The 115,343-nt window shown below is 70.5% G+C and carries 85 protein-coding genes and 4 tRNA genes (2 of these 89 running past the window's edge); 69 read left to right on the top strand and 20 right to left on the bottom strand.

Annotation, left to right across the window (positions count from 1 at the left end; translation table 11 throughout):
* From QRN56_RS02385 to QRN56_RS02535, 31 genes are all read left to right on the top strand, one after another.
* On the top strand, positions 1 to 901 hold the end of the coding sequence (locus QRN56_RS02385) for an NADH-quinone oxidoreductase subunit G (protein WP_285100868.1). Its footprint begins 1,736 nt before the window's first position; only the last 901 of its 2,637 coding nucleotides appear in the window; the start codon falls outside the window, past its left edge; its stop codon occupies positions 899 to 901.
* Positions 898 to 2,193, top strand: coding sequence for an NADH-quinone oxidoreductase subunit NuoH (gene nuoH, locus QRN56_RS02390; RefSeq protein ID WP_285100869.1), 1,296 nt, complete (start codon positions 898 to 900; stop codon positions 2,191 to 2,193). The genes QRN56_RS02385 and nuoH overlap by 4 nt, the downstream gene beginning before the upstream one ends.
* Positions 2,186 to 3,025, top strand: coding sequence for an NADH-quinone oxidoreductase subunit NuoI (gene nuoI, locus QRN56_RS02395; protein ID WP_285100870.1), 840 nt, complete (start codon positions 2,186 to 2,188; stop codon positions 3,023 to 3,025). Before nuoH ends, nuoI begins: the two co-directional genes overlap by 8 nt.
* Positions 3,022 to 3,846, top strand: coding sequence for an NADH-quinone oxidoreductase subunit J (locus QRN56_RS02400; RefSeq protein WP_285100871.1), 825 nt, complete (start codon positions 3,022 to 3,024; stop codon positions 3,844 to 3,846). Before nuoI ends, QRN56_RS02400 begins: the two co-directional genes overlap by 4 nt.
* Positions 3,846 to 4,145 carry an NADH-quinone oxidoreductase subunit NuoK gene (gene nuoK, locus QRN56_RS02405; protein WP_285100873.1) on the top strand — a complete coding sequence of 100 codons (300 nt, stop codon included), beginning with the start codon at positions 3,846 to 3,848 and terminating at the stop codon, positions 4,143 to 4,145. Before QRN56_RS02400 ends, nuoK begins: the two co-directional genes overlap by 1 nt.
* A gap of 12 nt (positions 4,146 to 4,157) precedes the next feature.
* Positions 4,158 to 6,098 carry an NADH-quinone oxidoreductase subunit L gene (gene nuoL / locus QRN56_RS02410; RefSeq protein WP_285100875.1) on the top strand — a complete coding sequence of 647 codons (1,941 nt, stop codon included), beginning with the start codon at positions 4,158 to 4,160 and terminating at the stop codon, positions 6,096 to 6,098.
* A gap of 11 nt (positions 6,099 to 6,109) precedes the next feature.
* The gene (locus tag QRN56_RS02415; RefSeq protein ID WP_285100877.1) at positions 6,110 to 7,693 is read left to right on the top strand and encodes an NADH-quinone oxidoreductase subunit M; all 1,584 of its coding nucleotides are present in this window, start codon (positions 6,110 to 6,112) and stop codon (positions 7,691 to 7,693) included.
* Entirely contained in the window at positions 7,690 to 9,459 is a 1,770-nt protein-coding gene (nuoN, locus tag QRN56_RS02420; protein WP_285100878.1) for an NADH-quinone oxidoreductase subunit NuoN, read from the top strand. The genes QRN56_RS02415 and nuoN overlap by 4 nt, the downstream gene beginning before the upstream one ends.
* Entirely contained in the window at positions 9,456 to 10,544 is a 1,089-nt protein-coding gene (locus QRN56_RS02425; RefSeq protein WP_502928738.1) for a polyprenyl synthetase family protein, read from the top strand. The genes nuoN and QRN56_RS02425 overlap by 4 nt, the downstream gene beginning before the upstream one ends.
* A 40-nt stretch (positions 10,545 to 10,584) precedes the next feature.
* Positions 10,585 to 11,985 (top strand): ATP-binding protein, encoded by a 1,401-nt coding sequence (locus QRN56_RS02430; RefSeq protein WP_285100879.1) that lies wholly within the window; start codon positions 10,585 to 10,587, stop codon positions 11,983 to 11,985.
* A gap of 112 nt (positions 11,986 to 12,097) precedes the next feature.
* Positions 12,098 to 12,430: a CU044_2847 family protein gene (locus QRN56_RS02435; protein ID WP_285100880.1), complete on the top strand. Its 333-nt coding sequence runs from the start codon at positions 12,098 to 12,100 to the stop codon at positions 12,428 to 12,430.
* Entirely contained in the window at positions 12,427 to 14,427 is a 2,001-nt protein-coding gene (locus QRN56_RS02440) for a S1 family peptidase (protein WP_285100881.1), read from the top strand. Before QRN56_RS02435 ends, QRN56_RS02440 begins: the two co-directional genes overlap by 4 nt.
* A 178-nt stretch (positions 14,428 to 14,605) precedes the next feature.
* Positions 14,606 to 20,707: an Ig-like domain-containing protein gene (locus QRN56_RS02445; protein WP_285100883.1), complete on the top strand. Its 6,102-nt coding sequence runs from the start codon at positions 14,606 to 14,608 to the stop codon at positions 20,705 to 20,707.
* A gap of 203 nt (positions 20,708 to 20,910) precedes the next feature.
* Complete coding sequence (locus tag QRN56_RS02450; RefSeq protein ID WP_285100884.1) at positions 20,911 to 26,937, top strand: Ig-like domain-containing protein; 6,027 nt, start codon at positions 20,911 to 20,913, stop codon at positions 26,935 to 26,937.
* A 104-nt stretch (positions 26,938 to 27,041) separates the two neighbouring features.
* Complete coding sequence (locus QRN56_RS02455) at positions 27,042 to 28,016, top strand: AAA family ATPase (protein ID WP_285100885.1); 975 nt, start codon at positions 27,042 to 27,044, stop codon at positions 28,014 to 28,016.
* Complete coding sequence (locus QRN56_RS02460) at positions 28,013 to 29,356, top strand: DUF58 domain-containing protein (protein WP_285100886.1); 1,344 nt, start codon at positions 28,013 to 28,015, stop codon at positions 29,354 to 29,356. The genes QRN56_RS02455 and QRN56_RS02460 overlap by 4 nt, the downstream gene beginning before the upstream one ends.
* Positions 29,353 to 31,812 carry a transglutaminase TgpA family protein gene (locus tag QRN56_RS02465; RefSeq protein ID WP_285100887.1) on the top strand — a complete coding sequence of 820 codons (2,460 nt, stop codon included), beginning with the start codon at positions 29,353 to 29,355 and terminating at the stop codon, positions 31,810 to 31,812. Before QRN56_RS02460 ends, QRN56_RS02465 begins: the two co-directional genes overlap by 4 nt.
* Complete coding sequence (locus tag QRN56_RS02470; RefSeq protein WP_285100889.1) at positions 31,812 to 33,602, top strand: RDD family protein; 1,791 nt, start codon at positions 31,812 to 31,814, stop codon at positions 33,600 to 33,602. The genes QRN56_RS02465 and QRN56_RS02470 overlap by 1 nt, the downstream gene beginning before the upstream one ends.
* Positions 33,599 to 34,438, top strand: coding sequence for a PP2C family protein-serine/threonine phosphatase (locus QRN56_RS02475; RefSeq protein WP_285100890.1), 840 nt, complete (start codon positions 33,599 to 33,601; stop codon positions 34,436 to 34,438). Before QRN56_RS02470 ends, QRN56_RS02475 begins: the two co-directional genes overlap by 4 nt.
* Before the next feature lies 1 nt (position 34,439).
* Positions 34,440 to 36,119 (top strand): FHA domain-containing protein, encoded by a 1,680-nt coding sequence (locus QRN56_RS02480; RefSeq protein WP_285100891.1) that lies wholly within the window; start codon positions 34,440 to 34,442, stop codon positions 36,117 to 36,119.
* Between the two features lie 46 nt (positions 36,120 to 36,165).
* The gene (locus QRN56_RS02485; RefSeq protein ID WP_285100892.1) at positions 36,166 to 37,794 is read left to right on the top strand and encodes a serine/threonine-protein kinase; all 1,629 of its coding nucleotides are present in this window, start codon (positions 36,166 to 36,168) and stop codon (positions 37,792 to 37,794) included.
* Between the two features lie 48 nt (positions 37,795 to 37,842).
* Positions 37,843 to 38,541, top strand: a complete 699-nt coding sequence (locus QRN56_RS02490) for a hypothetical protein (RefSeq protein WP_285100894.1) — start codon at positions 37,843 to 37,845, stop codon at positions 38,539 to 38,541.
* Position 38,542: 1 nt separating this feature from the next.
* Positions 38,543 to 43,018 carry a type VII secretion EssC family protein gene (locus QRN56_RS02495; protein ID WP_285100895.1) on the top strand — a complete coding sequence of 1,492 codons (4,476 nt, stop codon included), beginning with the start codon at positions 38,543 to 38,545 and terminating at the stop codon, positions 43,016 to 43,018.
* Between the two features lie 112 nt (positions 43,019 to 43,130).
* Complete coding sequence (locus tag QRN56_RS02500) at positions 43,131 to 43,415, top strand: WXG100 family type VII secretion target (RefSeq protein ID WP_285100896.1); 285 nt, start codon at positions 43,131 to 43,133, stop codon at positions 43,413 to 43,415.
* 164 nt (positions 43,416 to 43,579) lie between these two features.
* Entirely contained in the window at positions 43,580 to 44,635 is a 1,056-nt protein-coding gene (locus QRN56_RS02505; RefSeq protein WP_285100897.1) for a WXG100 family type VII secretion target, read from the top strand.
* Entirely contained in the window at positions 44,632 to 45,420 is a 789-nt protein-coding gene (locus QRN56_RS02510) for a hypothetical protein (RefSeq protein ID WP_285100899.1), read from the top strand. The genes QRN56_RS02505 and QRN56_RS02510 overlap by 4 nt, the downstream gene beginning before the upstream one ends.
* Positions 45,417 to 46,166 carry a hypothetical protein gene (locus tag QRN56_RS02515; protein ID WP_285100900.1) on the top strand — a complete coding sequence of 250 codons (750 nt, stop codon included), beginning with the start codon at positions 45,417 to 45,419 and terminating at the stop codon, positions 46,164 to 46,166. Before QRN56_RS02510 ends, QRN56_RS02515 begins: the two co-directional genes overlap by 4 nt.
* Positions 46,163 to 46,396, top strand: coding sequence for a hypothetical protein (locus QRN56_RS02520; protein ID WP_285100901.1), 234 nt, complete (start codon positions 46,163 to 46,165; stop codon positions 46,394 to 46,396). Before QRN56_RS02515 ends, QRN56_RS02520 begins: the two co-directional genes overlap by 4 nt.
* A 132-nt stretch (positions 46,397 to 46,528) precedes the next feature.
* Entirely contained in the window at positions 46,529 to 47,926 is a 1,398-nt protein-coding gene (locus QRN56_RS02525; protein ID WP_285100902.1) for an FAD-dependent oxidoreductase, read from the top strand.
* A 132-nt stretch (positions 47,927 to 48,058) separates the two neighbouring features.
* Positions 48,059 to 48,991: a zinc metalloprotease HtpX gene (gene htpX, locus QRN56_RS02530; protein ID WP_285100903.1), complete on the top strand. Its 933-nt coding sequence runs from the start codon at positions 48,059 to 48,061 to the stop codon at positions 48,989 to 48,991.
* A gap of 141 nt (positions 48,992 to 49,132) precedes the next feature.
* Entirely contained in the window at positions 49,133 to 49,627 is a 495-nt protein-coding gene (locus QRN56_RS02535; RefSeq protein WP_285100904.1) for a YajQ family cyclic di-GMP-binding protein, read from the top strand.
* Positions 49,628 to 49,744: 117 nt separating this feature from the next.
* Here the strand turns inward: QRN56_RS02535 and QRN56_RS02540 are convergent, their stop codons facing one another.
* Both QRN56_RS02540 and QRN56_RS02545 read right to left on the bottom strand, forming a co-directional pair.
* Positions 49,745 to 50,878, bottom strand: a complete 1,134-nt coding sequence (locus QRN56_RS02540; RefSeq protein ID WP_285100906.1) for a tyrosine-type recombinase/integrase — start codon at positions 50,876 to 50,878, stop codon at positions 49,745 to 49,747.
* Between the two features lie 31 nt (positions 50,879 to 50,909).
* Positions 50,910 to 51,515: a helix-turn-helix transcriptional regulator gene (locus tag QRN56_RS02545; protein ID WP_285100908.1), complete on the bottom strand. Its 606-nt coding sequence runs from the start codon at positions 51,513 to 51,515 to the stop codon at positions 50,910 to 50,912.
* A 93-nt stretch (positions 51,516 to 51,608) separates the two neighbouring features.
* On the opposite strand from QRN56_RS02545, the gene QRN56_RS02550 reads away from it, so the two are divergent.
* The 3 genes from QRN56_RS02550 (at position 51,609) to QRN56_RS02560 (ending at position 59,275) form a co-directional block, all read left to right on the top strand.
* Positions 51,609 to 51,812, top strand: a complete 204-nt coding sequence (locus QRN56_RS02550; protein WP_285100909.1) for a helix-turn-helix transcriptional regulator — start codon at positions 51,609 to 51,611, stop codon at positions 51,810 to 51,812.
* Between the two features lie 465 nt (positions 51,813 to 52,277).
* On the top strand, positions 52,278 to 55,937 hold the full coding sequence (mobF, locus tag QRN56_RS02555) for a MobF family relaxase (RefSeq protein ID WP_285100911.1): 3,660 nt from the start codon (positions 52,278 to 52,280) through the stop codon (positions 55,935 to 55,937).
* Between the two features lie 311 nt (positions 55,938 to 56,248).
* Positions 56,249 to 59,275, top strand: a complete 3,027-nt coding sequence (locus QRN56_RS02560; protein WP_350224551.1) for a TrlF family AAA-like ATPase — start codon at positions 56,249 to 56,251, stop codon at positions 59,273 to 59,275.
* A gap of 129 nt (positions 59,276 to 59,404) precedes the next feature.
* Here QRN56_RS02560 and QRN56_RS27615 read toward each other — a convergent pair whose 3' ends face one another.
* The 4 genes from QRN56_RS27615 to QRN56_RS02580 all read right to left on the bottom strand — a co-directional run bounded on the left by QRN56_RS27615 (position 59,405) and on the right by QRN56_RS02580 (position 62,315).
* Positions 59,405 to 60,274 carry a phosphotransferase gene (locus QRN56_RS27615; RefSeq protein WP_350224552.1) on the bottom strand — a complete coding sequence of 290 codons (870 nt, stop codon included), beginning with the start codon at positions 60,272 to 60,274 and terminating at the stop codon, positions 59,405 to 59,407.
* A 40-nt stretch (positions 60,275 to 60,314) separates the two neighbouring features.
* A complete protein-coding gene (locus QRN56_RS02570) occupies positions 60,315 to 60,773 on the bottom strand; it encodes a glycine-rich domain-containing protein (protein ID WP_285100913.1) in 459 nt (152 codons plus the stop codon).
* Between the two features lie 124 nt (positions 60,774 to 60,897).
* Positions 60,898 to 62,019: an HAD family hydrolase gene (locus tag QRN56_RS02575; protein ID WP_285100914.1), complete on the bottom strand. Its 1,122-nt coding sequence runs from the start codon at positions 62,017 to 62,019 to the stop codon at positions 60,898 to 60,900.
* Positions 62,016 to 62,315, bottom strand: a complete 300-nt coding sequence (locus QRN56_RS02580) for a hypothetical protein (protein ID WP_285100915.1) — start codon at positions 62,313 to 62,315, stop codon at positions 62,016 to 62,018. Before QRN56_RS02580 ends, QRN56_RS02575 begins: the two co-directional genes overlap by 4 nt.
* Before the next feature lie 162 nt (positions 62,316 to 62,477).
* On the opposite strand from QRN56_RS02580, the gene QRN56_RS02585 reads away from it, so the two are divergent.
* The 5 genes from QRN56_RS02585 to QRN56_RS02605 all read left to right on the top strand — a co-directional run bounded on the left by QRN56_RS02585 (position 62,478) and on the right by QRN56_RS02605 (position 67,252).
* Positions 62,478 to 62,978 (top strand): NUDIX domain-containing protein, encoded by a 501-nt coding sequence (locus QRN56_RS02585; protein ID WP_285100916.1) that lies wholly within the window; start codon positions 62,478 to 62,480, stop codon positions 62,976 to 62,978.
* Positions 62,975 to 64,186 carry a helix-turn-helix domain-containing protein gene (locus QRN56_RS02590; protein WP_285100917.1) on the top strand — a complete coding sequence of 404 codons (1,212 nt, stop codon included), beginning with the start codon at positions 62,975 to 62,977 and terminating at the stop codon, positions 64,184 to 64,186. Before QRN56_RS02585 ends, QRN56_RS02590 begins: the two co-directional genes overlap by 4 nt.
* Before the next feature lie 173 nt (positions 64,187 to 64,359).
* Positions 64,360 to 65,781 (top strand): tetratricopeptide repeat protein, encoded by a 1,422-nt coding sequence (locus QRN56_RS02595; protein WP_285100918.1) that lies wholly within the window; start codon positions 64,360 to 64,362, stop codon positions 65,779 to 65,781.
* A 47-nt stretch (positions 65,782 to 65,828) separates the two neighbouring features.
* Positions 65,829 to 66,635, top strand: a complete 807-nt coding sequence (locus QRN56_RS02600) for a hypothetical protein (RefSeq protein ID WP_285100919.1) — start codon at positions 65,829 to 65,831, stop codon at positions 66,633 to 66,635.
* Positions 66,632 to 67,252, top strand: a complete 621-nt coding sequence (locus QRN56_RS02605) for a metallophosphoesterase (protein ID WP_285100920.1) — start codon at positions 66,632 to 66,634, stop codon at positions 67,250 to 67,252. The genes QRN56_RS02600 and QRN56_RS02605 overlap by 4 nt, the downstream gene beginning before the upstream one ends.
* 93 nt (positions 67,253 to 67,345) lie before the next feature.
* Here the strand turns inward: QRN56_RS02605 and QRN56_RS02610 are convergent, their stop codons facing one another.
* Positions 67,346 to 67,906, bottom strand: coding sequence for a hypothetical protein (locus QRN56_RS02610; RefSeq protein WP_285100921.1), 561 nt, complete (start codon positions 67,904 to 67,906; stop codon positions 67,346 to 67,348).
* 145 nt (positions 67,907 to 68,051) lie between these two features.
* On the opposite strand from QRN56_RS02610, the gene QRN56_RS02615 reads away from it, so the two are divergent.
* Positions 68,052 to 68,813 (top strand): TIGR02391 family protein, encoded by a 762-nt coding sequence (locus QRN56_RS02615; protein WP_285100922.1) that lies wholly within the window; start codon positions 68,052 to 68,054, stop codon positions 68,811 to 68,813.
* 388 nt (positions 68,814 to 69,201) lie between these two features.
* Complete coding sequence (locus QRN56_RS02620; RefSeq protein WP_285100923.1) at positions 69,202 to 70,047, top strand: YwqG family protein; 846 nt, start codon at positions 69,202 to 69,204, stop codon at positions 70,045 to 70,047.
* A gap of 16 nt (positions 70,048 to 70,063) precedes the next feature.
* Here the strand turns inward: QRN56_RS02620 and QRN56_RS02625 are convergent, their stop codons facing one another.
* Positions 70,064 to 71,587, bottom strand: coding sequence for an MFS transporter (locus QRN56_RS02625; RefSeq protein ID WP_285100924.1), 1,524 nt, complete (start codon positions 71,585 to 71,587; stop codon positions 70,064 to 70,066).
* A gap of 98 nt (positions 71,588 to 71,685) precedes the next feature.
* Between QRN56_RS02625 and QRN56_RS02630 the strand changes: the two genes are divergently transcribed.
* The gene (locus QRN56_RS02630) at positions 71,686 to 72,309 is read left to right on the top strand and encodes a TetR/AcrR family transcriptional regulator (protein ID WP_285100925.1); all 624 of its coding nucleotides are present in this window, start codon (positions 71,686 to 71,688) and stop codon (positions 72,307 to 72,309) included.
* Positions 72,306 to 73,190 carry an HAD family hydrolase gene (locus QRN56_RS02635; RefSeq protein ID WP_285100926.1) on the top strand — a complete coding sequence of 295 codons (885 nt, stop codon included), beginning with the start codon at positions 72,306 to 72,308 and terminating at the stop codon, positions 73,188 to 73,190. The genes QRN56_RS02630 and QRN56_RS02635 overlap by 4 nt, the downstream gene beginning before the upstream one ends.
* Here QRN56_RS02635 and QRN56_RS02640 read toward each other — a convergent pair.
* Together QRN56_RS02640 and QRN56_RS02645 are read right to left on the bottom strand one after the other, a co-directional pair.
* Positions 73,187 to 74,056 carry a carbohydrate kinase family protein gene (locus QRN56_RS02640; protein ID WP_285100927.1) on the bottom strand — a complete coding sequence of 290 codons (870 nt, stop codon included), beginning with the start codon at positions 74,054 to 74,056 and terminating at the stop codon, positions 73,187 to 73,189. The genes QRN56_RS02635 and QRN56_RS02640 overlap by 4 nt on opposite strands.
* A gap of 115 nt (positions 74,057 to 74,171) precedes the next feature.
* Positions 74,172 to 75,125 carry a sigma-70 family RNA polymerase sigma factor gene (locus tag QRN56_RS02645; RefSeq protein WP_285100928.1) on the bottom strand — a complete coding sequence of 318 codons (954 nt, stop codon included), beginning with the start codon at positions 75,123 to 75,125 and terminating at the stop codon, positions 74,172 to 74,174.
* Positions 75,126 to 75,221: 96 nt separating this feature from the next.
* On the opposite strand from QRN56_RS02645, the gene QRN56_RS02650 reads away from it, so the two are divergent.
* Positions 75,222 to 75,752, top strand: coding sequence for a carboxymuconolactone decarboxylase family protein (locus QRN56_RS02650; protein WP_285100929.1), 531 nt, complete (start codon positions 75,222 to 75,224; stop codon positions 75,750 to 75,752).
* Between the two features lie 18 nt (positions 75,753 to 75,770).
* On the opposite strand, the gene rarD is transcribed toward QRN56_RS02650, so the two are convergent.
* Entirely contained in the window at positions 75,771 to 76,673 is a 903-nt protein-coding gene (gene rarD / locus QRN56_RS02655; RefSeq protein WP_285100930.1) for an EamA family transporter RarD, read from the bottom strand.
* Positions 76,674 to 76,797: 124 nt separating this feature from the next.
* Between rarD and QRN56_RS02660 the strand changes: the two genes are divergently transcribed.
* The 8 genes from QRN56_RS02660 to QRN56_RS02695 all read left to right on the top strand — a co-directional run bounded on the left by QRN56_RS02660 (position 76,798) and on the right by QRN56_RS02695 (position 81,825).
* Positions 76,798 to 76,879 (top strand) — tRNA-Tyr (locus tag QRN56_RS02660).
* A gap of 90 nt (positions 76,880 to 76,969) precedes the next feature.
* Positions 76,970 to 77,893, top strand: coding sequence for a hypothetical protein (locus tag QRN56_RS02665; protein WP_285100932.1), 924 nt, complete (start codon positions 76,970 to 76,972; stop codon positions 77,891 to 77,893).
* A 95-nt stretch (positions 77,894 to 77,988) separates the two neighbouring features.
* Positions 77,989 to 78,061 (top strand) — tRNA-Thr (locus QRN56_RS02670).
* Positions 78,062 to 78,146: 85 nt separating this feature from the next.
* Positions 78,147 to 78,223 (top strand) — tRNA-Met (locus QRN56_RS02675).
* Positions 78,224 to 78,307: 84 nt separating this feature from the next.
* Positions 78,308 to 78,478, top strand: coding sequence for a 50S ribosomal protein L33 (gene rpmG, locus QRN56_RS02680; protein WP_013837798.1), 171 nt, complete (start codon positions 78,308 to 78,310; stop codon positions 78,476 to 78,478).
* 24 nt (positions 78,479 to 78,502) lie between these two features.
* Positions 78,503 to 78,988 (top strand): FAS1-like dehydratase domain-containing protein, encoded by a 486-nt coding sequence (locus tag QRN56_RS02685; RefSeq protein ID WP_285100933.1) that lies wholly within the window; start codon positions 78,503 to 78,505, stop codon positions 78,986 to 78,988.
* Positions 78,985 to 79,407, top strand: coding sequence for a MaoC family dehydratase (locus QRN56_RS02690; protein ID WP_285100935.1), 423 nt, complete (start codon positions 78,985 to 78,987; stop codon positions 79,405 to 79,407). The genes QRN56_RS02685 and QRN56_RS02690 overlap by 4 nt, the downstream gene beginning before the upstream one ends.
* 153 nt (positions 79,408 to 79,560) lie before the next feature.
* Entirely contained in the window at positions 79,561 to 81,825 is a 2,265-nt protein-coding gene (locus QRN56_RS02695; protein WP_285100937.1) for an N-acetylmuramoyl-L-alanine amidase, read from the top strand.
* A gap of 74 nt (positions 81,826 to 81,899) precedes the next feature.
* On the opposite strand, the gene QRN56_RS02700 is transcribed toward QRN56_RS02695, so the two are convergent.
* Positions 81,900 to 83,240: a C39 family peptidase gene (locus QRN56_RS02700; protein ID WP_285100939.1), complete on the bottom strand. Its 1,341-nt coding sequence runs from the start codon at positions 83,238 to 83,240 to the stop codon at positions 81,900 to 81,902.
* A gap of 112 nt (positions 83,241 to 83,352) precedes the next feature.
* A complete protein-coding gene (locus QRN56_RS02705) occupies positions 83,353 to 84,477 on the bottom strand; it encodes a LacI family DNA-binding transcriptional regulator (RefSeq protein ID WP_285100941.1) in 1,125 nt (374 codons plus the stop codon).
* A 111-nt stretch (positions 84,478 to 84,588) separates the two neighbouring features.
* On the opposite strand from QRN56_RS02705, the gene QRN56_RS02710 reads away from it, so the two are divergent.
* Both QRN56_RS02710 and QRN56_RS02715 read left to right on the top strand, forming a co-directional pair.
* On the top strand, positions 84,589 to 85,827 hold the full coding sequence (locus tag QRN56_RS02710) for an MFS transporter (RefSeq protein ID WP_285100943.1): 1,239 nt from the start codon (positions 84,589 to 84,591) through the stop codon (positions 85,825 to 85,827).
* A gap of 156 nt (positions 85,828 to 85,983) precedes the next feature.
* Entirely contained in the window at positions 85,984 to 87,192 is a 1,209-nt protein-coding gene (locus QRN56_RS02715) for a UDP-N-acetylmuramate dehydrogenase (RefSeq protein ID WP_285100945.1), read from the top strand.
* Between the two features lie 65 nt (positions 87,193 to 87,257).
* On the opposite strand, the gene QRN56_RS02720 is transcribed toward QRN56_RS02715, so the two are convergent.
* The gene (locus tag QRN56_RS02720; RefSeq protein WP_285100947.1) at positions 87,258 to 88,220 is read right to left on the bottom strand and encodes a L,D-transpeptidase family protein; all 963 of its coding nucleotides are present in this window, start codon (positions 88,218 to 88,220) and stop codon (positions 87,258 to 87,260) included.
* A 192-nt stretch (positions 88,221 to 88,412) separates the two neighbouring features.
* The gene (locus QRN56_RS02725) at positions 88,413 to 89,486 is read right to left on the bottom strand and encodes an adenosine deaminase (protein WP_285100949.1); all 1,074 of its coding nucleotides are present in this window, start codon (positions 89,484 to 89,486) and stop codon (positions 88,413 to 88,415) included.
* Positions 89,487 to 89,669: 183 nt separating this feature from the next.
* Between QRN56_RS02725 and QRN56_RS02730 the strand changes: the two genes are divergently transcribed.
* The gene (locus QRN56_RS02730) at positions 89,670 to 91,628 is read left to right on the top strand and encodes a serine/threonine-protein kinase (protein ID WP_285100951.1); all 1,959 of its coding nucleotides are present in this window, start codon (positions 89,670 to 89,672) and stop codon (positions 91,626 to 91,628) included.
* Between the two features lie 124 nt (positions 91,629 to 91,752).
* Here QRN56_RS02730 and QRN56_RS02735 read toward each other — a convergent pair whose 3' ends face one another.
* The 5 genes from QRN56_RS02735 to QRN56_RS02755 all read right to left on the bottom strand — a co-directional run bounded on the left by QRN56_RS02735 (position 91,753) and on the right by QRN56_RS02755 (position 95,961).
* The gene (locus QRN56_RS02735; protein ID WP_285100953.1) at positions 91,753 to 92,049 is read right to left on the bottom strand and encodes a hypothetical protein; all 297 of its coding nucleotides are present in this window, start codon (positions 92,047 to 92,049) and stop codon (positions 91,753 to 91,755) included.
* A 43-nt stretch (positions 92,050 to 92,092) separates the two neighbouring features.
* The gene (locus tag QRN56_RS02740) at positions 92,093 to 92,704 is read right to left on the bottom strand and encodes a response regulator (protein WP_285100955.1); all 612 of its coding nucleotides are present in this window, start codon (positions 92,702 to 92,704) and stop codon (positions 92,093 to 92,095) included.
* A complete protein-coding gene (locus QRN56_RS02745; protein ID WP_285100957.1) occupies positions 92,701 to 93,972 on the bottom strand; it encodes a sensor histidine kinase in 1,272 nt (423 codons plus the stop codon). Before QRN56_RS02745 ends, QRN56_RS02740 begins: the two co-directional genes overlap by 4 nt.
* A gap of 223 nt (positions 93,973 to 94,195) precedes the next feature.
* Entirely contained in the window at positions 94,196 to 95,065 is an 870-nt protein-coding gene (locus QRN56_RS02750) for an ABC transporter permease (RefSeq protein ID WP_285100959.1), read from the bottom strand.
* Positions 95,065 to 95,961, bottom strand: coding sequence for an ABC transporter ATP-binding protein (locus QRN56_RS02755; RefSeq protein WP_285100961.1), 897 nt, complete (start codon positions 95,959 to 95,961; stop codon positions 95,065 to 95,067). Before QRN56_RS02755 ends, QRN56_RS02750 begins: the two co-directional genes overlap by 1 nt.
* 229 nt (positions 95,962 to 96,190) lie before the next feature.
* Here QRN56_RS02755 and QRN56_RS02760 point away from each other — a divergent pair.
* The 14 genes from QRN56_RS02760 to QRN56_RS02825 form a co-directional block, all read left to right on the top strand.
* A tRNA-Trp gene (locus tag QRN56_RS02760) sits at positions 96,191 to 96,266 on the top strand.
* 101 nt (positions 96,267 to 96,367) lie between these two features.
* The gene (secE, locus tag QRN56_RS02765; protein ID WP_020016096.1) at positions 96,368 to 96,613 is read left to right on the top strand and encodes a preprotein translocase subunit SecE; all 246 of its coding nucleotides are present in this window, start codon (positions 96,368 to 96,370) and stop codon (positions 96,611 to 96,613) included.
* 247 nt (positions 96,614 to 96,860) lie between these two features.
* A complete protein-coding gene (gene nusG, locus QRN56_RS02770) occupies positions 96,861 to 97,679 on the top strand; it encodes a transcription termination/antitermination protein NusG (RefSeq protein ID WP_285100963.1) in 819 nt (272 codons plus the stop codon).
* A gap of 74 nt (positions 97,680 to 97,753) precedes the next feature.
* Positions 97,754 to 98,185: a 50S ribosomal protein L11 gene (gene rplK / locus QRN56_RS02775; RefSeq protein ID WP_020016098.1), complete on the top strand. Its 432-nt coding sequence runs from the start codon at positions 97,754 to 97,756 to the stop codon at positions 98,183 to 98,185.
* A gap of 79 nt (positions 98,186 to 98,264) precedes the next feature.
* Positions 98,265 to 98,981, top strand: a complete 717-nt coding sequence (gene rplA / locus QRN56_RS02780; RefSeq protein WP_285100965.1) for a 50S ribosomal protein L1 — start codon at positions 98,265 to 98,267, stop codon at positions 98,979 to 98,981.
* Between the two features lie 276 nt (positions 98,982 to 99,257).
* Positions 99,258 to 99,890 (top strand): RNA polymerase sigma factor, encoded by a 633-nt coding sequence (locus QRN56_RS02785; RefSeq protein WP_285100967.1) that lies wholly within the window; start codon positions 99,258 to 99,260, stop codon positions 99,888 to 99,890.
* Positions 99,881 to 100,441, top strand: a complete 561-nt coding sequence (locus QRN56_RS02790; protein WP_285100969.1) for a hypothetical protein — start codon at positions 99,881 to 99,883, stop codon at positions 100,439 to 100,441. The genes QRN56_RS02785 and QRN56_RS02790 overlap by 10 nt, the downstream gene beginning before the upstream one ends.
* Positions 100,442 to 100,534: 93 nt before the next feature.
* Entirely contained in the window at positions 100,535 to 101,998 is a 1,464-nt protein-coding gene (locus tag QRN56_RS02795) for a S8 family peptidase (RefSeq protein ID WP_285100971.1), read from the top strand.
* Positions 101,999 to 102,425: 427 nt separating this feature from the next.
* A complete protein-coding gene (locus QRN56_RS02800; protein ID WP_285100972.1) occupies positions 102,426 to 104,624 on the top strand; it encodes a CHAT domain-containing protein in 2,199 nt (732 codons plus the stop codon).
* Between the two features lie 129 nt (positions 104,625 to 104,753).
* Positions 104,754 to 107,351 carry a CHAT domain-containing protein gene (locus QRN56_RS02805; RefSeq protein WP_285100973.1) on the top strand — a complete coding sequence of 866 codons (2,598 nt, stop codon included), beginning with the start codon at positions 104,754 to 104,756 and terminating at the stop codon, positions 107,349 to 107,351.
* 367 nt (positions 107,352 to 107,718) lie between these two features.
* Positions 107,719 to 108,249, top strand: coding sequence for a 50S ribosomal protein L10 (gene rplJ / locus QRN56_RS02810; RefSeq protein WP_285100975.1), 531 nt, complete (start codon positions 107,719 to 107,721; stop codon positions 108,247 to 108,249).
* An 84-nt stretch (positions 108,250 to 108,333) separates the two neighbouring features.
* Positions 108,334 to 108,717, top strand: coding sequence for a 50S ribosomal protein L7/L12 (gene rplL, locus QRN56_RS02815; RefSeq protein WP_285100977.1), 384 nt, complete (start codon positions 108,334 to 108,336; stop codon positions 108,715 to 108,717).
* 458 nt (positions 108,718 to 109,175) lie between these two features.
* The gene (rpoB, locus tag QRN56_RS02820) at positions 109,176 to 112,688 is read left to right on the top strand and encodes a DNA-directed RNA polymerase subunit beta (protein ID WP_285100979.1); all 3,513 of its coding nucleotides are present in this window, start codon (positions 109,176 to 109,178) and stop codon (positions 112,686 to 112,688) included.
* Positions 112,689 to 112,765: 77 nt separating this feature from the next.
* A protein-coding gene (locus tag QRN56_RS02825; protein ID WP_285100981.1) for a DNA-directed RNA polymerase subunit beta' crosses the window boundary here: on the top strand, positions 112,766 to 115,343 show its 5' portion. It continues 1,307 nt past the right edge of the window; 2,578 of the gene's 3,885 nt are visible here — the first part of the coding sequence; its start codon is at positions 112,766 to 112,768; its stop codon lies beyond the right edge, outside the window.

Consider the following 115,343-nt stretch of genomic DNA (forward strand, 5'->3'; position numbering starts at 1 on the left):
GGCGGACGCCTCGGCGCGCGCCGAGGTCGCCCAGGCCTGGGGCGCCGAGCTCCCGGCCACCCCCGGGCGCGACACCGCGGGCATCCTCGCGGCGCTCGCCTCGGGCGCGCTCGGCGGGGCCGTGGTCGGCGGCGTCGAGCTCGCCGACCTGCCCGACCCGGCCGCCGCCCGCGCCGCGCTCGACGCGACGCAGGCCCGCGGCGGGTTCGTCGTGAGCCTGGAGGTGCGGGCCTCGGAGGTGACCGAGCGGGCCGACGTCGTGCTCCCGGTCGCGCCGCCCGTGGAGCGCGCCGGCTCGTACTGGAACTGGGAGGGCCGTGTGCGGTCCTTCGGCGCCGCGCTCGAGTCGAGCGCGCTGCCCGACCACCGCGTGCTGCACGTGCTGGCCCAGCAGCTCGGCGTGGACCTGCAGGCGGGCTCGCCCGCCGAGGCCCACCTCGCGATCGCCCTCACCCAGGGCGCGTGGGAGGGCGAGCAAGTGACGCTGGAGAGCGATGTCCTGGCCGCCCCGCCCACCGTCGGACCGGGTCAGGCGGTGCTCGCCACCTGGCGGCTCCAGCTCGACGCGGGCAGCGGCCAGGACGGCGAGCAGTTCCTCGCCGGCACGGCCAAGCGGCCCGTCGCCCGGATGTCCGCCGTCACGGCGAGCGGCTTCGGGGTGTCGGACGGCGAGACGGTCATCGTCAGCACGCCGCGCGGCTCCGTCCGGGTGCCCGCGGCGGTGACCGACCGGATGGTCGACGGCGTGGTCTGGCTGCCGCTGGCCTCCGCCGGCTGCCGCGTGCACGAGACGCTCGGGGCTTCCGCGGGCGACCTCGTCAGCGTCAGCCCCCACGTGGCGGACGTCCGGGTCACCACGGCGGCCCGCACGTTCCACGGCTCGGAAGGAGATGCCCGATGAACCCGGTGCTGCTGGCCGAGGCCGCGCCCGGCGTCGCCGCCGACTTCTCGCAGGAGACCATCTGGGCCTCGATCGTCAAGGCCGTGCTGATCGTGGTGTTCCTGCTGACCAGCGTCCTCTTCGCGATCTGGTTCGAGCGCAAGGTCGTGGCGCGCATGCAGGTGCGCCCCGGCCCCAACTGGCACGGGCCGTTCGGTCTGCTCCAGTCGCTCGCGGACGCCATGAAGCTGCTGCTCAAGGAGGACATGACGGTCACGCGGGCCGACCGGTTCGTGTACCTCCTGGCGCCGATGATCTCGGTGTTCTGCTCGCTGCTCGTGTTCGCCGTGATCCCGTTCGGTCCGAGCCTGCCGTTCCCGTGGACCGACTGGACCACGCCGGCGCAGCTCACCGACTTCCCGGTGGCGGTGCTGTACGTGCTGGCCGCCGCGGCGCTCGGCGTCTACGGCATCGTGCTCGGCGGCTGGGCCTCCGGCTCCACCTACCCGCTGCTCGGCTCGGTCCGGTCCACGGCGCAGGTGATCAGCTACGAGCTCGCGATGGGCCTGTCGCTGGTGAGCGTGTTCATCATGGCGGGGTCGATGTCGACGTCGCAGATCGTCTCCAGCCAGACGCAGATCTGGTGGTTCATCCCGCTCGCGCCGGCCTTCGTGATCTACGTGATCTCGATGATCGGCGAGACCAACCGCCTGCCGTTCGACCTGCCCGAGGCCGAGGGCGAGCTCGTCTCCGGCTACATGACCGAGTACTCGTCGATGAAGTTCGCCTGGTTCTTCCTGGCGGAGTACATCAACATGCTCAACGTCTCCGCGGTCTGCGTCACGCTCTTCCTGGGCGGCTGGCGGGCACCGGTGCCCGACGGGTTCCTCGGCGGCGCGCTGAACGAGGGCTGGCTGCCCATCATCTGGTTCCTCGTGAAGCTCTGGGCCGTCATGTTCTTCTTCGTGTGGGTGCGCGGCACGCTGCTGCGCCTGCGCTACGACCAGTTCATGGTCTTCGGCTGGAAGGTGCTCATCCCGGTCGCGCTGACCTGGGTCGTCGTGCTCGCCGTCGTGCAGTGGCTGCAGCGCGTGCAGGGCATGTCCTTCCAGCAGTTCGTCCCCGTGATCATCGGGGCCGCCGTCGTCTTCATCGCGGTCATGTGGTTCTGGCCGGAGAAGAAGGAGGCGCCACCGGGCGGCCCGGACAAGGAGCCCGTCGACGCGTTCGCCGGCGGGTTCCCGGTGCCGCCGCTGCCCGGCGAGAAGCTGCCCCCGTCCAAGCGGTTCGGAAAGGAGGTCCACGGTGAGTAAGCGAGAGACGGGCGAGTACCAGCCCCTGCGGCCACAGCCGGGACCCATCGGGGAGCTGTTCGCTCCCGTCGCGGGCTTCGGCGTGACGCTGTCGTCGATGTTCAGGCCCACGGTCACCGAGCAGTACCCCCGCGAGAAGGTGCCGACCCAGCCCCGTTTCCACGGCCGCCACCAGCTCAACCGGTACGCGGACGGGCTGGAGAAGTGCATCGGCTGCGAGCTGTGCGCCTGGGCGTGCCCGGCGGACGCGATCTACGTGGAGGGCGCGTCCAACGCGGCCCTGCCGGAGAACGCCGGCCTCCAGGTGAACGCGGACGACTCGCAGGGCGCGCACATGAGCCCCGGTGAGCGGTACGGCGGCGTCTACCAGATCAACTACCTGCGCTGCATCTTCTGCGGGCTGTGCATCGAGGCCTGCCCCACGCGGGCGCTGACCATGACGAACGACTTCGAGCTCGCCGGCAAGACGCGTGCGGGCATGATCTACGAGAAGCAGGACCTGCTGGCCCCGCTGGCCGAGGGCATGCTCGCGGCGCCCCACCCCATGGTGGAGGGCACCACGGACACCGACTACTACAGCGGCGACGTGCTGGGCCCGACGGCGGCGCAGGTCGCCTGGGTCCGCGAGCACCGGCCGGACGACGAGACGCTGGACGCCGCGGACGCCGTGGCGTCGGGCAAGGCGCCCGCGCCCACCCAGCGGCAGCACGAGCTGCGGCCGGAGGAGGGCCCGGGCGCCGCCGAGCGGTCCGCGGGTGCGGCCGCGGTCGGCTCGGTGCGGGTCCTGGCGAGCGACGCGACCGGCGCCGGCCGTCCGGGGGTGACGGCATGACCCCCGCCGGGCTGGAGATCACGACCGGCGAGACCGTCCTGTTCTGGGTGATCGCGCCGCTCATGGTGCTCGCCGCACTGGGCCTGCTGTTCGTCAAGCGGGCCGTGCACGCCGCGATGTGCCTCGTGTTCGTCATGGTCAGCATGGCGATCCTCTACATCGCGCAGGAGGCGCCGTTCCTCGGCGTCGTGCAGGTGGTCGTGTACACGGGCGCGGTGATGATGCTGTTCCTGTTCGTGCTGATGCTCGTCGGCGTGGACGCGTCCGACTCGCTCACGGAGACCATCCGCGGGCAGCGCTGGGTGGGCCTGCTCATCGGGATCGGCCTCGCGGTGATCCTGGGCGGCGTCGTGGCCCGTGCCGCGTTCCCGCCCCCGGCCGGGCTGGCCGGGGGAGACCCGGGCGGCGTCGCCAACCCGCAGGCCCTGGCCCGCGTGCTGTTCGGCGACTACGTGCTGGCCATGGAGGCCGTGGGCGTGCTGCTGGTCACGGCGGCCGTCGGCGCGCTCGTGCTCACGCACCGCCGTCGGCTCACCCCCAAGCAGGACCAGCGGGCGGTCGCGGACGCGCGCATCAGGGCGCTGCCCGAGGGCGTCGTGCTCACGCCGCTGCCGTCGCCGGGCGTCTACGCCACCTCCAACGCCATGGACACGCCCGCGCTCGGGCCCGACGGCGAGCAGGTGCCGCAGTCGGTCTCGCGCGTGCTGCGTATCCGCGGCCAGGAGAAGGCGGCGCCGCACGCACCGGGCACCGAGCTCGTCGACGTCCGTACGCGTGACGCCGGCACGTCCGAGGCCCGCACCACCGAGGGAGAGGCCTGATGGACATCACCAACTACGTGGTCCTGGCCGCCGTGCTCTTCGCCGTGGGTGCCACGACCGTGCTGCTGCGCCGCAACGCGATTGTCGTGTTCATGGGCGTCGAGCTCATGCTCAACGCGACCAACCTCGCCTTCGTCACCTTCGCCAGGATGCACGGCGACCTGACCGGTCAGGTGCTCGCCTTCTTCGTCATGGTCGTCGCCGCCGCCGAGGTCGTCGTCGGTCTCGCCATCATCGTGACGATCTTCCGTACCCGCCGCTCGGCCTCGGTCGACGACGTCAACCTGCTCCGGGGGTAGAGAGTGAACGACGTGATCGGGCTTGCCCCCTGGCTGATCGGCTTCCCGCTGATCGGTGCGGCGATCCTGCTGCTGTGGCCCGTGGTGCTGGGCAGGAGGTCCATCGACCGCTGGGGCCACTGGCTCGGGGTCGCGGCCTCCGCAGCCTCCGGGGTCGTGGCCTTCATCCTGATGTTCCGCATGATCGGCACCCCCGCCGAGGGCCGCTCCGTGGACCACCACCTGTGGACATGGCTGTCCGCGGGCGGGCTGGACGTGGACCTCGGCCTCCGGCTGGACCCCCTCTCCCTGACCTTCGTGATGCTCGTGACCTTCGTGGGCACGCTCATCCACGTCTACTCCGTGGCCTACATGGACCACGACCCGGACCGGCGCCGGTTCTTCGCGTACCTGAACCTGTTCGTCGCGGCGATGCTCACGCTCGTCCTGGCCGACTCCTACCTCCTGCTCTTCGTGGGCTGGGAGGGTGTGGGTCTCGCGTCCTACCTGCTCATCGGGTTCTGGGACACGGGACGGCCCTCCGCACGCGAGAACGCGGTGGCGGCCAAGAAGGCGTTCGTCATGAACCGCATCGGCGACATGGGGCTCATCGCGGCGATGGCGCTGCTGTTCGCCCACGCGGGCGCCCTGGACTTCGGCACCGCCCTGTCCGACGACTCCGTCGGCTCGATGTCGCAGGCCACGGCCACCGCGGTCGGGCTCTGCCTGCTCCTGGCCGCGTGCGGCAAGTCGGCGCAGTTCCCGCTGCAGGCCTGGCTGGGTGACGCGATGGCCGGCCCGACGCCGGTCTCGGCGCTCATCCACGCGGCCACGATGGTCACCGCCGGCGTCTACCTCATGGTGCGCTCCGGCGCGATCCTGGAGGCGGCCCCGACGGCGCAGCTCGTCGTGGTGCTGGTCGGTGCCGTGACCCTGCTGTTCGGGGCGATCGTCGGCTGCGCCAAGGACGACATCAAGAAGGCCCTGGCCGCCTCCACGATGTCGCAGATCGGCTACATGATGCTCGCCGCGGGCCTCGGCCCGGCCGGGTACGCGTTCGCGATCTTCCACCTGCTCACCCACGGCTTCTTCAAGGCGGGGCTGTTCCTCGGCGCCGGCTCGGTGATGCACGCGATGGGCGACCAGACCGACATGCGGCGCTTCGGCGGGCTGTCGCGGTTCCTGCCCATCACCTGGATCACGATGGGCCTGGGCTGGCTGGCGATCCTCGGGATCCCGCCGTTCTCCGGCTTCTGGAGCAAGGACGGCATCATCGAGGCCGCCTTCATCCCGGTCGAGGGGCAGCCGTGGCGGGCCTGGGTGTTCGGCACGGTCGCGGTGCTCGGCGCCGCGATCACCGCGTTCTACATGACGCGCCTGTTCTTCATGACGTTCGGCGGACGCCGTCCGCGCTGGACCGAGGGCCAGCACCCGCACGAGGGCTCGCCGCTGATGTGGTGGCCCCTGGTGTTCCTCGGCGTCGGCTCCGCCGCGCTGGGCCTGGTGCTCGGCATCGGCGGCACGTTCACCACCTGGCTGGAGCCCGTGGTCGGGCACGCCGAGCACCACGAGCCCGTGCTGCCGGTCTGGCTGATCATCACCGCCACCCTCGTGGTCGTGGTGCTCGGGGCGCTGCTGGCGTTCCGGATGTACGCGGTCCAGCTCGTCCCCGAGGAGGCGCCGCGCGGCTCCGCGCTCACGCGGGCCGCCCGCAAGGACCTGTACCAGGACGCCGCGAACGAGACGCTCGTCGTGCGGCCCGCCTTCGGGCTGGCCCGCGTGGTCCAGGTGGGCGACCGCGACGTCGTCGACCGCGGCTGGAGCGTGCTGCCGCAGGCGGTCTCGTGGTTCGGCGGGGTGTTCCGCAAGGCGCAGACCGGGTACGTCCGCTCGTACGCGGCGGGCATGGCGGGCGGCGTCCTCGTGATCGCCGTCGTCGCCTGGCTCGTGGTGGGCCTCGGTGGTGCCCAGTGATCGGAGGAGAGATGTTTCCCTGGCTGACCGCCCTCATCGCCTGGCCGCTCGTCGGCGCGGTCGTGGTGGGGCTGGGCGCGCTCGGTCGCTCCCGCACCGGCTCCGCGAACGCGCGCACGGGCTTCGCCCGGCCGGCGGCGCTCGCGTTCTCGCTGGTGGAGGTGGCCCTGCTCGTCGGCGCGTTCCTCGCGTTCGACACGGGCGCCGCCGCCGAGCACCAGCTCGCCGAGACCCACGCGTGGATCCCGCAGATCGGCACCTCGTACGCCGTGGCCGTCGACGGCGTCGGCCTGCTGCTGGTCGCGCTGGCCGTGGTGCTGGTGCCGCTGGTGCTGCTGGCCGCCTGGAACGAGCAGGGGCGCGACCAGGTGCGACTGCGCCGGTTCGTCGGCCTCGTGCTGCTGCTCCAGGCGTTCATGGTGGCCGTGTTCTCGGCCCGCGACGTCTTCCTGTTCTACGTGCTGTTCGAGGCCATGCTGATCCCCGCGTACTTCCTCATCGGCGGGTTCGGGCAGGGCGCCGGACGGCGCCAGGCGGCCGTGAAGTTCCTGATGTTCAGCCTGGGCGGCGGGCTGATCATGCTCGCCGCGGTGATCGCCCTGTACTTCCTCGCGGTCAGCGCGGGCGTGGACCCGAGCAGGGCGTTCCTCGTGGACGAGCTCGTCGGGGTCGACCTGGGCACCACGGCCGAGCGCCTCATGTTCATCGGGTTCTTCATCGCCTTCGCGATCAAGGCCCCGATGGTCCCGGTGCACAGCTGGCTGCCCGACGTCGCGGGGAACGCGACCCCCGGCACGTCCACCCTGCTGATCTGCGTGCTGGACAAGGTCGGCACGTTCGGGATGCTGACGCTCTGCCTGCCGCTGTTCCCGGAGGCGTCCCGCTGGGCGGCGCCGTTCGTGATCGCGCTCGCCGTGATCTCGGTGCTGTACGGCGCGATCATGGCGATCATGCAGACCGACCTGCTGCGGCTGGTCGGCTGGACCTCGGTGAGCCACTTCGGCTTCATCATCCTGGGCATCTTCACCTTCACGCCGCTCGGCACCGCCGGGTCGAGCTTCATGATGCTCAACCACGGCCTCGCCACCGGAGCGCTGTTCCTCGTGGCCGGATTCCTCGTGTCCCGGCACCCGGAGCGGTCGCAGCGGATCACGGACTACCGCGGCCTGCGGTCGGTCACCCCGGTGCTCGCCGGCACGTTCCTCGTGGCGGGCCTGGCGACGCTGTCGCTGCCCGGCCTGGCCACGTTCGTCAGCGAGATCATGGTGCTGATCGGCGCGTTCTCCGGGGCCCCCGCCGGCTCGGCCGCCTGGACCGTCGCGGCGATCCCGGGCGTGGTGCTCGCCGCGGTCTACGTGCTGCTGACCTACCAGAAGATCTTCACCGGGGCGCCGGCCGAGGGTCTGGAGGCCCTGCCCGACCTCAAGGCGCGTGAGCGCATCGTCGCGGCCCCGCTGGTGGCCGGACTCCTGGTGCTCGGCCTGGTGCCGGGCCTCGCCCTGACCTACGTGGACGCGCCGGCCGAGCAGTCGGCGACGATCACGGCGGTCGACGAACCGGCGGACGCCGCCGCGCAGATGGGGAGCGACAAGTGAACGAGTTCGTGGCACCCGAGATCGACTGGCTCGCCCTCGCACCGCTGATCGTGGTGCTGGGCGCGGGCGTGGTCGGCGTGCTCCTCGAGGCGTTCGTCCCGGCCAGGGCGCGCCGCGTGACCCAGATCGTGCTCACCCTGGCCGCCCTGGCCGGCAGCGTCGCGTTCGTGGCGGTGCTGTGGCCGCAGATCGTGGCGCAGCCCGTCCAGGTGGTCGGCGGCAGCGTGACGCTGACGCCGTTCGCGCTCGGCGCGCAGGGCATCATCGCGGTGCTCGCGTTCCTGGGCGTGCTCGTGGTGGCCGACCGCACCGCCACCGGCCAGGACGCGTTCGCGCCCACGGCCGCGGCGGTGCCCGGCACCTCGTACGAGGACCTGGCCCGCCGGTCCGGCCTGGAGCAGACCGAGATCTACCCGCTGCTGCTGTTCGCGGCGGGCGGCATGATGCTCTTCGCCGCCACCGACGACCTGATCGTCATGTTCATCGCGCTCGAGGTGCTGTCGCTCCCGCTGTACGTGCTGTGCGCCACGGCGCGCCGCCGCCGGCTGCTCTCGCAGGAGGCCGCGGCCAAGTACTTCCTGCTCGGCGCGTTCGCCTCGGCGCTGTTCATCTTCGGCGTCGCGCTGATCTACGGGTTCGCCGGCACGGTGCGGCTCCTGGAGATCGCCCAGGCGGTGCAGCAGGGCGGCCTGCCCCTGGAGGGCATGACCGGGCTGCTCGTGGCCGGCGTGCTGCTGGTGACGGTCGGTCTGCTGTTCAAGGTGGGCGCCGTGCCGTTCCACGCGTGGACGCCCGACGTCTACACCGGCGCGCCCACGCCCATCACCGGGTTCATGGCCGCGTGCACCAAGGCGGCGGCCGTCGCGGCGCTGGTCGAGGTGCTGTACCGCATCTCGATCGGCGTGCAGGCCGTCAGCCCCGAGACCATGCGGCAGCTCCAGGTGGTCATCGTGGTGGTCGCGGTCCTGACCATGGCCGTCGGGACGGTGATCGGCTCGGTGCAGACCGACGTGAAGCGCCTGCTGGCGTACTCGTCGATCGCGCACGCGGGCTTCCTGCTCGTGGGCATCGCGGGCTTCAGCTCGCAGGTCCAGTCCTCCACGCTCTTCTACCTGCTGGCCTACGGCGTCGCCACGATCGGTGCGTTCGCCGTGGTCACGCTGGTCCGGGAGCGCCGGGTCACCGCCGGCGCCGGCGAGGACAACGGTCCGGTCGAGGACGACGGCGTCGTGCTCGGCGAGGCCACGGAGATCGCGCAGTGGGCCGGCCTGGGGCGCAAGGCCCCATGGCTCACCGCCGCGTTCGCCCTGTTCCTGCTGTCGATGGCGGGCATCCCGCTCACCGCCGGGTTCATCGCCAAGTTCGGCGCGTTCAGCGGGGCGACGTCGGGCGGGCTGTGGTGGCTCGCGGTGCTGGGTGTCATCGCGTCGGTGGTCGCCGTCGCGTTCTACCTGCGGCTGCTGGTGGTCATGGTGTTCCAGCCCGCCCCGATCACGCCGGGGGTCGAGCCCGCCGAGGGCGAGGTCCTGACGAGCGCGGCCGGCGAGGGCAGTGCGGGCGAGGGCGGTGAGGCCGCGGCCGGCGGTGTCGCCACCGCGACCAAGGTGCAGGCCACAGCCGCGCAGCGGGTCGTGGTGACGGTGGTGCGGTCCCGGGGTCCGGCCGCCGTGGCGATCGCCGTCTGCGCGGTCGCGACGGTGATTCTCGGCGTTTTCCCCTCCCTGGTTCTTAATCTGGCGGCAGAGGCAAGTAAGTTCGTGCCGTGACCTCCGTACCGCTGCCGCCCCAGACGACGACGGGTACGTCGGCGTCGACACCGCCGGCCGCTCCGACTGACCTGCCCGACCCGACCGCGCTCGGCCTGCCGATCACGGACCCGGAGCTGGCGTCCCGTCTCGCGGATCGGCTGACGGTGGTCGACGACGCGCTGTCGGACGCCGTCTCCAGCGCCGACAAGCTGGCGGACGGCGCCTCGCGGCACCTCGTCGACGCGGGCGGCAAGCGGTTCCGGCCGCTGCTCACCCTGCTCACGGGCGAGCTCGGCGACGGCGCGGCCCCCGGCGTCGTCGACGCCGCCGTGGTGGTCGAGCTGACGCAGGTCGCCTCGCTGTACCACGACGACGTCATGGACTCGGCGCCGATGCGCCGGGGCGCACCGGCGGCGCACATGGTGTGGGGCAACTCGGTGGCGATCCTGGTGGGCGACATGCTCTTCGCCCGGGCCTCGGCCCGGGTGGCTGAGCTGGGTCCCGAGGCCGTGATCCTGCAGTCCCGCACGTTCGAGCGGATGTGCATGGGGCAGCTGCACGAGACCATGGGCCCGGACGACGGCGAGGACGCCGTGGCCCACTACCTCCAGGTGCTGTCGGACAAGACGGCGTCGCTGCTGTCGGCGTCGGCCCGCCTGGGCGCCATGCTCTCCGGTGCGCCGAAGGAGCAGGTCGAGGCCGTGGGCGCGTTCGGCGAGAAGGTCGGCGTCGCGTTCCAGCTCGCCGACGATGTGCTCGACGTCGCGTCGTCGGGCGAGACCTCGGGCAAGACGCCGGGCACCGACCTGCGGGAGCACGTGCCGACCATGCCGGTGCTGCTGCTGCGCCAGCACGTCGCCTCGGGCTCCGCCACGGACGAGGACCGGGACCTGCTCGCGACGCTCGACGGCGACCTGTCGTCCGACGAGGTGCTGACGGCCGCCCTGCAGCGCCTGCGGGCGCACCCCGTGCTCGCCGACACCCGGGAGCTCGCGGTGCGCTGGGCGCGCGAGGCGGCCGCGGAGCTGGCGCCGCTGCCGGACGGGCCGGTCAAGGACTCCCTGGAGCAGTTCGCGCAGGCGTTGGCGGACCGGGCGGTCTGAGATCCGCTCGAATCTACTCTAACAATGTTAGAGTAAATTCATGTACGCCGCGGAGGTAGACCAGACGTTGACTCTCCCGCTGGAGGAGGCGCTCGACGGTCTTGCCCGGACGCCCGAGGGGCAGTGGTTCGAACGCAAGTCCGGCCGGGTCGATCCGAAAGACCTGGCGGTCCCGCTCGTTGCGTTGGCGAACGCCGAGGGTGGTTGCGTCGTCGTCGGATTCCACGACGGCGCGGTCGACGGTGTGCCACGGGCACGGGTCAACGCCCTTCGTCAGGCCGCCCAGGACTTCACCCGGCCCGTCGTCCGGGCACGTGTCGAGGAGATCGAGCTGGCGGGCGGCGGCTGCATCCTGATCCTGCGGGTCGATCCGGGGGAGACTGTCCACGAGACGGCCAAGGGAGACGTGTATCTGCGGGTCGGAGACGAGTCGCGGCGACTCGGCTTCGCCCAACGTCAAGAGCTTGAGTTCGACCGAGGTTCGGCACCGTTCGACGGCACGCGGGCTCGTGTCGAGATCGACGACCTCGACCCTGATCAGGTGGCGGCGTATCAGCTCGCCATCGGGTCGACGTCCCCCGAGGGGATGCTGCGTGCGCGCGGCCTGCTGGCTCGTGGCGGTCATCCGACGGTCGCTGCGTATCTCCTGTTCGGGGCGTCACCTCAGGCGCTCTATCCCAACGCGCACGTACGTGTGCTGCGATACACCGAGGTGGACCGTGGCTCGGGGGCGCGGCTCACGCTGGACGACGATGCGGACGTGCGGTGCGAAGGGTCGATCCCGCAGCAGATCGACCAGGCGGCTCGCGAGATCGAGCGGCTGCTCCCTCGCCGGAGGGCCCTCGCCGGCTCGGGCCGTTTCGAGGCGGCAGGGATCGTGCCGCGTGACGCATGGCTGGAAGGTCTCGTGAACGCGGTGCTGCACAGGTCCTACAGCATGATCGGTGACCACATCCGGGTCGAGATCTTCCCCGATCGCGTAGAGATCTCGAGCCCTGGTCGCTTTCCCGGGATCGTCGACCCGGACCGCCCGCTCGACATCAGCCGGTACGCCCGCAACCCCCGCATCGCACGGGTGTGCTCGGACCTGGGCATCGCTCAGGAGCTCGGCGAAGGAATCCGTCGGATGTTCGACGAGATGCGCGCCCGCGGCCTGACCGATCCGATGTACACGCAGACCCAGAGCGGGGTGCGATTGATCTTGTCGGCGCTCGACACGTTGCCTCAGGAGATCGCCGATCAGCTCTCCCGGGGCGCGCGGCACGTGCTGGACGTGCTCCGCGGGGCCGGGCGGCCCTTGGGGACCGGGCAGGTTGCAGAGGTGGCGGAGGTCGCCCGCCCGACCGCCATCCGGCACCTGCAGCGACTGCAGGAGCTGGGGGTCGTCGTGTGGGAGGGCCAGTCGTCGAAGGACCCCAGAGCCGTGTGGCGCGTCTCCTGACTGGCGAACGACGGTAAAGAAATATCACAAAATTGCGTGCAAAGCGCAATTTGCGCTGGTAATTTCTTGGCTGCCGTGGCGCGGTGCCCCGGTCCTGGGTGGTGGAGGCCTCGTGGTGCGCTTGGAGAAATTGGCGTTGGGCAATGGCACGGAAGTGCTGGTCGAGGTCGAGGAGCGCGCCCCAGGTCCTGGTACGCGGCCGGTGAGTCGGGGGCCGGGCCGCGGTGTCAAGGCGACGCTGGACGAGGCCCTCGACGACCTGCGCGGTGTCGTCGAGGCCGTTGACACGAAGATGCGGTCGCTGGCCGTCTCACCGGACGAGATCACGCTCGCACTCGGCGTGAGCATGACGACCGAGGCCGGCGTCGTCATCGCCAGAGCGTCGACCGAGGCCAACCTGAGCCTGACGCTTCGGTGGTCCGGCAACCGTGAGGGGCAGCGATGAGCGCGCGCCACGAAGCCCCCTGGACGGTTCGGATCAGGGACGCGTCGGGCAAGATCCATGGTGCGGGCTTCCTGGTCGAACCCGATCTCGTGTGCACCTGCGCCCACGTGGTCCAGGATGTCCTTGGGCTGGAGGAGACCGACGGCAGGGTCCCGCGGCTGCCGGTGCCCGTCGAACTCATGATCACTGGTGAGCGCCGGGTCGGCCGAGTTGTCGCCTGGGTGCCGGGCAAGGAAGCAGTCGAGCGAGTCAGCGTCGAAGAGCTTGCGCACAACGGGATCCAAGACCTGCGGGTCCCCGCGGAGATGGACGGCGACGACATCGCGGTCCTGCGCTTGGAGGAGGGCTACGAGGGCGCGGACGTCGTCCGACTCGCTTCGCCGCGGAGCGTCTACGGGCACACTTATCGGACCTTCGGCTTCCCCGAAGGGTACGACACCGGACAGTCGTCGCAGGGAGAGTTCCGGTCCGCCGACAGCCTCGGCCGCGTCCAGATGAACACCGGGGCGCAAGAGGAGCCGATCACGGGCGGGTACAGCGGTGCGGCCGTGTGGGACGCGGAGGCCGGCGCTGTGGTCGGCATGGTGGCGGAGTCGGACCAGCGGTTGATCGCCCGGATGATCCCCGCGCACCACCTCGCCGACCGCCTCCGCTGGATCCACCCCGGGTACGAGGACGCGGAGGCTCAGGTCGGTCCGCTCGTCTTCGCCGGCGAGCGGCACACCGGCAAGCGCAGCCTGGCCAACGCGATCCGCCTGAACTGGTTCGCCGCCAAGCGGCAGTTCTTCGGAACGCCGAACGTCCTGATGAGCGAGACCGAGGGGTGGCGCCTGCTGGTCGAGTGGCTCCGCCAGTACGACAAGCCGGACAGCGAGGCAGGCGAGGAAGTGCGGGAGCTCATCGATGGGCGCCTTCGCTCCGGCATCCCTGCCGATTTCATGGTGTTCTTCCTGCTGGCCTGGCTCGACCCGGACCACGACCCGGTGTGGCGCGGCCGGCGCGTGACGTATGAGTACCTCTGCGAGATGGTGTTGCCCCCACTCCCGGAAGACATCGTGAGCGTGGAGCAGTTCCTCCGCGGCGGCCTGGCCAACTTCGAGCGGCTGACGATCTGGCGCCAGCTCGACACCTCGATCTTCTGGGAGGCGCTCTCGCGCTTCAATGGGTTCGAGGGTGCGCGTCGCCACTATCAGAACTGGATGCGCGCGCGGAAGGACTGGGACCGCTGGTGGGACACCAGTGTTCCGGCCCGCGGAGTGCAGATCTTCTCGTCGTTCGGACGGCGCGCACTGGCCCACGCGGTGCTCCTGAATGCCGTTCTGCCGGCGCCGGAGGCCGCAGATGTGCGGACCCTGCGAATGACCCGGTACGCGCACCCTGGCTCCGAACCTGGTGGCGTCCCCTGGTACGACGAGTTCATGCAGGCACATCAGGAACGGTCGCCCATCTGGTGGGTGGGCGTGACGCTCCTGTCACGCTACGCCTGGGAGCATGAGCTCACCGCGCGCCCCAACGATCTCAAAGCGTTCGCTCGGGCCGGTGTCTGGACTGGCATGCATGCGGGAGTCCTTCTGCTGGGCTGCCTGGTGGGCGGGGGTTTGCTTGCCCTGGCCTCGGGTGGGGGCTCCGTGTTCGGTGCGGCGCTCTTCACGGCGTTCGCCGTCGACATCACCGCGCTGATCGTGCTGGGCCGTGCTGCCTTTGGTGCTGGAGGCAGGTACCGGCCGCCGTTCAACGACCGTGTGCGGCTGATCGCCTCGTTCCGCGACCGCCGGGGACGGACTGTCGCGAAGGTGGGAGCTGGAGCCGTGATCGTGCTGATGTTCCAGGTGCCCGTCCTGGGTGTCGCTGTCGCGGTGGGCTTGACGATCTGGCTCGCGAGGACCGCCGCCACATGGCAGCAGTACTTCGTGGAGGTGCACAAGGCCAGGCACGCCCGGTATTGCGCCGAGCTGGCGGAGCGGTTCGTCGGACGTCGGAACGTGGCGTCTGTATAGGGCACCGCTAGCTCCACCGACGGGAACCTGTTGGGCTTCGTACTGTGGATCGGCCAGCATCGCGCCGTCGTCCACCGACGATGAATTCACCCGCACGGGAGACCCTCTAACGTGCCGGTTGTCGGAGGCAACGGCTAGGCTGCCGCCACCGCCGTTGATCAAGACTTGAGGAAGACCTGTGCCCGGATTGAAGGTGTCGCCGCGCTCGGCCGTCTCCGGCGGCGTCGTCGCCGTCTTCGCCGGGGCCCTGATCCTGCTGTCGGTGCTGCAGCAGGGTGAGTCCACCGCCGAGGTCGACCTCGACGACTCCGGCGTCTGGGTCACCAAGACGTCAGCGGGGCTGCTCGGACGGTTCAACAACGAGGCACAGGCGATGGACGGCACGCTGCTGTCCGGCTCGTCGACGTTCGACGTGCAGCAGGCCGAGTACCGGGTCCTGATGACGGACGCGGGTACCGCCACGGCGAGTCCCGTCGATCCGGCGCAGCTCGTCCTGGACGGCACCATGACCGCGCCCGCCGGCGCCGTCATCGCGTCCGGCGGGCACACCACGGCGGTGCTGGACCCGGAGGACGGCCGGCTGTGGGTGCTCCCGTTCGAGGCCGCCGTCCAGTTCAGCGCGGCCGACCTGGAGCCGACGGCGCTGCTCGGGCCGGGTGCCCGGGTCGCCGTCGCGACGGACGGCACGGTCTTCGGCGCCGCCCCCGCCAAGGGCCGGATCGCCACCGTGCTGACGACCGGCTCGGGCACCGTGGACACGGTGACGGACGCGGAGCTGCCGGTCGGCAAGGACGCCGAGATCGAGGTGACCGCCGTCGGCGACCGGCCGGTGGTCCTGGACCGCAGCGCGGCCACGCTGGTGCTGCCCGGCGGTGACGTCGTGGAGCTGGCCGGCGGGGCCGAGGCCCGGCTCCAGCAGCCGTCGGCGGAGGCCGACGCCGTCGTCGTGGCGACGACCAAGGGTCTGGTCACCCAGCCGCTCGACGGCGGCAGCTCGACCACCCGGGTGGGCCAGGGCACCCCGGCGGCGCCCGTGCAGCTCGGCGGCTGCACCTTCGGTGCCTGGTCGGGCACCGGCCGGGTGGTCCGGGACTGCGAGGGCACGGACCTCGACGTGGACGAGCTGCTCGAGGGCGCGGACGGCGAGCTGGCCTACCGGGTCAACCGCCAGGTGATCGTGCTGAACGACGTCACGGCGGGCACGCTGTGGATGGCCGCGGACGACTTCGAGAAGGTCGACGACTGGGACCTGAAGCTGCCCGAGGACGCCGAGGGCGAGAAGACCGAGGCCGAGACCACCACGCCCGAGATGGTGGACCAGTTCATCGCGCAGCGGGACAAGCCCAACCGGCCGCCCGCGCCGAAGGACGACTCGATCGGGGTCCGGCCCGGTCGGACCACCGTGCTCGACGTGCTGGGCAACGACCTCGACCCCGACGGCGACGTGATGACGGCGTCGATCGCGGAGCCCGCCGGCAGGGTGGCCGGCACGGGAGCCTCGGACATCTCGGTGGACCGCGTGCTGGACGGCGCGGCGCTGCAGGCGAACGTGCCGGAGACGGCGACGGGCAGCACCACCTTCACCTACACCGTGGACGACGGTCGTGGCGGCACCGCCGACGCGAAGGTGCAGGTGCGCGTGGTGCCGCTGAGCGAGAACAAGGCGCCCGCGCCGAAGGGCGAACCGGTGCTGCGCGTCGCGCAGGGCGGGGACGCGTCGACCAAGGTGCTGCCGTTCTGGCGGGACCCCGAAGGTGACGACCTCGTCCTGTCGAGCGCGACCACCGCGGACCCGATGGACGAGGTGCGGTTCCGCCCGGACGGCACCGTCGAGTTCCGCGACGGCGGCACGACGACGGGCCGCAAGATCGTGGACCTCACGGTGTCGGACGGGCTCGACCAGGTGGGCACCGGCAGGCTGCTCGTCGACGTGATCGCCACGCAGGAGCCGCCGGTCGCCGTGGCCGACCACGTGACCGTCCTGGCCGGCGACCCGGTCACGGTCCGCCCGCTGCGCAACGACTCCGACCCGAACGGCGACCGGCTGCGCCTGGTCAGCGTCTCCGAGCAGGAGCCGGCCACCATCACGGAGAACTACGCCGCGGGGACGTTCCGGTTCGTGAGCCAGGAGCCCGCCAGCTACGACATCACCTACCAGGTCAGCGACGGGCCGAGCTCGACGATGGGCCTGGTGCGCGTCGACGTGCTCCCGCCGCCCGACGCCGCGGGCCCGCCCGTGGTCGTGGCCGACACCGTGCTGCTCCCCGCGGGCGGCTCGGCGCTCGTGGACGTCCTGGCGAACGACTCCGACCCGGGCGGCGGCGTGCTGGTGGCGTCCTTGGTGGAGGCCGAGGCGGGCGTCACGGCTGTGGTGCTGGACCACCACGTGCTGCGGGTCGCCGAGACCGAGCGCCTGGACCGGCCCGTGACCCTGCGGTACACCGCGTCCAACGGCACGGAGACCGCCGTCGGGCAGGTGCGGGTGGTGCCGATCGCCGCGCCGACCAAGCTGCGCCCGCCCGAGGCCGCGGCGGACGAGGCGACCGTCCACACGGGCGACATCGTGACCGTCCCGGTGCTCAAGAACGACTCCCACCCGGACGGGCTCGAGCTGAAGCTCACGCCCGAGCTGGTGGAGGAGCCGGACGTCGGCGAGGCCTTCGTGTCCGAGGGCACGGTGCGGTTCCGTGCCGGTTCCGAGGCCGGGACCGCGCACCTGGTCTACGAGGTGCGGGACAGCAACAACCAGAAGGACTCCGCGCAGGTCACGATCAACGTCACCGACACCCTGGAGAACGCGGCCCCGCAGCCGCCGGACACCACGGCGCGCGTGCTCGCGGGCGCGGTCACGCGGATCCCGCTGCCGCTCGACGGCAGCGACCCCGACGGTGACCACGTGACGCTCGACGGTCTCTCGGCGCCGCCGTCGCAGGGCACGGCCCGCGTCGTCGACGGGTTCCTCGAGTACGAGGCGTCCCGGGAGTCCGCGGGCGCGGACGAGTTCCGGTACGCCGTCTCCGACACGCGCGGCGCCACCGCCGAGGGCACGGTCGCGGTAGGCATCGCGCAGCCGCCGGGCGTCAACCAGCCGCCCACCGCGGGCGACGACGAGACGCTCGTCCGGCCCGGCCGCGACGTCGCGGTGGACGCGCTGGCCAACGACTCCGACCCGGACGGCGACCAGGTCGGCCTGGTGTCGAAGTCGTTCGAGGGTGCGGAGGGGTTGGACCCGGAGGTCGTCGAGGACCAGGTCGTCGTCACGACGCCACGCGAGGAGGGGACCCAGACCTTCTACTACGGCATCGAGGACACGTACGCGGCCCGCGCCACCGGCGCGATCACGGTCCAGGTCGCCAAGGACGCGCCCCTGCTGCGGCCGGTGGCCCGCGACGACGTGGTACCGCCCACCGAGGTCACCTCCGACACCGTGACCGTGGACGTGCTGGGCAACGACACCGACCCCGACGGCGTCGCGAGCGACCTGACGGTCGCCGTGCTGGACGAGGACGGCGAGCAGCCCGCCGGCGTCACGCTCGGTGAGGGTGGCGAGGTCACCGTGGCGCTCACCGAGGACCCGCAGGTGCTCACCTACACCGTCACCGACCTGGACGACCTGACGGCCAAGGCGTTCCTGCGGGTGCCGCGCGACGGCTCGCTGCCGCACCTGAGGCAGCCGGTCGAGGCGCTGCGCACCTTCGCGGGCGAGACGCTCGAGATCGACATCGCCGACCACGTCGTGGTGGCCGACGGGCACGAGCCGCGGTTCACGGTCGAGGAGAAGGTGTCCGCCGTCGAGGGCACCCGCGAGGTCACCGGTCCCACCACGCTCACGTTCACGTCGGACGAGGACTACGTGGGCCCGGCCTCCGTCACCTTCGAGGTGACCGACGGCGACGGCCCCGACGACCCCGAGGGCCGGACCGCGGTGCTCACCCTCCCGATCGACGTGCGGGCCAGCCGCAACCAGCCGCCCGAGATCAAGGGGACGGCCCTGCTCGAGGTCGCCGCGGGCGAGGAGGCGGCGCTCGACCTGTCGCGCGTCGTGGTGGACCCGGAGGGCGACCCGCTGACCGTCGAGCTCACCGGCGGGGCCGAGGGCATCACGTTCGGCACCGAGGGGTCGACCGTCCTCGCGCAGGCGCAGGCCGCGGTGCCGAAGGGCACCCGCGTCACCGTCCCGTTCACGGTGTCCGACGGCGGGCACCCGCCCGTCGCCGGGGACCTCGCCGTCACGGTCGTGGCCTCGACGCGCCCGCTGGCGCGCGCCAACCCGGACGAGGTGCGCGACGCGCACCAGGGCGAGGCCGCCACGGTGGACGTGCTCGCGAACGACGCCAACCCCTTCCCGCAGGAGCCGCTGACGGTGGTCGGCGCCGTGGTCGAGACGGGCGAGGGCTTCGCCGAGGCGACGGGCTCCACGGTGGTCGTGACGCCGTCGGACGACTTCGTGGGCGCGATGGTGGTGCGGTACCGGGTGGCCGACGCGACCGCCGACGTCAGCCGCGAGGTGGAGGGCACGGTCCGGCTGACCGTGCTGGGCCGGCCGGAGGCGCCGCGCGCCCCGCAGGTCGAGGAGGTGCGGTCCGGGACGGTCGTGCTGGCGTGGGACCCGCCGTCGGACAACGGCGCCGAGATCACCGGGTACACGGCCCGGTCCGGCAAGGGCGACGTCACCGAGTGCCGGTCGACGACGTGCACCGTCTCCGGCCTCAAGAACGACGTGGTCTACAACTTCACCGTCACGGCGACCAACGAGGTAGGGGAGTCCGACCCGTCCGGGCCGTCGGAGGACGCCCGCCCGGACGAGAAGCCGGACAAGCCGGAGCCGCCGTCGCTGACGTTCGGCGACTCGTCGCTCGCGGTCTCGTGGAAGAACCGGGCCTACACCGACCGGTCGCCGATCGAGTGCGTGAACCTGGAGATCAGCCCGGCCCCGGCCGACGGCGTGATCCAGAAGTCCTGCGTCACCGGCACCCGGATCGTGTGGGACGGCCTGGCCAACGGCACCGCCTACACGGTGACGGTGCAGGCCGTGAACGCGGCACCGGACCCCTCGGACTGGAGCGACGCCTCCGCGCCGGAGACCCCCGCCGCACCGCCCGCCCAGCCCGCGGCCCCGACCGCGCAGCGCGTGGACAACGCGCTCGGCGGGCAGATCACGGTCGCGTGGACCGAGCCGGCGAACAACGGCGACCCGGTGGAGAAGTACTACCTGGACGTCTTCGAGGACGGTGCCAAGGTCGAGACCCAGACGGTGACGGGCACCTCGCGCGTCGTCTCGGGGCTCTCCGCGGAGGCCTCCTACACGTTCGCGGTCACGGCCGAGAACAAGGCGGGGAAGTCCCCGGCCAGCGACCGGTCGGCCGCGCAGGTGCCGTACGGACAGCCGCAGGTCCCGGGCACGCCGACGGCGGCGCTCGGCTCCACCACGAGCGGCCAGGCCGACGTGAGCTGGGGCGGGATCGCGTCGGGCGACTTCCGCGGCCCGGGCCACCGGTACGAGGTGCTGGCCAACGGCGGGGGCACCCCCGCGAACGCGGGGACCGCCACCTCGTACACGTTCCAGGGTCTCGGCAACGGCACGGCGTACCGGTTCCAGGTGCGCGCCTGCAACCAGTACACGTGCTCGGCGTGGACGGCGAGCTCGAACGCCGTGACCCCGTACACGACCCCGGGCGCCCCGGGCGTGAGCTGGACGCTGCGCTCGTCCTCCGAGGGCCGGTTCACCGTGTCGCCCCCGGGCAGCAACGGCGGCCGGGCCGTGGAGTCGATGCGGTACCGCGTCAACGGCGGCGGCTGGCAGAACATGGCCGCGTCGGGCGGCACCGTCGACGTCGGGCCCGCGTACAGCACGAGCTACACGATCGATGCGCAGGCCTGCAACGCGGCCGGGTGCGGCACCACGGCGTCGGGCAGCGGACGGACCAACTCGAATCCGGCCAACCGCAGCTTCACCATCTCGAAGGGCGCCGACGGGTCGACGTCGTCCGGCTGCCAGCAGGGCGCCGCGTGCCGGTGGATCAACATGAGCATCACCGGGTGGGAGCCGAACACGGCGTTCACCATGCGGTGCCTGTCCACGGAGCACAACTCCGCGGGCCAGGTGTACTTCCCCCGGTGGGAGCAGGGGCAGTGGTGGGGGCAGGCGTGGGGTGTGCCGCTGCGGACGGACGGCAACGGCAACTGGTCGGGGCAGACCGACTGCATGCACGGCTACACGGGTGAGCACACCTGGATCGAGACCCAGCAGCTGGGGGAGTCGAACCACCTGCTCTGGTGAACGGATGAGATTGCGCCGACACGGTCGCGACACTCCGGCCGCTTACCAGACGAACTCCTACAATCTGGACGGGCGGCATGGGTAGTCCTGCCCACTGAAATTCCACGACGATTCACCCTTCCCCCCGGTAGTGTGCTCCCGTTGCGCCTGTGTGTGCCGTCCGGGCGGGCAAATTTTCGGTGGCGTGATGAAGAGGAGGACGCATGAGCTTTGTCTCACGCGTGTACGAGAACCGCAGATCGGCAGCATCGGTCGGTGTGGTAACCCTCTTCGGCGCGGGGCTCCTGGGCTTCGCGCTCCTCTACGACGGTGAGGCGACCGCCGACGTCGAGCTCAACGACTCGGGCGTCTGGGTGACCCAGACCGCCTCGGGCAAGCTCGGCCGGTTCAACTACGAGGCCAAGGCCCTCGACGGCACCCTGCTCGCCAACTCGGCGAGCTTCGACGTGGAGCAGGACGCCCAGCGCGTGCTCCTGGACAGCACGGGCGACTCGTCCGCGAGCCCCGTCGAGCCGGCGCAGCTCACGCTGCGCGGCACCATGAAGTTCCCCGCCGGCGCGCAGGTCGCCGCGGGCGGCGCCACCACCGCGGTGTACGACGACGAGTCCGGCAAGGCCTGGGTCCTGCCCTTCGACGGCGCGGTCGCGTTCGACGAGAAGAAGCTCAAGCCCACGGTCAAGGCCGGCCCGGGCGGCACGCTCGCGGTGGCCAAGGACGGCACCGTGTTCCTGGCCGTGCCGGCCGACGGCAAGCTGTACACCGTCCCCACCAGCTCGCAGGGCGTCGCCGAGGACCCGGAGGAGTCGTCGCTCGCGCTGAGCGCCGACGCCAAGATCCAGGTCACCGCGGTCGGCGACCAGCCCGTGGTGCTGAACCAGTCGACGGGCAACCTGATCCTGCCCGGGGGCGACTCGGTCGAGATCGAGGACGGCTCCCAGGGCATGCTGCAGCAGCCGTCCGTCGAGTCGGACAACGTGGTGCTGGCCACCACGAAGGGCCTGGTCTCCCAGCCGCTCGGGGGCGGCGACGCGACGACGCGCACGGCGCAGGGCGGGCCGTCGGCCCCCGTGCAGCTCAGCGGCTGCGTCTACGGCGCCTGGAACTCGGGCCAGGTCATCCGTGACTGCGAGGGCACGGACAACGACGTGGACCAGGTGCTCGAGGGCGTGAACGCCGGCATCAGCCTCGTCTACCGCGTGAACCGCAACATCATCGTCCTGAACGACGTCGCGAACGGCTCGCTGTGGATGGCCGCCGACCAGTTCGAGAAGGTCGACGACTGGGACCTCAAGATGCCCGAGGACGCCGAGGGCGAGAAGACCGAGTCCGAGCAGACCACGCCGGAGCAGGTCGACCAGTTCGTGGCCGAGCGCAACAAGGCCAACCGTCCGCCGGTCGCCAAGGACGACTCGTTCGGCGTGCGGCCGGGCCGCACCACGGTGCTCAACGTGCTCGGCAACGACGTGGACCCGGACGGCGACGTCATGGTCGTGAAGGTCACGGGAGAGGTCGACGGCGCGGTCGGCGTCGACCGGGTGCTCGACGGCGCGGCCCTGCAGGCCGACGTGCCGGCGGACGCGACCGGGACCACGAGCTTCACGTACGAGGTGAACGACGGTCGCGAGGGCGGCGCCGACGAGGCGTCCGTGGACGTCAAGGTGGTGCCGCTGGAGGAGAACAACGCGCCGATCCAGTCGGGCGAGCCCGTGCTGCGGGTGGGCCAGGACGGCATGGCGACCATCAAGGTGCTGCCGTACTTCAAGGACCCCGACGGCGACGACATGTTCCTGTCGAACGCGAGCACCGCCGACCCCCTGGACGAGGTGCGGTTCCGCCCGGACGGCACCATTGAGTTCCGGGACGGCGGCACGACCACCGGTCGCAAGATCGTGGACATCACGGTCTCCGACGCCTTCGGGCTGCCCTTCCAGGGCCGGCTGCTGGTCGACGTCATCGCCACCAACGTGCCGCCGGTCGCGGTGCAGGACCACGTGACCGTGCTGACCGGCGAGCCCGCGACGGTGCGGCCGATGGTCAACGACTTCGACCCCAACGGCGACAAGCTGCGCCTGACGGCGGTCGCCGACAAGCCCGGCCTGACGATCACGCCGAACTACGGCGCCGGCACCTTCCGGGTCGCGAGCGACTCGCCCGGCTCGTACGACGTGACCTACCAGATCACCGACGGCCCCGAGCCGACCATGGGCCTGGTGCGCGTGGACGTCGTGGACCCGCCGGACGAGGCGGGCCCGCCCGTCGCGGTCTCCGACCAGGTGCTGCTGCCCACCGGCGGCTCGGCGCTGGTGGACGTGCTCGCCAACGACACCGACCCCGCGGGCGGCGTGCTCGTGGTGCAGGGCGTCAGCGTGCCCGGCGACGCCCCGGTCAAGGTCGCGGTGCTCAACCACCAGATCCTGAAGGTCTCGGAGGTCAAGCGCCTGGACGGGCCGGTGACGGTCACGTACACCGTCGCGAACGGCTCGGGGACCACGACCGGTCAGGTGCGTGTGGTGCCGATCCCGGCGCCGGCCCAGCTGCGCCCGCCGGAGGCGGGTCCGGACGAGGCGACCGTGCACGTGGGCGACGTGGTGACGATCCCGGTGCTGAAGAACGACACGCACCCGGACGGCCTGGAGCTGACGCTGACCGACGAGCTGCAGGAGTCGCCGCCGGCCGCGGCGGGCGAGGCGTTCGTCTCGGAGGACACGGTGCGGTTCCGTGCCGGCCAGGAGGCCGGGACGTACCACGCCGTCTACGAGGTGAAGGACTCCAACGGGCAGAAGGACTCCGCCCAGGTGACCATCGTCGTCAAGGACGACCCGGAGAACGCGGCCCCGCAGCTCCCGGACATCACGGCCCGGGTGCTGAGCGAAGGCACCGCCCGGATTCCGCTGAACCTGGACGGCACGGACCCCGACGGTGACTACGTCACCCTGAGCTCGATCTCCGCGGCGCCGTCGCAGGGCACGGCCACCATCGTGGACGGGTTCATCGACTACACCGCGGCCGAGGACAGCACCGGCCTGGACACCTTCACCTACCAGGTGACGGACACCCGCGGCGCGGTGGGCGAGGGCCTGGTGCGCGTGGGCGTCACGCCGAAGCCCGCCACCAACCAGCCGCCGCAGGCCACGGACGACGAGACGACGGTGCGGCCGGGCCGCACGGTGGCCGTCCGCGCGCTGGAGAACGACACCGACCCCGACGGCGACAAGATCGGCCTCGTGGAGAGCGCGTTCGAGGGCACCGAGGACATGGAGCCCAAGGTCGTCAAGGACGACGTGGTGGTCACCGCGCCGGACGACGAGGGTTCCTACTCCTTCTACTACGGCATCCAGGACAGCTTCCGGGCCCCCGCGAGCGGCGCCGTCACGGTGAACGTGGACAAGACCGCGCCCCTGCTGCGCCCCATCGCCCACGACGACGTGGTGACGGCGGACGACGTCGAGGGCTCCTCGTCGGTGACCGTGGACGTCAAGGCCAACGACGTGGACCCGGACGGTGTGGCCGCCGACCTCGAGCTGACGGTCGACCCGGACCTGGAGGGCGTGCAGATCACCGAGGAGGGCTCGCTGGAGGTGCAGCTCACCGAGCGTGCCCAGGTGATCACCTACACCGTGACCGACATGGACGGCCTGGAGGCCAAGGCGTTCGTGCGGGTGCCGGGCGACCAGGCGCGGCCGCACGTCAAGCCGGGCCTGGAGCCGCTCAAGGCGACCAGCGGCGAGCCGCTGACGATCGACATCGCGGACTATGTGGTGGTGCGCGACGGCACCGAGCCGCGGATCACGGAGGAGAAGACGGTCAAGGCGCTGGAGGGCAAGGTCGAGGTCAAGGACGAGGACACGCTCGTCTACACCTCCGCCGCGGACTTCGCGGGCGCGGCGTCGGTCAGCTTCGAGGTGACCGACGGCGACGGGCCGGACGACCCCGAGGGCCTGACGGCGGTGCTGACGCTGCCGATCGACGTGACCCCGTCCAAGAACATGCCGCCCAAGATCACGGGCCGGCCCGTGCTGCAGGTCGCGGCCGGCGAGGAGAGCTCGGTCGACCTGTCGCGGTACGTCAAGGACCCGGACAAGGACCCGCTGACCTTCGAGGTCAAGGGTGTCGAGGGCATCTCGCCGTCGGTCTCCGGCAACGCGGTCTCGGCCCAGGTCGACCCGTCCGTGTCGAAGGGCACCGCCCAGGAGCTGGCGATGACGGTCTCCGACGGCAAGAACCCGGCGGTCGAGGCCGTGCTGACCGTCGAGGTCGTGGCCTCGACACGGCCGCTGGTCCAGACCACGCAGGACGTGGTGCTCGACGCCCACCAGGGCGAGGCGACCACGATCCCGGTGCTGGACAACGACACCAACCCGTTCCCCGAGAAGGAGCTGACGCTGTCGGGCGTGCCGACCGTCGAGACGGGCATCGGCACCACCGAGTACCGCGGCAACCAGCTCGTGGTGACGCCGGACGAGGACTTCACGGGTGTCATGACCGTGCGCTACCGCGTGCAGGACGCGACCGGCGACCCCGACCGCGAGGTGGACGGCATCGCGAAGCTGACGGTGCTGGGCCGCCCCGAGGCGCCCCGCGCGCCGCGGGTGGAGGAGGTGCGCTCCGAGACCGTGGTGCTGAGCTGGGACCAGCCCAACAACAACGGCGCGGACATCACCGGCTACACGCTGCGGACGCAGACCGGTCAGGAGCACGCCTGTGCCACGACCACCTGCACGTTCGACGGGCTCGCCAACAACGTGAAGTACACGTTCACGGTCACCGCGACCAACGACGTGGGCGAGTCCGAGCCCTCCCCGGCGTCGCGCGAGGCACGTCCGGACGAGAAGCCGGACCAGCCCGAGCCCCCGACGCTCGAGTTCGACGACCAGAGCCTGATCGTGAAGTGGCAGAACCGGTCCTACACGGACCGCTCCCCGATCGAGTGCGTCAACCTGGAGATCAGCCCGGCCCCGGCCGACGGCGTGACGCAGAAGACCTGCCAGCCCGGCACCACGACCACCTGGACCGGCCTGAACAACGGCACGGCGTACACCGTGCGGGTGCAGGCCAAGAACCAGGCGCCGGACCCGTCGGAGTGGTCCGAGCCGTCGGCCCCGGAGACCCCGGCCGCGCCCCCGGCGCAGCCGGCCGCGCCTACCGCCAGCCGCGTGGACACTGCCGTGGGCGGCCAGATCAACGTCTCGTGGACGGCCCCGGCCAACAACGGCGACGCGGTCAAGACGTACACCCTGGACGTCTACCGCGACGGCTCGAAGGTGAACACCATCACCACCTCGGGCACCTCGCAGACCGTGCAGGACCTGAGCACCAGCTCGAGCTACACGTTCACCGTCATGGCCACGAACAAGGCCGGCGACTCGCCGGTCAGCGGGCAGTCCAACGCGGTGGAGCCGTACGGCACGCCGGACACCCCGGGCCGGCCGAACGCGGCGCTCGGGTCCACCACGAGCGGCCAGGCGAACGTGAGCTGGGGCGCCATCGGCGACTTCCGCGGCACCAGCCCCCGGTACGAGGTCCAGGCCAACGGCGGTGGCGCCCGGAGCGCCGGGAACGCGACGTCGTACACGTACACGGGCCTGAACAACGGGACGTCGTACACCTTCCAGGTGCGGGCCTGCAACGGCTACACCTGCTCGGGCTGGTCCGCGGCGTCGGACGCGGTGGTGCCCTACGGCGTGCCGCCCAAGCCGACGATCAGCGCGGTCGGCGGCGACCAGAAGGTCACGTTCACGTGGAACGGTGACGCGACCAACGGCCGGAGCACGACCGTCCGGGTCACCGGCGACATCACCAGCAACGCCCGGTCGGGCAGCCAGTCGGCCTCCGCGGGGTACAGCCAGAACAGGACTGCCTGCGTCACGGTGACCGACACCGAGGGGCAGTCGCAGCAGACCTGTGCGACCGGCACCTCGGACAAGGCACCGGACCCGAAGGCCTGGGTGACCAAGGGCTCCAGCGTCAACAACGGTGACTGCACGCACTCCTCGTGCGCGTACTTCGTCGTCAACTGGCAGGACTTCCCCGGTGGCAACCACAGCGTCGAGTGCTACTCGGGCACCAACCCGGACGAGTCCGGGTGGCACAACATCCTGACGCCCGACCGCTCCTACAGCATGAGCTTCTCGGGCAACGGCAGCCGCCAGCTCAGCTGCTTCTACGGGTACCCGAACACCCAGGTGGCCGTCCGGATCGACGGCACCCTGTACGAAGCGAGGACCTGGTAGAACCGACCCTGCCCGGCCGCCGCGCACGCGGCGGCCGGGCACGCCATGATCGACACAACTTTCACCCGACGGACGAGCAGTAACGAGCAGTAGGGAAACACGAGATGACCACGATGACCCCCGAGCAGGCGGCCTGGTTCGCCCAGACCTTCGACCGGCTCGTCGGCAACGTCGGGCAGGCGGTCCTGGGCAAGGCGCCGGTCGTGCGCCTCGCGCTCACGTGCATGCTCGCCGAGGGCCACCTGTTGCTGGAGGACGCCCCGGGCACGGGCAAGACCATGCTCGCCCGCTCCATCGCGGCGTCGGTCCAGGGTTCGCACAACCGCATCCAGTTCACGCCGGACCTGCTCCCGTCCGACGTCACCGGTGTGACGATCTACGACCAGAAGTCCGGGAAGTTCGACTTCCACCCCGGTCCGATCTTCGCGTCGATCGTCCTGGCGGACGAGATCAACCGTGCCTCGCCGAAGACGCAGTCCGCGCTGCTGGAGGTCATGGAGGAGGGCCGCGTCACCGTCGACGGCGTCGCGCACACCACCGGCCGCCCGTTCATGGTGCTCGCCACCCAGAACCCGATCGAGCAGGCCGGTACCTACCGTCTGCCCGAGGCCCAGCTCGACCGCTTCCTCATGAAGACGTCGGTGGGCTACCCGGACCACGCCTCCACGGTGGAGATCCTCTCGGGCGCCGCGCTGAAGGACCGCAGCCAGGTGCTGCAGCCCATCATCACGACCAAGGCCGTCACCGAGATGGCCGACCTCGCCGCGACGGTGCACACCGACACCGCGGTGCTGGAGTACGTGTCGCGCCTCGCCGAGGAGACCCGCAACGCCCACGAGGTGCGCGTCGGCGTCTCGGTCCGTGGCGCGCTCGCCCTGGTGCGCTGCGCCAAGGTGTGGGCCGCCGCGCACGGCCGCAACTACGTGCTGCCCGACGACATCAAGGAGCTGGCGCAGCCGGTCTGGGGCCACCGCTTCGTCCTGGACCCGGAGGCCGAGTTCGCGGGCGCCCGTTCCGACGTCGTGCTGGCCCGGATCATGGCCGACGTCGCAGCGCCGCAGGAGCGGGCCTCGGCATGACGACCTCGGGCATCTCGGCGGGCAGCGCGGCCGGACCTGCCTACGGCAAGCGCCAGGACAAGCCGACGGGCCTCGCCGGCGTCGTCGCGGCCGGCCGCGCGCAGGTGCAGCGCGGCCGTCGCGGCTGGGTGACCTTCGCGGCCGCCGCCCGCACCCGGGCGGGGGCGGTCGGTCGTACGCTCGCGCCGGTCCGCCGGACGTTCAGCACGTTCGGCATCGCGGTGACCCTGGTGGCGGCCGGTGCCTGGATCGCCGGGCTGACGCTCGGCTGGCTCGAGCTGCTGGTGGCCGCGATCGTGCTCACGGTGACCCTGCTGTGCGCCATCGTGTTCGTGCTCGGGCGGTTCAAGTACGACGTCGTGCTCGACCTGGCGCAGGCTCGTGTGACCGTCGGCGACCGCGCCGTCGGGCGCCTCGACGTGCGCAACTCGTCGAGCCGCCCGCTGCTGCCGTCGGTGATGGAGCTCCCGGTCGGCAGCGGCACGGCGGCGTTCCCCGTGCCGCGGCTGAAGGGCGGCGGCACGCACGAGGAGATCTTCACGATCCCGACCCGGCGCCGCAGCGTGATCACGGTCGGTCCGGTCAAGTCCGTGCGCGCCGACCCCCTCGGCCTGCTGCGCCGCGAGATGACGTGGACCAACGAGCAGGAGGTCTTCGTGCACCCGCGCGTCAAGAACCTCACGGGCTCCTCCACTGGCTTCCTCAAGGACCTCGAGGGCCGGATCACCAACGACATCACCAACTCGGACGTGAACTTCCACGCCCTGCGCGACTACGTGCCCGGCGACGACCGCCGGCACATCCACTGGAAGTCGACGGCCCGCACCGGCCAGATCATGGTGCGGCAGTTCGAGGAGACCCGGCGCTCGCACCTCGCGGTGCTGCTGTCCACGCGTGCCGAGGACTACGCGAACGAGGAGGAGTTCGAGCTCGCCGTGAGCGTGTGCGGCTCGTTGGGCCTGCAGGCCATCAAGGAGGACCGCGGCGTGACGGTGCTCGTGAACGAGGCCACGCTGCACGGTGACCACCGCACCCGTCTGATGGACGACCTCTCCCGGATCGAGATGGAGTCCCGCAAGTCCAAGCTGGTGGACCTGGCCCGTGCCGCGAGCATGGCCGCCGCCGACTTCTCGGTGATCTCGTTCATCGTCGGCAGCATGGTCACGCCCACCGAGCTGCGTGCGGCGTCGGCCCGCGTGCCCGTGGGCGTGCAGGTCATGGCCATCCAGTGCGTACCGGGGGCCTCCCTCGGCCGGCACTCCATCGCGGAGCTGGGCGTGCTCACCCTGGGCCGCCTCGGTGACCTGCCCCTTGCGCTGAAGAAGATGAGCGACGGATGAGCGACGAGAACACCCGCGGCAACCTCCCGGCGGGCGCCCGCGCCCAGGGCAGCCAGCCGCCCTCCGGCACCGGACCCGGGTACCGGACCGGCACGGGCCGGGGCACCACCCGGCGCAAGGAGGCGGAGCAGCCGCGCGCGCTGACCAGGTTCGCCCTGGTCGACCTCGCGGCGCTGGCCGTGATGCTCGGCGCCGTCGCCGTGGGCTTCGGCCCGGTCTGGGGCTCGCTCGGCTACCTGCTGCCCACGGTCGGCGGTGCCCTCGTGGGCCTGGCCGTGGCCTGGGTGGGCGCCTGGCGGCGGTTCCCCGCCGTCGTGGTGACGGCGCTGGCGGTGCTGGCCTACGTGCTGTTCGGCGGCGCGCTGGCCCTGCCGCACACGACGATCGCCGGTGTGGTGCCGACCCTGGACACGCTGCGCGAGCTGCTGCTCGGCTCCGTGCAGGGCTGGAAGCAGTTCATCACCACGGTGCCCCCCATGCAGTCGTTCCCGGACCTCGGGGTGGTCCCGTTCCTGCTCATGATGATCGTCGCGCTCGTCGCGGGCACCATCTCGTGGCGCGCCAAGCACGCGGTCTGGGCCGTCGTGCCGGTCATCGTCGGCCTGGTCGGCGTGATCCTGCTGGGCACGCTCGACGCCGCCCTGCCGATCGTGCAGGGCCTCGTCATCGCCATCACGGCCCTGCTCTGGGGCGCGGTGCGCGTGATGGAGGCGCGGGTCGGCACGCACTCGATCACCACGGAGGCCAGCCGCGAGGCCACGCGCCGGCTGCGCTGGCACCGGGTGCGCACGGGCGCCACCATCCTGGGCGCCGCGGCGCTGGTCGCGGGCTTCACCGCGCCCATCCTCATGCCGGGCCAGCCGCGTACGGTGCTCCGCGAGACGGTGGTCCCGCCGCTGGACATCCACCAGTTCACCAGCCCGCTCGTGGCGTTCCGGCACTACGCCAAGGACGCCCGCGAGGACGAGCTGTTCACCGTCAGCGAGCTGCCCGAGGGCGGCCGCGTCCGCCTCGCGACCCTCGACCGGTACGACGGCGTGGTCTTCGACGCGTCCGGCGACGGCGGCGACGCCGGTGTCTACACGCGGGTCGGCGAGGAGATCGCGACGAGCTCCCACGACACGCCGACGCCGATCGACGTCACGGTCCTGGGGTACAGCGGCGTCTGGGTCCCCGAGATCGGCAACCTCACCGGCGTGGAGTGGCTCGGCGCGAACGCCGAGGCCCAGACGGACGGCACGTACTACAACTCGAAGACCAGCACCGCGCTCACCACCGCGGGCATCAGGTCCGGGGACACGTACCGGCTGAACATGCTGCTGCCTGCGACGCCGGACGAGAACGCCCTGAAGAAGGGCACGATCCGCGACGTGGAGCTGCCGGAGACCGAGGCGAGCGCGCTGCCCGCGGGCCTGCCCGGCAAGACGGCGCAGTTCACGGGCGACAAGACCGACCCGGTGGAGAAGCTCTTCCTGCTCCGCGACGCGCTCCAGAGCTCCGGCTTCCTGTCCAGCGGGCTCGACGGACAGCCGCCGTCGCGTCCGGGTCACTCCGCCGACCGCGTCGACACGCTGATCGAGCAGGAGGAGATGGTGGGTGACGACGAGCAGTTCGCCGTCGCGCTCGCCCTCATGGCGCGCCAGGCGGGCATCCCGGCCCGTGTGGTCATGGGCTTCTACCCCGACAAGGACAGCGACTTCGAGGAGGGCAAGCCCTGGACCGTGGTCGGCAGCGACGTCCACGCCTGGGTCGAGGTGCCCTTCAAGGAGTACGGCTGGGTGCCGATCGACACGGTCCCGGACGAGAACCCGCAGATCCAGCCCGAGCCCAAGAGCGAGCAGGTGCCGAAGCCCCCGGTGCTGCAGGACCCGGAGCCGCCGGACGAGCCGGACAAGGCGAAGGCCGGCAGCGTCGAGGACGACGAGAAGGACGACACCGAGAACGACCCGTTCGACTGGGGCCTGCTCGGACTCATCCTGCTCGCGGTCGGCATCCCGCTCCTGGTGATCGCCGGACCGATCATCGCGATCCTCGCCTACAAGGCTCGCCGACGGGCGGCCCGGCGCACTGCCGACCTGCCCGCCGACCGCATCAGCGGCGGCTGGCACGAGGTCGTCGACGTCGTGACCGACCTCGGGACGAGCGTGCCGCGCGGCGCGACCCGGCGGGAGAGTGCCGGCGTGATCGCCGGTGCGCACCAGGTCCCGTCGACGCTCACGCTCGCGCACCGCGCGGACGCGTCGGTCTTCGGCCGCGGCGAGCCCACGCAGGCGGACGTCGAGTCCTTCTGGGCCGAGGTGGACGAGCTGGTGGGCGGGCTACGCTCCAACCTGAGCACGCGACGGCGCGTCGGCGCGGCGTTGTCGCTGCGCTCCGTCTGGGCGCGTGCGGGCGGCGGTCGCGGAATCCTCGCGGCCCTCGGGGGACTCGGGTCCCGGCGGACGAAGGAGAACTGATGACGGACGTGGTCTGCGCTGGTTGCGGGTCGACCCAGCGGGCGGGCGCGCCCTTCTGCGCCGCGTGCGGACGGGAGTTCCCACGGACGGGTCGGCCCGTCGTGGAGCAGGCCCAGGTTCCGCAGGGGCAGGTGCAGCAGGCGGCCGCCGCCGCGCGCCACGGCTCGGGTTCGGTGCCGCTGGTGGAGAGCCGCCCGCCGATCACCACCGAGGTCGAGGTGTACACGGCGACGCAGATCCCCAAGGCCGGCACCGTGCCGCCGCCGCTGGTCGCGCCCTACGCGGGTGTCGGCAAGCGCGTCGTGGCCTGGCTCGTCGACGGTGTGATCGCCGGTGTGCTGATCGGCATCGTGGCGGCCGTCGGCCTCTCGTTCATCGACATCCCCCCGGCGCTCACGGTGGTGACGCAGGAGCAGGCGGCCGAGATCGCCGCCCAGGCGGTGCGGGTCTACCTCATCGCGGGCCTGGTCGGTTTCTGCTTCCAGCTCTCCATGTGGATCTGGGAGTCCCGGACCGGTCGCACCATCGGCAACTCGGCGATGGGCCTGCGCACGCTCTCCGCCGAGGACCGCACCCCGATCGGGTTCGTCCGCGAGCTGCTGCGCGTGCTCGTGCTCGCGGCGGGTTCCCTGGTGGCCGGAGTGGGTCAGATCGTGGTGCTGCTCAGCCCCCTGTGGGACAAGGGCGGCAAGGTCCAGGGGTGGCAGGACAAGGCCGCGCGGTCGGTCGTGGTCGACGTCCGTGCCCCGCAGATCGCACTGTCCACCGGGCTCGCCCCGGTGGGTCCGGGGCCCCGCGCCCCGGGCCGGCCCGCGGTGCGGACGGCGGCGCCGCCGGCTCCGGCACCGGGTCAGTACGCCTCCGCGCAGATGCCCCCGCTGTCTCCCGCGGCCCCGCAGGCTCCGGCCCAGCCGTCCGTGGCGGCCCCGGACCCGTGGGCGTTCCCGCAGGCACCCGCCCAGGACGCACCGGCTCCGACCGGCGACGGCCTCATCACGGGCATCCCCGGCAGCGGGGCAGGCGCGCCGCCCGCCCAGCAGCAGCCGGTCCAGCAGCAGCCGGCGCAGCAGTACCAGCAGCCCGCACCGCAGCAGCCGGTCCAGCAGTACCAGCAGCCCGCACCGCAGCAGCCGGTCCAGCAGTACCAGCAGCCGGCACCGCAGCAGCCCGCGCCCCAGCAACCCGCACCGGGGCAGCCCGAGTCGGCCTGGCCGGCGCGGACCTGGCCGGCGCAGCAGGAGCAGGCGGCGCCCCCGGCGCAGCAGGCCCCGGCCACCCTGCCGCCCCAGCAGCACCCGGAGTCCCGCCCCACCCGCGGGGTGACCCTCCCGCAGGGCGGCGCGGCCCCGGCCCAGCCCGCTCCGGTGGCGCAGCCCACCCTGCCGCCGCAGTCCGAGGGGTTCTCGGACTCCACGCGGATGCAGGCGCCGGTCCTGGAGCCTGCCGCGGTCGTGACCGTGGCCCTCGAGCTCGAGTCCGGTGAGCGCCGGGTCATCGACGGGCCCGCCCTGGTGGGCCGGAACCCGCAGGCGAGCGGCGGCGCGGGGTACATCCTCGTGCGCGTGGACGACCCGACCCGGTCGGTGTCCAAGAACCACGCCGAGCTCGGCGTCGACTCCGCCGGGCTGTGGCTGACCGACCGTGGGTCCACCAACGGCACCGTGGTCTCGGCGCCGGGCCGTTCGCCGCAGGTCGCGGAGCCGGGTGCGCGGGTCCGCGTGCCGGTGGGCTCGACCATCCACGTCGGGGACCGTCGTCTGGTCGTGCACGCCGACGAGTCCCGGGCATGACCGAACAGGAGCAGGGGCTGACGACGACCTGGGGTGCGGCATCGCACCAGGGTCGTCGTCGGTCGCTCAACGAGGACGGGTACCTGGCCACCGGCCGGGTGTTCTTCGTGGCCGACGGCATGGGCGGGCACGAGGCGGGCGAGGTGGCGAGCTCCGAGGCGCTGGCCGCGCTCAGCGGCCTGGCCGACATCGAGCAGGTGGAGCCGGCCCTGGTCGAGGCGTTCCTCGAGGTGGCGCAGCAGCGGGTCCGGGCCATCGAGACGGACTCGGGCAACGCGCCCGGCACCACGCTCACGGGCGTGCTGGTCGACGAGCGCGAGGACGTGCCGTACTGGCTGTTCGTGAACGTCGGGGACTCGCGCACCTACATGCTGTCGGGCGGCGTGCTGTCGCAGGTGAGCGTGGACCACTCCGAGGTGCAGGAGCTCGTGGACGCGGGCACCATCACCGTGGACGAGGCCCGCAGGCACCCCCGGCGGAACGTCATCACCCGCGCCCTCGGCGCCCAGGAGGACGTCCGGGCCGACTTCCGGTACATCCCGGTGACCCTGCACGACCGCGTGCTGATCTGCTCGGACGGCCTCACGGGGGAGCTGACCGACGAGCAGATCGCGGCGATCCTGCTGGAGCAGCCCGACCCGGAGCGCGCCGCCGGGCACCTGGTCAACGCGGCGATCCAGGCCGGTGGCCGGGACAACATCACCGTGGTCGTGGTCGACGTGACCGGCCTGGACGACGAGACCATAGGGTCGTCGACAGCACCACGGGCGGGGGCGGAGCCTGACGAGGACACCCTGCCGCGAGAAGAGCACGCAGCAAGAAGCCAGGGGGTCTGAGATGACGGTGCACTACAGCGAGGGATCCGCACGGGCGGTGGTCCGGAACGGCACGGTCGTCGTGCTGCCCGGCCCGGCTCCCGCCGGCGTCGTCGACGCGCTCTGGACCGCGCTCGACGCGCCCGACGGCGGGGTCGCGGCGACGCTCGGCGTCCTGGCCGCCGGCGGCCTCGCGGAGACGCCGCCGTTCGCCGTCGTCTCGCTCTCCGGGGGAGAGCCGGCCACGGCCGCGCACGTCGCCGTGCGCGGCACCGGCGTCAAGGTCGTGGTGAGCGCGCAGGGGGCCGGCGGTCCGGTCGAGGTGACCGGGGCCGGCGTCGTCACCTGGTCGGAGCGCGTGGTGGACGGCCCCACGTCGTTCGCGATCACCACCGACGAGGCGCCCGCGGACGAGGAGTTCCCGGTGCAGTCCGCGGTGGTGCGGGCGAGCGCCCTGCGGCGCACCCTGGTGGAGGTCGCGGAGCCGGTGAGCCTCCCGGCGGCCCCGGTCGAGGTCCCGGCGGTGAAGGCGGCCCCAGGTCCCGCACCCGTTCGGGGCGTGCCGATCTTCGGGTTCGGCGGGCAGCCGTCCGGCGAGACGATCGTGCCCGGCGCGCTCGACGTGCCGGTGCTGGGCGCGGAGCCCGACGCGAAGCCCGTTCCCGACGAGAAGCCGGCCCCCGGCGAGGAGCCCGCCCCGGTCTCCGGCCCGACGCCGGTGCTCGGCCTCGGCACGGTGTCGGCTCCCGAGCCGCGCACGGAGGTGGACGAGGCCACCCAGTTCGGCTCCGACGACGACTACGGCCACCTCTTCGGCGACACCGTGATGCGCCGGGTCGAGGACGCCGCGGTGCGCCAGGGCGAGGACGACGACGAGGCCGAGGAGGAGCAGGCCGCGGAGCCCGTGCCCGCCCCGCCACCCGTGCCGTCGCCCCCGCCGGTGCCGGACCTGCCTCGGGCCCCGGAGCAGAGCGGCGACGCCCTGATCTCCGGCGTGCCGGGCGGCTGGTCGGGTCTGTCCGGGGCTCCGGAACCGCCGCCGGGCGTGACGCCGGGCGCTGCCGATCGCGCGGCCTCGGTGGGGCAGTCCCCGGCCGACGCCGCGCCCGTGGAGCAGGACGACCACGACGGCCAGACCATGATGTCGTCCGACATCGCGGCGCTGCGCAAGGCCGCGGGCGCCGTCGTGCCCAAGTTCTCGGTGGGCATCCTCCCAGGCGCCATCCAGATCCTCGGTCTGCCCTGCCCGGACGGGCACCCCAACCCGCCGACGAACGACCGCTGCCGCACGTGCGGGGCGGAGCTGTCGGGGGACGCGGAGCTGGTGTCGCGCCCGTCGCTCGGGCAGATGCTCGTGACGGGTGGCGTGCAGCCCGGCATCGGGGGACCGCAGGTGGTGGAGCTGGACCGCCCCGTGATCGTCGGCCGGCGGCCCCGCACCAACAACGCCTCGGCGGACAGGACGCCGCGCCTGGTCACGGTGGCGAGCCCCGACCAGGACATCTCGCGGTCGCACGTCGAGATCACCCTGGAGGAGTGGCACGTCCTGGTCGCCGACCTCGCGACCACCAACGGGACCACCCTCCTGCGCCCGGGGCAGCAGCCCCGGCGCCTGCACCCGAACGAGAAGGTGATCGTGGTCGAGGGCGACGTCGTGGACCTGGGCGACGGCGCGACCCTGACCTTCGAGGGCATCTGGTGAGGGCCTCGACGCACGAGTACGGCCCCACCATCGACGAAGGAGAGTTGTGAGCAGCAAGCGCGCGCCCTCGGCGCCGCCCCAGATCGCAGGGTTCGAGTACAAGAAGCTGATCGGTTCGGGCGGCTTCTCCGACGTGTTCCTGTACGAGCAGCAGCGCCCCAAGCGACTGGTCGCCGTCAAGGTGCTCCTCAAGGAGCACGCGAGCGATGCCCAGCGCGTGGCGTTCGACTCCGAGGCCGACCTCATGGCGATCCTGGGCAACCACCCCTCGATCGTGACCATGTACGAGGCGAGCGTCGCCGACGACGGCCGCCCGTACCTGGCCATGGAGTACTGCTCGCGCCCGAACCTGGGCGCGCGGTACCGGTCGGAGCGCTTCTCGCTGGCCGAGGCGCTGCGCACGACGATCCAGATCGCCGGCGCGGTGGAGACCGCCCACCGGCTCGGCATCCTGCACCGCGACCTGAAGCCCGCCAACATCCTCGTGACGCAGTTCGGGCACCCCGCGCTGACCGACTTCGGCATCTCGTCGACGGTCGACCAGGCGTCGGCCGCGGAGGGCATGTCCATCCCGTGGTCCCCGCCGGAGTCGTTCGGCGACCCGCCGGTCGCGGGCAAGACGACGGACGTCTGGGCGCTGGCCGCCACCTGCTACACGCTGCTGGCCGGCCGCACCCCGTTCGAGGTTCCGGGCGGCTCGAACACGTCGGCCGACCTGGTGGCGCGCATCGAGCAGGCGCCGCTGCCGCCGATCGGGCGCAACGACGTGCCGCCGTCGCTGGAGCAGGTGCTCCGGATCGCGATGGCCAAGCACCCCTCGTCGCGGTACCCGTCGGTGCTGGCGTTCGCCCGCGCGCTGCAGCAGGTCCAGGTGGGCCTGGCGCGCGACATGACGCCGATCGACCTCCTCGACGAGACCGGTGCGGTCGCGGAGGAGGAAGAGGACGACGACGGTACGCGGCTGAAGAACGTCACGGCGATCGACCCGGGCCAGCGGCCCGCTCCCGGGCCGGCGTCCGGCGGCAGCGCGGGGACGTCGTCGGGCGGCTTCGCGCCGGCCACGCAGGGCACGTCCGGCTGGGCGCCCCAGGCGGGTACCGCCACAGGGGCGCGCACGACCGTGCCCGCCGTCGACGTGCCGGTGGCCTCGTTCGGGTGGGACGCCCCGCCCGTCGAGGAGACGGTGCACCGCACGCGCGCGCCGGAGGCGCCCGCGGACCTGCCGCAGGAGGTCGCGCCGGAGAAGTCGTCGCCGTGGGGCACGGTGGCACTCGTCGCCGGTGCCGTGGTGCTCGTGGTGGTGCTGGTCGTGGGCTGGTTCGCCCTGCGCAACGGCGGGGAGGATCCCGAGGACCCGGGGCAGACCCAGACGGTCGCGGGGGACCCGCCGCCGGCGCCCGGCACGGGCTACGTGCCACCGGTGATCGACCTGGAGGGCAAGGCCCAGGGCGACGAGGTCGTCTTCACCTGGAAGCCGCCGAAAACCAAGGAAGAGGGTGACGAGTACGGGTACCGTGTGCTGTCGGTCACCGAGGAGAGCCGCTACGAGCCCTCCGTGGGCACCACCGTCACGGTGAAGCGGCTCGACGGCGAGAAGACGTGCCTCGAGGTCGTCGTGGTGCGCTCCGGCAAGGCATCGGCGCAGCCGGAGCAGGCGTGCGTCGACGCGAGCTGACCGACTCCGGCCGATCGGCCGGCTGACAGGGGGAGAAGAGGGGACGACGTGGGCGATCTCGCGCTCGAGTTCTGTGGCGAGTGGTTCGATCCTGCGCAGGCAGAGGACGGGTTCGACGTGGGCCGCGAGGGTGACCTCGCCATCGACGACAACCCCTACCTGCACCGCCGCTTCCTGCGCCTGACGCAGGAGGACGGGATCTGGTGGCTCTCGAACGTGGGCTCCCTGATCTCGGCGACGGTGTGCGACGCGGGCGGCGGCGTGCAGTCCTGGCTCCCGCCCGGCCATCGCCTGCCCATCGTCTTCCCCACCACCTCGATCGTCTTCACGGCCGGCCCCACCACCTACGAGCTCACGGCCCAGCTCACGGACGCCCCGTACCACGAGGTCCGTTCCGAGGACCCCGACACCGGCGCCACCACCATCGGCGCCATCAGCTTCACCACCAGCCAGAAGCAGCTCATCGTGGTGCTCGCCGAGCCCATGCTGCGGCGCGAGGGCACCGGCCTCAGCGAGATCCCGTCCAGTGCGGACGCGGCACGCCGCCTGGGCTGGGCCACCACCCGGTTCAACCGCAAGCTCGACAACGTCTGCGAGAAGCTGGACCGGATCGGCGTCAAAGGGCTCCGCGGCGGCCCCGGGCTGCTCGCCACCAACCGGCGCGCGCGACTCGTCGAGTACGCCGTCGCCTCCCGGCTGGTGACCCCCGCGGACCTTCCACTTCTCGACCTGAAGGACGACGCCTGACGTGCGCATCAAGCTGACCCTCAACCGACCCGACGAGTCCGGCGTGAACGTCGCGGTCACCGCCGACGCCACCGCGACGGTACGCGACGTGGCCGAGGCCCTCTTCTCGGGCGACCCCACCCGCAACGGCGCCCCCGCACCCGAGAACCTCACGCTGCAGGTGCTGGGCGACGGCTCGACGAGCTTCACGAGCGGCCGGGTGCTGACCCCCACCAACGACCTGGTCCAGGCGGGCCTGCGCTCCGGGTCCGTGGTGTCGATCGTGCGCGTCTCCGAGCAGTTCGTGAACCCGGGGCAGGACCGCGGCACCGCGGTCGCGCAGCTCCGCGTCCTGGACGGGCCCGACGCCGGGCGCGACTTCCCGCTGCCGGTCGGTACCTCCTACATCGGCCGCGACCGGGGCATGGACATCCGCCTCCAGGACGGGCAGGTCTCCAAGCGCCACGCCCGCGTGGTGGTGGGCGAGTCGATCGAGGTGCACGACCTCGCCTCCGCCAACGGCCTGGTGATGGGCGGCAAGCGGATGACGCGCGCCGTGCTGACGTCGTCGGACACCGTGACCCTCGGCGAGACCACGCTCTCCGTGGTGGCGCTGCACCGCTCGACGAGCATCGCGCCGACCAGCCCGGTCGTGGAGTTCAACCGCTCCCCGCGCGTGGTGACGCGGTTCGGCGAGATCAAGATCAAGGCGCCCAAGCCGCCGAAGCCCCCGCAGCCACAGCGGCTGCCCTGGATGATGATGTTCGCGCCGATGGTGATGGGCGCGGTCATGTACTCCTTCACCCGCAACCCGATCTCGCTGCTGTTCATGTTCATGAGCCCGGTGATGATGGTCGGGATGTGGCTGGACCGGAAGGTCTACGGCAAGAAGCAGTTCAAGGAGGCCTCGGAGCAGTTCGAGCAGGCCGTCGTCGCCACGTCGGAGCGGATCGACCGCACGCACGCCGTCGAACGGGCCGTCCGGCTCGCGGAGCTGCCGTCGCTCGCCGAGTCCCTCGACGCGGTCCGCCGCCTCGGCGGGCTGATGTGGACCCACCGCCCCGAGCACCGCGGGTTCCTCACCGTGCGGTTCGGGCTCGGCTCGGGCCCCGCCCGCACCCTGTTCGACGAGCCGCGCGAGAACGACGCGATCCCCGAGCACTGGCAGCGGGTGCTGGACCTGCAGCAGCAGTGCCTCACCATCCACGACGTCCCGATGGGCGCCGGGTTCCGGTACGGCGGCAACGTCGGCATCGCCGGGCCCAGCGGCGTGGTCGAACCGGTGGGCCGGTCCGTGCTGCTGCAGCTCGTCACGCTGCACTCGCCCGCGGAGCTCGTCGTCACCGCCCTCACCTCGGCCCGCTCGCGGGCGGACTGGGAGTGGCTCGAGTGGCTGCCCCACACCGGCTCGCCGCACAGCCCGCTCGGCGCGTCGGACCACCTGGCCGACGACCCGGCGTCGGGCGCCTCGCTGCTGACGCGCCTCGAGGAGCTCGTGGAGGCACGGGGGGTCAGCCTCGACGGTCCCGCACCCCTGGTGGGCGAGATGGACGCCGAGAAGGATCGAAAGGACGCGCCGCCGAAGCCCGTGCTGCCGTCCGTCGTCGTGCTCATCGAGGACGACGCCCCGGTCGAGCGGGCCCGGCTGGTCCGACTGGTCGAGCACGGTGCCGCCGCCGGCGTCCACGTGGTCTGGATCGCGCCCACCGTCGAGCAGCTCCCGGCGGCCTGCCGCACCTTCGTGCTGCTGGACCCGAACGCCAGCGACAACGGCGCCATGACGGGCGAGGTGCACTACGGGCAGCTCGCCTACCCGGTGCGCTGCGACGTCGCCGACCTGCCGACGGCCCGCGAGGTGGCCCGGATCCTGTCGCCGGTGATCGACATCGGCGCGCCGACCGACGACGAGTCGGACCTGCCCCGCGCGGTCTCCTACCTGTCGCTGGCGGGCACCGAGCTCGGCCAGGACTCGAACGGCGTGGTCGAGCGGTGGAAGGAGAACCTCTCCCTCACCCCGCGCGACGGGTCGCCGCCCGTGCGGCGCAAGACGCCCACCAACCTTCGGGCGCTGGTCGGGCACGACGGCGTGGAGCCGTTCCACCTGGACCTGCGGACGCAGGGTCCGCACGCCCTCGTGGGCGGCACCACCGGTGCCGGCAAGTCGGAGTTCCTGCAGTCCTGGGTGCTCGGCATGGCGGCCGCGCACAGTCCCGACCGCGTGACCTTCCTGTTCGTGGACTACAAGGGTGGCGCGGCGTTCGCCGACTGCGTCAACCTGCCGCACACGGTCGGCCTGGTGACGGACCTGTCGCCGCACCTCGTGCGGCGCGCGCTGTCCTCGCTCCGCGCCGAGCTGCACTACCGCGAGCACCTGCTGAACCGGAAGAAGGCCAAGGACCTCGCGTCCCTGGAGCGCACGGGTGACCCCGAGGCGCCGCCGAGCCTGATCATCGTGGTCGACGAGTTCGCGGCCCTGGTCGGCGAGGTGCCCGAGTTCGTGGACGGCGTGGTCGACGTCGCCCAGCGTGGCCGCTCGCTCGGCCTGCACCTGATCCTCGCGACGCAGCGCCCCGCGGGTGTCATCAAGGACAACCTGCGCGCCAACACCAACCTGCGCATCGCCCTGCGCATGGCCGACGAGCACGACTCCAAGGACGTGCTCGGGGACGAGATGGCGGCACACTTCTCGCCGTCCATCCCGGGCCGAGGCGCCGCGAAGACCGGCCCCGGCCGGCTCACCACGTTCCAGACCGGCTACGCCGGCGGCTGGACCACGGACGAGCCCGAGCGGTCGTCGCTCGACATCGAGGAGATGGACTTCGGCACGGGCCGGCGCTGGGAGCTGCCGGCACCCGAGGTGATCGAGGACAGGGACCCGGGCCCCAACGACATCGCCCGCGTGGTCAGCACGATCCGCCGTGCGGCGAACGAGGCGGGCGTCCCCGCGCCGCGCAAGCCCTGGCTGCCCGAGCTGGCGCCCACGTACGACCTGGCCCTGCTGCCCAACCGGCGCACCGACTCCCAGCTCGTGCTCGGCGTGCTGGACAACCCGCCGGCCCAGGCCCAGCCGACCGTGCACTACGAGCCCGACAGCGACGGCAACCTCGCCATCTACGGCACCGGTGGCACCGGCAAGAGCACCACGATGCGTACCATCGCGGTCTCCGCCGGTCTGACGCACCGTGGCGGTCCCGTGCAGGTCTACGGCATCGACTGCGGCTCCGGCGGTCTGCAGATGCTCGAGAACCTGCCGCACGTGGGCGCGATCATCGCCGGCGACGACGAGGAGCGGGTGGGTCGCCTCCTGCGCCGCCTGCGCGACACGCTGGACCAGCGGGCCGACCGCTACGCCGCCGTGCGCGCCTCGACGATCGAGGAGTACCGGCGTCTGGCGAACAAGCCCGACGAGCCGCGCATCATCGTGCTCGTCGACGGCATCGGCGCGTTCCGCGACGCCTACGAGAACATCACGGCGCGCGGCTTCTCGATCTTCGGCACCTTCACGCAGCTCGCGACCGACGGCCGGCCCGTCGGCATCCACCTCGTCATGAGCGGCGACCGCGCCGTCTCCGTGCCGCCGTCGCTCGCCTCCACGGTGCAGAAGCGGATCGTGCACCGGATGGCCAAGGAGGACGACTACGTGATGCTGAACGTCCCCAAGGACGTGCTCACGCCCGCCTCCGCGCCCGGCCGGGCCATCATGTACGGCCAGGAGGCGCAGATCGCCGTGCTCGGCGGCGACTCCAACGGTGCCGTGCAGTCGCGCGAGCTGGCCCGCCTGGAGCAGACCATGCGCTCGGTCGGCGGGGTGCCCCAGGCACCCGGCGTCGACCGGCTGCCCGACACGTTCACGCTGGAGCAGCTGCCGCAGCGCGCCGCGGACCTGGCGACGATCGGTCTGCGGGACCTCGACATCGCGCCCATCGGCCTGCCCATGCGTGGCCCGCTCATGCTGGCGGGCCCGCCCGGCTCCGGCCGGACGACGGCGTTCGTCACGCTGGCGACGGCGCTGCGCCGGGCCGGGAGCGGGCGGCTGGTCTACCTGTCCTCCCGGCGGACGAGCCTGTCGGCGCTGGACCTCTGGGACATGTCGGCGTCGAGCCCCGAGGACATCGTCGAGACGCTCAAGGACCTCACCGCGGCCCTCGAGAGCGATCGGCTCGCCCCCGGTACTCTCACCGTGATGATCGAGAACTACACCGAGCTCACGGGCACGCCCGCGGAGAAGCCGCTGGAGGCGTTCGTCAAGCTGGCGACCCGCAAGGAACAGCTCGTCATCGGTGAGTCGGAGTCGTCCACCTGGAGCAAGGCGTTCACGCTCGCGGGCCCGTTCAAGTCCGGCCGCAACGGCCTGCTCCTGACGCCGGGGGACACCGACGGCGACACGCTCATGAACACACCGCTCGGCCGGATCCGTCGCAAGGACTTCCCGCCGGGGCGCGGATTCCTCGTCACGGCGGGCCGCGCCACCAAGATCCACGTCGCCCTGCCGGGGTGACGGGGCATGGGGAGTCCTCCCCATTCCACCGCGTCACGGGCCATGGAATAGTTCGTGACGTCGCAGAAACGGAGGTTGTCCGAGGGGGCAGCCACAGACGAAGGAGCTTGACATGGTCGCAGAGGGTGGCAACGTTTTCGGTCTTGACGTCGAGGCAGTCCGGAGCCTGGCCAACACGCTCCGCACGCAGGCCGAGGGCGTCCGTCAGGTCGTGACGACGATCACGAGCCAGATGGGCCAGACCCAGTGGAACGGTCAGGACGCCGTGCAGTTCCAGGAGGAGTGGGACGGCACGCACGCCGCGAAGCTCAACGAGATCGCCGCTGCGCTCGAGCAGTACGGCACGACGGCCGACAACAACGCCCAGATGCAGGAGGAGACCTCGAGCGCGTACTGATCGCGCTCGAGCCTCGTCCAGAGGCCTGGCCCCCTCCGGGGCCGGTACCGAGGGGTGCGGGACCGACTACGGCCCGCACCCCTTGACTTCGTAAAGACCTAAGAACTTCGGCGGTACCCAGGCGAAGCCCTTTGCCGTCAGCGGCGGGACGTGAGGAGAACCAAGTGAGCGGGGGAATGGTCGGCGCCGACATCGAGGCGCTGCGTCTGCTTGCGGACAAGTTTGACGAGGGCAGCGACAAGCTGGAGACCATCGTCACCACCGTGGAGTCTGCCGTCCCGCAGTCGGACGGCTGGAGCGGTCCGGACGCCGAGGGCTTCCGTCAGGAGTGGTCGGGCAGCCACCTGATCCGGCTCCGGGAGACGGCCGCCGCGCTGACGGACGTGGCCGGCAAGGTGCGCGCCAACGCCGACGCGCAGGAGAGCACGTCGAACGACTACTCCGGCGTCGGCGGCGGCACGGGTGGCACCGAGGTCGGGGGAGCGTCCGACAGCGGCTTCAACTGGGCCGGGCTGGGCCTGGCCGGGATGCTCGGCGCCAAGGGGATCGGGTTCGCGCTGGCCGCCACGAAGGCGATCAAGACGGGACCTGCACTGGCGGGGCTGCTGTCGGCCACCCGCCTCGGTGACGCGGCGAAGATCGCCGACGCGACCCAGGACGTCTTCCGTGGCGCGGGTGGCCTCGTGGGCCGGACCGCGGCCGGGCTCGGCGTCGCCGAGGACTTCGGGCTCATCGGCAAGGCGAGCGGCCTGGTCGGCCTGGCGAGCTCTGCCGGCACCATCGCGCGCGTGGCGGGCACCGCCGGTGGCGTGTTCGGTGTGGTCGGCGGGTTCAACCAGATGTTCAACACCCAGTACGACGGCGTCCGGGGCGGCGTCGACCGGGTCATGGGTGGCCTGTCGGTCATCGGCGGCGCGGGCGGTATCGCGATGGCCCTCGGTGGCGCGGCGATGCTCGGACCCGTGGGCGTCGGCATCGCCGTCGGAGCCGGCGTGGTTGCCGGTGCCTGGGCACTGGGCAACCTGGTGTACGACAACTGGGACTCGATCTCGGGCGCGGCGAGCACCGCTGCGAACTGGGTGGGGGACACGGCCGGCAACGTCGCGGACGGGATCGGTAACATGGCAGACGCGGCAGGGGATGTCGTATCCGACGTAGGCGACGCGGTCGGCGACGGCCTCTCGGCCGCCGGCGACTTCGTAGGAGGGCTGTTCAGTTGAGCGGGCAGACGATGAACTTCACCAAGGCGGACTACGAGGCGGCCATCGCCGTGCTCGGGCGCTCCGAGCCGGGCAAGCCGGTCGGGATCGTGAACCTGACCGACGAGCAGGTCATGGTGCTCGACGGCGTCCAGGCCTTCCAGCCCACGCCCCTGCCGTGGCTCGACGCGCAGGGCGACGTCGACAAGGAGCTCGTGGGCAAGGTGGCCCTGCGGGCGCTCCTCGGCCAGGGCTACGTGGTGCCCGCCAGCCGCGGCGAGGGCCAGGAGGTGGGGATCGACGCGATCCCCGAGCTCACCGGCACGCTCGTGCTGCGCCGGACCGCGCAGGCGATCGTCTCGGCGGAGCGCGTGACCACCCTCGGCCGGCACTGGGTGTTCTGCTACGTGCACGAGGGCTACGGGATCCTGGAGGAGGAGGTCGCGACCAGCGGCCACCACACCTTCTCGGTCTACCCCGAGGCCTACCTCGGCGAGCGGCTGGAGCAGTACCTCGACCCCACGTCCGCCGCGATCATGGCCGGCAAGTCGCGCACGTTCACGGTGCCGGAGTTCGAGGCCGCCGCGCCGAACCTCCCCGAGCTGAGCGAGGCGCTGACCGTCACCGTGCTGTCGGTCGCCAAGGCCGGCGTCGACACGCTCCGCAACGTGACCGTCTACTCGGGCCCGCGTGGCGTGTTCACCGTGCAGGGCGACCTGCGGGACGGCGTGGCGGACCGCCTGGTGCTCACCGAGGTCGGCGCCGCCGTCGTGCGGGACCTCCCGGGAAAGCTGCTCGCCGCATGAGTGCTGCGGGAACGACTTCGGTCACCGGGGACCGCGTCCCGCGCAAGGCCCGCAGGATCGCCGCCGAGCTCCCCGAGCTCGGCGGCATCCGCCATGTCGAGGCCAACCCGCCGTCGCCCACCGCGTGGTGGGTCGCGGTCGGGGTCGCCGTGCTCTTCACCGTGGTCATCTCGCTCGGTACGGGCGGGATCGTCGGTGCGCTCGTCCTGATCCCGGCCTGGGTGGTGATCGGCTGGATCATCCTCGGCTACGCGGGGTCGGAGAAGGTGGTCGTGCTCGACCGCGGGCTGCTCATCGGGTCGTTCGCGCCGTTCCTGCGCCCCCACGTGGTGCCGTTCGACCGGTTCGAGGTGGGCTCGATCACCGCGGTGCGCCCGGGGTGGAAGCTTGCGGACATGCTCCGTGGCCGCACCCGCCTGACCACCGGCCGTACGGCGGTGTGGGCCTGGAACGGTGTGGCCTTCGTCGCCGCCCAGGGCCCCGTCGCGAAGCGCGGCTACGTCGACGCCGCCGGGACGTTCCGCGCGGAGGACCCCGCGCGGCGCGAGCGGGTCGTGTGGTGGTTCGGCACCTGGCGGCAGCCCGACCGGCTGGTGGGCGCGCTGGAGTCGGCTCTGGTGGACCTGGGCCAGCCCGTGGCCGGCCTCACGCAGCAGGTGCTGCCGCTGGTCCGGATCAGCGGCCGGCCCGCCGACGCGGCCACCCAGGTGCCCCGGCTCGTCGCGGCACTGGACCGCACGCCGTGAGCGACGAGCGAACCGTCATCAGATGGAGCCTGTGGATCGGCGTCGGGCTGATCGTCGTCGCCGTGGTCGCCAGGGCGCTGGACCTCATCCCCGTCACCGTGATCGTGGGGCTCCTGGGCCTGCTCGCACTCGGCTTCGCCGGGTACGGGGCGCTGGACGAGGCGGCCGGCCGGGCCAGCCTCCGTCGTCGGGCGGACCGGGTGAAGCGGGAACGCGAGCAGGGTCGCTGAGCCCGGAACGCGAGGATTCTCACAGGAACCCCACGTCCACCCCCTGAGCCGGGGGTGAGGTGCGCCTTACCCGGTCGGTAGAATCGGTAGCGGCCTTCGCTTCCCTTGTCCTCGACCGGAAGGCGCCCCTTCGTGAGCACCACCCGACCCTTGCGCGTCGCCGTCGTCGGCGCCGGCCCCGCCGGCATCTACGCGAGCGACATCCTGTCCAAGTCCGACCTCGACGTCAGCATCGACCTGTTCGAGCGCCTCCCGGCGCCGTTCGGGCTCGTGCGGTACGGCGTCGCCCCGGACCACCCGCGCATCAAGCAGATCATCGTCGCGCTCCACAAGGTGCTGAGCCGCGGTGACATCCGCCTGCTGGCCAACGTCGACTACGGCGTGGACCTGAAGCTCGAGGACCTGCGCCAGTTCTACGACGCCGTGATCTTCTCCACCGGGTCGATCAAGGACGCCGAGCTGGACGTGCCGGGCATCGACCTGGACGGCTCCTACGGCGCCGCGGACTTCGTGTCCTGGTACGACGGCCACCCCGACGTGCCGCGCACCTGGCCGCTGGAGGCGGAGCAGGTGGCCGTGATCGGCGCCGGCAACGTCGCGCTCGACGTGGCCCGCATCCTCGCCAAGCACGCGGACGACCTGCTGCCCACCGAGATCCCGGCCAACGTGCACGAGATCCTGAAGACCTCCCCGGTCACCGACGTGCACGTGTTCGCGCGCCGCGGCCCGGCGCAGGTCAAGTTCTCGCCGCTGGAGCTGCGCGAGCTGGGCCACGTCCCGGACGTCGACATCGTCGTGTACCCGGAGGACTTCGACTTCGACGAGGGCTCCGAGGCCGCGATCAACTCGTCGAACCAGACCAAGCAGGTCGTCAAGACCCTGGTGGACTGGACGCTGAAGGACCCGGCACAGAACACGGCGTCGCGCCGCCTGCACCTGCACTTCCTGCACGCCCCGGCCGAGGTGCTCGGCGAGGACGGCAAGGTCGTCGGGTTCCGCACCGAGCGCACCGCGCTGCAGGGCGACGGCACCGTCAAGGGCACGGGCGAGTTCACCGACTGGCCGGTCCAGGCCGTCTACCGCGCCGTGGGGTACTTCGGCTCCTCCCTGCCGGAGATCCCGTACGACGACGTCAAGGGCGTCATCACCAACCGCGAGGGCCGCGTCGTCGACATCGACGGCAACCAGGTGCCCGGCGTGTACGCCACCGGCTGGATCAAGCGCGGCCCGGTGGGCCTCATCGGCCACACCAAGTCGGACGCGTCGGAGACCATCCGCCACCTCGTCGAGGACGTCACCGGCGTGGCCGACGGCGAGGCGCCCGGCGACCTGACCGGCGGCCGTACCGCGCCGCAGGGCACGCCGGAGGCCGTCACCGAGTTCCTCACCGGCAAGGGCGTCCACTACATCGAGTGGTCCGGCTGGGAGCTCCTGGACGCGCACGAGCGGGCGCTCGGCGAGGCCGCGGGCCGCGAGCGGATCAAGGTCGTCCCGCGCGACGAGATGGTGAGCATCAGCCGCAAGTCGTAGGCGACTCCCCGTTGCCACCCAGCGAACGTGCCCGGAAGACTCAGGTCTTCCGGGCACGATCGTTCCTGAGGGCGCCCGGCCCGGGGAACCCCGGAACGGGCTGGCGCGTTCGGGTGGGAGGAAAGGAGTGCGATGCACAGGCACTACAACGGGCTGAAGACCGCCGCGCTGTTCGGTGGCATGTGGGCCGTGATCCTCGGGCTGTGGGCAATCTTCGGGCGCAGCTCCAGCACCCTCTGGATCTTCGTGCTCATCGGTCTGGCGACCACGGCCTACGGGTACTGGAACTCCGACAAGCTGGCCATCCGCGCGATGCACGCGTACCCCGTGACCGAGCTGCAGGCGCCGGAGATGCACCGCATCGTGCGCGAGCTCTCCACGGCGGCCCGCCAGCCGATGCCGCGGCTGTACATCTCGCCCACCAAGGCACCCAACGCCTTCGCCACCGGGCGCAACCCGCAGAACGCGGCCGTGTGCTGCACGGAGGGCATCCTGGAGCTGCTGAACGAGCGCGAGCTGCGGGGGGTGCTGGGCCACGAGCTGATGCACGTCTACAACCGCGACATCCTGACGTCGTCGGTCGCGTCCGCGCTGGCGGGCGTCATCACCGCCCTGGCGCAGTTCCTGCTGTTCTTCGGCGGCGGCGACCGCCGTGAGGGCGGCAACCCGCTGGCCGCGCTCGCCATGGCGCTCCTCGCCCCGATCGCGGCGATGCTGATCCAGATGGCGATCTCGCGCACCCGCGAGTACGACGCCGACGAGGACGGCGCCCGGCTCACCGGCGACCCGCTGGCCCTGGCCTCCGCGCTGCGCAAGCTGGAGCAGGGCACGCAGCGCGCGCCGCTGCCGCAGGACCGCGACCTGACCAACGTCTCGCACCTGATGATCGCCAACCCGTTCCGCGGCGCCGGCATCGGCCGCCTGTTCGCCACGCACCCGCCGATGCCGGACCGCATCCGCCGGCTCGAGGCGATGGCGGGCGGCCCGTCCGGCGGCTACAACCCGGGCGGCCCGACGTCGGGTCCGGACGCACCGCCGTGGGGCACCCCGCCCGGGATGCTCTGAGACCACCCGCCGCCGTCCGCCTGGCCGCCCCCGACCTCACCCGCGCAAAGCGTTCGTCGGGGTCGGCGAGGGCGGATACGGTGAGCAGATTCCGACCGGGCGTGCAGGGGCGCCCGGGTTGTTACGCAGAAGGAGCACCACATGGCCGACTCGTCGTTCGACATCGTCAGCAAGGTCGACCGCCAGGAGGTCGACAACGCGCTGAACCAGGCCGCGAAGGAGATCTCGCAGCGGTACGACTTCAAGAACGTCGGCGCATCGATCACCTGGAGCGGCGAGAGCATCCTCATCGTCGCCAACTCGTCGGAGCGGGTGCTCGCGGCCCTCGACGTCTTCGAGACCAAGCTGGTCAAGCGCGGCATCTCGCTCAAGTCGCTCGACCTCGGTGAGCGCGAGCCCAAGCCGTCCGGCAAGGAGTACCGCCTCGGGGCGACCCTCAAGGAGGGCCTGGCCGGGGAGTCCGCGAAGAAGGTCACCAAGATCATCCGCGAAGAGGGCCCCAAGGGCGTCAAGACGCAGATCACCGGTGACGAGGTCCGCGTGACCAGCAAGTCGCGCGACCAGCTCCAGGAGGTGCAGAGCCTGCTGAAGGGCTCGGACCTGGACTTCGCGCTGCAGTTCACGAACTACCGCTGAAAATGCAGGTCAGCAGCCTGTTTTAGGCTGGCAGTCCGCACACGGTCCGCAAGAGCGGACGATGAGCACGGGCTGGCGGGTGGTTGCCGGGACTCCGGTGGCCACCCGTCTGGTCTGTCACGAGGTCTGTGCGGCCTCGGTGACGGGCTGTGCGGACAGCACGGTTCGCATGAGCGACGTGGCCGCCGCTCGGGTCTTGTCCTCTGCGCTCGGCCACAGGTGCGCGTAGGTGCCGAGCGTGATCGTGGGGCTGGAGTGACCCAGTGCCCGCTGGACGGTGACGACGTCGCAGTTGTCGGCGATCAGGCCCGAAGCGTAGAAGTGCCTCAGGTCGTGAAGCGTGTAGGCCTCCAGCCCCACCTGACGGCGCGTTGTCCGCCACACCTGCGACGCACTGTTGCGGTTCCAGAGGCCCCGCTCGTCGCCGTTCGGGTTCCAGAAGAGCCACTGCTCGTCGCCACGCGGGGCGAACTTCTCGATGTGGCTGGAGAGCATCGTCAGGAGCTCGCGCGGGACATGGATGGTCCGCTCTGAGCCGTACTTCGGCGGCTCGATCGTTGTCGTCTCGACAGTGGCCCCCTGAACCTGCCGGTTGACCGAGATGGTGCGACCCAGAAAATTGATGTCACCGACCTGGAGCCCGGCTGCCTCGCCGAGGCGAAGGCCAGCAAAGGCGCAGACGGCGATGTAGCCCGTGAAGTAGTCGGGAGCGGATTCCAGCGCCTTGCGTACGCCGAGCGCTTCGGGGATCGCCATCGCGGCCTCCGTGCGGCGGCGCCGGGGAAGCTTGATGTTCGACGCCGGGTCTATCCCGATCACACGATCACGAACGCCCGCCGCGAATGCTGCTCGGACGTAGTTGAACCGCGTCGTGATGGTGGACGGCTCCAGGCCCTTCTTCCGGGTCTCGGTGGGCTGAGACATCGCCTTGACCCACTTCTCCAGGTGTGAGGGTCGGATGTCCCGCATCCGGACCGATCCGAACGTGACCGACTCGAAGGCAGTCGTCGCCGCTTCCGTGGTGCCGGTCGCCCAGACCTGCCGTTCCGACCAGAGAGCCCACCACTGATTGAAGGTCAGGGCTCCGCGCCGGGGGTCTGCGTACGTTCCTGTGACGACCGTCGCCGTGACTTCATCAAGCCAGTCCTGAGCGTCGGTCTTGCGGTCGAAGTGGCGGGAGTGCTCGTGTTGGGTCTCGTCGCGGTAGCGGGCTCGCCACTTGCCGTTCGGTCTCTTCTTGATGGAGGCCATCGATGTTTCCTTCCTCTCGGGTGTGCGGCTCTCAGGTCGTCTCGGGTGCGGGCGGCTGGGGCTCGATCAGCTCTACGCCGCGTTCGGCGCGCCAGGTGTCTGGCGTGAACTTCGTGCCGTGGGCCTTGGTCAGGTTGTCGATCGCCTTGCGTTGCGTGTTGCCTGTCACGCTTCGGTCCTTCCGGATACGCGCGACGTCGGCCACGGTCTCGGCCACGTTCCCGAGCGCCTGTTCGACGAGGTCCGTCTGGGCCTTGTCGGGCTGCCATTCGGGGAACGCGCACGCCCGGTCGAGGGCTGTCCGGAGGTCTTCGTGGGCTTCGTTGAGCGTGTCGATCGCCCGGACGGCCTTCTGGTGCGCGGCTAGGACTTCCTCGGCCGCGTCGATCGCGTCGCGTGCGGACTGTGCGACCGATGGCATGGCCAGCAGGTCTTCGATCGAGATCTGTAGGACCACGGCGAGGTCGACGGCTTCGACCAGTCGCACGGGCCGGTCGCCCTTCTCGATCGACCACATGGTGGCCTGGGACCACTTCCATCCGCGTTCGCGCATGGCGTCCGCAACTGCTTGCTGGGTGCGTGAGCCCCGGTAGCGGGCCACGTTCGTGCCGACGTTGATGTCTCGCTCTTCTGCCATGCGCCAACCGTACTAGCAATTCTTGTTTACAACCACTAGACCCTGTGGTGTACTTGACTTTCGAGTTTGCTACAACTAGGGGAAGTGGTCTTCATGGAGTCTGATCCGTTGCTGCGCACCCGGGAGGTGGCGGAGCTCCTGGGCGTGCCGGAGAACACGCTGCGGTGGTGGCGGTACGTCGGGTACGGCCCGGAGTCGTTCCGGCTTGGTCCGCGTCGGGTGGTCTACCGGCGCTCGAAGGTGCTGGCATGGCTCGCGGCGCAGGAGGCGGCTGGTGCCAAGACCACGGCAGTCTGACTGGACGCGCAGGGGCTGCGGGGCTCGGACACTTCGGTGTCCGGGCCCCGCAGCCGTTTCGGCCAACGTCGCCGTCGCCGGCCGAACCGTGCCATCGGTCTGGTCATCGCCCGCGGCGAGAGAGCGGCGCAGCGCCGCCCTCTGGCGGGGGTCCCGCGTCGGGGTTCCGTCCCACCTGGCCCACGTGAACAAGCAGCTTGACGTTGCCGCGAACTGGACGACTGGCGCGCGTGCACAGCGCAGCGACAGCGACACAGGCGGCGGCACGCGGCTGGCTAGTTGCAGGCGGGCGACGACGATCCAGGGGTTGTGTGCCGCCAGAAAACGCCGCACACCTCAGGCAGTTGAGGAGCGCCGGGAGCGTTGGCGTTGGTGCGAGTTGGCGCCGTTGGTGTCCAGCGCGCGCACCTGCCCGCGCACCCGGCTGTGTGCTCCGGCCGTGCGGCCTTGGGGTGGTGGTCGGTCGTGACGGTCAGCATCGTTCCGATGAGTGTCGGTAACGGCACCGAGTACCTTACCGGCTCGGTAGCCAACGCCGACTGCGACGCCCCAAGCCTCGGCGACGGCCTCGGCCTGGACCCGGTCACCGCGTACTACGCGGCGGTCGGTACCCCGCAGGGCTACTGGCTCGGCAGCGGCGTCGCGGATCTCGGCAATGGCGCGATCATTCCTGGTGCCGCTGTCACGACCACCCAGCTCCAGCGGCTCCTGGAAGCCGGACGCGACCCGGTCACGACCGAACCCCTGGGTCGGGCGTATCCGAAGATCGCGCCGCTGCGGGAGCGGATCGAGACCCGGACCAGTGCCTTGGACTCGGACTTGAGCCCGGAGGACCGTAAGGCCGCGGTGGACGCGATCATCCTGGACGAGACCCGGGCCGGGCCCCGCAAGGCCATCGCAGGGTTCGATCTGACGTTCTCACCGACCAAGTCCGTCTCGGTGCTGTGGGGCCTGTCGGACAAGAACACCCAAGCGATCATCCTGAGCGCCCACCGGGCCGCGATAGCCGAGACGCTCAACTTCATCGAGGAGCACATCGCGGCCACACGGATGGGTACCGATGCGGGGGACGGGTCGGTCATGCAGGCGGACGTCACTGGCCTGATCGCTACGGCGTACGACCATTGGGACTCGCGGGCGCACGACCCGCAGCTACACACCCACGTCGTGATCGCGAACAAGGTCCGTGCCCTGATCGATGGCAAGTGGCGCACCCTGGACTCGCGGGCGCTGTTCAACGCGAACGTCGCGTTCAGCGAGCACTACAACGCCGTCCTGGCCGACCGCCTTACCGCCGCCCTCGGCATCAACTGGGAACGCCGTCTGCGCGGCAAAGACCGCAGCCCGCGCATGGAGATCGTCGGCGTGAGCGACGAGCTGATCGAGGAGTTCTCCAACCGGTCGGCGGAGATCGAGCACTGCGCGGACCAGCTCATCAACGAGTACCGGGAGAAGCACGGGCACGCCCCGTCACTGGGCACGATCAACCGCCTGCGGGAGCAAGCCAATCTGCGGACCCGCCCGCCCAAGACCATCAAGTCTCTGGAAGACCTGACCACCGAGTGGCGCGAGCGGGCCGGACGCATCCTGGGCACTGACCCCGTGAAGTGGGCGCAGGGCTTGCTGTCTGCTGCCCTGGCCGACCCGGGACGGGTGTTTGCGGCCGGTGACGTCCCCCAAGAGGTGGTGGACATGGCGGCCTGCGTGGTCCTCGGCGTAGTGGGGGACAAGCGGGCGACATGGAAGCACTGGAACCTGTGGGCCGAAGCCGAACGCCAGACCATGCACTGGCGCATGACCACCCACCAAGCTCGCATCGAGGTCGTGGCCCGGATCGTCGCAGCAGCCGAGGGCGGTTCGGTCACGTTGACTCCGCCCGAGCTGGCACCAACCCCGGTCGCGATGCTGCGCGCGGACGGGTCGAGCACGCTACGTCCGAAGCACTCGGTGGTATTCACCTCCCAGGCCGTCCTGGACGCCGAGAAGCGCCTTCTCGCCCTCATGGACGACCGGACCGCGCGCCGCCTGCCCGGCGACCTGCTGCGGATCGTCCTGAACGACGGGGTACGCGACGGCGCACTGGACGCGTCCCAAGCAGACGCCATCACAGCGGTGGCAGGTTCGGGACGCCGCCTGGACCTCCTAGTCGGCCCGGCCGGGACCGGGAAGACCACCACCCTGCGCGCACTGCGCACCCTGTGGGAAGGACAGCACGGACCCGGGACCGTCGTCGGCTTGGCGCCCTCCGCCGCTGCCGCCGATGTCCTCGGGACGGAGCTCGGGATCGCCTGTGAGAACACCGCGATGTGGCTCACCCGCCACCAGCACAACCACGTCCAGTTCGAAGCTGGGCAACTGGTGATCGTGGACGAAGCGTCCCTCGCCGGCACGCACACCCTGGACCGCCTCACGAAGGCCGCCGTGCAGGCCGGCGCGAAGGTGCTGCTGGTCGGCGACCCCGCCCAGCTCCCCGCCGTCGAGACCGGTGGCGCCCTGACTCTCCTGACCGGCGAACGAGCGCGTGCCACCGGGGATGTCCCGACGCTGACCGAAGTGCACCGCTTCCACGCCGACTGGGAGAAGCGCGCCTCTCTGCGACTGCGCGAGGGCGACCCCGGCATCCTCAGCACCTACCAGGGCCACGACCGCATCCGGGCAGGCGCCACAGACGAGATGACCGACGCTGCCTATGCCGCCTGGAAAGCAGACACAGACCGAGGCCTGTCCTCGGTGCTCGTCGTGGCCGACAACAACACGATGAACGACCTCAACCGCCGAGCCCGCGCCGAACGCGTCCTGACCGGCCGCGTCTCAGACGGGCAGAGCGTGCGCCTCGCCGGGCGGGTGCGGGCGTCGGTCGGGGACCTGATCGTCACCCGGCGCAATGACCGCAGCCTGCGCTACGGGCACGCCGGATGGGTCCGCAACGGCGACCGTTGGCAGATCACCCAGGTTCACCAGAACGGGTCGGTCACGGCTCAACGGATCGGCCCCGACGCGCACACCGACACCCGCAAGACTGGTCGCGTGCAACTCAGCGGCGGCATGGTCCGCCTGCCCGCTGTGTACGTGGCTGAGCAGGTGGACCTGGGGTACGCGATCACCGCACACCGTGCCCAGGGTCTGACCGTGGACACCGCGCACACCATCGCCAGCTCCACCATGAGCCGGGAGAACCTCTACGTCGCCCTCACCAGGGGCCGCTCCGCGAACACGGTGTTCGTGCCCGTCGACCAGCCCGACCGCAACCAGAACCACCAGCACACCATCGGCGCAGACCTCGACCCCGACCGGCCCGACCTCGACGCTGCCCGCACCATCCTCGCGGGCATCTTGCACCGGGTCGGCGCCGAGCCTTCCGCGCACCAGACCCGTCGCGACGAGGAACACCGTTGGGGGTCGATCGCGCAGCTCGCGGCCGAGTACGACACCATCGCCAACCATGCCCAACGACCTCGCTGGACACGCCTGGTCGCGCACACCCTTGCCGGGGAAGGGTTCAGGCGTGACGCCATTGCAGAGGTCGTGGGCTCCGACGCCTTCGGAGCGCTGTGCGCGGAACTACGACGAGCTGAAGCAGACGGACACAACGTTGAACGCCTCCTGCCCCGTCTCGCCGCTGCCCGGAGCCTCTACGATGCGGACGACGTCGCCGCTGTCCTGCACGACCGACTGGCGCACGCCGCTACACGTGCCAACGACTGGCAGAACCGGATCGTCGGTCTCATACCGATGGCGCAGGGCCCGCTCTCGGACAACATGCGCGAAGCACTGGATCGACGTGCCGAACTCATTGAACACCGCGCTCGCACCCTCGCTGAGCAAGCACTGCGCGACCGCGACCCCTGGGTTCGGCACCTCCCACCACGCCCGCAGGGTCCGGGTGAGCGTGACTGGCGAGCCGCCGCCATGATCATGGCCGCATACCGGGACCTGTACGGCGTGACAGCAGAGTCCCTGCCCGGCGAGGCAGTTACGACGTCGGCGCAGCATGTAGCCGCTGACCTCGCCCGCGCACGGCTGCGTAAGTTCGCAGCGACCTCAGTTGGCCTGCAATTGCCGTATGCCGAACCCAGCGCCAGCAGAGAAGCCCAAGCAACGCGACCAGGGATGCCGACACTGTAGGTTGGCGGAAAGCTGAACCTGGGGATCGCTCGTCGCCTGGATCGGTTCCCACGCCACGTGCATCAATGACGCTATTGATGCGAAGATCTTCACCCGGGTGAGTCTCAAGGATATCGCGCCGAGACAGGGCATTCGTCCCGTTCGCGCAGTACAGTGCCAGTGCGATACGGCCTTCATCCTAAGGGATTGGAAGGCTTCACTCCCGCATCGTGTCGCTGTGTGTAGTCCCTTGCATGAAAGTCACGGCACAGCGCGCCACTTTGGCTGTGCGGTCTAGTCTGCGCTACTTCGTGATGGAGAGGACCAGTAGTATGTCGGATTCGGCTTCGGCAGAAGTGCGCCGCGGAACGGCCTGGCGGATATGGGACCTTCACGTACATACGCCTGCATCCATCGTAAACGGCTACGGAGGCGAGGCGGGTGACGCATGGGAAAAATTCATTGACGAGTTGGAAGCATTGCCGCGAGATATTCGTGTGATCGGAATCAACGATTACTGGTTTCTCGATGGGTACAAACGAGTAATCGCTGCCCGCCAAGAAGGCCGCTTGAAAAATCTAGACGAAGTATTCCCTGTCGTTGAAATGCGGCTCGACCAGTTTGGTGGCACGGCAGGGAACCTCTCACGCGTAAATCTTCATGTCATCTTCGATCCTGAAATTTCCGCTGAGGTGATTGAGGCGCAGTTCGTCAGCGCTCTGACCTCAAAAATTAAGCTTTCGCCAGAAGCTGAGTCGCTGGAATGGGAAGGTGTCGTTACGCATGGCGCCCTCGCAGATCTAGGACGAAAAATTAAAGCGTCTGTGCCGGACGACCGTAAAGATCAGTACGGCCCAGATCTGATGGAGGGCTTCAACAACCTCAACGTGTCGCTTTCAAGCGTCCAGAAAATTCTCGAATCGACCTACTTTCGAGGGCGCACGCTTATCGGCATGGGTAAGACTGAGTGGGCCGCGATCAAGTGGAACGAGCAGTCGATCGCCGCCAAAAAGACAGTAATCAACTCAGCCAACCTGATTTTCACTGCGTTCGAAGACGTGTCGACGTGGTCGGGGCAGGTGGAGAAACTGCGGGAGTCGAATATAACCCACAGACTCATCGATTGTAGTGACGCGCACTATTTCTCGGATTCGGACCAGAAGATGCGACTTGGCGCGTGTCAAACATGGATGAATGCGACGCCAACATTCGCTGGTCTCGCGCACGCTCTGGCAGAATTTGACCGTCGCGTATACGTGGGCCTGGAGCCTCCAGCCCTGGCTCGTGTCCGCAGAAACCCAGAGCGATTCATATCCTCAGTAGAGGTGCGGTCGGATCGAGAAGATCGCAAGTTGTTCGATTACTCGATTCCGATTAATTCTGGTTTCATCGCCGTAGTCGGAAACAAGGGGCAAGGCAAGTCCGCTCTCCTTGACTGTATCGCACTGGCCGGCAACTCTTCGCGGAATAACGAGTTCGCATTTCTGAATCCAAGTAGATTCCTTGGTCCGGCTGGTCGAAAATCTGCCAGGGACTACCAATCAGAGATTCGCTGGGAGACTGGCAAGATCCGTCGCGTGAACTTACACGAAGGGCACGATCGCGCCGCTCCCGTTTCAGTCGAGTATCTGCCGCAGGCCTTTGTTGAACGTGTGTGCAACACAGATGCTGTCGTTGGCGAAGCTGACGAATTTGAACGTGAACTGAGGACAGTACTTTTTACTCACATTGCTGAAGAGGAGCGCGCAGGCGAAAAGACGTTCGACGCACTCTTGAACCAGAAGACTCGCGCAGCGCAGGGCGACGTTGATCGCCTACGTGATGACTTGCGAGAGTTGGTGAGTAATTACGCCGATGCAGCCGCTTTCAGGGCGGGCAATAGGATCGATGAGATCGATGGTCGCATCGAACTGAAGAAAGAAGAAGTGGCGGATGCCCAACGATCCCTCGATGAAGACAGGGCAGCTCTTGGTGAGATCGATTCCGCAGGCAGGGATGACGCTAGGCTCGCTGCTCTGAAGTTGCGCTCAACCGAAATAGCTCTCGCGCATGCGAAACTAGTGGAGAAGCGATCCGAGAACGAGCGCAATCAGGCGCGAAAGCAGCAGGAATTGTCCGATATGGATTTGATACTCCAGGATGCAGACGCGATCCGTGCAACGGTGGTCGATCTTAACGCCCGAGCAAAATCTCTAATTGGAGACAGTCGACCATTCATAACATTTGAGATTGATCATGAGCGGAAGGATGCGTGGAGGGACGCGGCCCTTAGGGAGCGCGATGCTTTGAAGGCAGAGCACGGATCACTTCTTTCCCAGGTGACGGCCCAGGACTTGGAGCGAGAAAAGAACGCGGACGAGCTTGCATTGGCCGATAGCGCCCGTGAGCGCGCCCGGCAAAGGGTGCTCCAGTCAGAAGAACGCTTGCACAGTCTTATAGGGGACCTAGGCGACGAGGAATCGCTCAGCGGACTTGAGGAACTTCGCGAGCGCATAACCCAGGCGCCGCACGAAATGGAGCGGCATCGGACGCGTATTGTGGAGCACGCGCGTCAGATCCACTCGGCTTTGGTGGCGCGACTACGCGCGGTGGAGGGGCTGTACGAGCCTGCTTCTCGTTTCATTGAACACTCCGATGTGGTCAAGAACGCTGGGCTCGAATTCAATGCTGAGCTTCGAGTTCTGCCGTCTTGGCAAAGTATGTCGGTCGCTCTCGATGGGCGTCGGAACACCGACTTTCTTGATTGGCTAAACGACCTTCCTCGAAGAATTGAGGACACGAGCTGGTCGCAACTCGCCCCTCAACTGGAGGAGCTTCTCTCCAGATTGGAGCATGAGCGCGGCGAACTGGACGGTTCATTTAGGGACCCAGCCTCCGCGTTGCGGAAGGCAACGTCGTTGCAGGATTTTTTGATCGACACGTTGGGCCTTTCGTGGCTGGAGGTTCGATTTGGACTAATTGGCGAAGGTCTTCCACTCTCGCAACTATCGCCCGGCCAGCGCGGACTCATCTTGGCGCTGTTCTATCTAGTAGTGGACCGCAGGACGACGCCTTTGCTGCTCGATCAACCCGAAGAGAACCTTGACAACGCTACAATTGCTTCCAAGCTAGTGCCAGCTATTCACGAGGCGGCCGGGAGGCGGCAAACGATTGTGGTAACGCATAACGCGAACCTGGCTGTTGTGGGCGATGCGGATCAGATCATTCATTGCAAGGTTGTGGATCAGAGATTCACCCTCGAAAGCGGCAGCATCTCAGAAATAGACGTGGCGCGTTTTGCGCTTGACGTTCTAGAAGGAACGAAGCCAGCGTTTGATAACCGTCGACACAAGTATGAAGCGTTTCCGGAGCTCGGATAGTCTGACCAAGTATCGACCTTGCCGCTCGTCCAATGATGCGTCGGGGAGTAGATGATGGGCGTTGCGGGACGCAAGATCCACTCCCAGACGATTGGCCGGGGCTCTGGTCGGAAGCCAAGGATGGCTACCTCAGGGGAGCCGGTACCTGGCCCACAATCGCGCTCCCCGAAGTGGTGCGTCGCGGTGGGTGCTGGGGAACTCGATAGCGAAGCGGCGCCACTGCCCGTAGGTGGTCGTAGCGAAGACCGTGACGGGTTCGGCGGTGGAGTGCTGGATGCCCCAGGTGCCGGACACGAGGCGTTCCGCTTCGCCGGGCTGGTGTCCGGCAGCGACGAGTCGGACCACGAGCAGGGCAGCGTCGATCCAGACGGGACCGGTTCGGGACCAGGCCCAGTCGATGACGTTCACGCGGTTGTCGTCCACGAGGAGGTTGAGTTCGTGGACGTCGGCGTGGACCAGACTCTCGCCGACCAGTGCAGCCGGGACGTCGGCGTCATTTTGGATCAGCTGGTCGAGGTGCTGTTTCTCCCAGGGGTCGAGCTCGTCGGCGTGGTTGTCCGCGAGCCACTGCCACCCGGCGAGGCGCGCGTACTTGCGGCTGAGCGGTGCTACATCCGGGACCGGGCTCGGGATCAGTTCCTGGGCCAGCAGGGACAGCGCATCGACGACCTGAGGGATGTCGGCAGAGCCGGGCGAGAAGTCGGCGTTGCTGGCCGGGTACGGTCTCGTACCCGGCCAGCAGCCAGCCCCCGGCTTCCACGGTCCACAGCAGGCGCGGGACGTTTGTGGTGAGTTCCCGCAGGTGGGTGTTGACGTGGACCTCGTGCCGGTGGGCGTTGAACAGCCGATCGCCGGTCGGGATGCCCTTGCAAAACACCGTGCCGTCGGCGGTGTGCAGGAACGCGGCGAACGCCGAGTTCCGCCCGGCCTCCGGCACCTCGGTACGAAGCACCAGCCCGCACTGTTCCTGGACGGCGTGGCGGACGTCGTCGGGCAGATCGACCCACGATCGGCGGTTCATGTGTGGTCTCCGTTCGTGTCAGGCGGGCGAGCTGGAGCAGCCCGAGTGGCACTGCGAGCACTTGCCGGCCTCCGCGGACGGCCACAGGTCGGGGTCGACCCAGAACCCTGCGGTGGCGATGGCGTCCACGGTGTACTGGAGGCTCTCGTGAGCGCCCTCGCCGTGAGCGGACGGGTCCTGGGGGTCGGTGGGCACGTGGTGCAGGAACCGGCCGGCGACCTGGTCGCAGAACGCAGCGTAGTCAACGGTGTGCAGGATGAACTCGTGCCACCCCGGGTCGACCTCGTCCGACGGTGAGAGGGGCCGGCCCTGGTGGGTGGCGGTGGTGCCCAGAAACGCGAGTGCCTGGTCCACGATGCGTGCCGCAATGCCCAGGTCGTGGTCGTGCTCGGTGGACACGCGCTCGGTGAGCTTCTGGAACAGTTCCGGGTCGACGAGCGACCTGCCCTCGCGCAGGTCGTGTGCAGTGGTGGTCATGTGCTTCCTCCTCGTTGTGCGGGGGTAGTACCTGTACGTGCACCCGCCCGGGGGCGGGCCCGCGGCCTGGCAGTGGTCAGGGGGTCCGGGGGCTGCCCAGCCGCAAGATCAAGGGGCGACCGGGTTACAGGCCGCTCAGGGGTAGCTCGAACCCGGCCGGGCCGTCACCGGTCACGCTGCGCCACTGCGCCCGGCGGCGGCCCTCGTCACCGCGTGGGTAGGGCATCCCGGCGTCCAGGGCGGCGGTCTCAATCGCCCGCATCGTGACCCCGACCCCGGACGGGATCGGTGCATGGCGGACCCAGTGGCCGTCCTGGAGTGCCCAGGTTTCGCATCGGGCGAGGTCCGGGCCGCTGCCATGCCAGACCCGCAGCACTACGGGTCCCGGTGCGGTGCGCTCGGCGGTAGCGATCTGTGCGGCCAGCCGTGACAGCGTGCTGTCCACGGGCGGGACGAGCGAGGCCAGTACGGGCAGGACCCCGGCTTGCTCGATGCTGTCGGTGGTCTCGTTTGCGGCGCTGCGCACAATCGCGGGCGCCTGCCCCATCGCGACCGAGTGGGCGGCCCAGGCCAGCATGTCCAGGTCGTTGACGCCGTCCCCGACCGCCACCGTGTGCTCAGCCGGGATGCGCAGGTGGGCGCGAACGGCGTCGAGGGCGGCGGCCTTGTTCACTCCGGGTGCGGTGACGTCGAGCCAGTCCGGACCCTGCGGGGCGACCGTGACCCCGCAGGCCCGCAGGGCGTCGGTGTACCGGCGAACGCCCGGCGCGGCGAGTGCGACCCGCGTCGCCGGTTCAGCCATCAGGTCGGCCAGCAGAAGGGTCTTCTGCTGACCGTTGAGTTCGCCCGGCTCGAACGTGCCGCTGGTACGCCACCCCCACCCGACTTCCTCGACTGCAACACGCACGGACGGTGCGACGTCGAGGGCTCGGCGAATCACGGGTGCAGGGTCGAAAGTGCGCGCCTCAACCACGTCGTACCCGGATGGTGTGGCCCGGTCCAGGCGCACCGTGAGGGAACCGTTGGAGCACACCGCCCACCCGTGCGTCAGGCCCAGCCTCGTCGCGATCGGCAGCAGCCCGGCCAACGACCGCCCCGAAGCCAGCACCACCTCATGACCCGCGGCGCGGACCAGGTCGAGGGCCTCGACCGTGCCCGTAGGTATCCGCTGCTCGCCGTCTATTAGGGTCCCGTCGATGTCGAGTGCGATCAGGGCGCGAGTGCTGGTGGTTGTCGCAGTGCTCATCGGGCCACCGCATGACGTAGGACCGAGCGCACCTGGACCTCCAGGCCGTCACGCTCACCCGTCCACAGCGTGTTGCCGGGCACGAACATCCGATGATCCAAAGGCAGGTCCAGCCCGAGTGATCGGGCGATGGCTTCGCCCTCGGCCAGGTGGATGGGATGAAGGCACATGCGGTTCCGGGTGATGGTCACGACCTCGATCCGGTGCGCGCCGACCTCGCCGACGGAGGCTCCGGCATTCGAGATCGCGCGCAGCAGGTCATCGTCGTCGTCGGTAAGTAGCGATGCGGTTCGCATGGTCGCCCCCCTCTCGCGAGTTCCCCGTGAACTCGCAGGACGAGCCTCCGCCGGCGCCACCGCTCGCACCACGGCCGCTCGTGCAGGATTGGGTCGGTCGGCACTGGTGAACCCTGCCTGGCAGGCATGGTTCTGGCACGGGCGCGCCGCTATGGTCGAACGGTGAAGCTGCTGCCCTTCGACGAGTACGTCGCCTCGCTCCCGCGCAAGCGCATGTCCGCGGGTGTCCTGCTGTATGACGACGCGGGCCGAGTCGTCCTTGTCGAGCCGTCTTACAAGCCGGAATGGGACATCCCCGGCGGTGTCGTGGACGATGGTGAGGCGCCCTGGCATGCCGCTTCACGTGAACTGACCGAGGAACTGGGGCTCGTGCGTCAGCAGATGCGCCCGCTGGTCATCGACCACGAAGCCGCTACGGACGACGGGATGCCCGAGGGCATCGCCTGGGTCTTCGACGGCGGCCCCATCAGCGAGCTTGAGTTGGCGGCGCTGTCTCTTGATGACCCCGAGATCGTCTCGGTGGGCCTGTACCGGCTGGACGAAGTCACCGGCAAGACGACCCGCCCGCTGACTCGCAGGTTGTCGACCGCGCTCGCCGCTGTGAAGAGCGGTCTTGCCCCGGTCCTGTGCGACGACGGAGTGCCAGTCTCGGGTACGTCATGACGGACCTCGCCGAGAACCTTGCACGCTTGCGCAAGGCGAAGGACCTGTCTCAGGAATCGCTCGCGGAACGTGCCGGAGTCGGCGTCGACACGGTGGCGCGCATTGAACGCGGCACCAGAACCACGTGCCGCCCGGCCACTCTTCACCGCCTAGCAGCAGCCCTCTCCGTCTCGGCCCAAACACTTCTCACGGGAGAAGACAACAGGCAGTCGGCTCTGGCCACGAACGCGGAGATGGTCCGGCTGCGGCAAGCCATCACCAGCGGCGGCCTGGTCCCGGGTCTGTCCGACTTCGCGGAGAACACCGAGACCGTGTCGCTGACGGAAGCGGAGCGCCAGACCACGGCGGTATGGCGGCTCTACGTGGACGGGCGCCACACCGAGCTGCTGGCGTTGCTCCCCGCTGTGCTCGCTGACGCCCGGCGACTGGTCGAGACAAACCACGGCGACGATGCCGCTGCCGGAAGGCGCCTCCTAGCCACCACGTACCGCATCGCGGCAGGAATCGCCGGACGCCTGGGCCAAGACGACCTGGCATGGACCGCGGCAGAACGAGCGCTCGACGTCGCACGCAGTTCGGACGACCCCGAACTCCAGCAAGCTGTCGCCCTGCGCTACCTCGCCTGGACCCTGGTCCGACAAGGCCGGGAGGACGAAGCCGAACAGGTCGCAACGAACGCCGCCGAAGCTATCCAGCCCACGATGCTCGACGCGGACCCCGTGCGCACCGCCGTGTTCGGGAACCTGCTGTTCAACGCCGCCACGGCTGCCGTCAAGGCTGGTGCCGTGCAGCGTGCGGCCGACCTGCTGGCCGAGGCGCGGTCGGCCGCCGCGAGGACTATGACCAGCGTCGTGACCGAAGCAGCGATCTTCAGCCCGCGCGCAGTAGCGCTTCAAGAAGTCGATCACTGGTCGCGGAGCAACGACCCCGAAACGGCGCTCCACCAGGCCGCCACCTTGCAGTCCGTTCCCGGTCAGCTCCCCGCGTTCTGGGAGGCCGGTTCCGCCTTGCACATAGCGTCCGCATCCCTCAAGACCAGGCGGTACGACGACGCGCTGCACCACCTCGACCAGGCCCACCGCCTCGCCCCAGACTGGGCGACCAGCCAACCCCTAGGCGTCACGACGATGCGCGCGCTTCTTGACCGAGCTACCAGACGACGTGGACCCCGATTCGCCGGGCTCGCCCAGGCCTTCGGCGTGGCGTAGCGGAACAGGTATGCCTCAACTCCACGAGAAGTGGAGACCCGTGCACCCGTGTGTCTGGCTTTACGTGAACTGAGATCTGAAAGATGGGCGGTTCGGCAATGGTGCCGTCTCCCAGAGAAGAAATCACCCTGTCTCGGCACCGCGACCTGCCGCAGCCGGTCTAGGCTCACCTCATGAGTGCACCATTAACGCTCCGCGTGTTCATAGCGTCGCCGAGCGACGCCCAAGAGGAACGCTTGGTGGTGCGTGACTGCGTCGAGAAAGTAAATCTCGAAAGAAAGGGCAGTGGTGCCCCCATCTTTGAACTTGTCGGGTGGGAGATCGTCAGAGGCACCGCCCAACGCCCTCAGGAGGCAATAAATAAGCTGATCCATGAATGTCACTTCTTCTTGGCCGTACTCAAGAAATCGTGGGGCAGTGATCCAGGGGGTGCGCTCGAATACACGTCCGGCACGGAAGAAGAACTATTCACAGCCTTACTAGATCTCGGCAATAAGTCTCGGCCGATGAGAGATGTGTGGGTTGCATTCATGGATGCGCCTGACGCCGCGCCGGAGATTAAAGATCTCAGAACACAAATACAGTCCCGGCATGCTCTGCTGTACGAAACAATCGCGACCACGATTGAGCTTCGACAGAAGCTTACACAGCTGCTTCATGGCTGGGGGAACGTCGCGCAAAAAGAAGCCCGAAACGTAGGGCTAATACCCAGATCTGGCCGTGACATTCTGGGGGCCGATCATCTGCGGCAGCAGGGTGAGGCTCTTGTCGAGCTGGGGTACCCGGATGCGGGAAATGCAAAACTAGAAACTGCGGCCGAAATTGGCGGATCTCCGGAAAAACTCGCTTATGCCCGCGTACTTGCTCGGCAAGGGAGGATGGCTGCAGCGCACGATATTGTGCGGCGGGCTCTCGCTCCATTCCTGGAATCGGGAATCAACTCGCCCACGGCGGCGGAGGTACTTGCGGCTGAGGCGTCGCTCCTACGCCGGGAGTCGGAGCACTACAAGTCAGCCCAGCGTCTGCAGCAAGCACTGGAGCGACTCCCGGGAGATGATGAATACACGAGGGGAGTGCGCTGCAGGATACGGGATGACCTTGGCTTGGCCTACCAGAAAATGTCTGAGTTCGAGCGGGCACGCGAACAATTCCTTCTTGCATTAGGTGAGAGAGAGCACGACGGCGACCCCCGTTCTGTCGCGCAGTCTCTGGTGAATATCGCCCGCAACGATGTCGCTATGGGCGACAACGCATCGGCTGGCAACCGTGCGTCGAGGGCTCTTATGATCCTGGAATCACTACCTCCTAGTCCACTTCACGCCAATGCACAGCTGCTGCGTGCGCAAACGCTCCTGCGAACGGGAATGTATGCGGATGCAATCGAGCACGCCGGGATGTCTGCAGTCCTGAATGAGCAACTGAGTAACGACTATGGTTTGGCTATGGCGGAAAACGTTCTTGCGCAATGCTTCGCTAAGATAGGCGATGGCGAATCTGCGCTTGCGCATGCCAAGAAAAGCCTCGAACTGAACGTCCAGATGGGCAACAGTGCGCCTCCTGTCGTAGTGGCTCTGATTAAAAAGTTTGAACACTGAACCAGATCTTGCGGAATGCGGATCATCCAAGACGATGGAGCGAAGGCGTGCCCACGGATAGCAGGTCTCAAGCGGACGGCGCTCTGCGCATTCAGTTGGAGGCGTTCGATGTTCCCGATCGAATGATCGACGCCGCTCTGGACCTTATCCCTGCGGAGGTGCGCGCGCTACTGGTTTACGGCAGTCGCGCACGTCAGGATCACATAGATGATTCTGACCTGGATCTATTGGCGTTGGTGAGCGAACCCGCGAAAAGTGTGCACGGTGGGGACGTGAGCCTTAGTTTCTACACAGAGGCCCAGTTGAGGTCGGGTTCGGGCACGCTATTTGGTGCGCATCTTGCGCGTGACTCACGCGTCTTACTGGACCCAGAAGGTGTCTTGGCTGACTGCCTGTCTTCGATGGGTGGCGTTGACACCGCGCGGCTCTTTAGAAGATCGAGCGATTTGGCACAGGTTCTGGGATCCCAAGGCTATGACTTGCCAAAATATCTACCAGGATTGCTTCGTGAAGCGAGGTACCTATTACGAAGCTGCTTGTACGCACAGGCAATTGCTTCTGGCGATCCATGCTTCTCGGTACGAGAGCTCGCGGAGAAGCTTGGTGACCCGGCGCTGGTTGAACTCCTCGCTTCGAGACCCCTCTACACCGCAACGGAAGCAGATCTTGTGGAATGTTGCCTGCGTCTGGAAGCAATCGTTGGGCCGATACCTAGTAATCCTCATGGCTCACTAGAGGCGCTCATCGTGAATGAGTGGGATAGTGGCAGTGATCTTCTCGCCATGGGAATGCTGGCGTTGGGTGGTTCGAATCTGGAATTCGATTATGCGGAGATCAAGAAGGTACTGCTATGAGCGACTCTGTAGCCTTCATCGGCGACGTCCATGGGTGCTTGCCGGCTCTGCAGTCGATGATAGGAGTATTGAGCGAGGCCGGCGTGAATGAGATTGTCCTTCTCGGGGACTACATAAATAAGGGGGCCGATGGCCCTGCGGTAATCAACTACTTGATTTCCTTAGATAGCGACGATCGTGTTGTTGCCCTTAGAGGAAACCACGAGTCCGCACTCCTAGACTGTCTTGATTCTGGGGACGTCAGGCCTCTTCTTCGGATGTCTGGCGCGCCGACGATCAGGTCATACGTTGGGGGAGACGTTGGGCCACACGTGGCTGATAGCCTTCGGGCATCGGTTCCGCTGGAGCATGTTGAGTTCCTTAGGAAACTGCCGGAGCGATATCTGGCGAATGATGTCGTTGCCTCACACAAGGCCGTTGCGATTGGCGACCTGTTTTCTGTTTCAGCGCACGTTTATGTGGGTTCCACACCGCGTCTGTCCGAGTATGCGGCCGAGATTGACACGGGCTGTGGTTCGCCCCAGGGGATTCTAACTGGCTTTCTCTGGCCGTCCCGCAGTTATGTTCAAGTCGATATGAACGGTCGGGTAATTCGCCCGGTGCAGGGAAGGGCGTGAGTTTGGCTCAAGCGGCAGCGAAACAGCATCCATATGGAAGCCCGGTGCCGGCGTTGTCAACAGCGCGCTCCTGTCGCGAGGTCCGCGGGTTCCCTAGCTGGTGCCCGTGTCACGGTCCGGTTCCGTTACGCGCTGGGGTCGCAGTGCGCCGTGAGAAGTGCGGTCGTGAGTTGAACGGGACAGGTCCGCCAAGAGCGTGGGCAGGAACGCCACGGCGTCATCCTCGACGCCTTCGCGGCGAGTGAAGTTGACTGTTCGGCCGTCGGCGTAGCGTGCCACGGCGGTGACCGCGCCAGGCCAGTAGTACCCGCCCTCCCTCCCGCCGGTTATCGACTCGACTGAAGCGACCTTGATGGATGCCAGTCCAGAGCGCGGGTAAGCGGTCACGACGGCATTGGGCCTGTCGGTCTCTAGCTCGGTCACGGCGAGAGTGATGACGGTGTGCTTGGTGTACAGGTGCACCTCCCCAGCATCGTCGGCGAGGTTGCCGGTCACGTGCTCGACGTCGGCAAGCTGGGCGAGCAGCGCCACGGACGATAGCGAGTTCAGGTACCAGCTTGGTAGTTCGTCGGCGGGTATGTGGTCCCAGCCTGGGCAGCGTCGGATGCGTGGGAGCAGGTCCAAGATGTACTGCCGGGCGGCTTGGAATTCCATGCTTTCGACCGTGCCATGTATCCCGGCGACGAGAAAGGCGAGCGACCAAGATCACCCGAGCTCGACGGCAGTTCACGCGAGCACCTGCGCCGCCAGCTCGTGTCGTTGGCGTGGTGCGACGGGGTCTGCTGAGAGCATTACCACTGTGGTGGAGACCAGCGGCGAGACCGATTGGCAGTGGTCGCGGGAGGTGCTAGTCAAGTGGTTGAACACTGCCCGCCTGGCGAGTTCGATGAACAGCAACGCGCTGGCCCCTCCTGGCGAGCACCTCGATGCCCTGTGGGAGCGGCAGGCGCAGGCGACATCGATCCTGCGGCGTCTTAATGGAAACGACGCGGACGTGATCCTCCTTGAGCCACGCGTAGGTGGTCGCCATCAACTCGTCTCGGTCGCGCAGGGGATACGGACTATCCAGGCTGCGATCGGCAAGATCGACACGATGGCAGAGACCGCAGCCCGGCTCGGTACAGACGCGCCGCGGATGCCTGCTGACGCCATGCACCCGGTGGTGTGGGGCGCGGCGTCGAGGTTGTGGAGAGACGGCCACTACAGCGCCGCCGTCCAACGTGCCGCCACATTCATCAACGCGGAGATCCAAGACAAGGTGGGGCGGCACGACGTGTCGGACGCGGCATTGATCCGCGAGACACTAACGCCGACCCGGCCGCCCGAGGTGGGCAAGCCTCGGTTGCGCTGGCCTGGAAAAGACGACAACCTCACGGTAAAGGCGATGCGCGAGGGCATCTTCTCGTTCGCTCTCGGGTGCTTCCTCGCGATCCGGAACCCAACTACGCACGGGGCCAACGACCTGCCCCGACAAGAGGCGCTCGAACAACTGGCGACGCTTTCGACGCTGGCACGGTGGATCGATGGCTGCGACGTGGTGACGGTACCCGGCGTCGATTGAGCCGCGTCGGCTTAGCCGTGCAGCGCTCCTATGAGTGGTGCCTCCTCTCTCCATCCGCCGTCAGCGATCCGATCACTCCCCGGCGACGGGGCTGGCCTATGCCGTGTGTAGCCATCGCGAGCAAGGGTTAGTACTGCGCGGTGCGGGGATATCGAGGCCAGTGCCAGTCCGCAGATAGTCCGCAAGACGTCCGCACCAGCCCATCCGACCCCAACACGACCAACGGCCGGGAACGCTGGAATTCCAACGTCCCCGGCCGTCGTCGCTCTCCCCACACCGTGCCGGATGTCCGAACTGCGGTCCACGAACTACCGCTGAGCACCGGCCGACGGGTGGCTGCCGGGATCCCCGCAGCCACCCGCCGGCATGTCACGAGGGGCCGGACACCATGCACGAGGTACGACGAGAGGCGCCCGGAGCGGCCCGTGCGCTCGACCGGCTGGAGCGGTTCCGGGGCGCGGCCGCCGAGGCCGGGATTCCCGCGGTGGAGACGGAACGGTGGCTGGACCTGGCCCTGCCGTGCGTCGTCCTGGTGCCCGACGGCGAGGGACCGGTCGTCGCGCGGCTCGGCGGGCCGTTGCTGCTGCCGCCCGACGTGGCGACGCCGTCCGACCCGTACGAGCTCGCCGGGCCGGACGGTGGCGTCCGGCACGCCGACCACCAGCTCATCGCGACCCTCGACCTGGCCGCGATCCCGGAGGGGGCGACGGACCTGCCCCTGCCGCCGGACGGCCACATCCTGCTGTTCGCCAACCCTGACCTGGAGATCGGCCTCGCGGGTGGCGCCCTCTACGTGCCGGCCGGCGCACCCGTCGAGGAGCGCGCGACCGCACCCGACTACGAGCCGTACGAGTACGACTCGCCCGAGGAGCTGGACGCCGACCTCCGCGGGGAGGGCGCACTGCGCCTGGCGCACGACGTGACACTGCCCCGGCACGCCTTCGGCGCCGATCTCCTGGCCCGGCACCGTCGTGCGGCCGATCTGCGGGAGGTGTGGGAGGCCACGGGATACACGGAGGACGACGAGCTCCTGTGGGACGTCCGCACCCTGCAGGTCGGTGGGCACGCCTGGGACCACGAGGACTGGGGCGATCCCGCCGCCGGGCCGGACCGTGTGCTCCTGGCGCAGTGGGAGGGGCTCCCGATGGCCACCGTCTACTGGACGATGTTGCGCCAGGACCTTGCTGACCTGCGGTTCGACCGGGTCACCGTCACGATGTACGCCAACCCGTGACGGTGACCCGGTCCGGTCAGGCGATGCCCACCGGCTCCACGACGCGGTCGGCGTCGTTCGAGCCGGACGCCGACGCGGTGCCGGGAGCCGCGTCCGTGAGCGAGAGCCCCTGCCCGCGGCGCCGGAACAGCAGGGCCGACAGCACGGCGCCCACGGCGAAGAACCCGGCGCCCCACCAGTACGCGGTGGAGTAGCTCTCGATCGCCGCCTGCGCGCCCACCGCCGCGGTCACCGGTGCGTGCGCGGCGAGGTAGTCGGCCGCCGCGGTGGCGGCCAGGGTGTTGAGCAGCGCGGTGCCGATGGAGCCACCGACCTGCTGGCTCGTGTTGACCATGGCCGACGCGACGCCGGCGAACTCCCGGTCCACGCCCAGCGTGGCGGTCTGCATCGACGCGGGCATGATCGTGCCCATCGCGAAGCCGATGACCATCAGGCCCGGCAGGACGTTCGTGGCGTAGGTGCTCGAGGCGTCCAGGAACGTGAGGTCGATCATGCCGATCGCGCCCAGCGTCATGCCGATCGGCACCAGGAGCTTGGGCCCGAAGCGGGGCACGAGCAGGTTGGTGCCGAGCTGCGCGGCGAGCACCAGCATGGCGATCATCGGCAGGAACGCGAGGCCCGTGCGGATCGGCGTGTACCCGAGCGTGAGCTGCAGGTAGTAGGTGACGAACAGGAAGATGCCGAACATCCCCGCGCCGGCGATCAGCACCGAGAGGTACGCCGCACCGCGGTTGCGGTCGAGCACGATCGACAGCGGCAGGAGCGGGTGCGTGGCGCGCGTCTGCCAGCCGACGAACGCGACCAGCAGCACGCCGGCGGCGGTCAGCATGCCCCACGTCAGGGGTGCGTCCCAGCCGCCGGTCTCGGCGTTCGAGAAGCCGTAGACCAGGCCGAACAGCGCGCCCGAGACGAGCAGCGTGCCGGGTACGTCCAGCCGCGGCCGCGGGCCGCTGCGGGCGACCCGCGGGATGAAGACGAAGGCGCCGACCAGGGCGACCGCGGCGATGAGCACGTTGATGTAGAGGTTCCAGCGCCAGTCGAGCGACTCCGTCAGGACGCCGCCCAGCAGCAGCCCGACGGCGCCGCCGGCCCCGGCGATGGCGCCGAACACGCCGAACGCGCGGGCGCGCTCCCGCGGCACCGTGAAGGTCGTGGTCAGCACGGCCAGCGCGGTGGGGGCGAGCAGGGCGCCGAACGCCCCCTGCAGCGCGCGGGCGGCCACGAGCAGGTCGAAGGTGCCCGCGGCGCCGCCCAGCGCCGAGGCGAGGGCGAAGCCCACGAGGCCGATCACGAAGGTGCGCTTGCGGCCGATGAGGTCGGAGAGGCGGCCGCCGAGCAGGAGGAGGCTCGCGAAGGTGAGGGAGTACGCGGTGATGACCCACTGGCGCTGACCGTCGGAGAAGCCGAGGTCGGCCTGGGCCGAGGGGAGAGCGATGTTCACGACGGTCGCGTCGAGCACGACCATGAGCTGGGCGAGCCCGACCACGACGAGCGTGATCCAGCGACGACTGTCCGTCGCGGGGGTTGAAGTCTGGGACATGGTTCGCAGCATATACGGAACTAACGAGTTCCGGATACCGTTGGTTCAGTATTAACCCGCGGGTAAGGTCGGACAGTGCAGAGAGGAGGACGACGGCGATGACGCAGGTCGACCAGACCGAGGCGAAGCCCCGTCTCGGACGCAAGAGGGACCACACCCGCGACCCCGAGATCATGGACGCCGCGCTCGACGTGCTGTCCGAGTCCGGCTACGACGGCATGACCATCGACATGGTCGCCACGCGGGCCAAGGCCGGGAAGGCGACCGTCTACCGCAGGTGGTCGTCCAAGGCCGAGCTCGTGCTCGACGCCGTGGCCTGCATGAAGTCGAGCGAGATCGACCTCGACGACCTGCCGGACACCGGCACGCTGCGCGGGGACCTCGTGGCGATGATCCGGACGCCGAGCATCCGGGACGGCGAGCGCAAGCTCAAGGTGATGGCCGGGATCGTGTCCATGATCGCCCGCAGCCCCGAGCTCGCCGCCGCCGCCCAGGAGGCCCTCGTCGAGCCGCGCGCCACGGTCAACCGCATCTTCTTCCAGCGCGCGATCGACCGCGGCGAGATCCCGGCCGACGTCGACGTCGAGAAGCTCTGCATCATCGGCCCGGCCCTGGTCGCCTACAGCGTGCTCATGCTGGGCCGGCCGGTCGACCGCGACTTCCTCGTCGAGAACATCGACCAGGTCATCCTCCCCGCCGCCGGCATCCGGACCGAGCGATGACCGCCCTGCCCCGGGTCGTCGCCACCGACCTCGACGGCACCCTCCTGCGGAGCGACGGCAAGGTCTCCGACCGCACCCGCCAGGTCCTCGCGGACCTGGACGCCGCGGGGGTCGAGGTGGTCTTCGTGACCGCCCGACCGCCGCGCTGGCTCGACCACCTCGCCGACACCGTGGGCGGTCACGGCCGCGTCATCTGCATCGGCGGGGCGTGCGTGCTGGACCTCGCCTCCGGCGAGACCCTGGAGACCTGCGGGTTCGACGACGACGCCGTCCGCGCCGTCGTCGGCGGCATCCGCACCGCGCTGCCGCACGCCGCGCTCGCCTTCGAGCGGCCCGACGGCGTCACGTTCGACCCGGCCTACCCGAAGCGCGAGCCCGCGCTGGACCCCGGCCTGTGGTCGGTGCCGGTCGAGGAGACGCTGGGCGCGGTCGGCGCTCGCGGCCCGGTGTCCAAGATCCTCGCGCTCGACCCCGCGCGCATACCGCCGCCGGGCATCCTCCTGGACCCGCCGGAGGACATCCGGCTGGCGCAGGAGGAGTTCTTCACGGCGGTGCGCGCCGCCGTGGGGGAGTACGCGCACCTGGCGTACTCGGGCGCCGTCGGCCTCGCCGAGCTCATGCCGCCCGGCGTCGACAAGGCCGCCGCCCTGGCCCGCTGGTGCACGCGCCTCGGCGTCGACGCCGCCGACGTCTGGGCCTTCGGCGACATGCCCAACGACCTGCCGATGCTCACCTGGGCGGGGCGCGGCATCGCGGTGGCCAACGCCCACGCGGACGTGCTGGCCTGCGCGGACGCCGTCGTCGGGCACCACGACGCCGACGGCGTCGCCGAGGAGCTGGCGACCGTGCTCGCCCGCGCCGCGGGCGACCAGCGGGTCTAGGCCTTCTCGACCGGCTCCACGTCCAGCAGAGGGCTCAGGTGGTGGGTGCCCAGGGCGCGGGTCGCCTGGTGCGCCCCCGACCGGAGGCACTCCGCCGTTCCCGACCCGGCGAGGTGCGCCGCGAGGAATCCGGCGAAGAACGCGTCGCCGGCGCCGTTGGTGTCCAGCACCTCGGCGGGCTCCGCCGGCGTCTCGAACCAGCCCTCCGCGGTGCACGCCACGGCCCCGCGGGCGCCGAGCGTGCACACCACGGTGCTCGCGCCCCGCTCCAGCAGCGCCGTCATGAGGGCGCGGTGGTCGTCCGTGCCGTCGTCGTTGAGAAAGATGTACGAGCACGCGTCGGCGAACGGCCGGTGGAACTCGGTCACGCCGTCGTAGTCGTGCAGGTCGGTCCAGAGCGTGGCGCCGCTCGCCACGGCGGCCGGCAGCAGTCCCTGCCCGACGGCGCCCAGGTCCAGCACCACGTGCTCCGCCGCCGTCACGCGTGCGACCGCCGTGGGGTCGGGCTCCGGCGAGGCCTCGGGCACCGCGAGGTAGATCGAGAGGCGCTCGCCGGCGTCGGTCATCAGGTTCAGGTGCTGCTCGGACGGCCCGGCCACCCGCCGCGCGAGCACCTCCGCGCCGCGCGCGTGCCCGAGCGCCGCCAGGATCAGCCCGGCCTCCGGATCCGTCCCGACGTCGGTGGCGAGCGTGCTCGCCACACCGAGATCCGCCAGGTGCAGGGCCTTGCCGGCGCTCGTCCCGCCCAGGGTGCGGACCGACCCGCGGGCGAACAGGGTGTGCGGCCGCGGGTCGGGCAGGTGGTCGAGCCGGACCATCGTGTTCCAGGTCGCGGGCCCGGCCACCACGGTGCGAGGAGAGTCCATGCGCACACCCTGCCAGGTCAGGCCCGCAGGCCCTGTTCGTCGGTCGGCTGAGCCTGCGGTTCCGCTCCGGGCGGGTGCCTCGTTCCTCGGCCCCACCCGGCGCTGCACCTCCGGCTCAGCCGAGCAGCAGGACGTGCGTCCCGGCGACCGTGGCCGGGTCGCCCATCATGTCGACCGCCGCGATCTGCCCGTCGTGCACGACCACCGCGAACAGGCCGCGCGGCGTGCCGCCCGGCGCGTACGCGAACCCGACGGAGCCGTCGATGAGTGCGGGCACCGCCCCGCCTGCCCGGCCGCGGAACGCCTCGGCCACGGCCGCCGCCCCGCGCACCTCGCGGGCCAGCAGGGGTGCGCCCCGGTCCGCGGCCTCGGCCGCCGACGCGACCGCGGCCTGGTCGGCACGCAGCACCACGTCCGGCGCGAGCAGCGCCAGCAGGCCCGCCAGGTCGCCTGTGCGGGAGGCCAGGAGGAACGCCTCGACCACCTGCCGGTCGGTGCGGCCCGCGGTGCCGGCGCGCGGGCCGCCGTCGTCCCCCGCGTCCTCCCTCGCGGCGCGCTGCGCCCCGGGGCCCGACTGCACCCGGCGCCGGCCGCGGCTCGCGAGCTGGCGGGCCGCCGCGACGGACCGGCCCAGCACGGGCGCGATCTGCTCGTACGGCACGGCGAACAGGTCGTGCAGCACGAACGCCAGGCGCTCGGCGGGATCGAGGCTCTCCAGCACCACCTGCATCGCCACCCCGACGACGTCGGCCAGCTCGGCCTCGCGGACCGGGTCGGGGGACTCGTCGTCCAGGATCTCCGGCGCGGTGTCGTCGGGCCGGCCGGTCGGCAGCGGGTCCTCGCGGCGGGTCGACCGGGAGCGGAGGATGTCGAGGCAGATCCGGCCGGTGACCGTCGTCAGCCACGCGGCCAGGTTGTCGATCCCCGCGTCGCCGGTCCGGTTCAGGCGCAGCCAGGCCTCCTGGAGCGCGTCGTCGGCGTCGTCGGGGTTGCCGAGCATCCGGTAGGCCACCGCCCGCAGGCGGGGCCGGTGCTGCTCGAAGGTGAGCGCAAGTTCGTCGGGGGTCATCTGTCACATCCTCGGTCTCGGGGGCGTCGAGGGTGTGACGGCGCGCAGGGCGCTGGTGTGACAGGCCGGACCGCCGGCCGTGACGAGAGGATCGCGATGACCACCGAGACCACCGCCCCGGACCCGACCCAGCACCTCGACCTCGAGGCGTCCGGCACGCCCCACCTGCGGACCGTGACGGCCCGCGCCAAGAACCCGGCGCTGGTCGTGCCGGGCGGGGTGAAGGCACTGGCCGAGCTGGGCAAGCTCGCCCATGGGCAGGGCGTTCCCGGGTCCACGCTCGAGGTGGTGCACCTGCGCGTCAGCCAGATCAACGGCTGCGGCTGGTGCATCGAGTACGGGATGCGGCAGGCGCGCAAGGCCGGGGAGTCGGAGGACCGCCTGGCGTCCGTCGCGGCCTGGCGCGAGTCCCCCTACCTCAGCGAGGCCGAGTGCGCGGCGATCGAGCTCGCCGAGGCCATGACCCGCCTGGCCGACAGCCCCGAGGGGGTGCCGGACGCCGTCTGGGACCGCGCCGCCGAGCACTGGGACGAGCAGGCGCTCGCGGCGCTCGTCCTGCACATCGGTGTCACCAACCTCTACAACCGCCTCAACGTGACCACCCGCCAGGTGCCGGGCACCTGGTGACCTGCCCGGCTCGCCGGGTCAGTCCAGCCCCAGCCGGGGCGCCCGGCGGGCCTGGCGGACGCCGTCGACCGTGAGCAGGATCAGGGCGAGCCACACCAGGGCGAACCCGGCCCACCGTGCGGGCGGCATGTGCTCCCCGAAGACGAGCAGACCCACCAGGAACTGCAGCACTGGCGCGAGGTACTGCAGCATGCCGACGACGGACAGGGGCAGCCGCCGGGCGGCGGCGCCGAACAGGAGCAGGGGCAGCGCGGTCACGATGCCGGCCGACATGAGCAGCAGCACGTGCCCGGTGCCCTCGGTGACGAACGTGCCCGAGCTGCCGAGCCACACGAGGTAGGCGAGCGCGAACGGGGTGGCGACCGTCGTCTCGACGGCCAGGCCGGGCAGCGCGGCGACCGTCCGGCCCACCCGGTTCTTCACCAGCCCGTACAGGCCGAAGGAGAGCGCGAGGCAGAGCGAGATCCACGGCAGCCCGCCGAGCCCGGTGGAGAGCACCACGACCGACGCGGCACCGAAGCCGATCGCGACCCACTGCATGGGCCGGAGCCGCTCGCGCAGCACCAGCACACCGAGCAGCACCGTGATGATGGGGTTGATGAAGTAGCCCAGGGCGGCGTCGAGCACCCGGTCACTGAGCACGGCGTACACGTACACCACCCAGTTGACGACGATCAGGGCCGCCGCCACGGCGAACGTGCCCAGGATGCGCGGGGACCGCAGGGCGGCGCGGAAGTCGCCGAGCTGACGCAGGGCCGCGAGGGCGATCAGGCAGAAGAGCAGGCTCCACACGATGCGGTGGGCCACGATCTCCAGGGGACCCGCCGGCTGGAGCAGCGGGAAGAACAGCGGCATCCCGCCCCAGAGCAGGTAGGCGCCGATGCCGAGGGGGAGACCCCAGCGATCCTGTTGTTGTGTCACTGCGTCACGATAGATCTCGCGCCCCCGCCCGGGTCCCGGATGGGCTGTGGGGCTCGTCACCTGGCCGGGCCCGTTTTCGATTTCTCGCGAGGGCTGGTGGGGCGCTATGGTTGGCACCGTTCACGGCTGGTTGCCCGAGCGGCCAAAGGGATCTGACTGTAAATCAGACGGCTCAGCCTTCGGGGGTTCGAATCCCTCACCAGCCACGTGACAACTAGGGCGTGATCAGCGGAAACGCTGGTCACGCCCTAGTTCGTTGTCCGCTGGCCGGTTCGGATCGCTGGCAGACTTCCGCCGTGGAGAACATGTGGTCGAGCCGTTTCGCCCAGCACTGGGCCCAGGAGATCTCGCCGACGGCGTTCTGGCGGCGGACCGCGGAGCTGGATCGACAGGTGCTGCGAGGGTTGCCCGGCTACGCGGCCGCGGTCGACACCGTCGTGGGCGACTTCCACGCCGAGGTCCAGGACGCGCGGTCGGAGATCGACGCTCGGACTCGCCGCGTGGATCCCGCGGTGGCCGATCTCCGTTCCCCGCGGCGTACCGTCGGCACCGTGCTCGGCGCGCTCGGCATCGGTGGTGCGTTCGCGTTCTTCTTCAGCCGAGCCGACTTCGACATGGTCGCCGTCCTCCCGTGGTCGTCAGCGTTCCTCGCGGTCGGGACCGTCGGTGTACTGATGGCGCTGCTCCCGGTCCGGCGCTCGGCCCCGGCCACGAGAGGTCTCGTCCAGCGTTCGTGGTTGCTCTCGGGCTTTGCCACCGCCGCGGCGGCGGCTCCGCTCTTCTTCATCACCTTCTCGGAGCTTCCGGGGGCGGCACGTACCTCGCTCGGCGTGAACCTCGTGCTCGCCGGGGTCTGCTGTGCAGTGTCCGCGCTGGTCACGGTGACGTGGCTCCGTCTGGGAACGGCGGAGCACAGTGCCGTCGAGCGCCAGGTCGACGACGTCTCCACGCAGCGCGAAGCAGTCGCCGAGTCCGCGCTGACCCGGCACCGCACCAGCCTCGAGGAGCTGCACCGGGACCTTGCCGCCGAGGAGCGGGAAACGCTGTACAGGGCGTACACCGCGGCGGGGGAGACCCTTGTTGCGCGCGGCGTCGTCGACACGGTGGACCAGGTGCGCTCGCACGTCCCTGGCATGCTCATGCTCCAGGCGATCGCCGACGCCACCATCCGTAGCCGGACCGTCGTCCTCGTGCCGCAGCTGGCCCCACCGCAGCGCTGAAACCAGGTCCGCGCGGGGCTCGTGACCCGCGCGGCGCACCTCACACCGGATTCGATTTCACGCCAGGCCGGAGGGCATGTAGAGTCTTCCTCGCCGCCCCGATAGCTCAGTCGGCAGAGCGTCTCCATGGTAAGGAGAAGGTCAAGGGTTCGATTCCCTTTCGGGGCTCTGTGATCGACGCGGGGTCGTCCGCCCACCCCACCGGTTCGCCGGTGAGGAGCAACGGCGGACGGCCTCGCGTTCAGTCACGCGCGGCGGGGTAGCTCAGCTGGTCAGAGCGCACGACTCATAATCGTGAGGTCGCGGGTTCGAGCCCCGCCCTCGCTACCAAAGCAAGTACATCCGTCCGGCTTCCTGTGCCGGACGACGAGAAGACACATGGCGCCTCCCTCTCGAGGCGCGGAGGTGAGAGCCATGGCAAGCAAGAGCGCGGATGTCCGCCCGAAGATCACGCTGGCGTGCGTGGACTGCAAGGAGCGGAACTACATCACGAAGAAGAACCGGCGTAACGACCCGGACCGCCTGGAGCTGGCGAAGTTCTGCCCGCGCTGCGGCAAGCACACGTCGCACCGCGAGACCCGCTGAGCCTCGTAGCAGGCTCACACCGACGTGGCGAACGCTGATTTCGAGGGCCGGTCATATCCGGCCGACGCTCCCTACTCCGTAGGCCGCGAGAAGATCCGCGAGTTCGCCGTTGCCGTCGGTGCCACGCACCCCGCGCACCACGATCTCGTGGCGGCGCGGGGTTTGGGCTATCCGGACCTGGTCGCCCCGCCCACGTTCGCCGTGGTCGTGGCGCAGCGCACCGAGTCGCAGTACGTCAGCGACCCCGAGGCCGACATCGACTTCTCCCGTGTGGTCCACGCGGACGAGCGCTTCACGCACCACCGTCCCATCGTCGCCGGTGACGAGCTCACGACGGTGCTGCACGTGGACCGGATCGTCTCCCGCGGCCCCATCAGCATGGTGACCACGCGGTGCGAGATCTACGCGATGGCGCAGCACGTCGAGGTGCCGTCCCCCGAGGCCGACACCCCCGGCGAGCACGTCGCCACGGTCGTCTCCACGCTGGCGATCCGAGGTGAGGACGCATGAGCCGCCCCGACATCGCGACGCTCGCCGTCGGCGACGTGATCGGCAGCCGTACCGTCACCTTCGACCGTGCGGCCCTGGTCCGGTACGCGGGCGCCAGCGGCGACCTCAACCCGATCCACTGGAACGACAAGTTCGCGAAGGACGCGGGCCTGCCCGGCGTCATCGCGCACGGCATGCTCACCATGGGCACCGTCGTGGGCCTGGTCGTGGACTGGGCGGGCGACCCGGGCGCCGTCGTCGACTACCAGACACGGTTCACCAAGCCCGTGGAGGTGCCCAACCCGGGCACCGCGCTGATCGAGGTCGTGGGCACTGTGGGTGTGGTCGACGCCGACGCCGGCACAGTCCGCGTGGACCTCGCCGTCACGGTCGACGGCGCCAAGGTGCTGGTCCGCGCCCAGGCGCTCGTCCGCCTCTGAGACAGCCCGCGACGAAGGGCCGCGCGCCCGACCGCGACCCGGTCGGTTTGCCGGGGTAACGATTTTTTAACCCGCAGACCCTTCTCATGCACACCCTGATCGGGTGTGATTCTCTCGTCCGGAGCTCTACGGACTCGACGAGAGGAACTCCGCGTGACGTCACGACGACGTATCACAGCCCTGGCCACGGCGGCCGGGGTGCTCTTTCCGCTCATCCCGCTCTCCGCGGCCCAGGCCGCCCCCACGGTGACGGCGCCCGGCGACGAGGTGGTCGCCTGCGCTCCCGTGCTGACCGCCGGCTCGCTCGACGAGGCGTTCACCGCCGCGGCCGATGTCACGGGGGTGCCCGAGGACCTGCTCAAGGCCGTGTCCTACCTGGAGTCCCGCTGGGACCAGCACGCCGGTCAGGCCAGCGCCGACGGCGGCTACGGCGTGTTCAACCTGGCAGCCGGAGGTGGCCTCGGGCACGCGCACGGCGAGGGCCTGCCGCTGTCCGCGATCAACGACAAGACGGGCCCGGCCCGCGAGGGCACGCCCGAGCTCACCCGCGCGGCCGCGCTGACCGGCCTCGACGAGGCCACCCTGAGGTCGGACGCCCAGGCCAACGTCTGCGGCGGCGCGGCCCTTCTGGCGTCGTACCAGGCTCAGGCCGTGCGCGACGGCGCGGCCGACAGCGGAGCGGCCGACGGCTCCACCGCTCAAGCGGACGGCCTGACCGTCTGGGCGGACGCCGTGTCCCGGATGAGCGACATCGACGGCTTCGCGGCGGGCGTCTACGCCACGCTCCGGGACGGCGCGGGAACCACCACGCCGCAGGACGGTGCGGTGATCCTCACGGGCAACCCGGACGTCGTCGTGCCCCGGAGCACGAGCACGAGCGACCCCGAGGCGGACTGCCCCGACGACCTCGGCTGCGAGTGGCTCCCCGCCCCGTACGCGAAGGGTTCGCCGGACCTCCCGGACGGCACCGGCGACTACGGCAACCACGACCAGGCCGACCGCACCGGCGCGGGCGGCCCGTCGATCGACTACATCCTGATCCACGACACGGAGACCGCCTACCAGCCGTCGGTGAACCTGGTGCAGGACCCGACCTACCTGGCCTGGAACTACACGCTGCGCTCCGAGGACGGGCACGTGGCCAACCACCTGGACCCGGCCGACGTCGGCTGGCACGCGGGCAACTGGTTCATGAACATGCACTCGATCGGCCTGGAGCACGAGGGCTGGGCCGGCACGGGCACCTGGTTCACCGAGGCGATGTACCGGTCGTCGGCGGCGCTGGTGCGCTACCTCGCGGCGGAGCACGACGTCCCGCTCGACCGGGCGCACGTCATCGGGCACGACGAGGTGCCGGGCATCCTGCCCGGCTACACCAAGAACGTGCACTGGGACCCGGGCCCGTACTGGGACTGGGACCACTACTTCGAGCTGCTCGGCGCACCGATCGGCGGCGACCTGGAGGCGACGACGGACGTCGAGCCGGGCGACGTCGTGGAGGTGCGTACGGGTTACGCCGAGAACCCGAACGTGGTGACGGGCTGCGAACAGGCGTCGCCGGGCTCGGGCGAGTGCGTCGAGGGCGCGGGCACCAACTTCCGGTACCTGTACCAGGCGCCGTCGGCAGAGGCGCCGCTGGCGAAGGACCCGGGCTGGAAGCCGGACGGCGCGGACGGCACCACGTACGCGAGCGACGTGAGCGCGCGCGTGCAGTCCGGGCACAAGCTCGTGGTGGACCAGGTCGAGGGCGACTGGCTCGGCGTGTGGTGGGCCGGCTCCCTGGTCTGGCTGCACAACCCGGCCGACCGCCCGGTGGTGGTGCCGGCGACGGCGCAGACCGTCACCGTCGCGGGTGACGCCCCGGCGCCGGTCTTCGGCCGGGCGTACCCGGAGGCCTCCGCCTACGCGGCCTACCCGGACGTGCCGGTGCAGGCCGTGACGCCCATCGAGTACACGGTCGGCGTGGGCCAGACGTACGCCGTGTCCGACGACGACGTGGCCGCCGACTACTACCGGGCCGCCACCTTCGACGGCTCCGGACCGGGCGACCGCACGGTGGTTCGCGGCGACGACGTCTACTACCAGGTGTGGCTCGCCCACCGGCACGTGTTCGTCAACGCGGCCGACGTCGAGCTCCACGACCCGGTGGTCGCCGACGTGTCCGGGCCGTCGGTCGAGGGCAAGGCCACGGTGGGGCGGGTCCTGACCGCGAAGCCGGGCACATACCTGCCGGACGACGTCGACGTGGCCTACCGGTGGCTGCGCGACGGCGAGCCGGTCCGCCGGGCGACCGGCAGCCGCTACCTGGTGACCGGCCGTGACCGGGGCGCGGAGCTCACGGTCGAGGTGACGGTCTCGGCGGACGGCTACACGCCGGCGTCGTACACCTCGGAACCCCGCTCGATCCCCCGCCACTGAAAACGCTGGGTGCGGGATGTTCGCCCTTTTTCGTGTGCCAGAAGGGCGAACATCCCGCACTCAGCGGAGCGGGGTCACCAGTTCGGGGTGACGCCGGGGAGGTTGCGGGGGAGCTGCACGTTCTTCGGGTGGTAGACGTACGCGATGCCGTCCGTCGACGTCTGCCACACGCGCTCGAAGTTCTCCCGCGTGTACACCGAGCGGACAGCCTCGTTGCTCGCCTTGTTCGGGTCGTTGATGATCGGGTCGCCGTCGGCGGTGAACCCGATCAGGGTGACGAGGTGCCCGTTGGTGCCGTAGCCGGCCTCTGGCATCTCGGCCTCCTCGAAGCTGATGGAGAGGATCAGCGGGATGCCGGCCTTAACGAACTTCTCGGCCTCGGCCAGCGAGCGGAGCCGGGTCACGAAGGACTCCAGGCCGAACGTGCTCGCGTAGGCCGCGTTGAACGGCCAGTTGCCGGCACCCTCGTACGTGTAGTCCCAGGTGTTCATCGCGGCGTAGTCGACCTGCGGGTCGCCGTTCGGCGCCTCGATGCCCTCCAGCTCGGAGTCCGGCACCTCGCGTCCGTAGTAGTACAGCACCATCGACGACGACGTCGGCGAGCACCACACCTGACCGCCGCCCCCGAACTCGGGGTACTCGCCGCGGTGGATGTTCTGGCTGAACCGCGGCACGTCCAGCTCGACCGCACGGCCGAGCGTGAAGTCGCTGGTGCCCGTGTAGTGCGCGTCGGGCAGGTACTCGTTGGACATGGTGCTCACGGAGTCGAGCCGCGGGGAGACCCGGGTGCCCTCGGGGCGGTACAGCGTGGCCCGGGTCTGGAACGCGTCCGGCTCGTGCCCGGACTTCGCGACGTACGTGTCCGTGAAGAGGTACGCGTCCGCGTCGGTCTGGCCGTTCACCGACGTGCGGTGGATGTCACCCACGGTGCCGTCGTCGGGCGCGAACTCGTCGCCCGACGCCCAGCGCGCCATCACGAACCACTTGGTCCAGGTCCCGTCGGCCTTGCGGCCGCGGAACTCGACCTCGACCCAGGTTCCCGTGGGAGTGTGCGCGTTCCACGAGCTCACCGACTCGTCGATCGAGTACCCGGTCTCGACGACCGGCGAGGTCCAGCGGCCCGTCTCGTAGCTCACGGGCGTCCCGTCGCCGAACGGGTCGGTGTACTCGACGGTCTCGCCGGCGCCGCGCAGCACGAGCCCGCCCTTGGCGCCCGGCCGCAGGTTGGCGGCCTTGCCCGCGTGGAAGTCGCGTACCCCGTCCCAGGTGGTCAGCGTGATCTGGTTGTCCGACGCCGCCGGCTCGGGCGCACCCGCCACCGGCACGGCGCTCGCCGTGACCCCCGCCTGCACCACGAGCGCTCCCGTCGCCGCCAGTGCGAACACCGTGGTCCGCAGTCCTCTTCGTCTCGACATAGCCCTGCCTCCATGCCTCCGGGCCCCCTCTCGGTGAGCGGGCCGTGGACCCTCCCTATCAGAGCGAGGATCGGGACAGAAGCAATTTAGGCGTCACCCGGGGCTGGGCGTGTCAGCCCAGGTCTGGCACGGGACCCGTCGTCGTGCCCTCGACCAGGCTGACCGGCAGCGTCACCGACTCGGGCTCCTCGCCGGCCAGCAGCGCGATGACGGCCAGGCCGAGCGCGCGGCCCTTCTCGACGAGCGGCTGGTGCACGCTGGTCAGCACGTCGGGGGAGAGCCACGGCAGGTCCAGCCCGTCGAACCCGGCGACGGACACGTCCTCGGGGACGCGCAGGCCGAGCTCGCGTGCCGCGATGACGGCGCCGGCCGCGAGCAGGTCGGAGTGGGCGATGATCGCCGTCGGACGGTCCCGCGCCGGCGCCCACTCGGACAGGATCTCGGTCGCGGCGTCGCGCCCGTGCTCCACGAGCGAGGCGGGCGTCTCCCACGACATGACCGGCTCGATGACGTCGCGCACCCCGGCCAGCCGGTTCCGCGTGGGCGTGCGCTCCGCCGCGGCGAGCCGCTCGGCGTCGACGAGCCCTGACCGCTCGTCCCGCCCGAACGGCAGCGCGATCTCCGCGATCCGCGTGTGCCCCAGCTCGACGAGGTGGCGTACCGCCTCGGCGGCGCCCCGGCGGTCGTCGACGCCGACCACGGGCACGCCGGGTACCTCGTGTCCCTCACCGATCACGACCGGCACGCCCCGGCGCTGGAGCGCCGCGAGGTTGGGGTCGCCCTCCAGGATTCCCCACACGAGCACGGCCACGTCCATCGCGGCCGCCTCGACCAGAGGGTCGACGGCGGGGGGCAGCCCGGCCTCGGCGGCGAGCCCCACGGACTGCGCGGTGGCGCCCTGCGGCATCCCGGGCACCAGCAGCACGCCCAGCCCCTGCTCGCCGATCGCGGAGACCAGACCGTGCAGCACCTGCGTGGAGACCGGGTCGCGGAACGACCGGCCGAGCTGGTCGCCGATCACCACGCCCACGATCCCGGAGCGGCCCGACCGGAGCTGCCGCCCCAGCGGGTTGGGTCCGGAGTACTCGAGCTCGCGGGCGGCGGCCAGCACCTTCTCCCGGGTCTCGGGCGTGATCGGCCCGGCGCCGGAGAAGGCGAGCGACGCGGTGGACACGGAGACACCTGCCAGCTCGGCGACCTTCGCGAGGGTCGGTCGGCCAACGGTCTGGCGGTTCATCGCGGTTCCTTCTCTCGCATCGGGCACCGGTGGTGCAGGACCCGGGAATCTGCTGGGCTGATCCCAGATTGTGGCTTACGGTCGGGAGATTCAATCGCACCAGGGAGTTCCGTGCCTACTGCACACGCCGCCGCTCGCGCGGTATTCGTCGTCTTCGCTGCCAGTGGGTTCGCCTTCGCGAGCTGGGCGTCGCGCCTTCCCGCGGTGCGGGACGGGCTGGGTTTCTCCGAGCAGGAGATGGGCTTCCTCCTGCTCACGGGGTCCATCGGCTCGGTCGCCGCGATCCCGCTGTCGGGCCTGGTCGCGGAGCGGTTCGGTACGGCGCGGACCGTCCTGACCTTCGCGGGCCTGCTCGTGGCCGGCCTCACGGTCGCCGGGTACGGCGTCGCCACGGACCAGCACCTCGCCGTCCGGGGCGGCCTGATCCTGTTCGGCGTGGGCGCCGGGGTCTGGGACGCCGCGATGAACCTGGAGGGCGCGGCGGTCGAGCAGCGGCTCGGCCGTGCGGTCATGCCGATCTTCCACGCGGGTTTCTCGTTCGGCACCGTGATCGGCGCGGGCCTCGGCATCCTGGCGGCCAACGTGGGCCTCCCGGTCGCCTGGCACGTCGTGGCTGCGGGGGCCGTCGCGTTCCTCTCCGTGCTGGTCGCCACCCGCTTCTTCTCGCCGAGCGTCGTCTCCGCGGCGCTGCCGGACGGCGCGACCGGGGCGGTCAGCGCGGACGGCGCCGACCCCGCGGAGGTGACGCCACCGCCCTCGGGCGTCGCGGGTCTGCTCGCCGCCTGGCGCGAGCCGCGCACCCTGGCGATCGGCCTGGTGGTGCTCAGTGCCGCCCTCACGGAGGGCGTGGCCAACGACTGGGTGAGCCTCGCGGTCGTGGACGGCTTCGACACGTCCGACGGCATGGGCGCGGTGGGCCTGGCCGTCTTCCTCACCGCCATGACGACCGCCCGGCTGGCCGGGACGCGCGCCATCGACCGGTACGGCCGTGTCCCGGTGCTCGTGCTCTCCGCGCTGCTCGCGTTCGTGGGTGTGCTGACGTTCTCGCTGGTCCCGGTCCTGTGGCTGGCGCTCGTCGGCGTGGGCCTGTGGGGCCTCGGCGCGGCGATGGGCTTCCCGATGGGCATGAGCGCGGCGTCCGACGAACCGCGCCGGGCCGCGATGCGGGTGGCCGCGGTCTCGACCATCGCGTACACCGCGTTCTTCGTGGGTCCGCCGCTGATCGGGCTGGTCGCCCACGAGACGGGCTATCGCCTGGCGGTGCTCGTGCTCCTGGTCCCGATGGTGCTCGGGCTGGTCGTGGCACGCTCCGTGCGTCCGCTGCCGACGGCGGCGGGTGTGAAGAGGTAGCGCGGATCACGCCAGCGGGTCTGCCCAGGCCAGGCCGCGGAAACCAGGGAGTGAACACGTCTGCGGACACCAAAAGGTTCCAGAATTGGCAGACATCACCCACGCCATGTCGAAGATGTGCACAAATCCCACGCTGCGGGTAGATAGGCTTGCACGGTGAGCCCATACCCGGCAGACACCGTCCAGGCACAAGCGGTGGTCCCCAGCCTCGCCGACCTCACCACTCTGCGAGTGGGTGGACCGGCTGCCTCGTACGTCGAGGCCGAGGATGAGGCCGCTCTGATCGAGGCGGTGAGCGCCGCCGACGACGCCGGCGTGCCGCTGCTCGTCGTGGGTGGCGGCTCGAACCTGCTGGTGGCCGACGAGGGTTTCGGCGGCGTCGTGGTGCGCGACGTCCGCACCGGGATCAGCGTCGAGTCGGACGACACCTGCGGCGGCGCCGTGGTCAGCGCGCCGGCCGGCCAGAACTGGGACGAGCTGGTCGAGCGCGCCGTCGACGAGGGCTGGGTCGGGGTCGAGTCCCTGTCGGGAATCCCGGGGACGGTCGGCGCCGCCCCCGTGCAGAACATCGGCGCGTACGGCCAGGAGCTATCGGGCGTGGTCTCGCTGGTCCGCACCTGGGACCGCGGCGACCGCCGGGTGCGCACCTTCGCCGTCGGCGAGCTGGGCTTCGGGTACCGCACGTCGCTGCTCAAGAAGTCCATGCACGGCGAGGGCCGCGAGGGCATCCGCGGCGAGGGCGACCCGCGGGCGCCCTGGTACCCGTCGCCGCGCTACGTGGTGCTGAACGTCCAGTTCCAGTTCCGGCTCGGCACGCTGTCGGCGCCCGTGGGCTACGGGGAGCTGGCGCGCCGTCTCGGCGTCGAGGTGGGCCAGCGCGCGCCCATGAAGGACGTCCGCGAGACCGTGCTCGGCCTGCGCGGCGGCAAGGGCATGCTCCTCGACCGCCCGTCCTTCGACGGAGAGCCGGACCACGACCGCTGGAACTCGGGCTCGTTCTTCACCAACCCCGTGATCCCCGTGGAGCACCTGGAGCACCTGCCCGAGGACGCCCCGCGCTACCCCGTCCGCTCCGCGACGCCGGAGACGACCACCGGGCCGAGCCTCGGCGCGATCGACCCCACGCTCGTCAAGACGAGCGCGGCCTGGCTCATCGAGCACGCCGGCTTCGCCAAGGGGTTCGGCCTGGCGGGGGAGCACAGCCCGGCCCGGCTGTCGACCAAGCACACGCTCGCGATGACCAACCGCGGCGGCGCCCGGACCGAGGACGTCATCGCCCTGGCCCGCGCGGTCCGCGACGGCGTCCGCGACCGGTTCGGCGTGACCCTGGTCCCGGAGACCGTCCTGGTGGGCGTCTCCCTCTAACGGTCCGCACGTGTCAGGGGCTCAGGTCACCATGGTGACCTGAGCCCCTGACCTGTCGGAGCAGGTCAGTAGACGACGACCGGGGTGCCCGACGGCGCGCCCCAGCTGTCCCAGATCCAGTCCATCGCGCTGTTCGACACGCGCACGCAGCCGTGCGACGCCGGGAACGCCGGCACCGACGCCGAGCCGTGCACCGCGATGCCGCCGGTGAAGAACTTGGGCCGCCACATGTCGCCCAGCTCGAGCCGCGACGCGTACATCCGGTTCTCCTCGCGGTACACCGCGAACGACCCGCGCGGCGTGTACGCCGTGTAGGTGGCGCCCTTGGCCTCGTACGTCTCCCCGTTGCCGGACGACGCGTTGATCACCTTGACGACCTTGCCGTTCTCGACGGCCAGCACGAGCTGCCGGTCGATGTCGATCTCCAGCACCTTGCCCGACGACGTCTGCGGCCGCGGCACCACGCCCTTGTCCGCCGCGGCCAGCGTGGCGTCGCCGACCACGCCGTCCCGGTACAGGCCCCCGGCCTTCTGCAGCGCGAACACGGCCTGCTGCGTCTCGCCGCCGTACGCGTTGTCCACCGACGTCACGAAGTAGCCGAGGTCCCGCAGCCGCTGCTGCAGCTTGCCCACGCGGTCGCTGACCTCGCCGTACTCGATGTAGTCGGGCTTCTCCGGCTCGTCGTCCTTGTCGCCCTTGCCGTCGCCCTTGTCCCCGTCGGCCTCGTCCTGCGAGCTGCCCTTGCCGTCCTCGCCCGTGCCCTCGTCCGGGCCGCTGTCGTCCGAGCCGTCGGCGGCGCCCGCACCGGAGTCGTCCGTGCCCTCGCCGGCGCTCGCGGACGGCGACCCGCTCGGCTCCGGCTCCTCGGACGGCGCGCTCGCGCTGGGCTCCGGGCTCGGCGAGCTCTCCTCGGACGCGGACGGGCTCGGCGAGCTCGTCGTCCGGTCCGCCTCCGCCGGCGGCTCCTGGCCGTCACCGCAGCCGGCGAGGAGGGTCGCCGTCAGCGCCATCACGCCCAACGTGCTCATGACCCTCTTGCCCACGACTCTCCTGCCCGCGTGGTTCGACCTGCTGTGCACAACCCGCATCGTGACTCCTCCTCGGCCGCGCCTGCTGGGGGTGGCGCGGCAGCGCACACACGAGACGACGTCGTCCCCTCGTGAGTGTCCTGTATCTGTAACCGACGCACGTCGGATCAAGATGGTTGGGTCGGTCGATCGTCACCCAATCGTGACTGACCCGCCCGTCGGGAGGACATCCAGGGTATCGGCGGGGTCGGGCGCGAGCAGCCACGCGTCGACGTCGGCCAGCAGGCGCGCCTTGGTCGACGACGACGCCCGGCTGGCCCGGATCGACGAGCTCGCCAGCGCCGCCAGCTCGCTGTCCGTGAACCCGTGCGCGTCCCGCGCGATCTCGTACTGGTCCACGAGCCGCGAGCCGAACAGCAGCGGGTCGTCGGCCCCGAGCGCGATGACGGCGCCCGCGTCCACCAGGGTGCGCAGCGGCACCTCGTCCGCCTCGCCGTACACGCCCAGGCCGATGTTCGAGCCGGGGTTCACCTCCAGCGCGACGCCGCGGTCCACGATCTCCGCCAGGACGCGCTCGTCCTCGGCGGCCCGGACGCCGTGCCCGATCCGGTCCGGGACGAGCTCCCGCAGGACCTCGCTGATGTGGTCCGGCCCGAGCAGCTCGCCGCCGTGCGGCACGGCCGCCAGCCCGGCCCGGCGCGCGATGTCGAACGCGGGCCCGAACTGGGACGTGTCGCCGCGCCGCTCGTCGTTCGACAGCCCGAAGCCCACGACCTCGCCCACACCGTCACCCGCGTACCGGGCGGCCAGCCGGGCGAGCGTGCGCGCGTCGAGCGGATGCTTCATGCGCGACGCCGCGATGATCACGCCCACCTCGATCCCGTGCTCGGCGCTCGCGGCCCGGGCGGCGTCGATGACGATCTCGACGGCCGGTGTGATGCCGCCGACGAAGGGTGCGTAGGACGTGGGGTCGACCTGGATCTCGAGCCGGCCGGAGCCCTCGGCGGCGTCGTCGGCCGCCGCCTCGTGGACCAGGCGGCGCATGTCGGCCTCGGACCGCACGCACGCGCGGGCGGCGTCGTACAGGCGTTGGAAGCGGAACCAGCCGCGCTCGGTGGCGGGCAGGCGCAAGGGGTCGTTGTCGATGAGCGCCTCGGGCAGCCGGACGTTGTACGCGGCTGCCATGTCGACGAGCGTCGGCACCCGCATGGATCCGGTGAAGTGCAGGTGGAGGTGCGCCTTGGGAAGAAGTGCGAGGTCTCGCATCTGCGTAGTGTGGCAAAGCAGTGGTCCGGTGGCAGCCGCGATCGTGATACTCCGCACTACTCACACATCCCGCCGCCCATCTTTGGTGTGCGCGCGCTCCGCTACGTATCCTGAGAAGAACATGCCCCAGATAGCCGAAATGACTGATTTGCTTGATGCGCGACCATGGACACCGGTGAGCCAGTGAACGAGAACAACACGGGTGAGACCGAGGCCGACGCGGCAGACCTCCCGGTGCACGTCGTCCTCGGCGGAAAGTACGAGCTCGTCGACGTCCTCGGCACTGGGGCGACGTTCACGGTCTACGACGCGCAGCGGGTAGCGGTCCCGGAGCCCGTGCCGGGTGACGGCGAGGACTCCGCGCCGGACGCGTCCGGCGACGGGTCGGACGGCTCGGACGGCTCGGACGAGGCCGGTGCTCCGGGCGAGGCCAGGGACGCGAGGTCTGGCGAGGCCACGGACGGCGCGCCGGCCGACGGCGATGCCGGCTCCGAGCCCGGTACGGACGACGGTGGCACCGGCACCGGCACCGGCACCGGCACCGGCACCGGCTCCGACACCGCCTCCGCCGTAGCCTCCGACGGCGCGGCCGAGCCCGGAGACGAGGCCGATGCCGACGCGACGGCGGAGATCACCGAGCCCGCGGAACCCGAGGACGACCCCTTCGACGGGCCCCTCGTGGTCAAGGTGCTGCACCCGCACCTGGTCGACGACCGGAACGCGCGGGCCTCGCTCCAGCGCGAGGTCGACGCGTCGGCGCTGGTGACCCACCCGGGCGTCGTCAAGGTGCTGGACTCCGGCGAGGAGGACGTCGCGGGCGCGAGCGTCCCGTGGACGGTCATGAACCGGGTGCCGGGCATCTCCCTGTCCGACTACGCCGGGGACAGCGGCTTGCCCTGGCGCGACGCGCTCGCCATCATCGACGGCCTGCTGGAGGGGCTCGCCGCCGTGCACGCGGCGGGTCTCGTGCACCGGGACGTCGCGCCGCGCAACGTGATGGTCGACAAGCGGCCGGACGGCACGTTCGCCGTCGGGCTGCTGGACCTCGGGCTCACCCGGCCCGCCGGCGGCGATGGCGAGGGCGCCACGGTGGCCGGCTCGGTCATCGGCATGTCGCCGGAGCAGGCCCGGGGCAAGCCGCTCGACGCACGGAGCGACATCTACGCCGTCGGGGCGCTTGCCTACTACACGCTGACCGGCCACGCCCCGTTCGAGCGGGCGCAGGCGGAGGACGTCCTGCGGGCGCACGTGAACGCGCCGGTCCCCGCGGCCTCGGCGCGGCGCGCGGCCGTCCCGGCATCCGTGGACCGCCTGGTGTCCCGGGCCATGGCCAAGGACCCGAACCGCCGGTTCCCCACCGCAGAGTCGATGCGCGAGACCGTCACGATCCTGCTCGGCGGCCCCGCGGGGCGCATGGGCACAAGCGGCGAGACCATGCAGCTCGGTGTGGGCGCCGGCGGCACCGAGGTGATCGACCCCGTCGCCGGGTCCGGCACGATGGTGCTGGGCCAGGCGGCCGAGGGCGGCGACCGCACCACGCTGGTCGGTGCGGTGGGGGCCGCCGGTGCCGCCGCGGCCCTCGGCGCGGACACCGCGGCGGCCGCCGTGCCGCCCCAGGTGCCGCCGCCGCTGGAGCCGCCGGAGGAGCAGCGCACCTTCTGGCAGAAGATGACCACCGGCCGTGGCCGCGTGATCACGATCATCGTGTTCGCGCTGCTCGTGTTCGGCGGCGCGGGCCTGGTGATCGCGAACATGCTGGGCAACAACGGGACGCCCGCGGTCACGCCGAGCGAGAGCCCGTCGACCCATGAGCCGTCGCGGTCGCCCAGGCCGTCGCCGACGCCGAGCGAGACGGACGAGGTGGCACCGCTGCCGGAGTTCACGCCGTCCCCGACCCCGACCCCGTCGCCGACGCCGACCCCGACGCCCACGCCGACCCCGACGCCGACCCCGACTCCCACGCCGACGGACGAGCCCACCGACGAACCGACGGACGAGCCCACCGACGAGCCGACGGACGAGCCGACGGATGAACCGACCGACGAGCCCACGGATGAGCCGACCACCCCGATCGAGCCCTCGACCAACCCGACGGGCGGTCAGGCGGAGGGCGACACCACGCTGCCCGCCGGTAGCCGGTAGCCGGTAGCCGGTAGCCGGTAGAGCCGGTAGGCCGGGCTCAGCGGGTAGCCGCTGGGCCGGCTAGGTCGACAGGCGGGGGACCGGACGGCCCGGGTCGCGACGAACTCGCGACCCGGGCCGCACGTCACAGCTCCTTGAGACGCTCCTTCAGCGCCATCGCGGCGCGCGCCCGGAGCATCGGTCCCTCGGCCTCGTCGTCCGAGCTCGCCTCCGCGACCGTCGCCATGTGCGCCGCGAACCGTGCGTCCGCCGCCGCAAGAGTGGCGTCCGGCGCGGCCCGGTAGGCCTCGGCGACGTCGTCCAGCGCGCCGTCGTGGAAGGTCACGCCCATGGTGTCGATCGGCAGCGCCACGTCGTAGATCGCCGACGCAACCGCCGCCTCGACGCGTGCCGTGATGTCGATTTCGCCCGAGTTGTTCATGCGGGCAACCTAGCGGCAGGCACCGCGCGCCGTCGCCGAAAGGTCAGGCGATCCAGCCGCGCTCCCGGGCCACCGTCACGGCCGCCGTCCGGTCCGCGACGCCCAGCTTGGCGAATGCGCGGAGCAGGTGCGTCTTGACCGTGGCCTCGGTGATGGACAGCTCGCGCCCGACCTCCGAGTTCGACCGCCCGCGGGCCACCAGCGCCAGCACCTCGGCCTCCCGCGCGGAGGGCCGTTCGGCGGCCGTGCGGACCGAGCTGACCAGGCGTGTCGCGACGCTCGGGGCCAGCACCGTCTCGCCCCGGGCCGCGGCGCGCACACCCGCGACGAGCACCGCGCGGGGTGTGTCCTTGAGCAGGTAGCCGGTCGCCCCGGCCTCGACGGCCCGCAGGATGTCGGCGTCGGTGTCGTAGGTCGTCAGCACCACCACGCGCGGCCCCGTGCCGACGATCCCGGCGGTCGCCGCGACGCCGTCCAGCACAGGCATCCGCAGGTCCATGAGCACGACGTCGGGCCGGAGCTCGGCGGCCAGGGACACGGCCTCCTGCCCGTCGGCGGCCTCACCCACCACCTCGAGGTCGTCCTCGACCGTCAGCATGCCCGCCAGGCCCGACCGCACCACCGGATGGTCGTCCACCACCAGCACCCGGATCATCCCGCCACCCCCTGTGTCCCGTCACGGGCGGGCTCCACGACCCTGGTCCCGTCGCCCGATCCTGCCTCGCCGTCCGATCCTGCCCTGCCGTCCGATCCGGCCCTGTCGCGCGGGGCGGTTTCTGCCGCACCCTCGACCGGCACCCGGACCTGCAACGTCGTGCCCGCGCCGGCCTGGGACCTCACCGACAGCGTGCCGCCCGCCGACCGCACCCGGTCGCGCATCCCCGCCAGCCCGAACCCGTCGGAGACGTCCGGCCCGAAGCCCCGCCCGTCGTCGGCCACGGTGAGGGTCACCGCCCCCTCGGCCCTCGCCAGGCGCACGGCGACGGCCACTGCCCGCGCGTGCCGTCGCACGTTCGTCAGTGCCTCCTGGGCGGCCCGCAGCAACACCACCTCGGTGGCCGGTGGGAGCGGCCCGACGCCGTCGGCCTCGAAGCTCACCACCTGCTCCGTCTCCAGGGCGTACCGCTCGGTGAGCCTTCTCAGCGCCTGCGGGAGCGAGGCGTCCTGCAGCGCCACGGGCGCGAACGCGGCCACCAGGGCACGTGCCTCGGCCAGGTTGTCGCGGGCCGTGTCCTCGACGAGGTGCAGCCGCTCGCGCACGGCGGCGTCGTCCCCGATGTCGAGGGCTGCCGTCGCGGCCTGCGCCTGCATGACCACGCTCGTGAAGCCCTGGGCGAGCGTGTCATGGATCTCCCGGGCGAGCCGCTCGCGCTCGGCCACGACGCCCGCCTCGTGGTTGGTCCGCGCCAGCTCCGCCTGCGCCGCGCGAAGCTCGTCGAGCAGGCGGGCGTGCTCCTCGGCGCGCCGCATCGCGAGGTGGAACCAGAGCCCCAGGGCGACCGCGAACAGCAGCGTCACCAGCATCTGCGGCACCACGCTGAGCACCACCCCGGGTGCGAAGCCATAGGCGGCGACGATGCCGACCGTCACCGAGACGGCGAGCACGGCACAGCCGATCACGCCCTGCCGGATCGACTCCAGCAGCATCCACACCTGCGCGAACGCGATGAACATCAGGAACGTCGCGATGCCCGCCTGCGACACCGCCACCCCGGTGCCCAGGACCAGCACCACCAGGTAGGCGACGGCGAGCCGCCGCTCCCTGGTCCGCGCGGCCCGTGCACCCCACAGCAGGTACGCGACCACGATCGCGGCCAGCGCCCCGAGCGCGATCACGAGCGGCACCCCGCGCGTGCCCTCCAGCACCAGGGCGGCGGCGGTCAGCGCGACGATCACGCCGAACGCCGCGTCCCACCAGCGCACCTGCTGCTCCCACCCGTCGTTCAGGACGACGGCGCGCGCATCGTCAGCCGGCAGGTCTTCAGGACGGCTTCCTCGTGCTCCGCTACGGGCGGGTGCCTCGTTCCTCGGCCTCCACCCTCCGCTGCGCCCTTCGTCAGCCGGCAGGTCTTCAGGACGGCTTCCTCGTGCTCCGCTACGGGCGGGTGCCTCGTTCCTCGGCCCCCACCCTTCGCTGCGCCCTTCGTCAGCCGTCATCGTGCCGTCGCCACCGGAACGTCCGGGTGCCGACCACGAGCGCTACCACCAGCCATGCCGCCAGTACAGCAGCCGTGGCGCCGTGCTGCCAGGACCCGGCCGGCTCCGCCGCCGCGAACGACTCCGGCAGGAACACCGACCGCATGCCCTGAGCGATCCACTTCAGCGGGAAGATCGAGGACAGGTCGAGCATCCACCCCGGGAGCTGGGTCACGGGGAAGAACACCCCGGAGGTGAACTGCAGCACCAGGAGCGGCGTGACCACCACGGCGCTCGCGGACCGGCCGGATCGGGGCACCGACGAGTAGGCGACGCCGCACACGGCCCCTGCCGCCGTGCCGAGCACGAACACCCAGGCGAACGTGATCCAGTGCCCCACGTCGTCGGGCAGGGGCACGTCGAAGGCGAGTGCCGCGACCGCGAGCAGCAGCGCGGTCTGGGCGAGCACGGTGACCAGCGACAGGAACACCTTGCCCAGGAAGTACGACGTCGCGGGCAGGGGCGTGGCGCGCAGCCGCTTGAGCGTCCCGTCGTCGCGCTCGACGGCGATCGACATGGCGAGCGTCTGGTACGTCGAGAGCATGACGCCGGTCGCGATCATCCCGGGCAGGAAGTACTGCGCGAAGCTGACGCTGACACCGTTCGAGACCGCCGGGTCGTCATCACCGAAGACGGTGGAGAAGATCGCCAGCATGATGATCGGGTAGGCGAAGCCGAAGACCATCGAGTCGCGCTCGCGGACGAACTGCAGCAGCTCCACGCCGCCGCGCACCAGGCCGAGCCGGAGCGTGCCGGGCAACCTCCGCACCGCGCTCGACGCGGTACCGGTGGTCGTGCTCGTCGCAGCAGTCGTGCTCATCACGCCGCCTCCTCGGTGTCGGTCGGGTTCTCGCCGATCAGGGACAGGTAGACGTCCTCGAGTGTCGGACGGGTCACGGACAGGCCGGGTACCTCGCCGTCGGGTCCGGCCGCGGCGATCAGCCGGGCGACGGCGGCGGTGGGCCGGTCCGTGCGCTCGGTGCGGCGTGTCCCGCCGTCGTCCCACGCGACGACCGGCGTGCGGGCCCCGGGCCCGCCCAGGGACTCTGGCGTGCCTTCGGCCACCACGACGCCGTCGCGCACGACGATGACGCGGTCGGCGAGCTGCGCGGCCTCGTCCAGGTAGTGGGTGGTCAGGAGGATCGTGGTGCCGTCGTCGCGCAGTCCGGTCACCAGGTCCCAGAAGGACCGGCGCGCCTCGGGATCGAACCCGGTGGTGGGCTCGTCCAGGAAGAGCAGCTCGGGGCGCCCCACGATCCCGAGGGCCACGTCGAGCCGTCGTCGCTGTCCGCCGGAGAGCCCGCGCGTCCGGGATCTCGCCTTCTCCGCGAGCCCGACGGCGGCGATCACCTCAGCTGGGTCGCGCGAGTCCGGGTAGGCGGCGGCGGTGGAGCGGACCTTCTCCAGGACCGTGAGCTCGCTCAGGTCCCGGGAGTCCTGCATGACCACGCCGATCCGTGCGCGCCACGCGCGCCCGGCCTCCTTGGGGTCCTCGCCGAGCACGGCGACGTCGCCGTCGTCCCGGTCGCGGAAGCCCTCGAGGATCTCGACGGTGGTGGTCTTGCCCGCGCCGTTGGGGCCGAGCACCGCCACGATCTCACCGTGGGCGACGTCGAGGTCGAGGCCGGCGACGGCGTCCTTGAACCCGGTACGGGCGTTGCCGTACCGCTTGCGAAGACCGCGTACCCGCACGGCCTGGGAGCCGGATGTCTGCATGCCTCGAGCATGCTCCGTGGGAGCCTCGTGACGGGACGCCCGTTCGGCTGCACCTCGTGTCCGTCGTCCGGTGGACAAGGGACCTTCCGCGACCTGCAAGGGTCCGTCCGGAACGAGTTCGACCTACGGCCCTGGGTACCGTACAGTTGTGCCTCGGTGATCGATGCTCACCTGATGCCGTGCGCCTCTCCAGGGCTCGTGGTATGGCAAGATCAGGCATCGAACACAAAGGGTAGTGGCGCAATTGGTAGCGCAGCGGTCTCCAAAACCGCAGGTTGCAGGTTCGAGTCCTGTCTACCCTGCCAGCGTGAACCCCAGCGGGGCCGCGCGCAGCGGGCCCACGTGAGTGGACCTGGAACGGCAGTCCGCGCCGCCTGGCGCGCCGGGCCACAGGAGTGGGGTAGCAGTGAGCGACACCGAGGTGATCCAGAGCGCCGCGGAGCGTCCGAGCAAGGGCGGCGGCAACATCTTCGCCCGAATCGCGCTCTTCGTGCGCCAGGTGGTGGCCGAGCTCAAGAAGGTCGTCTCGCCGACGCGCTCCGAGCTCATCACCTACACGACCGTCGTGCTCGTCTTCCTGGTCGTCGTCATGATCTTCGTGGTGGCCCTGGACTACGCCTTCGGCATGCTCGCGGGCTGGGTCTTCGGCTGATCCTTCCTCGCGGATCCGGCGGCTGACGCCGCCGTCGACCGGTCCCGGAAGCGGGTCCGTGTCGGTCCGGGTGCGCCGGACGAGCTCATGGGGCACGCTGCGCAGTACTTCGCTGTGACGGTTCTCGCCCGTCGCTGATTGTCCCTTCGCGGTACTTTCGCGCGACAATGGCCGGACACAGCTCGTAGAAGTACGCACACCCGTGCCGGGCGCAGCCCCGGCGCACGAAGAGAAAGCAGGTTCGTTCGTGTCCCAGGACTCTCTGGACCAGACGGAGAACGTCTCGCCGGCCGACGGCGACGAGACGGCCGTCGACGCGCCCCTGGACGCCGAGAACGCTGACGTGCCTGCGGACGCCGAGACCCCGGCCGAGACCGACGTCGAGCCCGCGGACGAGGATGACGCCGCCGACGAGCGCCCCGTTGACGCCGACGGCGACGTCATCGTGGACGAGGTCGAGGAGTTCAAGCGAACTCTCCGCAGCCAGCTGGGCGACTGGTACGTCATCCACTCGTACGCCGGGTACGAGAAGCGCGTGAAGACCAACCTCGAGAACCGCATCCAGAGCCTGAACATGGAGGACTACATCTTCCAGGTCGAGGTTCCGATGGAAGAGGTCGCCGAGATCAAGAACGCGCAGAAGAAGATCGTGAGCCGGGTCCGCATCCCGGGTTACGTCCTCGTGCGCATGGACCTGACCGACGAGTCGTGGGGCGCCGTGCGCCACACGCCGGGTGTCACGGGTTTCGTCGGGCACACGCACCAGCCGGTGCCGCTGAGCTTCGACGAGATCTACTCGATGCTCGCGCCGTCGATGCTGCCGCAGCCCGCCCAGGTCGGCCAGCAGGCCGCCGGCGGTGGCACGGTGACCAGCAGCGGCAAGGCGCCGGTCCACGTGGACTTCGAGGTCGGCGAGTCGGTGACCGTGACCGACGGGCCGTTCGACACGCTGCCCGCCTCGATCTCCGAGATCAACGTCGAGGCCCAGAAGCTCAAGGTCCTCGTCTCCATCTTCGGCCGGGAGACCCCGGTCGAGCTGGGGTTCAACCAGGTCGCCAAGATCTGATTCGTTCGTCCCCAGCACTTGCAACCGGGTCATCGCCCACGGCGTAGGCCCATCCAACAGAAGGTAGTGAACGCATGCCCCCGAAGAAGAAGGTCTCCGGCCTCATCAAGCTGCAGATCCAGGCCGGCGCCGCGACGCCGGCTCCGCCGATCGGCCCCGCGCTGGGTCAGCACGGCGTGAACATCATGGAGTTCTGCAAGGCGTACAACGCGGCGACCGAGTCGCAGCGCGGCAACGTCATCCCGGTCGAGATCACCGTGTACGAGGACCGCTCGTTCACCTTCATCACCAAGACCCCGCCGGCCGCCGAGCTCATCAAGAAGGCCGCCGGTGTGGCCAAGGGCTCCGCGACGCCGCACACGGTCAAGGTCGCCTCGATCACCAAGGACCAGGTCCGCGAGATCGCCACGACCAAGCTGCCCGACCTGAACGCGAACGACCTCGACGCCGCTTCGCTGATCATCGCGGGCACCGCCCGCTCCATGGGCATCACCGTCTCGGAGTGATCCCCCCGGGGCTCCCGCCCCGGACGAACCACCACCAGTGGCAGGGCCGTACGGTCCGCTACGACCACAAGGAGAGAACATGGCAAAGCGCAGCAAGGCGTACCTCGCCGCCGCGGAGAAGATCGACAGCGAGAACCTGTACTCGCCGCTCGAGGCCATCCGCCTCGCCAAGGAGACCGCCACGGTCAAGTACGACGCCACCGTCGAGGTCGCGTTCCGCCTGAGCGTGGACCCGCGCAAGGCGGACCAGATGGTCCGCGGCACGGTCAACCTGCCGAACGGCACGGGTAAGACCGCCAAGGTCATCGTGTTCGCCAACGCCGCCAAGGCGGAGGAGGCCCGCGCGGCCGGTGCCGACGAGGTCGGCGGCGACGAGCTGATCGAGAAGGTGGCCGCCGGCTACACCGACTTCGACGCGGCCGTCGCCACGCCGGACCTGATGGGCAAGGTCGGTCGCCTCGGTAAGGTGCTCGGTCCCCGTGGCCTCATGCCGAACCCGAAGACCGGCACCGTGACCATGGACGTCACCAAGGCCGTGTCCGACATCAAGGGCGGCAAGATCGAGTTCCGTGTCGACAAGCACGCGAACCTGCACTTCATCATCGGCAAGTCCTCCTTCTCGGAGGCTCAGCTGCTGGAGAACTACGTCGCCGCGCTCGACGAGGTCCTGCGCCTCAAGCCGTCGTCGTCGAAGGGTCGCTACATCAGCAAGGCGACCATGACCACGACGATGGGCCCCGGCATCCCGCTGGACCAGAGCAAGACCACCAAGCTGCTGGAGGAGCTCTCGGCCTGAGCCGAGCTCTCCTGAGCGCAAGAAGGCCCGCATCCCGCAAGGGGTGCGGGCCTTTTTGAATTTTCATCAGAACCATGTATCGAACCGGGCCCTCGCGCCTCTTGTCTGATGGGCGGCAGGAAGCCGACGTGAGCCGAGGAGAGAGGGGAGTGCCTGGTGGGCACCATCTTCGACCTCCCCGGATCCGCGAGCTCGGCCGTAGACTCGGTTGGTCCAAGTGCTCCACGTCCGGTAGGTGACGTGGAAACATCCGCCAGCAGAGAATCCCGTGGTGCAATGACAGGATCAAGGGAGGCCCTGCCCGACGTCGACGGGTCCGGTCTCACGCTCGGCGATCGCGCAGCGATCGCGCTGACCGAGTACCGTGCCGGCAACCGCCAGGCGCTCGGCGACCTGGTGCGCGAGGCGACGCCGCTGCTGTGGCACACGGTCCGCGCGCAGGGAGTCGACCGCGACGCAGCGGACGACGTCGTCCAGAGCACCTGGGTGGCCCTCGTGCGGCACGCCGAGACCATCGCCGAGCCGAAGGCCGTGCTGAAGTGGCTCCTGGTGACCGCGAAGCGGGCTGCCTGGGAGGCGGTGCGCAAGCACCGTGACGACGAGAAGCGCCGTACCGAGCTGCCGGACGACAGCCCCGAGCATCCGATGGCTCTCCCTGCCAACGATCCACCACCCGACGCCGAGGTGCTACGCGACGAGCGCGACCGCATCCTCTGGACGTCGCTGCAGAAACTGCCCGGACGCTGCCAGGAGCTGCTGCGTCTGGTCTCGCTCGCCGACCGGCCGGACTACCGGTACATCTCGGCAGCGATCGGAATGCCGATGGGTTCCATCGGTTCTACTCGTGGCCGCTGCTTGGCGAAGCTGCGGACCATCCTCGATGAGCAAGGGGACTTCTCGTGGACCTGACGCCGGAACCCAACCAGGACGACGAGGCCGTGGGGCGCCTCTCGTTCGACCCGAAGGGCGTGCTGGACGCCGAGGACGGTGCCGTGCTGACCCGCCTCGCCCGCACGGTCGGCGCGGTGGACCCGGTGCCGGAGGGGCTCGTCGAGCGGTCGTTGTTCGCGATGACGCTGGCCGGGCTCGAGGCCGAGCTCATGGAGGCCGTCTACCTCGACGCGCCGCTCGCCGGCGTCCGCGGGGCCGCGCAGGCCGCCCGGGCCGACGACGCGGCGCCCGCCGAGGCGAAGACCATCACCTTCACGCACGACTCGCTGACGGTGATGATCACGCTGTCCCCGTCCGCCGGCGGACGGGTACGCATCGACGGGTGGGCCGCCCCGGCGGCCGGCCTGGACGTGGAGCTGCACCGGCCGGGTGTCGACGTGGTCTCCACGGAGTCCGACGAGGACGGCCGGTTCTCCTTCGACGCGGTCGAGCGCGGCCGCGCGAGCCTGGTGGTCCGCCGGACCGACGGCGGCGGCGGGGCCGTGAGCACGCCGATCATCGAGCTGTGAACTGCTGAACCACTGAGCTACCACCGTGTGTGATCCGGCCGAGGGGCGCGGCGGGGTCTGTCGAGCAATCGTTGTCAATGGAGAGGTACTGCCGTGAGCGAGCCCATGCCCGAAGAACTTCGCGTACGGGACCATGCCGGAGGATGGCGGCCGGTCCGGGAGCTTGATCCGGCCGAGGCGAACTGCCGGCGGGACGTCCGGCTGGCGCCGACACGCTACGTGGCGGACAGGCTGATCGTGCGGGGCACACCGGGGGAGGACGACAGCCTGCTGGCACTGCTCCGTGAACGCGCCGCCGACCGGGGCCTGTCGCTGGAGACCGAGGAGCTCACGCCGGCACCCATGCGGTCGGAGGTGCCGCGTACGGGGGTGGCGCTGCATGTGGCCGCGGGCGGTACCGAGGACGCGGACGTGTGGGACCTGCTGGACGACGTCGCTTCGCGAGCTGGGGAGGGCGACCGGAAGCGGATCGGTCTGGACCATGTGCTGCAGGGGCATCGTGCCAAGCCGGGTGTCGGCGTTCCGGGGGACCGGGAGCCGTCTCTGCACGTCGGACCGGTGCCGAAGCGAGTCCTTGCGGCCGGGCCCGTGCCATGGGTCTCGGCCGACGGCGTGCAGCGCCCTGTGGTCGCCCTGGTCGACACCGGGATCGGTGCTCATCCGTGGTTCGACGGCTCGCACGTCGTCATTCGTGACGCTCAGATCGACGGGAGCCCGATCGGTACATTCACCGAGGACGAACCCGTGTCGGGTCATGAGCCCGCCACCGACCTCGCGCCCTACGTGGGACACGGGACCTTCATCGCGGGGGTGGTGCACCAGATGTGCCCGGATGCCGCGATCCTGCCTGTCCGCGTCATGTACACCGACGGCGAAGTTCGCGAGTGGGACCTCGTCCGCTCGCTGGAGCGGCTTCTGGAGTACCACCTGCGCGGGCTCTCGGGCGTTCCGGGCTATACCCCGGTCGACGTCGTGGTGCTGGCCCTCGGTTTCCAGCCGGAGTTGCTCGACGACGACTACGAGGGCGTGCTGCGCGGTTCCCTGCGAGACCTGCGGCGGGCCGGAGTTCTCGTCGTCGTGTCCGCCGGCAATGACGGCGGCGAGCAGCCGGTGTTCCCCGCGGCCTGGGCGCCCCATGTGCGCCGGGTCGACGGCCGTGCCGAGCCGCTGGAGCCTGCCGACCTGCGCGCCGACTACACGCCGCTGCTGGTCGTGACCGCCGCTAACCCGAACGGCACGCTCGCAGACTTCGCCAACGACGGCCCGTGGGTGACCAGCGTGCGTCCCGGCACCAACGTGCACAGCACCATGCCGGTGACCGCCGACGGTGCGCTGGAGCCCCAGGAGGTATCCGCTGGGGGTCGCGAGTCGGTGGACCCGGACGACTTCACCGGAGGTTTCGCGACATGGAGCGGAACCTCGTTCTCCTCGCCTGTCCTGGCGGGGGAGCTGGCCCAGCACCTGCTGAACGCCCGTATCGCGGAGAGTCCTACCAATCGGGTTGCCGCGGCATGGGAGGCTGCACACCAGGCGACGGGACTGCCGATCCCGCACTGACGATGACGAGGTAAGCGTGGAGGCGACCACTCGCACCAGCCCGTGGACGCGATTGTTCGAGCGTCTGGACGTCGCTCGGGATCTGCACGCACGCGCGAAGTGGTCAGCCGCGGAGGCGGATTTTCGTGTGCTCCTCGCGGACCTGGAGGAATTCGACCCCGACGGGCTCGAACCGGCGGACCAGGCGCAATGGGCCGAATTGATGGTGCGGAGCTTCCTGGGGCTGTCGAACCCTGTCCATGCCCTGGCAGGGTCCCTGGGCGATGCTCTCGCGCTCTGTGACCGAGCGGCGGAGATCGAGCGCGCGGTCCCAGACCCCTCGATGGCGAGCCTCGTGTTCGTCCAGCGAGGGGTCCTTTACTCGCGAGCAGGGCAACCGAAGCAGGCCCTCTGGAATCTGACACAAGCTCTGCGGGCCGCGGATCTTGTGGGGCACCGCGACCTCGCCACCACCTTCCTCAATCGCGGGGCCGTCTACAGCGAGCTCGGGGACTTCTCCGACGCGCTGAGCGACTACGAGGCGGCTCACGAGCACGCGGCCGCGCTGGGTCACTCCCAGTACATTGCGTTCGCGTTGCACAACATCGGGTACGCCAGATACACCCTGGGCAACCTGCCCGGCGCGCTGGAGTCGATGGAACGGGCCGTGGACGCCGACCCGGAGTGGGACGACGGCATCCCGGAACTGGGACGCGCCGAGGTGCTCTTCGAGAGCGGACTGCTGGCGGAGGCTGAACAACTGCTGGCCACCGCCGCGGTAAGGCTGTCGCGCGCGGTCCTCCGGCTCGAGCACGCCGAGTCGGAGTGGTTCAGAGCGAGGGCCTTGATGGGGCTCCTACGCTTCGACGACGCGCGTGCCCAGGCAGCCCAGGCGCGTCGCCGGTTCGAACGTGGCGGGCAACGGTCGATGGCCGCCCTGGCCCGGGTCCTCGAGCTCGAGGCGTCGCTCACGGAGGCCGTGCGGCTGTCCGGCGGGCCGTCACGAGCGATTGCCCGTCGCGGGGCCAGAGAGGCGATGACCGTCGCCGCGGCCGGCGACGCCGCCGGCCCGACGCTCGGCTACCACCCGGGACATGCGGCCCGGCTGGTCGCCGCCCGGTGGCTCGTCCTGGCGGGCGACCTCGACGCGGCCCGCGGCGTGCTCGCCGAGCTACCCCGTGGCATGTTCAGTGCGCCGCTCACCATGCGGGTCCAGCACTACACCGTCCAGGCGGAGCTCGCGTTCGCGACCGACGATCGCGCCAGAGGCCTGCGCGCCGTCCGATCAGGCCTCGGGTTGCTCGCCGACCATCGCAGCAGGCTCGGTTCGGTCGAGTCGGTCACGGCCGCCGCCGCGCACGGCGTCGACCTGACCCGCGTGGACGTCGAGGCGGCGGTGCGCACCGGCAGGCCCGCGGTGCTGTTCGACGCGCTGGAACGTGGCCGCGCGACGTTCGCCGGCGCGGGCCGAGTCACCCCGCCCGACGATCCCGAGGCGGCGGCTCTCCTGACCGAGGCACGCGGACTGCTGGCCAGGGCGCGAGAACTCGGTGCGGGGGAGTCGAAGGAACGCGAGCGGCTCACCCGCCGTGCGAGTCGCATCCAGGGTGAGGTCCGGGAACGCTCCTGGCGGCACGCCGGCAACGCGGGCGCCGTGCAGCGTCCGGCCACCGCTCGCGAGGTGCGCGGCGTCCTGGCAGCGGGTAGCAACGGATCCGTCGTGGCGAGCTTCCTCGTCATCGACGACGTCCTGCGCTGCGTCCGCGTCGATGCCGCCGGCGTCACCACCGTCGACATCGGCCCGGCCGACGACGTGATCGAGCGGGTCCGCCGCCTCTCCGCCGACTTCGCCATGGCCGCCAACGACCTGATCCCGGCACCCCTGCGCGCCGCTGCGACGGCGTCGCTGGCGCGCAACCTCAAGGCGCTCGACACCGTCCTGCTCGCACCCCTGCACGCCGACGGCGACCTCTACGTGGTCGCCCGGGAGCCGCTGCTCAGCGTGCCGTGGGCGGCACTCCCGTCCCGGGGCGGGCTGCGCACCTCCGTGAACTCGTACGTCGCGCGCGGCCGCACGCACGCGCGGCCTACAGGTGAGCGCAAGCTGCTCGCCGCGGCCGGCCCCGGTGTGCGGCACGGCGCGGCCGAGGCCCGCGCCGTCGGGCAGCAGTGGCCCGGCGCGACCGTGCTGACCGGCAAGGACGCCGTCACCGAGCAGGTCCGCACCGCCCTTGCCACCCACGACGTCGTGCACCTGGCCACCCACGGCCAGCACGACGCCGACAACCCCCTCTTCGCGAGCATCGACCTCGCAGACGGCCCGCTGTTCGCCCACGAGCTCGACGGCACACCGCTGCCCGGCTCGGTGGTCATCCTGTCGTCGTGCGAGGTGGGCGGTTCGTCCCAGGTGCTCGGCGGCGAGCTCCTGGGCCTCACGTCGGTGCTCCTGCGCCTGGGCGCACGCGCCGTCATCGCGTCCGTGGCCAAGCTCTCCGACGAGCTCGCGGCACGCGTGATGCCCCGCCTGCACGCCCACCTGCGCGAGACCGACGACCCGGAGGCGGCGCTCGCGGCCGCGCTCCGCGACGTCGCCGAGCCGGTGCCGCTCGTCTGCTTCAGCTCCGTCGAAGGCCTCGCCGCGGGCTGATCCCGTCGGCCTCACCCCACCGAACCCCTGACCTGCGCGGTTGCTCCGGGCGATGACAGGCCACCCCGTGCCCCGCTATCGTGGCCCGCCCGGCGCCCCCGTGGGGCCCGGTGAGGCGAGGGGGCAGGTATGTGGCCGGAACTGGAGGCGGAGCTGCTGGCCGCGCGGGAGCTCAACTCCCGGTCGCGGCCCGGCGACGCCCTGCTGCGGTTCCGGGACGTGCTCGACCGGCTCCGGGTCGTGGACCTCGGCGCGCTCGGTCCCGCGGACCGCGAACGCTGGGCCGAGGGCATGGTCCGTTCCCTGGCGGGGGAGGCCGTCGCCGTCCACGCCGTCGAGGACACGCTGGACAAGCCGCTCGCCCTCCTCGGCGACGCCGACGCCCGCGCCGACGCCGCCCCGCCACGAATCCGCAGGCGGCTCGCCGCCGTCGTCGACGGGAACCGTGGCCTGCTGCTGCAGCGCTCCGGCCGGCTCACCGACGCCGTGGCCGCCTTCAACCGGGTGCTCGCGGTCGCGGACCAGCTCACCGCACGCGACTACGCGACGGCGCTGCTCAACCGGGGCGCGGCCGCCATCGAGCTCGGCCGGCTGGACGCGGCGCTCGCCGACTTCGACGCCTGCCACGAGGCCGCGGGGCTGGCCGACCTGCCCGGGATCGCCTCCCTCGCCCTGCACAACACCGGGTTCGTGCGGTACGCGCTCGGCGACCTGCCGGGCGCGCTGCAGGCCATGGCCGCCGCCCGCGCCGTCGACCCGGAACGCGCCGACGGCGTGCTCGACATCGGCCGCGGCGCCGTCCTCTACGAGGCGGGGCTGCTCGAGGACGCCGAGCAGGTCCTCACGCAGGCGATCTCCCGCATGGTGGTCCCGGGCCGCGCGCACCATCGCGCCGAGGCCGAGTACTTCCGCGCGCGCTGCCTCATGGCGCTGCACCGGTGGGACGAGGCGCGGACGGCGGCGGCCTTCGCCCGGCGCTACTACGCCGGCGTCGGCCACCCGCAGCGTGCCGCCGTCGCGCGCGTCGCCGAGCTGGAGGCGATCCTCCTGCCGATCCGCCGCGGCGAGGCCCCCGTCCCCGACGACGCCCGGCGCCGTGCCGAACAGGCCATCCAGGCCGCCGAGGCGGGCGACGAGGTGGACCCCCTGCTCGGGCAGCGCCCCGGCCTGACAGCGCGGTTCGTCGCCGCGCACTGGTACCTCCTGGCCGGCGACGTCGCCGCCGCGCGCACCGTGCTCGACAACCTTCCCGCCGGCATGGCCGACGCCCCGCTGTCCACCCGGATCCAGCGGCAGACCGTCCTCGCGCAGCTCGCGTTCGCGTCGGGCGACCGGGCGGCCGGCATCGAGGCGGTGCGCACGGGACTCGAGCTGCTCGCGGACCATCGCGTGGGGCTCGGCTCGGTCGAGTCCGTCACCGCGGCCGCGGCGCACGGCGTGGACCTGCAGCGGACCGACGTCGAGGCCGCCCTGCGGACCGGCCGGCCGGACTGGCTCTTCGAGGCGCTCGAACGCGGCCGGACCACGTTCGCCGGGATGGGTGGCACCGTCGCGCCGGACGAGCCCGCGGTCGGAGCGCTCGTCACCGAGGCCCGCGGGCTCGTCGTCCGGGCCCGCACCCTCACCGACCAGGACAGCGCCGCGGAACGCGCCCACCTGTTCGAGCGGTCGCGCAGGCTCCTCGCGACCGCACGCGAACGCGCCTGGCACCGCACCGGCGCCGAGGACGACGTGGCCGAGGACCGCCCGGCCACCACCACCGAGGTCCGCGAGCTGCTCGCCGCCCGCGACGACGGCGCCGTCGTCGCCAACTACCTGGTGCTCGACGGCGTGCTGCGCTGCGTCCGCGTCGACGCGCACGGCGCGCGCACCGTCGACCTCGGACCGCTCGCCGAGGTCACCGAACGTGCGCTGCGCGTCCGCGCGGACTTCGGGGCGTGCGCCAACGAGCACGTCCCACCGGCGCTGCGCGACGCTGCCCGCCGCTCCCTGAGACGCAACCTCGACGCGCTCGACCGGCTCCTCGCCGTGCCGATGCACGCCGACGGCCCGCTGTACGTCGTGGGCCGGGAGCCCCTGCTCAGCGTGCCCTGGACGGCACTCCCGTCCCGGCACGGCCGCCGCACGACCGTCCGGTCCTACATGGCGCGCGGCCGGGCCCACCCCCGGCCGGGGCGCAGGCACCGGCTGCTGGCCGCGTACGGCCCCGGCGTCACCCTCGGCGCGAGCGAGGTACGGGCTGTCGGCGCGGTATGGCCGGGAGCCACGGTCCTCACCGGCGCGGCCGCCACGACGGCGACGGTCCGGGCCGTGCTCGCCACCCACGACATCGTGCACCTGGCCACCCACGGCAGGCACGACGCCGACAACCCGCTCTTCGCCTTCGTCGACCTCGCCGACGGCCCGCTGTTCGCCCACGAGCTCGACGGCACACGGCTCCCCGGATCCGTCCTGGTCCTCTCGGCCTGCGAGGTCGGCGGCTCGTCCCAGGTGGTCGGCGGCGAGGTGCTCGGCCTGTCCTCCGTGCTCCTGCGGCTCGGCGCCCGCGCCGTCGTCGCCGCCGTCGCCCCGCTCTCGGACGCCGTCGCCGCCCGCGTGATGCCCCGGTTCCACGCCCACCTGCGCGCCACGGACGACCCCGAGGCCGCGCTCGCCGCGGCGCTCGCGGACGAGCCCGAGCCGGTGCCGCTCGTGTGCTTCGCGTCCCTGGAGGGCCTGGGCCGGTGACGGCCGGCGGACCGCGGTCGGCGGTCGGCGGGCCGCGCGCGAACGGCGTCGTCCGCCGTGTGGCGCAGGCCACCGCTCGCTGCGTGCGGCCCTACGCGCGGAGCCATGTATAGTTCTCGGGTAACCCAAGACCGCCGGTCGTCCGACGCTGCCCGCTCGCAAGAGCACTCTGCTTGTCAGAGCACAGGGCGGAAGAAGACCGAAGTCCCGCTGAGAGCGGGGGCCTGCGCAGGTGACGAACTCGAGTGCGGGTCTCCCGCACGAACCGAGCCCCGTGCGCCTGCGCCGGGGCTCTTTTTCTCGTTCCGGGGCAACGCCCGAGGCTCATGCCTCCGGGGACGGTGGTACCACCACCGGAAGGATTGCCATGGCGAGGCCGGACAAGGCAGCCGCTGTCGCAGAGCTCGCGGACAAGTTCCGCGACTCGAGCGCAGCCGTGCTGACCGAGTACCGCGGGCTCACCGTCGCGCAGCTCAAGGAGCTGCGTCGGTCGCTCAGCGGCAACGCAACCTACGCCGTGGTGAAGAACACGCTGACGGGGATCGCGGCCAAGGAGGCCGGTGTCGAGGGTCTCGACGCCGACCTGAAGGGCCCGTCCGCCATCGCATTCGTGACCGGGGACCCGGTCGAGGCTGCGAAGGGTCTGCGTGACTTCGCCAAGGCGAACCCCGCACTGGTCATCAAGGGCGGCGTGCTCGACGGCCGCCCGATGTCCAGCGCGGAGATCACGAAGCTCGCGGACCTCGAGTCCCGCGAGGTTCTGCTGGCCAAGGTGGCCGGCGGTCTGAAGGCCACGCTGACGCGTGCTGCTTACGCCTTCACCGCCAAGCCCGCCCAGGTCGCCCGTGCCATCGATGCCCTGCGTCAGAAGCAGGAATCGGAGGGTGCTGCCGCCTGATCAGGTGGCAGCGCCAGTTCACACCCCCCTGCTTCTCGCGGGCCGGCACCGGCCCGCGAAGCGCCAACTGAAAGGAACGCCATCATGGCGAAGCTCTCCACCGACGAGCTCCTGTCCGCCTTCGAGGAGCTCACGCTCATCGAGCTCTCCGACTTCGTGAAGGCCTTCGAGGAGAAGTTCGACGTCACCGCCGCTGCTCCGGTCGCCGCTGCCGTTGCCGGCCCGGCCGCCGCTGCCGCTGAGGCCGTGGAGGAGAAGACCGAGTTCGACGTCATCCTCGAGGCTGCCGGCGACAAGAAGATCCAGGTCATCAAGGAGGTGCGCGCGCTCACGTCCCTCGGTCTCAAGGAGGCCAAGGACCTGGTCGACGGCGCGCCGAAGCCGGTTCTCGAGGGCGCCGACAAGGACGCCGCCGAGAAGGCGAAGGCTGCCCTGGAGGGCGCCGGCGCCACCGTCACCCTCAAGTGACCTCAGGCATCACCGCCTTCGGGCTGGTGTGACGGCCGCCCGGGCTCGTCCCGGGCGACCGTCCGCCGACTGCAGAGGCCCGCACCCCTCGGGGTGCGGGCCTCTCGCGTGCCCGGATCCGGCGAGGTCACGCGGGAATATCACCCGCGGCCGACCCGTTGAGCACCCCGAGCGCCGCCTCGTCCAGCCGCCACGCCGCGGCAGTGCGGATACGCAACGATTCGAGGATTCCCACAGTCTCGACGTGCAGGACCTAGGGCGACTGGACATACTAGAACCAGATAGGTATGCTAGCGCTTTGCGCCCGCGTGTGCCCTCGACGCCTCCCCCTGCTTCCCGAAAGTCCTGGTCGCATCCCCACTCAGGGGATGCCCACCGGTGACCGGTGAATCCGGCAGAGCATCCTGCAGCACCGCAGAGCGTACAGCGTTCACCCGAACTGCAGGGAAGGACCCCTCTTGGCTGCCTCGCGCACCCCTTCAGCTCCGTCCGCCGAAGCCATTGCGAACCGTACCGCTTCCCGTCGCGTTTCCTTCGCAAAGATCTATGAGCCACTCGAGGTCCCCGACCTGCTTGGCCTGCAGACCGAGAGCTTCGACTGGCTTCTTGGTAACCCAGCCTGGCAGGGCAGGGTAGAAACTGCCAAGGCGGCTGGTCGTAATGATGTCCCGGAAACCTCCGGACTGGAAGAGATCTTCGAGGAGATCTCCCCGATCGAGGACTTCGGCTCCTCGATGTCCCTCTCCTTCTCGAACCACCGCTTCGAGCCGCCGAAGTACACGGCGGACGAGTGCAAGGAGAAGGACTTCACCTACGCGGCCCCGCTGTTCGTCACCGCGGAGTTCGTCAACTACACCACCGGTGAGATCAAGAGCCAGACGGTCTTCATGGGCGACTTCCCGCTCATGACGGCGCGCGGCACCTTCATCATCAACGGCACCGAGCGCGTCGTCGTCTCGCAGCTGGTGCGTTCGCCGGGCGTGTACTTCGAGCGCACCCCGGACAAGACCAGCGACAAGGACGTCTTCTCCGCGAAGATCATCCCGTCGCGCGGTGCCTGGCTGGAGTTCGAGATCGACAAGCGCGACGCCGTCGGCGTCCGCGTCGACCGCAAGCGCAAGCAGTCCGTCACGGTGCTGCTCAAGGCCCTCGGCATGACCGAGTCGGAGATCCGCGAGCAGTTCGCCGAGTTCCCGTCGGTGCTCGACACCCTCGAGAAGGACCACGTCCACACCGAGGACGAGGCCCTGGTCGACCTGTACCGCAAGATCCGCCCGGGTGAGCCGCCGACGGTCGAGGCCGGTCGCGCGCTGCTGGAGAACTTCTACTTCAACCCGAAGCGCTACGACCTCGCGAAGGTCGGCCGCTACAAGGCGAACAAGAAGCTGGGTGTCGACGCGGAGCTGGCCGAGTCCACGCTGTCGCTGACCGACGTCGTGGCCACGATCAAGTACCTCGCGTCGCTGCACGCGGACAAGACCACCATGGACGGCGTCCGCAACGGGCAGCCCGTCGAGGTGCGCGTCGAGGTCGACGACATCGACCACTTCGGCAACCGTCGTATCCGCGCCGTGGGCGAGCTCATCCAGAACCAGGTGCGCACGGGTCTGTCCCGCATGGAGCGCGTGGTTCGTGAGCGCATGACCACGCAGGACGTCGAGGCCATCACGCCGCAGACGCTGATCAACATCCGTCCGGTCGTCGCGTCGATCCGTGAGTTCTTCGGCACCTCGCAGCTGTCGCAGTTCATGGACCAGAACAACCCGCTCGCCGGTCTGACGCACAAGCGTCGTCTGAACGCGCTGGGCCCGGGTGGTCTGTCGCGCGACCGCGCCGGCATGGAGGTCCGTGACGTCCACCCGTCGCACTACGGCCGCATGTGCCCGATCGAGACCCCTGAGGGTCCGAACATCGGTCTGATCGGTTCGCTCGCGTCGTTCGGTCGCATCAACCCGTTCGGCTTCATCGAGACGCCGTACCGCCGGGTCGAGAACGGCAAGGTCACCGACAACATCGACTACCTCACGGCCGATGACGAGGACCGCTACATCATCGCGCAGGCCAACACGCCGCTGCTCGAGGACGGCACGTTCGTCCTCGACCGCGTCCTGGTCCGCACGAAGGGTGGCGAGACCAACGACATCCCGGGCGCCGAGGTCGACTACATGGACATCTCGCCGCGCCAGATGGTGTCGGTCGCGACGGCCCTGATCCCGTTCCTCGAGCACGACGACGCCAACCGCGCCCTCATGGGTGCGAACATGCAGCGCCAGGCCGTGCCGCTGGTGCGGTCCGAGGCCCCCGTGGTCGGCACCGGCATGGAGCGCCGTGCGGCGGTCGACGCCGGCGACGTCATCGTGGCGACCAAGCCCGGTGTGGTCACCGAGGTCTCGGCCGACCTGGTGCTCGTGGCGAACGACGACGGCACGACGGGCTCGTACCGCGTGCACAAGTTCGTGCGCTCCAACCAGGGCACGAGCTACAACCAGCGCGTGCTGGTCGACGAGGGTGCGCGGGTCGAGGTAGGCTCCGTGCTCGCGGACGGCCCGGCGACGGACGAGGGCGAGCTCGCGCTCGGCCGCAACCTGCTGGTCGCGTTCATGTCGTGGGAGGGCCACAACTACGAGGACGCGATCATCCTGTCGCAGCGCCTCGTGGAGGACGACGTCCTCTCCTCGATCCACATCGAGGAGCACGAGGTCGACGCCCGCGACACCAAGCTGGGCCCCGAGGAGATCACGCGGGACATCCCCAACGTCTCGGAGGAGGTCCTCGCGGACCTCGACGAGCGCGGCGTGATCCGCATCGGTGCCGAGGTCGGCGCCGGCGACATCCTGGTCGGCAAGGTCACCCCCAAGGGTGAGACCGAGCTGACCCCGGAGGAGCGCCTGCTGCGGGCGATCTTCGGCGAGAAGGCGCGCGAGGTGCGCGACACCTCGCTCAAGGTGCCCCACGGCGAGCAGGGCACGGTCATCGCGGTGCGCGAGTTCAACCGGGAGGACGGCGACGAGCTGCCCGCCGGCGTGAACCAGCTGGTGCGCGTCTACATCGCGCAGCGCCGCAAGATCACCGTCGGTGACAAGCTGGCCGGCCGCCACGGCAACAAGGGCGTCATCTCGAAGATCCTCCCGCAGGAGGACATGCCGTTCCTCGAGGACGGCACGCCGGTCGACGTCATCCTGAACCCGCTGGGTGTGCCGGGCCGCATGAACGTGGGCCAGGTGCTGGAGACCCACCTCGGGTGGATCGCCAAGCAGGGCTGGGACGTCTCCCTCGCGGAGGACAAGGGCGGGGAGTGGCTGGAGAGCCTTCCCGAGGTCGCGCACAAGAGCGAGCCGAGCCGGCCCGTCGCCACCCCGGTGTTCGACGGTCTGGAGGAGGTCGCGCTCCGCGGTCTCTTCGGTGCGACCCTGCCGAACCGTGACGGTCAGCGCATGGTCAACCAGGACGGCAAGGCGCAGCTCTTCGACGGCCGCTCCGGCGAGCCGTTCCCGGAGCCCGTCTCCACCGGCTACATGTACATCCTGAAGCTGCACCACCTGGTCGACGACAAGATCCACGCGCGCTCGACCGGTCCGTACTCGATGATCACGCAGCAGCCGCTGGGTGGTAAGGCGCAGTTCGGTGGTCAGCGTTTCGGTGAGATGGAGGTCTGGGCTCTCGAGGCGTACGGCGCCGCGTACACGCTCCAGGAGCTGCTCACCATCAAGTCCGACGACGTCCCGGGCCGTGTCAAGGTCTACGAGGCGATCGTCAAGGGCGAGAACATCCCCGACTCGGGTATCCCGGAGTCCTTCAAGGTGCTTCTCAAGGAGATGCAGTCGCTGTGCCTGAACGTCGAGGTGCTCTCGAGCGACGGTGTCTCCATCGAGATGAAGGAGTCCGACGACGAGGTGTACCGCGCCGCTGAGGAGCTCGGCATCGACCTCTCGCGGCGGCCGAACGCCGCCTCCAGCGTCGACGAGATCTGATACCAGGCCGCGCCCGTGCACCGGGCGCGGACCTGGACACCCCGAGGATTTTCGAGAACTTCAGGAAGTAGGACATCTTGCTCGACGTCAACGTCTTCGACGAGCTGCGTATCGGCCTCGCCACGGCCGAGGACATCCGTGCCTGGTCGCACGGTGAGGTCAAGAAGCCAGAGACCATCAACTACCGCACCCTCAAGCCGGAGAAGGACGGGCTCTTCTGCGAGAAGATCTTCGGTCCGACCCGCGACTGGGAGTGCTACTGCGGCAAGTACAAGCGCGTGCGCTTCAAGGGCATCATCTGCGAGCGCTGTGGCGTGGAGGTCACGCGCTCCAAGGTGCGCCGTGAGCGCATGGGCCACATCGAGCTCGCCGCCCCCGTCACGCACATCTGGTTCTTCAAGGGTGTGCCGTCCCGTCTGGGCTACCTGCTGGACCTGGCACCGAAGGACCTGGAGAAGGTCATCTACTTCGCGGCCTACATGATCACGTCGGTCGACGACGAGGCCCGCCAGGAGGACCTGCCCAACCTGCAGAACGAGATCGATCTCGAGAAGAAGGAGATCTCCGACCGCCGGGACAACGACATCAACACCCGCGCCCAGAAGCTCGAGGCCGACCTGGCCGAGCTCGAGGCCGAGGGTGCCAAGGCTGACGCGCGCCGCAAGGTGCGCGACTCCGCCGAGCGCGAGATGGCTCAGCTGCGCAAGCGCGCGGACCAGGAGCTGGACCGCCTCGAGCAGGTCTGGGACCGGTTCAAGAACCTCAAGGTCGCCGACCTCGAGGGCGACGAGATGCTGTACCGCCAGCTCCAGGACCGCTACGGCACCTACTTCGAGGGTGCGATGGGCGCGAACGCGATCCAGCAGCGCCTGCAGAACTTCGACCTGGACGCCGAGGCCGAGTCGCTGCGCGAGACCATCCGCTCGGGCAAGGGCCAGCGGAAGACCCGCGCCCTCAAGCGCCTCAAGGTCGTGAACGCGTTCCTGACGACCACCAACTCGCCCACGGCGATGGTGCTCGACGCCGTCCCGGTCATCCCGCCGGACCTGCGCCCGATGGTGCAGCTCGACGGTGGCCGGTTCGCGACGTCGGACCTGAACGACCTGTACCGCCGCGTCATCAACCGGAACAACCGCCTCAAGCGGCTCCTGGACCTGGGCGCGCCGGAGATCATCGTCAACAACGAGAAGCGGATGCTCCAGGAGGCCGTCGACTCGCTGTTCGACAACGGCCGTCGTGGTCGCCCGGTGACGGGCCCCGGCAACCGTCCGCTGAAGTCGATCTCCGACATGCTCAAGGGCAAGCAGGGCCGGTTCCGCCAGAACCTGCTCGGCAAGCGCGTCGACTACTCGGGCCGTTCGGTCATCGTGGTCGGCCCGCAGCTCAAGCTGCACCAGTGCGGTCTGCCCAAGCAGATGGCGCTCGAGCTGTTCAAGCCGTTCGTCATGAAGCGGCTCGTGGAGCTGAACCACGCACAGAACATCAAGAGCGCCAAGCGCATGGTCGAGCGCACCCGCCCCGTGGTCTGGGACGTGCTCGAAGAGGTCATCACGGAGCACCCGGTGCTCCTGAACCGTGCGCCGACGCTGCACCGTCTGGGCATCCAGGCGTTCGAGCCGCAGCTCGTCGAGGGCAAGGCCATCCACCTGCACCCGCTCGTCTGCGGCGCGTTCAACGCCGACTTCGACGGTGACCAGATGGCCGTGCACCTGCCCCTGAGCGCCGAGGCGCAGGCCGAGGCCCGCATCCTCATGCTCTCGAGCAACAACATCCTCAAGCCGTCGGACGGCCGTCCGGTGACCATGCCCTCGCAGGACATGATCATCGGTCTGCACCACCTCACGAGCGACCGTCCGGGCGCCGTGGGCGAGGGGCGCGCGTTCGGCTCCGTGGCCGAGGCCATCATGGCCTTCGACCGGGGCGAGCTGGACATCAACGCCAAGATCCGGCTGCGGATGTCCGACCTGGTGCCGCCGCTGAAGGACTTCGAGGCTCCCGAGGGCTGGGAGCAGGGGCAGCAGCTCCTGTTCGACACCACCCTCGGCCGGTACCTGTTCAACGAGACGCTGCCCGTCGACTACCCGTACGAGAACGGTGTGGCCGACAAGAAGCGGCTTTCGACGATCGTCAACGACCTCGCCGAGCGCTACCCGAAGGTGGAGGTGGCCGCGGCGCTGGACGCGCTGAAGGACGCCGGCTACCGCTGGGCCACGCGTTCCGGTGTCACGATCGCCATCTCGGACGTCGCCGCGCCGACCGTCAAGGGCGAGATCCTCGACGAGCACGAGGCTCGGGCCCTCAAGGTCCAGCAGCAGTTCGACAAGGGTCTGATCACCGACGACGAGCGACGTCAGGAGCTCATCGAGATCTGGACGCAGGCGACCGACAAGGTCGCGTCGGCCATGCGGGTCAACCTCGAGAGCAACGCGCGGAACACCGTCATGCGCATGGTGGGCTCGGGTGCTCGTGGTAACTGGATGCAGGTTCGTCAGATCGCCGGTATGCGCGGTCTGGTGGCGAACCCGAAGGGCGAGATCATCCCTCGTCCGATCAAGTCCAACTACCGTGAGGGCCTGTCCGTCCTCGAGTACTTCATCGCGACGCACGGTGCCCGCAAGGGTCTGGCCGACACGGCCCTCCGTACGGCGGACTCGG

The organism is Promicromonospora sp. MEB111 (assembly GCF_030209445.1).
GTDB lineage: Bacteria > Actinomycetota > Actinomycetes > Actinomycetales > Cellulomonadaceae > Promicromonospora.

Bases quoted from the DNA above. Each gene is read 5' to 3' on its own strand.
- nuoH (WP_285100869.1), top strand. From the start codon at position 898: ATGAACCCGGTGCTGCTGGCCGAGGCCGCGCCCGGCGTCGCCGCCGAC.
- QRN56_RS02400 (WP_285100871.1), top strand. From the start codon at position 3,022: ATGACCCCCGCCGGGCTGGAGATCACGACCGGCGAGACCGTCCTGTTC.
- nuoK (WP_285100873.1), top strand. From the start codon at position 3,846: ATGGACATCACCAACTACGTGGTCCTGGCCGCCGTGCTCTTCGCCGTG.
- QRN56_RS02415 (WP_285100877.1), top strand. From the start codon at position 6,110: ATGTTTCCCTGGCTGACCGCCCTCATCGCCTGGCCGCTCGTCGGCGCG.
- QRN56_RS02430 (WP_285100879.1), top strand. From the start codon at position 10,585: ATGTACGCCGCGGAGGTAGACCAGACGTTGACTCTCCCGCTGGAGGAG.
- QRN56_RS02440 (WP_285100881.1), top strand. From the start codon at position 12,427: ATGAGCGCGCGCCACGAAGCCCCCTGGACGGTTCGGATCAGGGACGCG.
- QRN56_RS02450 (WP_285100884.1), top strand. From the start codon at position 20,911: ATGAGCTTTGTCTCACGCGTGTACGAGAACCGCAGATCGGCAGCATCG.
- QRN56_RS02455 (WP_285100885.1), top strand. From the start codon at position 27,042: ATGACCACGATGACCCCCGAGCAGGCGGCCTGGTTCGCCCAGACCTTC.
- QRN56_RS02460 (WP_285100886.1), top strand. From the start codon at position 28,013: ATGACGACCTCGGGCATCTCGGCGGGCAGCGCGGCCGGACCTGCCTAC.
- QRN56_RS02465 (WP_285100887.1), top strand. From the start codon at position 29,353: ATGAGCGACGAGAACACCCGCGGCAACCTCCCGGCGGGCGCCCGCGCC.
- QRN56_RS02470 (WP_285100889.1), top strand. From the start codon at position 31,812: ATGACGGACGTGGTCTGCGCTGGTTGCGGGTCGACCCAGCGGGCGGGC.
- QRN56_RS02475 (WP_285100890.1), top strand. From the start codon at position 33,599: ATGACCGAACAGGAGCAGGGGCTGACGACGACCTGGGGTGCGGCATCG.
- QRN56_RS02480 (WP_285100891.1), top strand. From the start codon at position 34,440: ATGACGGTGCACTACAGCGAGGGATCCGCACGGGCGGTGGTCCGGAAC.
- QRN56_RS02500 (WP_285100896.1), top strand. From the start codon at position 43,131: ATGGTCGCAGAGGGTGGCAACGTTTTCGGTCTTGACGTCGAGGCAGTC.
- QRN56_RS02515 (WP_285100900.1), top strand. From the start codon at position 45,417: ATGAGTGCTGCGGGAACGACTTCGGTCACCGGGGACCGCGTCCCGCGC.
- htpX (WP_285100903.1), top strand. From the start codon at position 48,059: ATGCACAGGCACTACAACGGGCTGAAGACCGCCGCGCTGTTCGGTGGC.
- QRN56_RS02535 (WP_285100904.1), top strand. From the start codon at position 49,133: ATGGCCGACTCGTCGTTCGACATCGTCAGCAAGGTCGACCGCCAGGAG.
- QRN56_RS02540 (WP_285100906.1), bottom strand. From the start codon at position 50,878: ATGGCCTCCATCAAGAAGAGACCGAACGGCAAGTGGCGAGCCCGCTAC.
- QRN56_RS02545 (WP_285100908.1), bottom strand. From the start codon at position 51,515: ATGGCAGAAGAGCGAGACATCAACGTCGGCACGAACGTGGCCCGCTAC.
- QRN56_RS02550 (WP_285100909.1), top strand. From the start codon at position 51,609: ATGGAGTCTGATCCGTTGCTGCGCACCCGGGAGGTGGCGGAGCTCCTG.
- QRN56_RS02560 (WP_350224551.1), top strand. From the start codon at position 56,249: ATGTCGGATTCGGCTTCGGCAGAAGTGCGCCGCGGAACGGCCTGGCGG.
- QRN56_RS02570 (WP_285100913.1), bottom strand. From the start codon at position 60,773: ATGACCACCACTGCACACGACCTGCGCGAGGGCAGGTCGCTCGTCGAC.
- QRN56_RS02575 (WP_285100914.1), bottom strand. From the start codon at position 62,019: ATGAGCACTGCGACAACCACCAGCACTCGCGCCCTGATCGCACTCGAC.
- QRN56_RS02580 (WP_285100915.1), bottom strand. From the start codon at position 62,315: ATGCGAACCGCATCGCTACTTACCGACGACGACGATGACCTGCTGCGC.
- QRN56_RS02590 (WP_285100917.1), top strand. From the start codon at position 62,975: ATGACGGACCTCGCCGAGAACCTTGCACGCTTGCGCAAGGCGAAGGAC.
- QRN56_RS02595 (WP_285100918.1), top strand. From the start codon at position 64,360: ATGAGTGCACCATTAACGCTCCGCGTGTTCATAGCGTCGCCGAGCGAC.
- QRN56_RS02605 (WP_285100920.1), top strand. From the start codon at position 66,632: ATGAGCGACTCTGTAGCCTTCATCGGCGACGTCCATGGGTGCTTGCCG.
- QRN56_RS02610 (WP_285100921.1), bottom strand. From the start codon at position 67,906: ATGGAATTCCAAGCCGCCCGGCAGTACATCTTGGACCTGCTCCCACGC.
- QRN56_RS02620 (WP_285100923.1), top strand. From the start codon at position 69,202: ATGCACGAGGTACGACGAGAGGCGCCCGGAGCGGCCCGTGCGCTCGAC.
- QRN56_RS02625 (WP_285100924.1), bottom strand. From the start codon at position 71,587: ATGTCCCAGACTTCAACCCCCGCGACGGACAGTCGTCGCTGGATCACG.
- QRN56_RS02630 (WP_285100925.1), top strand. From the start codon at position 71,686: ATGACGCAGGTCGACCAGACCGAGGCGAAGCCCCGTCTCGGACGCAAG.
- QRN56_RS02635 (WP_285100926.1), top strand. From the start codon at position 72,306: ATGACCGCCCTGCCCCGGGTCGTCGCCACCGACCTCGACGGCACCCTC.
- QRN56_RS02640 (WP_285100927.1), bottom strand. From the start codon at position 74,056: ATGGACTCTCCTCGCACCGTGGTGGCCGGGCCCGCGACCTGGAACACG.
- QRN56_RS02645 (WP_285100928.1), bottom strand. From the start codon at position 75,125: ATGACCCCCGACGAACTTGCGCTCACCTTCGAGCAGCACCGGCCCCGC.
- QRN56_RS02650 (WP_285100929.1), top strand. From the start codon at position 75,222: ATGACCACCGAGACCACCGCCCCGGACCCGACCCAGCACCTCGACCTC.
- rpmG (WP_013837798.1), top strand. From the start codon at position 78,308: ATGGCAAGCAAGAGCGCGGATGTCCGCCCGAAGATCACGCTGGCGTGC.
- QRN56_RS02690 (WP_285100935.1), top strand. From the start codon at position 78,985: ATGAGCCGCCCCGACATCGCGACGCTCGCCGTCGGCGACGTGATCGGC.
- QRN56_RS02700 (WP_285100939.1), bottom strand. From the start codon at position 83,240: ATGTCGAGACGAAGAGGACTGCGGACCACGGTGTTCGCACTGGCGGCG.
- QRN56_RS02705 (WP_285100941.1), bottom strand. From the start codon at position 84,477: ATGAACCGCCAGACCGTTGGCCGACCGACCCTCGCGAAGGTCGCCGAG.
- QRN56_RS02720 (WP_285100947.1), bottom strand. From the start codon at position 88,220: ATGAGCACGTTGGGCGTGATGGCGCTGACGGCGACCCTCCTCGCCGGC.
- QRN56_RS02725 (WP_285100949.1), bottom strand. From the start codon at position 89,486: ATGCGAGACCTCGCACTTCTTCCCAAGGCGCACCTCCACCTGCACTTC.
- QRN56_RS02735 (WP_285100953.1), bottom strand. From the start codon at position 92,049: ATGAACAACTCGGGCGAAATCGACATCACGGCACGCGTCGAGGCGGCG.
- QRN56_RS02740 (WP_285100955.1), bottom strand. From the start codon at position 92,704: ATGATCCGGGTGCTGGTGGTGGACGACCATCCGGTGGTGCGGTCGGGC.
- QRN56_RS02750 (WP_285100959.1), bottom strand. From the start codon at position 95,065: ATGAGCACGACTGCTGCGACGAGCACGACCACCGGTACCGCGTCGAGC.
- QRN56_RS02755 (WP_285100961.1), bottom strand. From the start codon at position 95,961: ATGCAGACATCCGGCTCCCAGGCCGTGCGGGTACGCGGTCTTCGCAAG.
- rplK (WP_020016098.1), top strand. From the start codon at position 97,754: ATGCCCCCGAAGAAGAAGGTCTCCGGCCTCATCAAGCTGCAGATCCAG.
- rplA (WP_285100965.1), top strand. From the start codon at position 98,265: ATGGCAAAGCGCAGCAAGGCGTACCTCGCCGCCGCGGAGAAGATCGAC.
- QRN56_RS02785 (WP_285100967.1), top strand. From the start codon at position 99,258: ATGACAGGATCAAGGGAGGCCCTGCCCGACGTCGACGGGTCCGGTCTC.
- QRN56_RS02805 (WP_285100973.1), top strand. From the start codon at position 104,754: ATGTGGCCGGAACTGGAGGCGGAGCTGCTGGCCGCGCGGGAGCTCAAC.
- rplJ (WP_285100975.1), top strand. From the start codon at position 107,719: ATGGCGAGGCCGGACAAGGCAGCCGCTGTCGCAGAGCTCGCGGACAAG.
- rplL (WP_285100977.1), top strand. From the start codon at position 108,334: ATGGCGAAGCTCTCCACCGACGAGCTCCTGTCCGCCTTCGAGGAGCTC.